This window comes from Shewanella halifaxensis HAW-EB4 (assembly GCF_000019185.1).
Classification (GTDB): Bacteria; Pseudomonadota; Gammaproteobacteria; order Enterobacterales; family Shewanellaceae; genus Shewanella; species Shewanella halifaxensis.
Genome location: NC_010334.1, coordinates 1,729,053 through 1,844,395, shown reverse-complemented (window position 1 = coordinate 1,844,395; position 115,343 = coordinate 1,729,053). Strand labels below are relative to the sequence as shown.

98 protein-coding genes (2 of these 98 cut by a window edge) are annotated in these 115,343 nt (G+C 43.9%); 21 read left to right on the top strand and 77 right to left on the bottom strand.

Translation table 11 applies throughout. From position 1 onward, the window contains the following. The 3 genes from galE to SHAL_RS07845 form a co-directional block, all read left to right on the top strand. Window positions 1–65 carry the end of a UDP-glucose 4-epimerase GalE gene (gene galE, locus SHAL_RS07855; RefSeq protein ID WP_012276635.1) on the top strand. The gene continues 955 nt to the left of window position 1, outside the view, so the window shows 65 of its 1,020 coding nt (coding positions 956–1,020); its start codon lies off the left edge, out of view; the stop codon is at window positions 63–65. Between the two features lie 180 nt (window positions 66–245). Beyond that, on the top strand, window positions 246–725 hold the full coding sequence (napF, locus tag SHAL_RS07850; protein ID WP_012276634.1) for a ferredoxin-type protein NapF: 480 nt from the start codon (window positions 246–248) through the stop codon (window positions 723–725). A gap of 102 nt (window positions 726–827) precedes the next feature. Further along, complete coding sequence (locus tag SHAL_RS07845; protein ID WP_012276633.1) at window positions 828–1,250, top strand: bactofilin family protein; 423 nt, start codon at window positions 828–830, stop codon at window positions 1,248–1,250. Window positions 1,251–1,340: 90 nt separating this feature from the next. On the opposite strand, the gene SHAL_RS07840 is transcribed toward SHAL_RS07845, so the two are convergent. From SHAL_RS07840 to SHAL_RS07820, 5 genes are all read right to left on the bottom strand, one after another. Next, entirely contained in the window at window positions 1,341–2,006 is a 666-nt protein-coding gene (locus SHAL_RS07840; protein WP_012276632.1) for a DUF2982 domain-containing protein, read from the bottom strand. Between the two features lie 455 nt (window positions 2,007–2,461). Continuing rightward, window positions 2,462–3,223, bottom strand: a complete 762-nt coding sequence (locus SHAL_RS07835; protein WP_012276631.1) for a YdcF family protein — start codon at window positions 3,221–3,223, stop codon at window positions 2,462–2,464. Window positions 3,224–3,389: 166 nt separating this feature from the next. Further along, a complete protein-coding gene (gene mak / locus SHAL_RS07830; protein ID WP_012276630.1) occupies window positions 3,390–4,283 on the bottom strand; it encodes a fructokinase in 894 nt (297 codons plus the stop codon). Window positions 4,284–4,382: 99 nt separating this feature from the next. Then, window positions 4,383–5,168 (bottom strand): 3'(2'),5'-bisphosphate nucleotidase CysQ, encoded by a 786-nt coding sequence (gene cysQ, locus SHAL_RS07825; protein WP_012276629.1) that lies wholly within the window; start codon window positions 5,166–5,168, stop codon window positions 4,383–4,385. A 302-nt stretch (window positions 5,169–5,470) separates the two neighbouring features. Continuing rightward, window positions 5,471–8,020, bottom strand: a complete 2,550-nt coding sequence (locus SHAL_RS07820; protein WP_012276628.1) for a glycoside hydrolase family 3 protein — start codon at window positions 8,018–8,020, stop codon at window positions 5,471–5,473. Between the two features lie 289 nt (window positions 8,021–8,309). On the opposite strand from SHAL_RS07820, the gene SHAL_RS07815 reads away from it, so the two are divergent. After that, window positions 8,310–9,776, top strand: a complete 1,467-nt coding sequence (locus SHAL_RS07815; protein ID WP_012276627.1) for a capsule assembly Wzi family protein — start codon at window positions 8,310–8,312, stop codon at window positions 9,774–9,776. Window positions 9,777–10,205: 429 nt separating this feature from the next. Here SHAL_RS07815 and rfbD (SHAL_RS07810) read toward each other — a convergent pair whose 3' ends face one another. The 5 genes from rfbD (SHAL_RS07810) to SHAL_RS07790 form a co-directional block, all read right to left on the bottom strand. Continuing rightward, the gene (rfbD, locus tag SHAL_RS07810) at window positions 10,206–11,333 is read right to left on the bottom strand and encodes a dTDP-4-dehydrorhamnose reductase (RefSeq protein WP_012276626.1); all 1,128 of its coding nucleotides are present in this window, start codon (window positions 11,331–11,333) and stop codon (window positions 10,206–10,208) included. Window positions 11,334–11,370: 37 nt separating this feature from the next. After that, entirely contained in the window at window positions 11,371–12,120 is a 750-nt protein-coding gene (locus SHAL_RS07805; RefSeq protein ID WP_012276625.1) for a phosphatase, read from the bottom strand. A gap of 133 nt (window positions 12,121–12,253) precedes the next feature. Continuing rightward, window positions 12,254–13,765 (bottom strand): sigma-54-dependent transcriptional regulator, encoded by a 1,512-nt coding sequence (locus SHAL_RS07800; RefSeq protein ID WP_012276624.1) that lies wholly within the window; start codon window positions 13,763–13,765, stop codon window positions 12,254–12,256. 115 nt (window positions 13,766–13,880) lie between these two features. Continuing rightward, complete coding sequence (locus SHAL_RS07795) at window positions 13,881–17,423, bottom strand: PAS domain S-box protein (protein ID WP_012276623.1); 3,543 nt, start codon at window positions 17,421–17,423, stop codon at window positions 13,881–13,883. Beyond that, a complete protein-coding gene (locus tag SHAL_RS07790) occupies window positions 17,423–18,289 on the bottom strand; it encodes a phosphate/phosphite/phosphonate ABC transporter substrate-binding protein (protein WP_012276622.1) in 867 nt (288 codons plus the stop codon). The genes SHAL_RS07795 and SHAL_RS07790 overlap by 1 nt, the downstream gene beginning before the upstream one ends. 317 nt (window positions 18,290–18,606) lie before the next feature. Between SHAL_RS07790 and SHAL_RS07785 the strand changes: the two genes are divergently transcribed. The 12 genes from SHAL_RS07785 (at window position 18,607) to SHAL_RS07730 (ending at window position 34,366) form a co-directional block, all read left to right on the top strand. Further along, window positions 18,607–19,836: a SpoIIE family protein phosphatase gene (locus SHAL_RS07785; RefSeq protein WP_041415913.1), complete on the top strand. Its 1,230-nt coding sequence runs from the start codon at window positions 18,607–18,609 to the stop codon at window positions 19,834–19,836. A 9-nt stretch (window positions 19,837–19,845) separates the two neighbouring features. Continuing rightward, a complete protein-coding gene (locus tag SHAL_RS07780; RefSeq protein WP_012276620.1) occupies window positions 19,846–20,235 on the top strand; it encodes an ATP-binding protein in 390 nt (129 codons plus the stop codon). 1,073 nt (window positions 20,236–21,308) lie between these two features. Beyond that, complete coding sequence (locus SHAL_RS07775; protein WP_012276619.1) at window positions 21,309–21,674, top strand: STAS domain-containing protein; 366 nt, start codon at window positions 21,309–21,311, stop codon at window positions 21,672–21,674. Between the two features lie 12 nt (window positions 21,675–21,686). Then, a complete protein-coding gene (locus tag SHAL_RS07770; RefSeq protein ID WP_012276618.1) occupies window positions 21,687–22,988 on the top strand; it encodes a polysaccharide biosynthesis/export family protein in 1,302 nt (433 codons plus the stop codon). A 21-nt stretch (window positions 22,989–23,009) separates the two neighbouring features. Beyond that, entirely contained in the window at window positions 23,010–24,422 is a 1,413-nt protein-coding gene (locus SHAL_RS07765; protein ID WP_041415911.1) for a GumC family protein, read from the top strand. After that, the gene (locus tag SHAL_RS07760) at window positions 24,380–25,648 is read left to right on the top strand and encodes an O-antigen ligase family protein (protein WP_012276616.1); all 1,269 of its coding nucleotides are present in this window, start codon (window positions 24,380–24,382) and stop codon (window positions 25,646–25,648) included. The genes SHAL_RS07765 and SHAL_RS07760 overlap by 43 nt, the downstream gene beginning before the upstream one ends. A gap of 530 nt (window positions 25,649–26,178) precedes the next feature. Then, complete coding sequence (locus SHAL_RS07755; protein ID WP_012276615.1) at window positions 26,179–27,522, top strand: oligosaccharide flippase family protein; 1,344 nt, start codon at window positions 26,179–26,181, stop codon at window positions 27,520–27,522. Continuing rightward, on the top strand, window positions 27,512–28,621 hold the full coding sequence (locus SHAL_RS07750; protein ID WP_012276614.1) for a glycosyltransferase family 2 protein: 1,110 nt from the start codon (window positions 27,512–27,514) through the stop codon (window positions 28,619–28,621). The genes SHAL_RS07755 and SHAL_RS07750 overlap by 11 nt, the downstream gene beginning before the upstream one ends. Before the next feature lie 218 nt (window positions 28,622–28,839). Next, on the top strand, window positions 28,840–31,008 hold the full coding sequence (locus SHAL_RS07745; RefSeq protein ID WP_012276613.1) for a WecB/TagA/CpsF family glycosyltransferase: 2,169 nt from the start codon (window positions 28,840–28,842) through the stop codon (window positions 31,006–31,008). Window positions 31,009–31,018: 10 nt separating this feature from the next. Further along, on the top strand, window positions 31,019–32,461 hold the full coding sequence (locus SHAL_RS07740; RefSeq protein WP_012276612.1) for a nucleotidyltransferase family protein: 1,443 nt from the start codon (window positions 31,019–31,021) through the stop codon (window positions 32,459–32,461). 52 nt (window positions 32,462–32,513) lie between these two features. Further along, window positions 32,514–32,969 carry an adenylyltransferase/cytidyltransferase family protein gene (locus SHAL_RS07735; protein ID WP_012276611.1) on the top strand — a complete coding sequence of 152 codons (456 nt, stop codon included), beginning with the start codon at window positions 32,514–32,516 and terminating at the stop codon, window positions 32,967–32,969. Further along, window positions 32,969–34,366 (top strand): CDP-glycerol--glycerophosphate glycerophosphotransferase, encoded by a 1,398-nt coding sequence (locus SHAL_RS07730; RefSeq protein WP_012276610.1) that lies wholly within the window; start codon window positions 32,969–32,971, stop codon window positions 34,364–34,366. The genes SHAL_RS07735 and SHAL_RS07730 overlap by 1 nt, the downstream gene beginning before the upstream one ends. 395 nt (window positions 34,367–34,761) lie before the next feature. Here the strand turns inward: SHAL_RS07730 and rfbC (SHAL_RS07725) are convergent, their stop codons facing one another. From rfbC (SHAL_RS07725) to SHAL_RS07715, 3 genes are all read right to left on the bottom strand, one after another. Further along, window positions 34,762–35,328, bottom strand: a complete 567-nt coding sequence (gene rfbC, locus SHAL_RS07725; RefSeq protein WP_041415910.1) for a dTDP-4-dehydrorhamnose 3,5-epimerase — start codon at window positions 35,326–35,328, stop codon at window positions 34,762–34,764. A 577-nt stretch (window positions 35,329–35,905) separates the two neighbouring features. After that, window positions 35,906–36,916, bottom strand: coding sequence for an NAD-dependent epimerase (locus SHAL_RS07720; protein ID WP_012276608.1), 1,011 nt, complete (start codon window positions 36,914–36,916; stop codon window positions 35,906–35,908). A 425-nt stretch (window positions 36,917–37,341) separates the two neighbouring features. Beyond that, the gene (locus tag SHAL_RS07715) at window positions 37,342–38,508 is read right to left on the bottom strand and encodes a nucleotide sugar dehydrogenase (RefSeq protein ID WP_041415908.1); all 1,167 of its coding nucleotides are present in this window, start codon (window positions 38,506–38,508) and stop codon (window positions 37,342–37,344) included. A gap of 587 nt (window positions 38,509–39,095) precedes the next feature. Between SHAL_RS07715 and SHAL_RS07710 the strand changes: the two genes are divergently transcribed. Then, window positions 39,096–40,589, top strand: a complete 1,494-nt coding sequence (locus SHAL_RS07710) for an MBL fold metallo-hydrolase RNA specificity domain-containing protein (protein ID WP_012276606.1) — start codon at window positions 39,096–39,098, stop codon at window positions 40,587–40,589. A 364-nt stretch (window positions 40,590–40,953) separates the two neighbouring features. Here SHAL_RS07710 and wecA (SHAL_RS07705) read toward each other — a convergent pair whose 3' ends face one another. The 18 genes from wecA (SHAL_RS07705) to rfaH all read right to left on the bottom strand — a co-directional run bounded on the left by wecA (SHAL_RS07705) (window position 40,954) and on the right by rfaH (window position 62,792). After that, complete coding sequence (gene wecA / locus SHAL_RS07705; RefSeq protein WP_012276605.1) at window positions 40,954–42,000, bottom strand: UDP-N-acetylglucosamine--undecaprenyl-phosphate N-acetylglucosaminephosphotransferase; 1,047 nt, start codon at window positions 41,998–42,000, stop codon at window positions 40,954–40,956. 167 nt (window positions 42,001–42,167) lie between these two features. Continuing rightward, window positions 42,168–43,244 carry a UDP-N-acetylglucosamine--undecaprenyl-phosphate N-acetylglucosaminephosphotransferase gene (wecA, locus tag SHAL_RS07700; protein ID WP_012276604.1) on the bottom strand — a complete coding sequence of 359 codons (1,077 nt, stop codon included), beginning with the start codon at window positions 43,242–43,244 and terminating at the stop codon, window positions 42,168–42,170. A gap of 42 nt (window positions 43,245–43,286) precedes the next feature. Next, entirely contained in the window at window positions 43,287–44,342 is a 1,056-nt protein-coding gene (locus tag SHAL_RS07695) for a DUF1972 domain-containing protein (RefSeq protein WP_012276603.1), read from the bottom strand. Between the two features lie 59 nt (window positions 44,343–44,401). Continuing rightward, window positions 44,402–45,598, bottom strand: a complete 1,197-nt coding sequence (locus SHAL_RS07690; RefSeq protein ID WP_012276602.1) for a glycosyltransferase family 4 protein — start codon at window positions 45,596–45,598, stop codon at window positions 44,402–44,404. Further along, a complete protein-coding gene (locus SHAL_RS07685; RefSeq protein WP_012276601.1) occupies window positions 45,573–46,769 on the bottom strand; it encodes a hypothetical protein in 1,197 nt (398 codons plus the stop codon). Before SHAL_RS07685 ends, SHAL_RS07690 begins: the two co-directional genes overlap by 26 nt. Window positions 46,770–46,786: 17 nt before the next feature. Next, the gene (locus tag SHAL_RS07680; protein WP_012276600.1) at window positions 46,787–47,686 is read right to left on the bottom strand and encodes a glycosyltransferase family 2 protein; all 900 of its coding nucleotides are present in this window, start codon (window positions 47,684–47,686) and stop codon (window positions 46,787–46,789) included. Further along, window positions 47,673–48,782: a polysaccharide pyruvyl transferase family protein gene (locus SHAL_RS07675; RefSeq protein WP_012276599.1), complete on the bottom strand. Its 1,110-nt coding sequence runs from the start codon at window positions 48,780–48,782 to the stop codon at window positions 47,673–47,675. The genes SHAL_RS07680 and SHAL_RS07675 overlap by 14 nt, the downstream gene beginning before the upstream one ends. 68 nt (window positions 48,783–48,850) lie before the next feature. After that, window positions 48,851–50,212, bottom strand: a complete 1,362-nt coding sequence (locus tag SHAL_RS07670; RefSeq protein WP_012276598.1) for a Coenzyme F420 hydrogenase/dehydrogenase, beta subunit C-terminal domain — start codon at window positions 50,210–50,212, stop codon at window positions 48,851–48,853. 56 nt (window positions 50,213–50,268) lie between these two features. Continuing rightward, complete coding sequence (locus SHAL_RS07665; protein ID WP_012276597.1) at window positions 50,269–51,288, bottom strand: glycosyltransferase family 2 protein; 1,020 nt, start codon at window positions 51,286–51,288, stop codon at window positions 50,269–50,271. A 13-nt stretch (window positions 51,289–51,301) separates the two neighbouring features. After that, complete coding sequence (locus SHAL_RS07660; RefSeq protein WP_012276596.1) at window positions 51,302–52,840, bottom strand: MATE family efflux transporter; 1,539 nt, start codon at window positions 52,838–52,840, stop codon at window positions 51,302–51,304. Between the two features lie 6 nt (window positions 52,841–52,846). Continuing rightward, entirely contained in the window at window positions 52,847–53,401 is a 555-nt protein-coding gene (rfbC, locus tag SHAL_RS07655; protein WP_012276595.1) for a dTDP-4-dehydrorhamnose 3,5-epimerase, read from the bottom strand. A 4-nt stretch (window positions 53,402–53,405) separates the two neighbouring features. Then, entirely contained in the window at window positions 53,406–54,287 is an 882-nt protein-coding gene (gene rfbD, locus SHAL_RS07650) for a dTDP-4-dehydrorhamnose reductase (protein ID WP_012276594.1), read from the bottom strand. Then, the gene (gene rfbA, locus SHAL_RS07645) at window positions 54,287–55,174 is read right to left on the bottom strand and encodes a glucose-1-phosphate thymidylyltransferase RfbA (RefSeq protein WP_012276593.1); all 888 of its coding nucleotides are present in this window, start codon (window positions 55,172–55,174) and stop codon (window positions 54,287–54,289) included. Before rfbA ends, rfbD (SHAL_RS07650) begins: the two co-directional genes overlap by 1 nt. Further along, window positions 55,171–56,325 carry a dTDP-glucose 4,6-dehydratase gene (locus SHAL_RS07640; RefSeq protein ID WP_012276592.1) on the bottom strand — a complete coding sequence of 385 codons (1,155 nt, stop codon included), beginning with the start codon at window positions 56,323–56,325 and terminating at the stop codon, window positions 55,171–55,173. The genes rfbA and SHAL_RS07640 overlap by 4 nt, the downstream gene beginning before the upstream one ends. A 254-nt stretch (window positions 56,326–56,579) precedes the next feature. After that, window positions 56,580–57,557 (bottom strand): Wzz/FepE/Etk N-terminal domain-containing protein, encoded by a 978-nt coding sequence (locus tag SHAL_RS07635; protein ID WP_012276591.1) that lies wholly within the window; start codon window positions 57,555–57,557, stop codon window positions 56,580–56,582. Window positions 57,558–57,620: 63 nt separating this feature from the next. After that, window positions 57,621–58,016, bottom strand: a complete 396-nt coding sequence (locus SHAL_RS07630; protein ID WP_012276590.1) for a four helix bundle protein — start codon at window positions 58,014–58,016, stop codon at window positions 57,621–57,623. A 104-nt stretch (window positions 58,017–58,120) separates the two neighbouring features. Continuing rightward, window positions 58,121–60,895 carry an SLBB domain-containing protein gene (locus SHAL_RS07625; RefSeq protein ID WP_012276589.1) on the bottom strand — a complete coding sequence of 925 codons (2,775 nt, stop codon included), beginning with the start codon at window positions 60,893–60,895 and terminating at the stop codon, window positions 58,121–58,123. Window positions 60,896–62,255: 1,360 nt separating this feature from the next. Continuing rightward, a complete protein-coding gene (gene rfaH, locus SHAL_RS07620) occupies window positions 62,256–62,792 on the bottom strand; it encodes a transcription/translation regulatory transformer protein RfaH (protein ID WP_012276588.1) in 537 nt (178 codons plus the stop codon). Window positions 62,793–63,233: 441 nt separating this feature from the next. Between rfaH and SHAL_RS07615 the strand changes: the two genes are divergently transcribed. Continuing rightward, on the top strand, window positions 63,234–64,739 hold the full coding sequence (locus SHAL_RS07615) for a peptide MFS transporter (protein ID WP_012276587.1): 1,506 nt from the start codon (window positions 63,234–63,236) through the stop codon (window positions 64,737–64,739). 487 nt (window positions 64,740–65,226) lie between these two features. Here the strand turns inward: SHAL_RS07615 and SHAL_RS07610 are convergent, their stop codons facing one another. Continuing rightward, complete coding sequence (locus SHAL_RS07610; protein ID WP_012276586.1) at window positions 65,227–65,580, bottom strand: four helix bundle protein; 354 nt, start codon at window positions 65,578–65,580, stop codon at window positions 65,227–65,229. 339 nt (window positions 65,581–65,919) lie between these two features. Between SHAL_RS07610 and SHAL_RS23045 the strand changes: the two genes are divergently transcribed. Next, window positions 65,920–66,912 carry a hypothetical protein gene (locus SHAL_RS23045; RefSeq protein WP_150102073.1) on the top strand — a complete coding sequence of 331 codons (993 nt, stop codon included), beginning with the start codon at window positions 65,920–65,922 and terminating at the stop codon, window positions 66,910–66,912. Here SHAL_RS23045 and SHAL_RS07605 read toward each other — a convergent pair. Together SHAL_RS07605 and SHAL_RS07600 are read right to left on the bottom strand one after the other, a co-directional pair. Further along, window positions 66,904–68,010 carry a response regulator gene (locus SHAL_RS07605; protein WP_012276584.1) on the bottom strand — a complete coding sequence of 369 codons (1,107 nt, stop codon included), beginning with the start codon at window positions 68,008–68,010 and terminating at the stop codon, window positions 66,904–66,906. The two genes, SHAL_RS23045 and SHAL_RS07605, sit on opposite strands and share 9 nt — an antisense overlap. Before the next feature lie 96 nt (window positions 68,011–68,106). Further along, window positions 68,107–68,877, bottom strand: a complete 771-nt coding sequence (locus tag SHAL_RS07600; RefSeq protein WP_012276583.1) for an MlaA family lipoprotein — start codon at window positions 68,875–68,877, stop codon at window positions 68,107–68,109. 283 nt (window positions 68,878–69,160) lie between these two features. On the opposite strand from SHAL_RS07600, the gene SHAL_RS07595 reads away from it, so the two are divergent. Together SHAL_RS07595 and SHAL_RS07590 are read left to right on the top strand one after the other, a co-directional pair. After that, the gene (locus SHAL_RS07595) at window positions 69,161–70,813 is read left to right on the top strand and encodes a hypothetical protein (RefSeq protein ID WP_223296254.1); all 1,653 of its coding nucleotides are present in this window, start codon (window positions 69,161–69,163) and stop codon (window positions 70,811–70,813) included. A 116-nt stretch (window positions 70,814–70,929) separates the two neighbouring features. Beyond that, window positions 70,930–71,238 carry an EscU/YscU/HrcU family type III secretion system export apparatus switch protein gene (locus SHAL_RS07590; protein WP_012276581.1) on the top strand — a complete coding sequence of 103 codons (309 nt, stop codon included), beginning with the start codon at window positions 70,930–70,932 and terminating at the stop codon, window positions 71,236–71,238. A 451-nt stretch (window positions 71,239–71,689) separates the two neighbouring features. Here SHAL_RS07590 and SHAL_RS07585 read toward each other — a convergent pair whose 3' ends face one another. The 43 genes from SHAL_RS07585 to flgG form a co-directional block, all read right to left on the bottom strand. Beyond that, window positions 71,690–72,094, bottom strand: coding sequence for a DUF2802 domain-containing protein (locus tag SHAL_RS07585; protein WP_012276580.1), 405 nt, complete (start codon window positions 72,092–72,094; stop codon window positions 71,690–71,692). A gap of 156 nt (window positions 72,095–72,250) precedes the next feature. Next, window positions 72,251–72,742 carry a chemotaxis protein CheW gene (locus tag SHAL_RS07580; protein WP_012276579.1) on the bottom strand — a complete coding sequence of 164 codons (492 nt, stop codon included), beginning with the start codon at window positions 72,740–72,742 and terminating at the stop codon, window positions 72,251–72,253. A 312-nt stretch (window positions 72,743–73,054) separates the two neighbouring features. After that, the gene (locus SHAL_RS07575; protein ID WP_012276578.1) at window positions 73,055–73,996 is read right to left on the bottom strand and encodes a chemotaxis protein CheW; all 942 of its coding nucleotides are present in this window, start codon (window positions 73,994–73,996) and stop codon (window positions 73,055–73,057) included. Beyond that, window positions 73,980–74,771, bottom strand: a complete 792-nt coding sequence (locus SHAL_RS07570) for a ParA family protein (protein ID WP_012276577.1) — start codon at window positions 74,769–74,771, stop codon at window positions 73,980–73,982. The genes SHAL_RS07575 and SHAL_RS07570 overlap by 17 nt, the downstream gene beginning before the upstream one ends. Window positions 74,772–74,870: 99 nt before the next feature. Then, window positions 74,871–75,593, bottom strand: a complete 723-nt coding sequence (locus SHAL_RS07565; protein ID WP_012276576.1) for a hypothetical protein — start codon at window positions 75,591–75,593, stop codon at window positions 74,871–74,873. Continuing rightward, window positions 75,586–76,776: a protein-glutamate methylesterase/protein-glutamine glutaminase gene (locus SHAL_RS07560; RefSeq protein ID WP_012276575.1), complete on the bottom strand. Its 1,191-nt coding sequence runs from the start codon at window positions 76,774–76,776 to the stop codon at window positions 75,586–75,588. Before SHAL_RS07560 ends, SHAL_RS07565 begins: the two co-directional genes overlap by 8 nt. An 87-nt stretch (window positions 76,777–76,863) precedes the next feature. Further along, complete coding sequence (locus SHAL_RS07555) at window positions 76,864–79,167, bottom strand: chemotaxis protein CheA (RefSeq protein ID WP_012276574.1); 2,304 nt, start codon at window positions 79,165–79,167, stop codon at window positions 76,864–76,866. 12 nt (window positions 79,168–79,179) lie between these two features. Beyond that, entirely contained in the window at window positions 79,180–79,917 is a 738-nt protein-coding gene (locus SHAL_RS07550) for a protein phosphatase CheZ (RefSeq protein WP_012276573.1), read from the bottom strand. A 13-nt stretch (window positions 79,918–79,930) separates the two neighbouring features. Next, on the bottom strand, window positions 79,931–80,314 hold the full coding sequence (gene cheY, locus SHAL_RS07545; RefSeq protein ID WP_012276572.1) for a chemotaxis response regulator CheY: 384 nt from the start codon (window positions 80,312–80,314) through the stop codon (window positions 79,931–79,933). 60 nt (window positions 80,315–80,374) lie between these two features. After that, entirely contained in the window at window positions 80,375–81,094 is a 720-nt protein-coding gene (locus tag SHAL_RS07540; protein ID WP_012276571.1) for an RNA polymerase sigma factor FliA, read from the bottom strand. Next, complete coding sequence (locus SHAL_RS07535) at window positions 81,087–81,968, bottom strand: MinD/ParA family protein (protein WP_041416306.1); 882 nt, start codon at window positions 81,966–81,968, stop codon at window positions 81,087–81,089. Before SHAL_RS07535 ends, SHAL_RS07540 begins: the two co-directional genes overlap by 8 nt. A 4-nt stretch (window positions 81,969–81,972) precedes the next feature. Further along, window positions 81,973–83,385: a flagellar biosynthesis GTPase FlhF gene (gene flhF / locus SHAL_RS07530; protein ID WP_012276569.1), complete on the bottom strand. Its 1,413-nt coding sequence runs from the start codon at window positions 83,383–83,385 to the stop codon at window positions 81,973–81,975. A gap of 11 nt (window positions 83,386–83,396) precedes the next feature. Beyond that, window positions 83,397–85,496, bottom strand: coding sequence for a flagellar biosynthesis protein FlhA (gene flhA, locus SHAL_RS07525; RefSeq protein WP_012276568.1), 2,100 nt, complete (start codon window positions 85,494–85,496; stop codon window positions 83,397–83,399). Between the two features lie 148 nt (window positions 85,497–85,644). Beyond that, a complete protein-coding gene (flhB, locus tag SHAL_RS07520) occupies window positions 85,645–86,778 on the bottom strand; it encodes a flagellar biosynthesis protein FlhB (protein ID WP_012276567.1) in 1,134 nt (377 codons plus the stop codon). A 66-nt stretch (window positions 86,779–86,844) separates the two neighbouring features. After that, window positions 86,845–87,642: a flagellar biosynthetic protein FliR gene (gene fliR, locus SHAL_RS07515; RefSeq protein WP_012276566.1), complete on the bottom strand. Its 798-nt coding sequence runs from the start codon at window positions 87,640–87,642 to the stop codon at window positions 86,845–86,847. 114 nt (window positions 87,643–87,756) lie between these two features. Next, complete coding sequence (locus SHAL_RS07510) at window positions 87,757–88,026, bottom strand: flagellar biosynthetic protein FliQ (protein WP_012276565.1); 270 nt, start codon at window positions 88,024–88,026, stop codon at window positions 87,757–87,759. A 7-nt stretch (window positions 88,027–88,033) separates the two neighbouring features. Continuing rightward, window positions 88,034–88,783, bottom strand: a complete 750-nt coding sequence (gene fliP, locus SHAL_RS07505; protein ID WP_012276564.1) for a flagellar type III secretion system pore protein FliP — start codon at window positions 88,781–88,783, stop codon at window positions 88,034–88,036. Beyond that, window positions 88,780–89,151, bottom strand: a complete 372-nt coding sequence (gene fliO / locus SHAL_RS07500) for a flagellar biosynthetic protein FliO (protein ID WP_012276563.1) — start codon at window positions 89,149–89,151, stop codon at window positions 88,780–88,782. The genes fliP and fliO overlap by 4 nt, the downstream gene beginning before the upstream one ends. Before the next feature lie 12 nt (window positions 89,152–89,163). Continuing rightward, complete coding sequence (gene fliN / locus SHAL_RS07495; protein ID WP_012276562.1) at window positions 89,164–89,541, bottom strand: flagellar motor switch protein FliN; 378 nt, start codon at window positions 89,539–89,541, stop codon at window positions 89,164–89,166. Between the two features lie 12 nt (window positions 89,542–89,553). After that, window positions 89,554–90,582 carry a flagellar motor switch protein FliM gene (fliM, locus tag SHAL_RS07490; protein WP_012276561.1) on the bottom strand — a complete coding sequence of 343 codons (1,029 nt, stop codon included), beginning with the start codon at window positions 90,580–90,582 and terminating at the stop codon, window positions 89,554–89,556. A gap of 45 nt (window positions 90,583–90,627) precedes the next feature. Continuing rightward, complete coding sequence (gene fliL / locus SHAL_RS07485) at window positions 90,628–91,146, bottom strand: flagellar basal body-associated protein FliL (RefSeq protein ID WP_012276560.1); 519 nt, start codon at window positions 91,144–91,146, stop codon at window positions 90,628–90,630. A gap of 64 nt (window positions 91,147–91,210) precedes the next feature. Further along, entirely contained in the window at window positions 91,211–92,722 is a 1,512-nt protein-coding gene (locus SHAL_RS07480) for a flagellar hook-length control protein FliK (RefSeq protein WP_012276559.1), read from the bottom strand. 275 nt (window positions 92,723–92,997) lie between these two features. Further along, a complete protein-coding gene (gene fliJ, locus SHAL_RS07475) occupies window positions 92,998–93,444 on the bottom strand; it encodes a flagellar export protein FliJ (protein ID WP_012276558.1) in 447 nt (148 codons plus the stop codon). Between the two features lie 75 nt (window positions 93,445–93,519). Next, window positions 93,520–94,860: a flagellar protein export ATPase FliI gene (gene fliI, locus SHAL_RS07470; RefSeq protein ID WP_012276557.1), complete on the bottom strand. Its 1,341-nt coding sequence runs from the start codon at window positions 94,858–94,860 to the stop codon at window positions 93,520–93,522. Beyond that, a complete protein-coding gene (gene fliH / locus SHAL_RS07465; protein ID WP_012276556.1) occupies window positions 94,829–95,812 on the bottom strand; it encodes a flagellar assembly protein FliH in 984 nt (327 codons plus the stop codon). The genes fliI and fliH overlap by 32 nt, the downstream gene beginning before the upstream one ends. Next, window positions 95,812–96,858: a flagellar motor switch protein FliG gene (gene fliG, locus SHAL_RS07460; RefSeq protein ID WP_012276555.1), complete on the bottom strand. Its 1,047-nt coding sequence runs from the start codon at window positions 96,856–96,858 to the stop codon at window positions 95,812–95,814. Before fliG ends, fliH begins: the two co-directional genes overlap by 1 nt. After that, window positions 96,848–98,548, bottom strand: a complete 1,701-nt coding sequence (gene fliF / locus SHAL_RS07455) for a flagellar basal-body MS-ring/collar protein FliF (RefSeq protein ID WP_012276554.1) — start codon at window positions 98,546–98,548, stop codon at window positions 96,848–96,850. Before fliF ends, fliG begins: the two co-directional genes overlap by 11 nt. Before the next feature lie 42 nt (window positions 98,549–98,590). Further along, window positions 98,591–98,923, bottom strand: coding sequence for a flagellar hook-basal body complex protein FliE (gene fliE, locus SHAL_RS07450; protein ID WP_012276553.1), 333 nt, complete (start codon window positions 98,921–98,923; stop codon window positions 98,591–98,593). 536 nt (window positions 98,924–99,459) lie between these two features. Beyond that, complete coding sequence (locus SHAL_RS07445; protein ID WP_012276552.1) at window positions 99,460–100,812, bottom strand: sigma-54-dependent transcriptional regulator; 1,353 nt, start codon at window positions 100,810–100,812, stop codon at window positions 99,460–99,462. Continuing rightward, the gene (locus SHAL_RS07440) at window positions 100,805–101,929 is read right to left on the bottom strand and encodes a sensor histidine kinase (RefSeq protein ID WP_012276551.1); all 1,125 of its coding nucleotides are present in this window, start codon (window positions 101,927–101,929) and stop codon (window positions 100,805–100,807) included. The genes SHAL_RS07445 and SHAL_RS07440 overlap by 8 nt, the downstream gene beginning before the upstream one ends. A gap of 514 nt (window positions 101,930–102,443) precedes the next feature. After that, window positions 102,444–103,877 carry a sigma-54 dependent transcriptional regulator gene (locus SHAL_RS07430; protein WP_012276550.1) on the bottom strand — a complete coding sequence of 478 codons (1,434 nt, stop codon included), beginning with the start codon at window positions 103,875–103,877 and terminating at the stop codon, window positions 102,444–102,446. Window positions 103,878–104,159: 282 nt separating this feature from the next. Beyond that, a complete protein-coding gene (fliS, locus tag SHAL_RS07425) occupies window positions 104,160–104,570 on the bottom strand; it encodes a flagellar export chaperone FliS (protein WP_012276549.1) in 411 nt (136 codons plus the stop codon). 6 nt (window positions 104,571–104,576) lie between these two features. Further along, window positions 104,577–104,897 (bottom strand): hypothetical protein, encoded by a 321-nt coding sequence (locus tag SHAL_RS07420; protein WP_012276548.1) that lies wholly within the window; start codon window positions 104,895–104,897, stop codon window positions 104,577–104,579. Between the two features lie 31 nt (window positions 104,898–104,928). After that, on the bottom strand, window positions 104,929–106,293 hold the full coding sequence (gene fliD, locus SHAL_RS07415; RefSeq protein WP_012276547.1) for a flagellar filament capping protein FliD: 1,365 nt from the start codon (window positions 106,291–106,293) through the stop codon (window positions 104,929–104,931). A gap of 42 nt (window positions 106,294–106,335) precedes the next feature. Beyond that, the gene (locus SHAL_RS07410) at window positions 106,336–106,716 is read right to left on the bottom strand and encodes a flagellar protein FlaG (protein ID WP_041415903.1); all 381 of its coding nucleotides are present in this window, start codon (window positions 106,714–106,716) and stop codon (window positions 106,336–106,338) included. Window positions 106,717–106,863: 147 nt separating this feature from the next. Further along, the gene (locus SHAL_RS07405; protein ID WP_012276545.1) at window positions 106,864–107,682 is read right to left on the bottom strand and encodes a flagellin N-terminal helical domain-containing protein; all 819 of its coding nucleotides are present in this window, start codon (window positions 107,680–107,682) and stop codon (window positions 106,864–106,866) included. A gap of 307 nt (window positions 107,683–107,989) precedes the next feature. Next, window positions 107,990–108,811: a flagellin N-terminal helical domain-containing protein gene (locus SHAL_RS07400; protein WP_012276544.1), complete on the bottom strand. Its 822-nt coding sequence runs from the start codon at window positions 108,809–108,811 to the stop codon at window positions 107,990–107,992. 94 nt (window positions 108,812–108,905) lie between these two features. Continuing rightward, on the bottom strand, window positions 108,906–110,096 hold the full coding sequence (gene flgL, locus SHAL_RS07395) for a flagellar hook-associated protein FlgL (protein WP_012276543.1): 1,191 nt from the start codon (window positions 110,094–110,096) through the stop codon (window positions 108,906–108,908). Window positions 110,097–110,159: 63 nt separating this feature from the next. Then, window positions 110,160–112,079 carry a flagellar hook-associated protein FlgK gene (gene flgK / locus SHAL_RS07390; protein ID WP_012276542.1) on the bottom strand — a complete coding sequence of 640 codons (1,920 nt, stop codon included), beginning with the start codon at window positions 112,077–112,079 and terminating at the stop codon, window positions 110,160–110,162. A gap of 43 nt (window positions 112,080–112,122) precedes the next feature. Then, window positions 112,123–113,229, bottom strand: coding sequence for a flagellar assembly peptidoglycan hydrolase FlgJ (gene flgJ / locus SHAL_RS07385; protein WP_012276541.1), 1,107 nt, complete (start codon window positions 113,227–113,229; stop codon window positions 112,123–112,125). A gap of 28 nt (window positions 113,230–113,257) precedes the next feature. Beyond that, window positions 113,258–114,349 carry a flagellar basal body P-ring protein FlgI gene (locus SHAL_RS07380; RefSeq protein WP_041416305.1) on the bottom strand — a complete coding sequence of 364 codons (1,092 nt, stop codon included), beginning with the start codon at window positions 114,347–114,349 and terminating at the stop codon, window positions 113,258–113,260. 37 nt (window positions 114,350–114,386) lie between these two features. After that, window positions 114,387–115,061, bottom strand: a complete 675-nt coding sequence (gene flgH, locus SHAL_RS07375; protein ID WP_012276539.1) for a flagellar basal body L-ring protein FlgH — start codon at window positions 115,059–115,061, stop codon at window positions 114,387–114,389. 22 nt (window positions 115,062–115,083) lie between these two features. After that, a protein-coding gene (flgG, locus tag SHAL_RS07370; protein WP_012276538.1) for a flagellar basal-body rod protein FlgG crosses the window boundary here: on the bottom strand, window positions 115,084–115,343 show its end. Its footprint extends 529 nt past the window's final position; 260 of the gene's 789 nt are visible here — the last part of the coding sequence; its start codon lies beyond the right edge, outside the window — the gene reads right to left on this strand; the stop codon is at window positions 115,084–115,086.

Genomic DNA, 115,343 nt, shown 5'->3' with positions numbered 1-115,343 from the left:
ATATGGCGCAAAGCAGCTGGCATTGGCAATCGACTAATCCTAATGGGTATGTGACTGAAGAGTAAAGAAAGGTAAGCCGAGAAGGACGCTACGCTGCTAGGACGAGACTTCGTATCTTCGAGAGTGTCACGTGGCGACTTCTAGATTCGACAAAACAGCTCAAAAGCTAAACCAATACTGGCTTTAGCTTTTCCTAGAACCTAGAAGCGCAGCGTCCTAGTTCCTTTTTTTAAAAGAGTAAACAGATGAGCACGATTAACCAAAGCAGAAGAAGACTTTTCAGCCGTAAAAAGAATGATGCCATTCGTCCTCCTTGGGTTAAACAATCAATCGAGTTTACCGATGAGTGTACTCGCTGTGACAAGTGTATTTCCGTCTGTGAGACTCAAATTATAGTTAAGGGTGAAGGCGGCTTCCCTGAAATCGACTTTAAAATAGATGAATGCACATTTTGCCAAAAGTGTGTCAATGCCTGCCCTGAAGCCATTTTTAACGACACAGATACACCAGCTTGGCAGGTTAAAGCCACGATTCAAGACACTTGCATGGCTTATCAAGGTATTTGGTGTCAAAGCTGCAAAGATGCCTGTGATCCCCGCGCAATCAGTTTCTCCTTAGCCGTTGGCAAGGCGCCGCTTCCTCAAATCGATATAGAGGCCTGCACAGCTTGTGGCGCTTGCGTAGCCCCCTGCCCATCAACAGCAATTCTAGTTCGAGCCGTGTAAAAATAGCCAAAAATATGACATATAAGCGCCAAATTTAAGTGGTTTTGTTTCCGATAGTTTCAAGGTAACATCTAAATAACTTAGACTGACAGCGACATAATTATGTTTAGAAAAAAAAGAAGCGGCGGGTTAACTTTTATTGCTCAAGGTACCCAGTTTACGGGTGAAACGGAGTTTGCAGCCGAAGCCCTTATTGCTGGCGAGCTGTTCGGAAAAGTGCGTTCCAGTGGCGATATTACCATTGAACAAGGTGGGCTAGTCGATGGCAAACTTCACTGCACTGAACTGCGAGTATCCGGCACCTTTCGAGGCAAGTTAACCTGTGAAAAACTAAATATCACCAGCACTGGTCTGGTTGATGGTGAAGTTAACTGTCAGTCGATGGAAATTTTTGAAGGGGGTCAATTTATCGGTATGCGCGTAAGAGACGATATTGCCTTCCTACCTTCCAATACTGACCCTAAAAAAGTCATCAACAAACCTGCAAAAGAACAACTAATTGAAGATGCTGAACTAAGCATTTAATTAGTGCCAGCGATACCTTAGCAACTCCCCTGTATGTGATGACTAAAATTGACCATAGATAGCTTAACTTAGCTAAGCTTGGAGCTATAGTTACTCTAAGCTGTTTTGTTGGTACTCTTTGAGTAATATTAAAAATTCATTTACAGGGCGGTCTAAAGCATCTGTAGAGATAAACAAGTGATAACCTAGGTGGGAGTTCAATAATCTGCTTCGATGCCCAAACATCGCCAGCACTCCCTTATAACGATCATTATTCTCAATAAAAGGCGTAAACTCTTCGCTCATTTGGTTTTCTAATATCGATAAATCTTCACCTTGAGTGGAAGCCGTCATCAGCAGAGGGCGCTGCTCGGTTAACAATCCTGTCGCCAATCGCAACGAGATACACTCTAAGACTGGACTCACCAGTTTTAACTTTATTCCAATATAAGGCAAAGTCAGCGTTTCAAGGCCCTGTGATACTCGAAGCTGATCTAAACGTTGAATATTATCCCAAGCAATAACAACCTGGCCACGCCGATGAAAATAGGTCACCCCCTGCTCAGTCAGCTTAGCGGTCACCTCAGGCTCCAGCAGCTTAGCGACTCCCAAAACCAGCGCAATGGAGCCTAATGCGAAACAGATGATTCCTGGGGCAAACAGATGGCTACCCGATAAGAAGAGAGTTAAAGCGATGACTAAACCTAAACCACCGGCTAGGGTCAGTGTTAGCCCATTACGTTTATTGATGGATCGTATCTGTACGGCTTCATTCATCGACGTCTACATACTCTTATAATTAGAATTATTGACTGGAGCCTAGCAGGTTATCAGCTTGGCTCATGGTTTCAATCTTTTAAAAACAAGGTTCAAGGCTCAAGAGCCTAGGACCTTCTCAAAGAATTGACGGCATAAATGCCGACCTACTTTTAAAGAAGGTTTGAGGTTCTAGCAAAAGCTTAAACCAACAGCAACGAAGCTAAAAGTAGTAGGGACTCTAAACATCGCTTTGGCTTGAATAGCATCTAGTAGGAGCAACGCAACGCTCTCGCAGTGACGCAGTCACATCCTAGAAGCGCAGCGCCCTTCTTAGCCCTTCACCGTCAGCGCAGCGTTCCGTCAATGAGCCTGCGAACGTTCCGTAAACCGTAAGGCCATAGGCTGCTCCATTTTTTCCGTCCCAGCTTTAACCATCTTTTTTCGTCTCAGCTTGTCCCTAGAACCTGCTTTTCCTAGGACCTAGGACCTTCTTTTTCGTTTTTTTCATGTTTCAACTTAAACCAGAGTAATCCCATATATTCATGAATAGCACGCTGGGAATTTAATAGACTCTGTGCGTCAAAACGCCACCAATAAGAAGCTCTTTGAGCAAAATCAGTCGGTGCGGCAATCGCATTTAGCTTTGCATTGCTAAAAATGGCCATCGCTCTAGGCATATGGCTCGCCGAAGTCACTAAACGAAATGGCGCATCGGCCACCTCCCACTCCATAAATTGTGCTTCTTCAATGGTATCCTTCGGCAAAGGGAATTTAATAATGGACTGAGCAGAGACCCCCAACTCAACGGCTGCGTCAAACATCATATCGGCATGAGAGCGCGACGAGAGCCCGCCGCTCCAGCCGCTAACCACCAACTTACAGCTTTTCCCTAGAGACAGTTGGCGTACCCCCTCCGTTAATCGAGCCAAGGCGGTATGGGAAAGTTGCTGCACGGCGGGTAAATTGGCATTTTCATCATGACCACTGCCTAGCACCATCACCAAACAGCCTTTACCCATCGGCTGATTGTTAACTGAATATTGGTCTTCCAATGGTGCCAGTAGCCAATTACTGCCCCAGCTGCTACTCAAGATGATCAGCAGCGCTGCCGCTATCACTAATAGCGCTTTTGAAGACCGACGGTTACGCATCACTAAATAGGCAAGAGCGATAAGTAACAACACCATAGGAATAGGCATAAAGAGCTGAGAGATAATCTTTTTTAACCAAAACATAGAAACTATCGCCTAGAGAGGAAGTGATATCAAAGAAGTGTAGCATGTTATTCTATTCATTAATTTTATTCAGTGGCCATTCGAATTTAAGCGCCTCTCAAATTTGAGTTCCCAATAAAAAACAGTAAGAAATGTAAGGTTTATTACTGCTGCTGAAATCCTTGTGTCAGCCCCACAACCAAGCTGCGCCGCGCACACCAGAGGAGCTGCCATACATATTTTGCACCACGGGTGTACGACACTCTCCACCTAACACATATTTGGGTAATACCTCTGGCAACAAAGGATAAATAGCTTCAATATTGGATACGCCACCGCCCAAAACGATAATATCGGGATCCAGTACATTGATAATATGGGCTAAAGAACGGGCAAGCCTATCGATATAGCGTTCAAATGCCGCGGTTGCGAGAGCGTCGCCCTCTTCCATACGTGAAGCGATTTCAATACCGCTATTAGCATCACCACCAGCAAGCTTATAATCACGCACAAAGCCTGTGCCGGAGATAAAGGTTTCAATACAATCTTTATTGCCGCAAAAACAGTTAGTTGAATTAAATTCTTCAGCCGTCATCCACGGTAAAGGATTATGACCCCATTCACCGCCGATACCATTACTGCCACCGTGCACTTTACCGTTAATGGCAATACCAGCCCCACAACCCGTGCCAATAATCACCCCAAATACCACGGCCTTTCCGGCTGCTGCGCCATCGACAGCCTCTGAGACCGCGAAACAGTTGGCATCATTTGCCACTTTCACTTTTCTGTCTAAACGCATAGCTAGGTCGATATCGAGGGGGTGTCCGTTAATCCAGGTCGAATTGGCATTTTTAACTAAGCCAGAAAATGGTGAAACAACGCCGGGGATCCCAACGCCCACAGTGCCCTTTTGCCCTAATTGCAGCTCGGCTTCAGTGACTAAAAGCTCTATCGCATCAAGAGTGGCATTATATTCTCTTGGCGTCTGAAGACGTTTGCGAAATAACTCTTTGCCCTGCTCGTTAAGTGCTACAACTTCTATTTTTGACCCACCAAGATCAACGCCTATCCGCAACATGTTTGCCCTCCAAAGTTATTATTAATTTTTTGAATATTTAGATCCGACCAAAGCACAACTTTTTTAAGCCCGCGAATGTTCGCAGCACTCTCCCCTAGCCTAATCCCAATGGGGAGCGTAAGCGATAAAATAGGGGTTCAGAATGTCACTCTTTTGATTGTAATTCAGAGGAAGGTTTGTGTCATATTGCAGTACGCGGCCGCCAGCACTCTCTAACACCGCCTGCGCCGCGGCGGTATCCCACTCACTGGTTAGGCCCAAGCGAGGGTAAATATCTGCCTCTCCTTCTGCCAGCAAACAAAACTTTAGCGAACTGCCAACGCTTTTCATCTCGTGCTCGCCAATCTCTTGCAGATACGCTTCTAACCCCGGGCTTGCATGAGAGCGACTACCGACAATCCTCGGGATTGCCTTAGGCTTATGCGCTTTAGTTAGTTTTCTCTTATTGCCTCCCTGAATTAACCACGCTCCAAGGTCGTGTACACCAAAGAAACACTTATCGAGCACTGGCGCGTAAACCACCCCCGCGACCGCTCTATTATGATGGATAAAGGCGATATTGACGGTAAACTCGCCATTACGCTTAATAAACTCTTTGGTGCCATCAAGTGGGTCAATCAACCAATATGATTGCCAATGACGTCTCTGCTGCCAATCGATATCTGTCGATTCTTCTGACAATACAGGGATATTGGGGGTCAATTGTGCCAGCTTTTCAATAATCACTCTATGACTGGTAAGATCTGCGGCAGTAACGGGACTGTCATCGGCCTTAACCTCCAGTCCTAGATCTTCTTTCTCATAGATAGCCATAATGGCATCGCCCGCTTCAGTCGCAATATCGAGCAGCGGCTCTAACCACTCCTGTTTAAATATATGGCTCAATGTAAGTTATCTCTATAATTTACGAAGGTTATAGATTCATTATGCCAGCATTTAACGATAAAAATTAATAACCAAATAATCATTTAATGTCGAAAACAGACTAAGTCTGTTGGATTATTAAATTTCAACCTAAAGCTTATATCACTCTGGTTTCAGCCTAAGTTAAGCGAGGTTCGACTATAGCAATTACAATATCCGTTATTACTATGTCAGCTAATCCTATGTTCGTTAACCCTATGTCCGCTGAACCCGCGTATTTGTCCGTTGCGTTCCTCCCGCCCTAAATGTTTCTACCCAAAAAACTATAGGCAAGATATTGAAGGCTTTCTATCCGTAATAGGAACAAACTCAATATCAGCTAAACTGAGACTCATTTTACTTGTGCTGCTCAGTGAAAATGGCGAGTTAACTTTAGCAAAATTAACTCCTGAGTTCGCAAAACAGCTTAACGGTACGGTCACCGTTTGCCACTGTCCAATAGGCTGTTTGGCAAGCAGTTTTGATATATCGATAGGTTCACCGCAGTCCGCTTCACAGCCCATACTTAAATTGACAGCCTGCTCACCTAACTGTTCAATGTTCACCGCAAACGATAACAGCGATGGACGCTCTATAAACGCCCTTAAATCACGAGGAAAATTACTTTGAAAGCGAATAACACCTTCCCCTTGACCGTTAAACCTAAATAAGCGCGCATCTTCTTGCACATTTTTATCGATGCTACGCAAATATACGATCTCAGCCTGAGTTTCGCTGCTATCTACTGATGACGGTTTACTCTTACTGCCTATCATCATCACCCATGGCGCCTGTACCGCCCGCTCAAAAATCGCCATGGACTGATCCTGAACCGTCACAAAATCTGCCTTCTCATTTAGCACCTTCGACCTCGCACTGTCGGCGTACGTCAATCCGTATCCGTAGGGAAATAGAGCGGTATCATTATCGAATCGGTTTATGGCTGTTTGTTCAGGAGTTGCTGGCCAGGAAAAGGAGAGTTTACCGCTGAAATCAAATTGAACCTCTCCACTCGCATCTCTAAACAGGACCTCTGCGACGCCCTCGCCCTCACTACCGGGTAACCAAGCGGCGACAAAAGCGTCCGCCGCATTCAGCTCGGCATTGACCCACATAGGTCGGCCACTGATAAATACCGCGACCACGGGGATCCCTTGTGCCTTTAATTTTTTCAGCAAGGCAAGATCTTGCTTATTGCCACGCTGATACTCAAGATTATCCAGATCGCCATGACCCTCAGCGTATGGTTCCTCTCCAAATACCACAATTGCCACATCAGGTTTTATCGCGTAATCACCATTAGGGCTCAGTACAGCTTTACCGCCCACTTTAGTCACATGTGATTGAATACCGTCATAAATAGAGCTGCCACCGGGGAAGTCTGAATTAGTATTGTAAGTACCTTGCCAAGTTATCGACCAACCACCAGATTGTTTACCGATATTATCTGCGCCATCACCTGCCACCATCACAGTTTGCTTGGGTGACAATGGTAATAGCCCTGCTTCATTTTTAAGTAACACCAGCGACTCTCTTACCGCTTGCCTTGCCACATCTCGATGCGCCTTAGCACCGATTAATGCCGTGTTACCCGATAACGCGCGGTTAGCAGGACTCGGTTTATCGAATAACCCAGCCCGCATTTTGACTCGTAACACTCGCGTAACCGCATCATCGATGCGCTCTATGGGAATTTCACCACTCTTTACTTGTGCAAGGGTATTATTAAAAAGCGGCTTCCAACTCTTTGTAGGCGCCATATACACATCAAGACCCGCATTGACAGCCTGCGGGCAACTATCATTACTACAATCAGCAATCTGTCCGTGACCGTTCCAATCCCCCACAACAAATCCATCGAATCCCATTTGCTCTTTTAAAACAGATGTCAACAGATAGCGATTACCGTGATTTTTAACGCCATACCAACTATTAAATGACGCCATTACTGTTTGCGCCCCTACCGATATCCCCCCAACATAGCCTTGGGCGTGAATATCGAACAATTGCTGCTCTGCAGAGGTATTATCTCCCTGATCGATGCCATCTGAAGTGCCTCCGTCCCCCAAGAAATGCTTAACGGTTGCGATAACCCGCTCATCACCAAGAAAATCGGCATTCGCACGACCTTGCAACCCCCTAACGATAGAGGCTGCGTAAGCCTTAACTATCTGCGGATCTTCTGAATATCCCTCATACGTTCTGCCCCAACGATCGTCTCGCACCACTGCAACCGTTGGCGCAAATACCCAATCAATGCCGGTAACCATCACTTCTTTGGCCGTTATGGTTGCAATTTGCTCGATAAGCGCAGGGTTATTTGCCGCCCCTAAGCCTATGTTGTGTGGAAACAGTGTCGCACCAATCACATTGTTATGACCGTGCACAGCATCGGTGCCCCACATTGTTGGAATGGTCGAGCTGTCTAAAGAGTCATCCACAGACGCTTGATACATGGCTTCAGCTAGCGCTATCCAATCGCTCGGCGTTGCATGCTTGTTGCCGTTTGGAAAAGATCCCCCGCCATTAAGATAGGAACCGAAACCATACAGCCTCATATCTTCAACGGTCATATCCCCGATCTCGGGTTGGATCATCTGAGCGATTTTTTGCTCCAATGTCATGCCACTCAATATCCTAGCAATATTGCGCTCAACCTCTTGTTCTTGCTTGACCTCCAGCGTTAAAACAGGCCAAATCTTCGTCGCATCTTTACGATCCTTAGATACCACTCCAGCTATCCAGTACGCTGCTACAAACAAAATAACAATCGCAATTAACTTAGTTGAGAGTGTAAGCGGCCATTTAGAAAAGCTCTTACCACTGCTAGACATAGATAAACTCCCTGTAAAGGCGATATAAAAACTAAAGTCGTAACTCAATTTTTATCACGCTAATTCCATGTTAGAAACCGACTCGATTTTGGCTCCCCTTAAACCATAGAATAAAATTCCGTTTTACACTGCCCAAAACTGAAATAAAGCTTAACTTTCAGAACCGTGCATCAGCTATGTATATCGAGATATGTCACACTTTGTGTCTATTTTATCTTTGAGATAGCCCGCGACTATCCCCATGCAGTGAATTCCTCTAAAATGCGCTCCATTAACAAAAGGGATCCCAATGAAACTCAAATTATTATCTGGATTGTTACTGCTTGGCTGCAGTTCTGTGCAAGCGGCATGGTGGATTGAACCGACTGACTTACCACTAAGAGCCGATATTCAACTGCTGTCAGATACTGGCGTGATTGTTCAGCCAATCACCACTTATCCGCTAATGTGGGATGGTATTAAGCAAGATATGGACAAGGCGGATCAGGCAGCTCTGTCTAGCCAACAACGTGATGCTTTCGAGAGAGTGACCCGAGCATATGACCACGATCATCGCGGCATGAGCAGCAAGATAGAACTCGCTGGCGGCTCAGATACCACCCGCTTTATCGGTTTTGGCCAAGACTATCGCGATAAAGCCGAAGCGGCAGTATCTGCAGAAATCACCAAAGACTGGTTTAGTGGCCGCTTAGCGACAAGTTACCACGTAGATCCAATCGACGGTAACAGCGCACGTTTAGATAATAGCTTTGCCGCGGTGATGCTAGGCAACTGGATTGTTAGCGCTGGCGCTCAGCAAAAGTATTGGGGACCCGGTTGGGACAGTGGTTTAATTCAAACCACCAACGCCAGACCTATGCCAGGCATGACCTTTAGCCGTAATAACAGCCAAGCATTCGAAACGCCATGGCTTAACTGGATTGGTCCTTGGACCTTTACCACCTCATTTAGCCAAATGGAAAGTGACCGTTATGTTCCGGATACTAAGCATTGGGGCGCTCGTGGCACATTAAGACCGATTTCTAAGCTTGAGGTGGGTTTATCTTGGACCATGCAATGGGGTGGTGAGGGGTACGGCAACAGCTTAGGCGACTGGTGGGATGGCTTGTTCAACGGTGGTATGGTCGAAGGCGAAGTTACAAATGGCCAAGAAAACATGCTTGCTGGCTATGATTTCCGCTGGTCAGATACTGCTTTCGGCATCCCCTACGGTATCTACTATGAGCGTATTCACGAGGACTATCACAACGGTAAGAATAAGCTGATCAACTCAGCTAACATGGGCGGCGTCGACTTCTTTTTAGCTGACATCAATACCCGTATCTTTGTTGAATATTCCGATACCCAAGTGGCTTGTGGTATCGACTCTAATGCTTACAACTGCCTCTATGAGCATGGATTCTATAAAAATGGTTACCGTTATTATGGCCGCAGCCTAGGTAGCACCTATGACAACGATGCCACAACCTTAGTTGTAGGGGGGATTACTCAGCTTGGTGGCGGACAAAACATTAGTAACAAGCTCCGCTTCTTAAGACTTAATACAGACGGTACAGATACAGGTAACCCTTCTGGTGGCAACCCAGTATCACCTGGCGAATATGAGCGTGTATACCAGTTAGATACCAGTTACCACAGACCTTTCTACCAAGGTACCTTAAAGGTCGGCGGCACAGTGGGTTACAGTCAATATGTCACTTCAGGTGGAAATGACTGGGATACGACGATTTACGCAGGCTGGGAAAGAAGTTTTTAGTTTTTCAAATCCGACAAAAGCCAAGACGATAAATGCCGGTTAAAGCAAAGACGGTACAAGCTATACAAACTTCGTTTAGCTTCAAAGGCATAAGCAGTTCTACCTGCTTTTGCCTTTTTTTCTAAGAAGATCCTAGGACGTTCGCAAGCTCACTGCTAGGGTGGGCTTCGCCCAGCTAGGAAAAGCAAAAAACAAAGCACCGTATCGTCCACTTCTTTGTTTTCCGGTTTTTCCTGTTTTTCCGGCTTTCTCGTCTTAGCTTCCCCTAGAAGCGTAGCGCCCTTCTTAGCCCCTGCAGTGAATGAGCTTGCGAACGTTCCGTTTACCGTAAGGCCACAGGCCGTTCCGCTTTTCCATCTCAGCTTGTACCGTCTTAGCCTTTAGCTAGGACCTGCTTTGTCTATGCTTTTCCTAGGACCTAGAACCTTCTCAGTCTTTAACCTTTTGATAGCTAATCATGGCTTGTAACTGCTCTTGCCAGCTCGCACGAATTAGACTTCCCGGCTTGATGCCAAGTTGATGGCACACCTTCTGCGCATTCAAGGCGCTTTGCACGGGTCTTGGTGCTAAACGGTTTTCATGTAATGCCTGCCAAGATAAACTGCTAATCGGTTCAATTTGGCACGCCTCAGCCTTTGCTATTTGTGCATTAGCAGACATCGTCAACCGCTGAATTTCACAAGCAAACTCATACCAAGAGCAGCTAGAGCCTTCAGCAACGAGAGAGCCATCAGCGCTAAAGCCCTCTGCAACGAGATAGTCCTCAGCAACGCAAGAGCCAGCTGCATAATGATATAAGTGAGCCAGTCCTTTTTCCGTACCGTCTGCATTATGGTTTTGTGCAGCAACTTTCCTGTCCGAATTAGCCAGCTGCGTTTGCTTTATCAGCTTAAAAATCACCAAGGCTAAGGTTTCGCACCAGGTTGGACTACCAGATTGATCATTTATAACCGATAGTCTCTCTCTTGTCTTAAATAGCCCCTGCATGGTTTTGACAAAGTTCTGCCCGCAGCAACTGTAAAGCCAAGAGGTACGTATAATCGTTGCCTTAGCCCCTAAGATATCGTTCACCCAGCGCTCGCCCTCGAGCTTACTTCGACCATAAGCTGAGAGTGGCGATGGCATATCTTGCTCAGTGTATGGGCGCTTTAGCGCACCATCGAACACAAAGTCAGTCGAGATATGCACTAACCTAATATTTAGGCGCTTACACTCACCAGCGAGTAACTTAGGCCCTGTTGCATTCACCGCAATCGCCTTGTCGGTATCTGTCTCAGCCTTGTCGACACCATTAAAGGCGGCGCAATTTATCACTACATCTGGCTTAAAAGCATCAAAGGCTGCTTGAATTGAGTGAAGCGCACAAATATCCAACTGCTGATGAGACACGCCAATCACTTCATCAGTGGTTGCTATGCACGCTAAGACTTCTGGCAACAAAGCCACCAGCATTTGCTGAGGAGCGGTTAGCTCTGCAGCAGTAACTTGGGTAAGCTCTGCTATCGACAGTAATGCCTGCCCCAGCTGACCCGCTGCGCCGGTGATAAGAACTCGCATCTTGCTTTAATTATCTCTTCTAGTTTTAGCTTTCGTTTTAGCTTTCGAGCAGCACAGAGTATTCATCAAGGGAAGCATGACCTCTTGCAGACAAAAATGCGAGTAAAGCCTCTGGACTACGATTAAGTAGGCGCTCGATAGGGAAATCGGCTTGCTCAACAATCTGTTCTGCCAGCGTAAAGTCTCCTAGGCTATAGGCCACATGTGAGTCAGACCCCATCACCAATAGCCCGCCCGCCTCTTTTACCGCCTTAGCAATGGCTAAGCAATTATGCTCACTGCCTTTTCGAGAGACTAAAAATGAAGAGTTATTGATTTCAAGGGCGACATTATTCTCGGCGGCGGCTTTGGCTACGGCCTCAATATCTATCGGGTACGCAGGGTTACCGGGATGAGTGATAATGTCGACATGACCACTGTTGATACAGTTAATCATCGCTGCTGTATGGGTTTCTTTATTGCTTGGGGCAAATACAGGCTCATGAAATCCGGCTAAAACAATGTCTAGATCTTGTAAATAATCGCCAAAAAAATCTATCTCTCCGACCACATTTTTAATATTAGCTTCGATACCTCTCAATATACCGACGCCATCGACCACTCGCGGCAATACACGCAAATTAACAAAGTGCCAAAAATGCGGCGCATCCGCCATATCGGGACCATGATCTGTGGTGGCAAATAGCTTTATTCCTTTGTGTTTAGCCATCGCAATATATTCTTGTAACGTACTATAAGCATGAGTTGAAGCTATCGTATGGGTATGGGTATCAACAAGATATTTCATGGCAGTCTCTTCATTACAAAAGTTTCAAACAAAAAAAGAGTAGACCGTTAGTCTACTCTTTTCATCAACATAGCTCTATTAATTCCAATCAGTATAAGAAAGTGAATAACCTATGGTATTGGCGGCCAATAACTTAGTGGCTTAAGCTATTTTCTAACTCTTCCCAAGTTTGACGCTTTCGATAAATTGTCGAAGCACTAATATCTAATAGTGCCGCGGCTTTAGGTACGTTCCCCTTGCATAATGCTATTGCATTTTCTATTGTCTGTTTCTCTGTTAGCCATAAAGGCACAATATCGTCACTCTTTGCCTCTGGCGTTACAGCTGGAAAATGTTCATCTGCCGAAAAACCAGCAGATTCGATCCCCTCCAGAAAAGAAACCGGTGCCGAATTTGAGGCTGCGATAGAAACGCTTTGGTCTTGTTGAACAGGCTCGGAAACCTTCGCTAAAGTCGTCTCAGATGTCGCCGTCATTTGTATCGGTAGCATATCAAGCTCAACTAACTCGCCATCGTTTAATACCACTATCTGCCTAATAACATTTTGTAGCTGCCTAACATTACCAGGCCATTGATAAGATTTTAAACATTGCTTAGCATCGCAGCTAATCCCCTTAAACCGCTTGCCCTCTTCCTTGTTATATTCTTTGAGTAAATTCGAAGCGAGCAGTAAGATATCTTTGCCTCGCATTCTTAGGGGGGGTAATTCTATTGGGATCACATGCAGGCGATAAAACAGATCTTCTCTAAAGCGTCCCGCTTTGACTTCATCCCATGGCATACGATTGGTTGCACTCACAAACCTCACGTCCACTTTTTCCTCTTTGGTTCCCCCCACGCGCTGAAACACACCCGTTTGGATAAAGCGCAACAACTTACTCTGTAGCTCAAGATCCATTTCGCAGATCTCATCAAGAAACAGCGTACCGTTATGTGCGCGTGTCGCCGCGCCATCTCTATTGGCTATCGCCCCAGTAAAAGCTCCCTTAGTGTGACCAAAAATTTCACTTTCAATCAAGTCCTTAGGGATTGAAGCACAATTTAACGCAACGAATGGTCCATCATGGCGATTACCCGCATTGTGTATGGCATGAGCACACACCTCTTTTCCTGTCCCACTTTCACCAATAATAAATGCCGAAGCTTTACTATTTGCCACACAATCTATGGTTTTATAAACGGTTTGCATCGCAAGCGACTCCCCCACAAACCCCATATAGTGAGGCTTGGGCAGACTACTCTCATATTTTGCGACTAGATTAACAAGCTGACGCTGCTTCAAGGCATTACGAACAGTAATGGAAAGGCGTTTTGCATCGAAAGGTTTGACTAGAAAATCGAACGCCCCCGAACGCATGGCATCGACAGCGATATCAATTGTGCCGTGAGCGGTGATCATAATGACAGTGATATCAGGATATTGCTGCTGTACCGTTTCCAAAATATCCATCCCAGACATATCGGGCAGTTGAATGTCGAGCACTAATAGATCGGGTTGCCAACGTTTGAGTTCATTTAACGCATCTTCTCCATGATTAACATGGGTCACTCGTGCTCCATCTGCTCGCAGGTATTCGGTATAAAGCGCCCCAAGCGACATACTATCTTCGACTAATAATGCGGTAAATGAGCTTGTTATATCCATATAAGTCCAGCCTATTAGTAGTGAAACTACTCTTAATAGCAGTTTGGTCAATGTCAAAAGGCTAAACTCAGGTTTGCCGTTTGCGCATAGCGTTTAGTCTAGCAGTTATTGCTATTCACTGTGTCGATTCAAAGCGTTGCTCATATGAACTTAGCGTTAACTCACCGACTGAAATCACTTTATCTAACAATAGAGGAACCTGACTAACCTCTTTAGATTTTGCACTTAACTCAAGTTTTTTAGCCGCGCTAGACAATGCAATAGCACCAAAACTTCCTGAACTACTCTTAAGCGTATGCGCCTGCAAGTCGATTTCAGCGAGATCTAATCCATCGCCATTCAGGTACAGCTGGCGCAAACGGTGCAGTATGCTCACCCGCTCTTGCGTTTCGGTTACGAAAACAGCAATCATCCGACTCATTGCGTCTTCACCAAGCATACCAGATAACTCGTTAACAACCGTCTCATCAATGATAGTCATTTGTTCCTCATCATCTTGAGGGCTTGTGGGCAACGTCACCGTAACCGCACTTTTACCGCTCATATTACTTATTCGATTAACCCGGTCAAACGAAACGACTTTAGCGCTTTCAGTAATAGCGCCATCGCTCGCATTTCCCTCTCGCTCATTAACACATTCTGCATTTACGTCAGACTTAACTATAGCCTCTTCCTTAGCCGATACAATCCATTGATTTACAACATTAACAAGATTCTCTCGGTTAACCGGTTTTGGCACAAAATCCTTCATTCCAGCGCTCATGCACAGCTCAACATCCTCTTTCTGTACATTCGCCGTCATGGCGATGACAATCTGCGAAGGGTCAAGCTGCAATATCTTTTGTGTGGCTTCGATACCATCCATCTCAGGCATTCTCATATCCATGAGGATCAGACCATATTCTTTTGTGCTTGCCATTTTCAACGCTTCGATGCCGTTGTTGGCGATCTCAACCTTAAAGCCTGATTTATTCAGTAGCGCACTGGCAACAATTTGATTCGCGGGGCTATCCTCGGCCAATAAGATAGGCAAATGTGCCTCTTGGCTTATCGATATTGTAGGCTCATAATGAGCCTGAAGAGTGGATGATTCATGCTCTCCTCGAAGCACGCCTAACATCATATCTCTACTCAGCGGTTTATGAATCACTTGCTCTAACCCTATCTCTCTTAGTAATTTTGATGCCTCTGGTACAACTACCGTCATTAAAGCCGCCATCATGCCTTCACCTAATAGATAGTCACGCTTGATGCTATTGGCCTGCTTAACGTTAAGATCAAATAGGCAATGCTCATCAATCAGCACCAGATTAAAACGACCTTGTACCTGCAAAGAGTTAAAGATGGACTCAATGCTATCGACACAAACGGTTGCCACCCCATATTGACTATATTGCCTGCCAATTAACTCGCGATAGATCTCATTGGGATGCACTAGGAGCACTCGAGAGTGCGCAGGAACAGGAGTATCAATTGAATTTGCACTTTCATCTCGTTTCAGTAACAGATCAAAACTAAAGCAGCTCCCCTTACCTTGTTGGCTCTTTACAGCAATTTGCCCCCCCATCTGAGCGATGAGCTCGGCACAAATAGCTAAACCTAGACCGGTACCGCTGTAGTTTGTATTGTGGCTATCGTGTACCTGACTAAACTCTTCAAATAATGTCGGCAGGGCCTGCTCACTTATCCCTATACCTTGGTCTGAAATCTTGCAGCACAGACGAGCCTCATCGGTATCAGCGAGCCACATCTCAATAGCAACGCAGCCACCAAACGAGAACTTAATCGCATTATCGATCAAGTTATGTAGCACTTGCCTTAATCTTTGGCCGTCACCGACTAAACTCTCTGGTACATTGCGATTGACCATAATCGCCAGCACAATCCCTTTATCCTGAGCCTTAGGCGATAAAACTTGTAGCACCTGCGTAGCAAGCTTAGCAGGAGAGAAAGCACTCTCTTCCAATACCATTTGCCCCGCTTCAATTTTAGAAAAGTCCAAAATATCATTAATGGTACTCAGCAGTGAGGTCCCCGCCTCCTTAGCAGTATTGGCATATATACGCTGCTCCTTGTTCAACCTTGAGTCCAAAATTAAGTCGACGCTTCCCAATACCGCATTGAGTGGGCTCCGGATCTCGTGACTCATCGTGGCTAAGAACCTCGATTTCGCTTCACTGCCTTGCTCTGCTTGCTCTTTGGCGAGTTTAAGCTGGGTTTCATACTCCATTCGACGTGAAATATCTCGAATAAATGCAGTTAACAGCATCTCACTGCCAAGTTGTACAGGAATAAGCGTCACCTCAACCGCCACGGCTTTACCATCGGAGCGACTAGCCTGCATCTGCGTCGAGTGTTTAATTGCCACGCCTTTGCCGGTGACTCGGTACTCTTCTAATATATTATGAAAGTGAAGCTTCTCCTCTCCAGCAAAGAGTACACTCTCCAATCTCTGGCCTATCATCTGCTCTGAGTGATACTTAAACAGTAGACATGCCGCATCATTAACTTCTTGAACCTCTCCGGTGATATCAATCGTTATCAACGCGTCTCTACTGCCCTCTAATGTCGCTAACAGAATTGACTCTGTTCTTTGTGCGGCGACCTGAGCACGTTTGACATCACTTAAATCTTTAACTAAGCCTAAAAATAGCACCTCATCATCAATACACATTTTTGAAATAGACAGTTCAATCGAGAAAAGAGTGCCATCTTTTTTCTGTGCTAACAGCTCCCGCCCTTTGCCCACCATCTTATCTTCAGCACTTTCTAGGTAGTGTTGAATGTATTCATCATGCACATTGCGCTCATTCGTCGGCATCAATAATGAAACATTTTGCCCTATCAGCTCAGACGCTTTATAGCCAAACAATCGACTAACCGCAGGGTTAACTTCTTCAATCAGCCCTTTAGTATCGACAACAACAAAACCATCGACGGCGGTCTGTAATATGGCATTGAGTCTGATATTAGCGCTCTCTAGAGCCTGATTTTTATCTGCAACCTTTTTAACCATCTGATTAAAGGCAAGCATGGTCTGGCCTATCTCGTCACCACTGCTGACCGGGATCTGAACTTTCGACTCTCCCTGTAAAATACGCTGAGATGCACTTTTAAGCAGTGCCAAATTGCGGGTCAAGTAATGGCCTAGTAACCAAGAAAACAGTGCAACTAATAACATTTCGATACCAGCAATGGTCAAAAAGCGTGTTCTGGCGTCGATAATAAAACTGTCTAACTGTGCCGTATCAAAACCTAATTCCACTTTGCCATAGGAAAACCCAGACTCCTGCACGCCTCTTTCGATATCTAAGATACCGTCATCAACATTAACAATCCCGTTGTCTAATGAGGCAACCGAGCCGCCATTAATACTGCCCGCACTAACCAGTAAGCGACTCTGATCGTAAATATTGACATAGAGCACCTGAGAGGTGGTCAGCAACTCGTTAGCCAGCACATTTAGGGTCGATAGATCGCTGCTTATCACCGCATCCTTTGCAGCAGCTGCAAACAGAGACGCGGTAGAGCTGGCGCGCTTTTCAATCTCAGCCTGATTTGAGGTTTTCAAATAATCGACACTGGTATAGACCAGCAACATCAATAGCAGGCCTTCGATTATCGCGATCCCAAGAATCGTTTTAATCCGAAATGACACTACTTACTCTCCTTTAACGGCTCATCAAGCTCACTGAGTGATAACGCTCGTACATCATCCCAGTCACTGCTTTGTGCCGCCTCCATAGCTTTAAACCCTAATCCGCTTAATAGAGCACGCCCCTTGGTCGTGGTAGAGAGAGCCTGTAACTGGGTTAACAATTCTTCGCGCTGTTCTACGGAGACTCGAGGGTGAGCAGCAATAGCATGAGGGGTGTAACCTGGCGTTCTCCATAAGACCTTTAGTTGCTCGGTGACATCACTGTCCATGTTTTTGAATGTGCGTCCCACACCGCCACCAGCATCAACAAGCCCTTGAGCGACTGCAAGATAGACTGAGTCATGGGAGCCAACATACTTAGTACTGTGAACAACGCCTTGCTGCTTTAAATTTGCGCGGGGGATCACGCTAGCCGCAAAGGCTGCGGGGGCAGGAAACGCGAGTGATTTGCCATTCAATTCGGCAAGTTCCGTAATTGGTGAGTCCTTTCTAACAACGATAAGACCTTTCAGAAATTTATCTTGCTCTTTAGCGACAGCGATATAGCCAGGTGATCCGTGAAATACCGTAAAATGATAAGGGTTCATATAGGCGATATCATACTCACCGTTTGCTAAACGCATTTCAAAGGTTGGAATGTCCGGCGCTGTTGCAAATTGCAAATTCAGATTCGCATTTTGCGATAACTCTGCCAACACAGGGGCCCAGCCTTTTGCCAAGATGCTGGCCGCTTGCTGTGGTACGACTCCAAACGTCAGTACCTTAGGCTCAACATCGGCAGCATTGCTTACTGTGCTATAAAAAAAACCAATAAAAAACCAATAAAAAACAGCAGCTTTAGTAAATGATTTAAGTATAGAAATCATATTACGCTCCCCATTTCTGTTTAAGTGCATTGTTATGGATCAGCAATCCCTATGCCACAATGCTAACACTTAACATATCGACTGGTTCCACGAACAGGCTTAGTAACGAAAAGTAAGGATAAATCATCACTTTAAAATGACTGAAAGACAAGCGTTCGGCTTTTTCAAAAACAATTAACACATCTCATGGCTTAATGATGGCCCTGTTCAACAACCCACTTAAAACACTGCTATAACAATCTGTCACTGTCTGGCATAGAGCTTGCTTTATTACAACATACCCATGATGAAACTAGGTTGAGAGGAAGACAATGACAATGCCTTTATCTTTACAGCATATCAGGCAATATAAAATTATCCTGGTAGAAGACAGCGATAGTGAACGATGTTTACTATTAAACCTACTCGACTCTATGGGATTTACGGCCCAAGGGTTTTCTAACGCCCAAGGGGCCATCAAACACCTTCAAAATGAACAGGTCGATATGGTGATCACTGATTGGATGATGCCTCAAATCAGCGGCATCGAGTTATGTAAAACGATAAAATCCATGCCTTGCTCACCCTATACTATATTGCTTACCGGCAATAACCAGAATGCGCATATGATTGAAGGAATCGAGTCTGGCGCCGATGATTTTATCGCAAAGCCTTTTCACAGTGGCGTCCTGAAAGTAAGAATTCTCGCAGGACTGCGCATCATAGAGATGCAACAAAAGCTGGCCAGTCACAATAAAACACTCAACCAGATGCTAGTAAAAGAGCAAGATTACCTCAATTGTCTTAGACAAGATCTCTCTCTTGCCGCTCAGCTTCAGCGTGCGCTGCTTCCAAAAAATTCAGATTTAACAGAAGGCTGGCGAGTGACTACCGAATTTAAACCCGCACAGGATCTCGCAGGCGATCTGTTTCAATGCTTCAACATCGACGAGCAGCATATCGGTTTTTATCTACTGGATGTCAGTGGTCATGGCACAGCCGCATCAATGCTAAGTTTTACTCTAGCGCATCATTTATCTAGTCACCAAAAAGTCTGGCAATCTCTTGATTTAGCGCTGATAACTAACAAGCTTAACCGAGAGTTTGACGACCCCGAGCAGTGCGGGCGCTTTGCAACACTACTTATCGGGATCGCCAATACCAAGACTGGAGCGGTTGAGCTCATCAATGCAGGCCACCCCTCGCCAATCATAGTCAGCCCCCAAGGAGCCAAGTTTGTCGATGATAGCTACGCCGAGTCCCAGCTGCCTATAGGCATAGACAAACAGCACCATTACCAGAGTCAGCACTTCACCATGGAGAAAGAGGAGCAGTTGTTGCTCTACTCTGATGGTATTTATGAATGCAGACACAGTAAATTTGGTAGTTTTGGTCTAACAAAGCTACTGAAGAACGTGAGCGATGCCAGAGCGTTACCGGCAGAACAATTGCTCCATTACCTCAGCTATAGCACGGAACTCTGGCAAGAAAAACAAGCCCAAGACGATATCTCTCTGATGCTAATCTCAACCACAAATACCTTGTCCCATTGTGGTTCTCAAATGTAAGGAAGCACTATGAATAGCCTACAGTTTAACCTCAACAGAAATATTATGGCCAAGCACTCCATCAGCAGAGAGATAGAACAGTTTATGCTGCTAAATCAAGTATCCGATGTGAAGCGATTCAAAGTAATCACCTGTGTACTAGAAGCCGTTTCCAACGTATTTACCCATGCGGCCCCTAAAATTAACTCTCTAATCATCATTTTGCACTGTGATCAGCAGCAGATAATCATCGACCTGCTAGATAACTCACAGATGCAAGCCCTAACGCCACCAACAGATTGTCCACCAGCTAAAGCCACTTCAGGAAGAGGACTTTGGATCATCAATAGTTGGATGGATGATGTTCGTATTCAAGAAACCGTTGCCGGTACGCACTTACAGTTTAGTATTGCGGTTTAAAAGAAGGTACTAGGGCGTTCGCCAGCTCACTGCTAGGACGCTCCGCTTCGAGGACGGCCTTCGGCCTGCTAGGAAATCAAAAGCAAAACAGTGCCACCTTTGACCTTGTTGCTCTTCCCTGCTTCGATTATTCGTCTTTGCTATTCCCGGCACTTCCGTCTTTGATCTTATCGTTTCAGCTTTTACCATCTTTGCTTGTACCTAGCCCCTAGAGGCGCAGCGTCCTTCTTTCGCTTTACGTAGGTTGGGCTTTAGCCCATCACAAAGATGTACAACCACAAAAGCTGACGGCATAAATGCCGACCTACTTTAAAAATAAGATCCCAGGCCGCTTCGCTCCGAGGACGGACTGAAGAAACAAGGCCCTAGATTCTAGGACGTTCGCAAGCTCACTACGAGGACGGCCTCCGGCCTGTTAGGGAAATCAAAAGCAAAGCCGCACCAGCTTTGACTTTTATTGCCCTCTCCAGCAGTTGCTTATCCGTTTTAGCTTGTCTGGCTTTGAGCCATCTTAGATTTTTCCATCTTTGCTAATCGGCTTTTAACCGTCAGCGCAGCGTTCCGTAAGTGAGCCTGCGAACGTTCCGAATACCGTAAGGCCGCAGGCCGTTCAGCTTTTCCGTCTTAGCTTCTACCTAGAAGTCGCAACGCGACGTTCTCGAAGTGACGTAGTCACGCTCTAAAAGCTCAGCGCCCTTCTCTGCCCTCAACCGTCAGCGCAGCGTTCCACAAGTGAGCTTGCAAACGTTCCGTAATCCGTAAGGCCACAGGCCGTTCCGTCTCAGCTTTTACCTGCTTGCCCGTCTCGGTTTTTTTCCGTCTCAGCTTGTACCTAGCACCTGCTTTTCCTAGGACCTAGAACCTTCTTTTTTACTTTTTCCCATTTTGCATCGCAAATAAAGATCCTAGATTAAAACTCACTCCCGAAAATATGATGCAGCAAATAAAACCAACAAATACAAGCAGATAACATTTGGCACTAGGTTTGCAATATTAGATAGTAAAGAGTCAACAGACTCTATACCTGTTCGATAACCTAGCAAAATGCCTGTTGCATTTTTAAGGATGGCGATATGACTTTCTCTCAATTACCACAAAATAATGCATGTAAGATCACTCTACCTGTTGAGGTGATAATGACACAAACACCAACACTCAGAGCCGCAATATTACAACAAATAGACGCTGGAATGACCCAACTCGTGATTGACCTACACAGGGTGGAATATATCGACTCTAGCGGCCTATCGGTACTTATCTCTGCCTTAAAACGAGTAGAGCGTGACAATGGTGAAATCGTACTACTCTCTCCAACGCCAGGCGTACGCTCGCTGATTGAACTAACTCGTTTACATCAGATCTTCTCTATCTATGAAGACGAAGCCGCAGCCATTGATTATATCTGTAATGAACTTGCCAACAAGCAAGCCGCGCATTAAGAGGACACTGAGATGAGTCACTACCAGAGCAGCCTTACTGTACACAAAAAGACGCACACAAAGACGTGCCAAGCAAACAACGCTCTTGGGTTTATCAGTGGTTTGTCTTTGATCATGCTAACGGCTTGCGTTACGCCTCATCACCCTAAAGAGGCTGCTATCTGCAACGGTAATAGCAATGACAACATGACGCAGTGTCACTTTTATGATCGTGAAACCCCCTACATGCGCAGCAACAAGGGAACTAAAGCAATAACAACAACCCCAAAAATAACAGGTAACTCAATGGGCAACACCTGGTTGATGTATACAGGGCAATCTCAACAAGCACTACATTTACCGCAAAATATTCGCCTGTCTGTTGGTGACAGACTCAAGATTAGCGTGCTCAATGGAGAGGAGTTCAGCGGCGATGTTGAAGTCAATAACGATGGCTATATCTATCTACCTTATTTGGAGCCTATCCATGCAAAAGGGCTCGATATTGCACAGCTAACACACTCAATCCAGCAATATCTAGTCGATGAACAGTTCATGCTAAAAAACAGCGTCCGCTTAAGCATTACCCCTCTAAAATGGGCGCCAATTGAAATCACGGTATCGGGGGGAGTATTTGAACCTGGTCAGCATCAGATCAATAAGAAGTCTGATCTTGAAATTATCGACGATGATGGCGACCACAGTGGCGATCAAGCCGATAAACGGACAATTGCGTCGGCACTAAGAGCATCGGGCGGAGTTCGTCCCGACGCCAATATCTCGGCAATTACGGTGTTCAGAGGCCAGCATAGCTTTACCTTAGATCTATCCGGTGTGATCCATGGATACCCCGTACCCAAGTTCACCTTGATGTCAGGAGATCATATTCATGTACCGCAACATGACTATTTTGATGATGTGCTCGCCCGCCCATCACAAATTACCGCGCCAGGTATTCGAGTCTTTATATCAAACCTAACGCAGCCAGCATCCAGTAACGCACAATCAGCCGTCGACACCGACGCAACTCGGTTCCCTTACGGTACACGCCTGTTAAGTGGCGCCATCGCTGCCAACTGTGTCGGTGGCGCACAGTCAACCAATGCTAGTCGCTATTTACTACTGATAACCAAGAACCCATTAACCGCTCAAGTCGATGTTATAGAACGCTCAATGGATAACTTAATCAGGCATTCTTGGGAAACGGGTATGAACCCAATTTTAATGCCTGGTGATGGCATTGCTTGTTATGATTCTCGCGTTACCAACATTCGAGAAATTGCGCGTACCATCACCGAAGTACTCGTCCCAGCGACTCTACTAGAGTTGCTGTAATAGAAGCACAACAAGGAGGTTATGATGAAAACACAACACTCCTACAGGCCTCTTTTATGGTTAAAGCACTACATTGTAAACGGTAGTCAGCTGTCGGTGAAAAAAAGAAAGCGCGCCTATCTTATCGTCACCTCGCTACTGCTGCTTAGTATCTGGTTTTTAGTGCTGCTATTTACGGTTTTCAGTCCAAGCCGTTACATCAGTCAATGGACGCTTATTTTGCCCGGGGATGGCGCTGGAGCCTTAGTTAGCCTAGATAGTGTGGGGCAAGCCAATAGCTCCACCAGCTCACCTTATGCCAGTAGCGCAATCGACCCGAGAGTCAACTACAAGTCTATTGCAAATAGTAAAACCCTGATTAATGCTGCCGCAAAAACAGTTCACCAGAAAGGCAGTGAGTTTGGCATGCCAAAATTGAAGATGCCGAGTCAAACAGGGATCATGCAATTCAGCATTAAAGGAGCGACACCTAAAGAGGCACAACAAAAGGCTTGGGCGCATTATCATAGCTTGCAAGCATTATTAGCAGAGCTTCGCCGGGATGAAATAGAGCAGCGTGAAGACGCCATCAGAGTGGGTATGGCAACTTTTGCTAACAAAGTTAATTTAACTCAAGAAAAATTACTCGAGTTTCAATCAATACACGGCCTAGTGTCACTCGATCAATTCAAAGAGCTCGCCTTGACCATGGAAAGACTTAGACATAGCAAGGTTAATTTAGTCTCCGAGCTACAGGGTATAAAAGCCAGCCAAAAAATGTTGGAGATCCACTTAAGCTTAACGCCTAAACAGGCTGCAGGATTACTGACCCTAAAAAATGACCAGCTATTCCAACAGCTACTTATCAGCTACACCAATATCACTGCAACACTTGCCGAATACCGCAGCCGTTTTGGCAAGCGTCACCCAAAAGTGGTCACTTTTCAAGATGAGCAAAAATCAGTACTTAATGCATTAACGAGACGATGCAAAGTTCTACTTGGCTATAACGATAAACGTCTAATGCTGATGCTATCGGCTGATGATTTAGACGGCCGTGCTCAGCTTATGCAGGAGTTACTCTCGCTCAATACCAAAGCTGAAGGGCTTAGGCATCAGATCGATGCCCTATCTGAGCAGATCCACGACTGGGACCATAGATTTAACGACAGCAATGACGATGCAGCCAAACTCGAGGGCTTGCAGCGAGAGCATCAGGTCGCGACCGCGGTATTTACCTCCGCACTAGCGAAAATGGACATAGGCAAAGCCGATATCTATGCAGCCTATCCACTATTACAGCTAATGGCAGCGCCAAGCCTAGCCGAAGAACCCGATAATTTACGAATGCTATTTGCGATAGTCGGTGGCGTTGCGGCTTCAATTTCATTGATAATAGGGATGGGAATGCTATGGATCCGCAAGCCTATACTCCAGAAAATTCTGACGAAGTAATCATCTGGCGCGCGATTACTGGCACCTATCTGTTCTGGGTTTTAGGTGCTATGTATCTAGTTGCCCCCGTTATTGCCTGGATATTACTGCTACGCATGGTAAAGCGAGTATTGCTGGATAAGAAGTGCTATACCGTCAGCAAAACACAAGCCTGTTGGCTAGTCGCTATGGCCGTCATGCTATTCGCACTGGTGATAGGCCATCTAACCCATGATTTAGGTCTAGCCAAACTGATTAAATCCAGTATCGGCTGGGCAAAAGGCTGGGCACTTTTGGCCATTTTTCCACTATTGGGCAGCCTACAGATCAGACCTGAACTGATCTACCGGGCATGCTGTATCGTCTGCAAACATACACTGATACTGCTGCCATTCTTCATACTCGCATGGATAATAAAGCTCCCCAGTACCCTATACACCTCGCCCCTAAGCATTATTGGTGGTCCGGGGCCTGAGTTTTTCAATGTCAGCCTATATGAAATAGACCCTGCTAGTGGCCTACCTAGGTGGCGACTCTTTACCCCTTGGGCGCCGGCCTTAGGCATGCTTGGCAATCTATTTTTTACGTTTGCCATCCAAGAAAAATCTAAACGATTTAAGTTTTATGGTTTTGGTGGCAGTTTTTGTATGATTTTACTATCGCAATCTCGTTTAGCCCTGGTGTGTTATCTATTACTCATTGGCTTTTTTATGTTTATCCGCTGGTATCGCTCTCCTTGGGTTTACTTTATTGCCAGCCCATTATTGATACTATTTGGTTTTTTAGGAGGGTATGTCGCTGAAAAGATGCAACAAAGCGTAGAAGCATTCAAGGCCGCTCGCGCAGGCTCTACTCGAGTGCGCCAAGAGCTGGCTAATATTGCCATTGAGCGTTGGGCAAATGAGGCGGTGGTCTGGGGGCACGGCATTGTTGAGCGCGGCCCACACTTAGTAGAGTATATGCCGATAGGCTCGCACCATACTTGGTATGGTTTACTGTTTGTCAAAGGTATAGTGGGCGCTATCGCCTTAGCGGTTCCGCTACTTGTAAGCCTACTGGCACTGCTCAAAACCCTGTTTCACTCGGCCCTAAGCGCTGTTGCGGTCTCAGTCATCTTTCAGCTGTTTTTATACACCTTCGGTGAAAACTTGGAGATCCTCGCCTATCTATTCTGGCCAGGGCTCGTGATTGTCGGGGCGGCGTTAAAAGAAGGGGCTAGGGTTAAGGAAGGCCCTAGGACGGACTGAAGAAACAAGGTCCTAGGACCTAGGAAATCAAAAGCAAAACAATGTAGCCTTTGACCTTGGAGCTCTTTTCAGCTGTTGCTTATTCGTCTTTGCTGTTTCCGGCTCTGAGCCATCTCAGATTTTACCATCTTTGCTAATCGGCTTTTAACCGTCAGCGCAGCGTTCCGCAAGTGAGCCTGCGAATGTTCCGTTATCCGTAAGCTCCGCTTTCCCGTCTCAGCTTGTACCGTCTTTGCTTTAACCTAGGACCTGCTTTTCCTAGAGCCTAGGACCTTCTTAGCCTTTAACCTGCCTTTCATTCTGATTTGCAATATGCGAATGAAATAGCGCTAGCCGAACCTACAGAAAAACCCTTCATTTCAACCGAATCAATATGACTTTAAATCTTATTTAAAATCAATAGGTTTCAGGATGAGTATCTAATCAAGAAAGATTGGCATGATCCCTGTATTAAAGCTAGTAACTACTGGCGAATGCGCTCATCACTCGAACCGATATGATTCGAAGCCATCGATCAAACAGGTGCTCTTATGCAAAGCTATGCGTCATACCGAAACTCTCTATCGACAGCCTTAAACGGTGCACTAGGTAAAGGTCTATTCTGGTTGGGTTCGGCCCAAGTACTGGGTCGCGTTGTCCGTCTAGGCTCGAGTATCATCATTGCTCGATTACTGACACCTGAAGTTTTCGGCCAAGTCGCCATCATACTCACCTGTTTTGAGATCATCTGCACGCCTACGCGCCGGATCTCCAGCGCAGCACTCATTAAGATGGATGATCGTCAACTTAAACACTCTTTATCTGCGGCCAATCGAGTCAATTGGTTAGCCGCTATAACCGCCTTCGTTGCCATGAGCTTACTCAGCTGGCCGCTTGCAATCTACTATGATGACTTGCAGCTAATTCTTCCCATGATACTCATGGCAACAAGCTATTTACTGCTGCCTTTTGGCATGCTCTACGCCGCTGTCAATCTTCGCTTAAACCGAATGCGAGTTGTAGGTAGAGCAGTGCTGTGGCAGACGGTATTCGACGCCGTGTTAACTGCCAGTTTTGCTTTACTCGGGCTTGGGATTTGGGCGATTATTTTGCCCAAAGTCATTGTGGTATTTATATGGATTGGGGTTCATAGATACCACAACCCCTTGCCGGAGACTTTATCGAGCACCGCTCCAAAATCAAAATGGCAGCTACTGCCAGCAAGCTCCAAAGCGATACTCAATTTTGGTCTGCAGGTTGGACTTGGCGATTTAGCTATCGCGCTAAGGCAAAATATTGATTACATCTTGGTGGGCTATTTTCTTGGCATAGAGGCTTTAGGAGTCTACTTTTTTGCCTTCAACGCTAGTTTGGGCATTAGTCTAGGACTGGTTCAGAGTTACGGCACAGCGCTTTACTCCTACCTTTGTCAAAAAGATAAGACCACAGCTTCCATACCGCTTACGCTAGAGCAGAAGTACTTTCAGTCATTGAAGTTCATTATGTTACTGACACTACCGATTATTAGCTTACAAGCCCTACTTGCACCGCTTTATGTCCCTTGGGTTTACGGCCAGAAATGGTTGGATGCAGGCGCCCTTCCAGTGTTTATCCTGCTTTGCCTAAGCGGTTTAGTTAGGCCTCTGGGTGAAGCCGCCAGCCAGTATTTAATTAGCTCAGGTAGAAGCCAATTTAACCTTCTATATAACAGTGCTTTCACCCTCATTTTAGCGATCACAATTGCGATTTCTAGCCATTGGGGACTACAAGCCGTCGCACTTGGGATCTTACTATCACACCTATTGGTGATGCCAAGTTTCACACTCTACTTAAAGTTGACCCAATCTATTACAGACAAGCCCCATTGTCGCTCGGAGGTACATTATGACTGCTAATTTATCCCACAAAAAAGTCGTAACGGTAAAGGTTTCGGTAGTGATGCCTATCTATAATGTTGAAGCTTTTGTTGCTGATGCCATTAACTCTGTACTGGCTCAAAGTTTTGATGATTTTGAACTAATCCTCATTAATGATTGCTCCCAAGATAACAGCTTATCTATCTGCAAACAATTTACTGATCCAAGAGTTAGGATTATTGAGCATCAGCAGAACCAAGGCCTCGCAGCGGCGCGAAATACTGGCATTCGCCATGCCCTTGGTCAATATGTGGCCTTTATCGATTCTGATGACATGTGGCACAGCGAAAAATTACAGCAACATGTAAGCCATCTCGACAACGCTCCAGAAGTGGGAATTAGCTTCTCACGGTCGCTATTTATGAATTACCAAGGGCAAAAGATTAATGTCTATCAAATGCCGCAGCTCACTAACATCAAGGCAAAAGATCTGCTTTGCCGCAACCCTGTCGGTAATGGTTCCGCTCCGGTTATTCGCCACGAAACGCTATCAGACATTCAATATCAATCACCGAGCAAAGGGCTGGCATCAAGCAAGAGCCAAGCATTAAATAAAAGCAATGCACACAACTGCTACTTCGACGAAAATTTTCGCCAATCAGAAGATATTGAATGCTGGCTAAGGATAGTAACCACCACTCATTGGAAAATTGAGGGGATCCCCGCACCTCTGACCTTCTATCGATTAAATGACCAAGGCCTATCATCGGATCTTAATAAGCAATATGCCTCGTGGGAAAAGATGATTTGTAAGGCCAAAGGCTATGCGCCAGAACTATTGGCACAACATGAAAACAAAGCAAGAGCCTACCAACTCAGGTACATTGCTAGACAAGCCATTCGAAACAAAGATGGAAAAGAGGCGGTTAAATATCTGCATCTTGCACTGAAAACCGCCCCAAGCATCATTCAAGCTGAAACCGGACGAACCCTAGCGACGATGTCGGCCGCTTACCTGTTAAAGCTACTGCCACTTAACCTCTATAGGGTTTGCGAAGATCTAGCTCAACGAATTCTCGGACGGATCCAAGCTAGCAAGATAAACCGGGATGGTGTTGATCCTACACTACTAAAGTAACAATTTGAGCCTTACCCCTGAGTCATTTGCAGCCTGCCTTGCAAGATGCAAATGGCTAGTCACTACATAACAAACCATCCCCAGACCACGCGTAACACACTGAAATGTATGAATATAAAAACTGGCCTGGTATATGCTAGTTAAAGATTAAGCATTAAGACAATAGGTCTTAAACAATAAGCCTTAAACAATAAGCCTTAACTTTTAGCAGGGACTCAATGATGAAAAATACCAACTTGAATGCCGACTCGAATACAGACTCAAGTATAGAGTCGAATATAGAGTCGAGTACCCAAGCCGCTCATTGTGGCCAGTCATGTTTCAGCATTCGCTGCTTCGACTTTACCTGCGCCCTATTGATGCTGCTACTGAGCTCTCCGTTTATCTTATATGGGTACCTTAAGAGTGCGTTCACACAATCTAGCGCATTTGAAACTGTGTATATTCATGGCGTTAACCATAAGATCATAGGGTTGAAGCAGCTCTCCTATTCGGGATGGTTCAAACAGTTGCCAGTATTGCTAAACCTATTAAACGGAGAGCTTTCGATTCTAGGTACTGAGCAGAAATTTGCACTAACAAAAGATAGCGAACATGACAGCAGCTCCGCGAATAAAGCGGTAATCGATAGTGACACAGCCACCCGCAATGATGCTAAAGCTTCAGCCAAAACGGTCTACTCCATTAAGCCTGGCTTGACCTCTATTGAAAAGATGAACGCCGCGACGGGTCTACAATTTGAGCTGGCATCTAACTCACTCGACAAAGCGCACCGCAGCCTAGTCCGCTACCTACTCGCCCTACTTAGACTAACAATTGTATTTACCGTCACAGGGATCGCTTTTTCCAAACCTCGCAGGCATGACCCAAAGATCTCGGTATTTGGCATCAGCATCGATAACTGGAGCATGACGCAACTGTTAGATGAGATATTACTGCAGTGTCAGCATGAACCACAGCCTATGCAGCAGTACGCCTTTATCAACACTGATTGCCTCAATATCAGTATTCAAGACGAGTCTTACCGTCAGTGCTTACAACAGAGTAAGCATATTTTCGCCGATGGCATAGGCGTACGCTTAGCCTGCCTAAGCAAGGGCAAAGGCCTGCAAGATAACCTAAATGGCACCGATATGTTTCCGCGCCTGTGTGAGCTTGCATCAAAGAATAATCTATCCATCTTTATGTTAGGTGGCAGTGATAACGTTGCTCAATCAGCCGCAAGCAACATGCAAAATCGTTATCAAGACCTCAAGATTGCCGGCTGTCACTCAGGCTATTTCAATAGCGAGACAAACAGCGACGAAAATCAAGGTGTCATAGATATAATCAATCAGTCAAATGCCGATATATTATTGGTGGCAATGGGAGCACCAAAGCAAGAGTTATGGCTTGCGGCCAATAAGCAAAAACTAACCTGCTCGGTAGGGGTTGGAGTTGGCGGCCTTTTCGATTTTTACGCCAATCGCATTAAGCGTGCGCCACTATGGTTAAGACAGATAGGCTTTGAATGGAGTTACCGTTTACTGCAAGAGCCAAAAAGAATGTGGAAACGCTATATACTCGGCAACCCAAGTTTTCTATATCGTGTGTGGCGCGAAAACTGTCAGCTAAAGACTGTGCATGTCAATCAACAAGCATCTGGCGCGAGAAACGATGCCAAGCTAACAAAGTTACAGCTTCAAACTGAGCTTAATAAGGCAACCATTAAAAACCGAAAACTGCCACAGTTTGATGCTAATCAAGCCAACCTTCGCCGAGCAATGTTCAACATAAACAAGCGTATAAGCCAAAGCTGTAAACGTTTGCTCGATATTCTAATTTCAGGTTCTCTTTTAATCGCATTAGCCCCTTTTCTAATCGTTATAGCGCTACTGATCCGCTGTGAGTCTAAAGGTGCGGTACTGTTTTGCCAGCCCCGCGCGGGCCTTAATAATCGCCCATTTACCATGTGGAAATTTCACTCTATGTATCACGATGCCGAACAGCGACTCGCCACATTGAACGTGAAAAACGAAATGGAGGGCGGGGTTATTTTTAAGATAAAGAATGATCCAAGGATCACCTTAGTCGGGCGTTTGATCCGTAAGACCTCAATCGATGAGTTACCCCAGTTATGGAATGTACTAAAAGGCGACATGTCGTTAGTCGGCCCCCGCCCAGCATTGGTGAGCGAAGTCAAACAGTACAATGTTCATCATCGAGGCCGCTTAATGATAAAACCTGGGATCACCTGTATTTGGCAAGTATCCGGACGTTCAACTATCCCATTTGAGCAACAAGTTGAACTCGACATTGACTATATCTATCAGCAATCGTTCACAGCCGATCTTCTATTGTTACTGAAGACCATTCCCGCGGTTATTTTTGCCCGTGGCGCGTATTAAGGAGTTGCATATGCAAGCGATTATTTTTGCAAATCGTGATGGTAATGAATTAGCGCCACTGAATCGCTATTACTGCCCAGCATTATTGCCTGTCAGCAATAAAAGGGTTATCGAATACACCTTAGAAGATCTCGCAGAGGCAGGAGTGACACGAGTAAAGTTGATTGTTTCTACTCAAGTTAGCGAAATAAAAGCCTTGGTGGGCAATGGGGAGCTCTGGGGATTAGAAGTAGACTACTTTCTGAGTCGAGAGCAAGAAGATGTTTCCAAAATTATCCCAAGGCTCACATTGGATAAAACAGAGTCCATTTTACTAGCCCGTGGCGATATGCTTAGAAGTCCTTGCATCAAACCTTTTATGCAGTTTAGTCAGCAGATGAGCCACAGCTTTGTTATTGCAAAGCTAGATAACCAAAATGCTGGTTTGATGATGCTACCTGCCGCCGTAGCTTATACCGAAGAGCTAAACTGGCCTTTATCTAATGACGATTCACAGTGTAGTGACAGCGCCCATAAAACCGTCACCCAAGTATTACATGGCGACTGTTTTATGCTCAACTCACTTGATGAGTATATGCAGGCAAATCAAGCGATGGCACTGACAAAAGTCATAGGTGCAACCCCCAAAGGCCGCTACTTCAGTAGTGCCGATGAAGCTAATGGCTTCTACGTCGGAGCCAAAACCAAGACGGGACAACTGCGAATGCAAAATGCCTGGGGAGTCATCGGGGACAACACTTGGATAGATGAAAGCGTTAATATGCAACAAAGCGTAATTGTAGGAAAAAACTGCCTAGTCGACGCTAAATGCAGCCTCAAGAACTGCATTATTTTAGATGACTCTTACGTTGGCCAAGGCCTAAATGTCAGCAGCGCAATTATCTGTAACAACATGCTGCTCACACCTGAAAATGGCGGTGCGATTAGGCTAAACGATGACAGTATCATAGCAAAAAATCACAACTTGCGAACCAGTAGCAAGGTGACACGACTCGATAGGCTTGGTGCTTTTTTCCTACTTATCTTTGGTCTTCTACTCTCACCAGCCCTATTAGTTGCAAGCCTTATAAGCGCGAATAAAAATACCTTAATAAAAGAAACGATAAAGCTAAGTAACAAAAACTACTCCAGCCGTCGCTGGGCTCTCGATTCACTTTTTCTTAGCAGACTACTGCAGCTTCATCTCGTGGTTATGGGACAGTTAAGCTTATTTGGCCGCACACCTTTTTTAAAGTCACAACAACAAAATCAACAACTTGCTGATAGCGAATATGGAGTGTATGGCCCGCTACAGCTGCTGCCCTGTCATATTCCTGAAGAGGAGAGAAACTTAATAGAAACAGAATTTATGCAATCTAAGCGAAAGAGCAATTATTGCAAGCTCTTCAAGCAGTCATTTAGCTATTCAAAATACCTTGAAGCGCAAACGGCTGCAGAATTAACAAAAAACTAGGAAGCACCATGCCTTAAGTACATTCAACAAGATTCGATAGCGGAGAGTCATTATGAAAACAATCATCACCTACGGTACATTCGATCTTTTCCACTATGGCCATGTGCGTTTGTTTAAGCGTTTAAAGGCTCTGGGCGACAAACTCATTGTTGCCGTTTCTACCGATGAATTTAATGCCTTAAAGGGCAAAGCTGCATTTTTTAGTTACTTTCAACGCGCCGAAATTGTTGAAGCCTGCCAATATGTAGACATGGTGGTACCAGAAACTCACTGGAATCAAAAAGCTAAGGATATCTGCAAGTATGATGTCAGCATCTTTGGTATGGGAGATGATTGGAAGGGCGAGTTTGACGAACTCTCTATGCTGTGTGAAGTTATCTATTTAGATAGGACTGGCGAGATCTCGACCACTGAGATAAAAAGTAACCTAGCACAACCTAAACCCCTTGGTAATCACATTGGTGCCCCAGCAAATGATCCGACATCGACCAAGAAGATAGATAAGTAATGCAGCACTCTATATTTGACTGGATAAAAGCCATAAGCAGAAAGTTGATTTTTATGCTGTCAGCCCTCATGCCTCGCAGTGAAAATAAGGCGTTGTTTGGCAGCTATAAGGAAGGTTTTTGCGATAATAGCAAGTATCTATACTTGCACTGGCAACAAACAGAATTTATTCGCTGCATCTGGATTAGCGGCAACCGCGACGTGATTAAGCAACTACAGAGTCAAAATCGAGAAGTGTATTATCGCTGGTCGATGAAGGGGATTTTTCATGCCCTGACAGCCAAATACTACTTCTATAATAGCTATATCGGCGATATTAATCAGTGGCTTGCAAATGGTGCGCAGAAGATAAACCTATGGCATGGATTGCCGATGAAGAAAATTGAATTCGACATTAACACCGGGCCAATGGCGCAAGTGTTTAACCCTAAAGGAAAGTTGGCGACATGCAAGCAGTGGCTATTCGCCCACCAGCAACACATTACACCCGACTTGATGCTAAGCCCAAGTGAGCTTATCGACACCCTTTTTAGCAGCGCATTTAAGCTTGATAGCTCGCAGCTTTTACGCGCAACCAATCCAAGAACCGATTACTACACCCTGTACTCAAATAAGCACTCAAGCATGCACTCAAGTAAGAACTCAAAACAGGACTCAAACCAGGACTCAAGTAAGCACTTAAGCCAGCGCTCTAGCCAGTGCCCAAGCGAGGCTCAATCACTCGATATACTTTTCGGGGAAAATACAAGCTCAACGCTACGGACTAATCGCGAGCAAGCTATTCGTTCAGGTATTAGCCCGACTATTAGCCCGAGCATTATTTTGTACGTCCCCTCATGGCGTGATAGCCATCAGGAAGGCAATCCATACGCCAAGGCTTTTGACTGGCAGCGGTTGTCAGATCATTTAGTGGCTAATAATCAATTGTTTTTACTGCGTCTACACCCTAATGAAGCAAGCTTGGCAGATGAGCTTACGAGTTACGTCAATATCATCAATATTTCACAATTTGAAGATGTCTATGGCTTCTTGAAAGATGTCGATCAGCTTATCACCGACTACTCATCGCTATTTATCGATGCACTACCACTGGGCACGCCTATCTGCTTCTATCGCTTCGATGAGCAGCATTATCAACAAGATTGCCGCGATATGTACGAATACGCCGAAAAACTCCCAGATATCGCGCCTAAATGCACAGACTTTGACGAGTTATTAGAGCAGTTAGCACCGGAGGCAATCGCGAAGCAGAAATCTAACGCTATAAACGGTGAGCAAAGGGCTGAACAAAAAAGTTATAAAAAGAACTATCAAGCAGTAACAGAGCTATTCTGGGGAAAGGATACGCCAAATGCGTTTGAAGCATTAGAAGAAATAATTATTAAAAGAAGGACCTAGGTTAAAATAAGATCCTAGGTTCTAGGACGCTCCGCTCTGAGGACGGCCTTCAGCCTGCTAGGAAATCAAAAGCAAAACTGCGTTGCCTTGACTTTGTCGCTCTATCCAGCTTTTTACTTATCCGCCTTAGCTTGTCCGGCTCTTAAGCATCACAGCTTGTACCGTCTTTGCTAATCCGGCTTTTATCGTCTTAGTTCTCCCGATTTCGCTCTTACCTAGCACCTGCTTTCCTAGGGCCTAGGACCTTCTCAGCTTTAACCCGCTTGTCCTAGGACCTTCTTAGCCTTTCACCGTCAGCGAAGCGTTCCGTAAGTGAGCCTGCGAACGTTCCGTAATCCGTAAGGTCATAGACCGCTCCGCTTTGCCGTCTCAGCTTGTACCGTCTTGGCTTTTACCTAGAACCTGCTTTTCCTCGGACCTAGGAACTTATCAGCTTTCCCATCCTTCTCCGACAAAATAGGTTCAACGCCCTCTTCTAACGGCCATTGAATATTTAATTGAGGATCATTCCACGTAATGCACTTTTCAAACTCTGCCGCATAGTAAGCGGTGCATTTATAGATAATGTCAGCATGGTCACTTAAAGTTAAAAAACCGTGGGCAAAACCTGGAGGGATATACATTTGCAGTCTGTTTTCGGCAGATAACACTTGACCAAACCACTGGCCGTAGGTTTTTGAGGCTTTACGAATATCGACGGCAACATCAAAAATGCTACCTGCAGTGACGCGAACAAGCTTACCTTGTGGATGAGTCTCTTGATAATGCAGCCCACGCAGCACATGTTTTTGCGATCGACTCATATTCTCTTGTACAAAGCTCGGACAAGCCATGCCGACTTTGGCAAATAACGCCTCAAACTCCGATTGGCGAAAGGTTTCCATAAAGAAACCACGTTCATCACCAAAGACTTTAGGTTCAAACAGCAGCACATCAGGAATTAGGGTAGGAATTAGTTTCATCATATTCTTTTAAATAAGGTCAAATAAAGCTTAGACGAACTCTGCGCGTCCAAGGTTCTAGGACGTTCGCAAGCTCACTGAATAAACAAGGTTCTAGGACCTAGGACGCTCCGCTCTGAGGACGGCCTTCAGCCTGCTAGGAAAAACAAAAGCAAAAGCGATAAACAATTCATCACTTTAGCTCTTTTCTTTTGCTTGTCCGGCTTTTAACCGCCTTAGATCTTCCCTAGAACCTAGGACCTTCTTAGCTTTAAACCTAGAAGCGTAGCGCCCTTCTTAGCCTTTCACCGTCAGCGCAGCGTTCCGTGAGTGAGCCTGCGAACGTTCCGTTATCCGTAAGGCCGCAGGCCGTTCCGCTTTCCCAGTCTCAGCTTGTACCGTCTTTGCTTGTACCTAGAACCTGCTTTTCCTAGAACCTAGGACCTTCTATGCTTTAAACCGTCAGCAAAGCGTTCCGTGAGTGAGCCTGCGAACGTTCCGTTATCCGTAAGGCCGCAGGCCGTTCCGCTTTCCAGTCTCAGCTTGTACCGTCTTTGCTTGTACCTAGAACCTGCTTTTCCTAGAACCTAGGGCCTTCTTAGCTTTTAAGATAATACTCTTTATACCACTCAACAAACTTCTGTACGCCCTCTTCGACGCTCGTTTGTGGCTTGTAACCTACAGTTTTGAATAAATCTTCGGTATCGGCCCATGTTGAATGTACGTCACCAGGCTGCATATCCATCATGTTTTTAATGGCTTCGATACCTAATGACTTTTCAAGCGCTGAGATGTAATCCATCAACTTAACCGGACTGCCATTACCGATATTAAATACTCGATAAGGTGCAGAGCTCGTTGCAGGAGTTGCCTCTGCAGCGTTCCACTCAGGGTTAGCAACTGGAACACTATCTTGGATACGAATAATGCCTTCAACGATATCATCGATATAGGTGAAATCGCGGCTCAAATTACCGTGGTTGTACACATCAATCGCTTCCCCCTTCACTATCTTATTAGTGAACTTGAGTAGTGCCATATCAGGACGACTCCAAGGACCATAAACGGTAAAGAAGCGCAGGCCAGTCGTTGGCACACCATAAAGGTGAGAGTATGTGTGCGACATCAACTCATTGGCTTTCTTGGTTGCAGCATATAAAGAGATCGGATGATCGACGCTGTCGTCAGTTGAGAAAGGCATTTTAGAGTTCAGCCCATAAACAGAGCTTGAAGATGCATATACCAGATGCTGGATCTTATGATGACGACAGCCTTCCAAAATAGTCAAATGACCCACTAAGTTACTGTCGGCATAAGCCATTGGGTTATCGATTGAGTAACGTACCCCAGCTTGTGCCGCCAAGTGGATCACTCTGTCAAAGCCCTCTTCAGCGAACAAAGTAGCAATGCCTTCTCTATCAGCTAAATCTAACTTCTTAAATGAAAAAAGAGTCTGAGACTGCAAATTTTTAAGGCGGTCCAGTTTCAAATTAACATCGTAATAATCATTAATATTATCGATACCAACCACTTCATGACCTGCAGCACATAAACGCTCACTAACCTTCGAGCCAATAAAACCTGCCGCACCTGTTACTAAATACTTCATAAAATTCTCTTTTGTTAAAGAAGGTTCTAGGGCGCTTCGCTACGAGGGTGTTCGCAAGCTCACTGAATAGCAAGGTTCTAGGACCTAGGACGCTTCGCTCCGAGGACGGACTACGTCCTACTGGGGAAATCAAAAACAAAACCGCGCCACCAGTACCTTTCTTACTCTCTTCTAATTTTGCTTATTCGTCATAGCTTGTCCGGCTCTTAACCGTCTTGCTAATCCGGCTTTTATCGGCCTTTAACCGTCAGCGCAGCGTTCCGTACTACGTAAGCAAAGCGTTCTGTAGGCCGCAGGCCGTTCCGCTTTTCCGTCTCAGCTTGTACCTAGTACCTGCTTTTCCTAGAACCTAGAAGGAGCATAGCGACGCTCTCGTAGTGACGAAGTCACGTCCTAGAAGCGTAGCGCTCTTCTTCGCTTTAAAATCAATCCGATCCAAACAGATCGCGTGTATAAACTTTAGCAGCGACATCTGCCAGCTCGTCAACCATTCGGTTTGACACTATGACATCTGAAATCTGCTTAAATTCGTTGAGGTCTTGCATTACGCGAGAATTAAAAAACTCTGGCTCATTTAGCACTGGCTCAAAAACCACAACCTCAATACCCTTGGCTTTAATGCGCTTCATAATGCCTTGAATAGACGATGCGCGGAAGTTATCGGAACCCGACTTCATGATTAAGCGGTAGATACCAACGACTTTTGGCTGCTTGTTAATTATAGAGTCGGCAATAAAGTCTTTACGGGTAGAGTTGGCATCGACAATCGCGCTAATCAAGCTGTTAGGCACATTCTGATAGTTTGCACGCAGTTGCTTAGTGTCTTTTGGCAAACAATAACCACCGTAACCAAAAGATGGATTGTTGTAGTGATTGCCAATACGCGGGTCAAGGCCTACACCTTCAATAATTTGGCGTGAGTCTAAGCCATGGGACTCTGCATAGCTGTCTAATTCATTGAAATAAGCGACTCGCATTGCAAGGTAAGTATTAGAAAAAAGCTTAACCGCCTCAGCTTCGGTCGAGTCGGTATAAAGAATATCGATATTCTGTTTAATCGCAGCATCGCTAAGTAAGTTAGCAAATACGCTAGCGCGCTCAGAGCGCTCACCGATAATGATCCGTGAAGGATGTAGATTGTCGTATAAGGCACGACCTTCGCGCAGAAATTCCGGCGAGAAGATAATATTCTGAGTGTTAAATTTTTGCTTAACGGACTCTGTATAGCCAACCGGCACGGTAGATTTAATCACCATCACCGCGCTAGGATTAATAGCTAACACATCTTGAATTACCGCCTCAACCGAAGAAGTATTAAAGTAGTTAGAATGGGTATCGTAATCGGTAGGTGTGGCAATAACCACATAGTCTGCATCTTGATACGCTAACTGTTTATCTAACGTAGCGGTTAAATCAAGTTTATGGTTACTCAGATAATCTTCTATCTCTGCATCGGCTATAGGTGAGCAACCTTGGTTAATCATCTCAACTTTTTCGGCGATAATATCAACAGCCACGACTGTGTTTTTTTGCGCCAATAATACTGCGTTTGACAGACCAACATAGCCTGTACCTGCTATAGCAATTTTCATCATAAAACCAGCAAAACATTGTCGGTGTAAAATAACACTCAACAACAACAAAGTCTTGTTATGGACTCACATTTGTTAAAGCTAAGAAGGAACAAGCGAAGAGGATGTACAGCAAAGACGAACGCTACGCTTACGGTACAAGCAGAGAAGGTACTAGATCCTAGGGCGTTCGCAGGCTCACTGCGAGGACGGCCTCCGGCCTGCTAGGAAATCAAAAGCAAAACTGCGTTGCCTTGACTTTGTCGCTCTATCCAGCTTTTTACTTATCCGCCTTAGCTTGTCCGGCTCTTAAGCATCACAGCTTGTACCGTCTTTGCTAATCCGGCTTTTATCGTCTTAGTTCTCCCGCTTTCGCTCTTACCTAGCACCTGCTTTCCTAGGGCCTAGGACCTTCTCAGCTTTAACCTGCTTGTCCTAGGACCTTCTTAGCCTTTAACCGTCAGCGAAGCGCTCCGTATTCCGTGAGCGAAGCGTTCTGTAGGCCACAGGCCGTTCCATCTTTGCTTACCCCGTCTTTGCTTATCCGGCTTTTATCGTCTTAGCTTTTCCCTTATCCTTAAGCGTAAAGCAACGATAAGGAAATCGACATGCAAATCATCCATCATGGTGCGGTCAATGGTGTAACAGGCTCATGCCACCAACTAGATATCAATCCGCAATCCAGCATTCTAATAGATTGTGGGCTGTTTCAAGGAGCCGAAACAGCGGATAAAACCGCCGCAGATCAGCTCCAAATAGAATTTGACTTAACCCATATCACTGCACTCATTGTTACTCACTGCCACATCGACCATGTGGGCCGGATCCCATATTTACTTGCCGCAGGGTTTAATGGCCCCATATACGCAACAACGGCATCAGCCGCATTACTGCCGTTAGTCATAGAGGATGCGCTAAAGGTCGGCGTCACCAGAAACCAGCGATTAATTAATTTATATTTAAAGCGCTTACAACAATTAATTCAGCCTATTGATTATGAGCAATGGTTTACCCTGGAGGTTAAAAACAGTGACAGTGGATACCAACAAGCCAAAGCGCAGTTTAACGTAGCAGGACACATACTAGGCTCTGCCTATGTTGAAATAGAACTGAGTGGCTCATCGCTAAATCATAACTGTACTCACAAAAATTCTCACAAGAACACAGATATTCACAACAGTAACAGCGGCAACAGGCATGACGATGACATTAAGAATGAAAAGGACAGCCATCTTGTTGTCTTTTCAGGCGACCTAGGCGCGAGTAACACCCCGTTACTGCCAAGTCCGAAAAGCCCATTTCGAGCCGACACGTTAGTGATTGAGTCCACCTATGGTGATAAAAATCACCATAACCGCGAACATAGAGCAGAAAGCTTACGCCATGTAATAGAGAGAGCAGTCAGCGACAACGGCGTAGTACTCATTCCGGCCTTTAGCATTGGACGAACGCAGGAACTACTGTATGAGTTAGAGCAAATTATCTTTAGCCAACAACACAACCCTATATGGCAAAGCATAGAGATAATTATAGACTCCCCCATGGCCGCCAACTTTACCGAACAATATATAGAATATAAAAACCTGTGGGATTCAGAGGCCAAAGCCGTATTAGCGCAGCAACGCCACCCTCTCGATTTTAGCCAGCTTTACACCATAGATAGCCACCAAGACCACCTAGCGGTAGTCAACTACCTTTCAAGCAGGCAAAAACCCGCTATCGTTATTGCAGCAAGCGGAATGTGTACAGGTGGGAGAATCATTAACTATCTACAGCGATTTTTAGCCGAACCGACTGCAGATATTCTATTTGTGGGTTACCAAGCCAAAGGAACTATCGGACGAGATATTCAAGAATACGGACCAACTGGAGGCTACGTGTATATTGAGGGAGAAAAAATCGATATCAAGGCAGGAATACACACCATAAGCGGCTATTCCGCCCATGCAGACCAACAAAACCTGATTGATTTTGTCAAAGGCATTGAGCACAAACCCAAACACATCCGCATCGTCCACGGTGATACCGAGGCCAAACAAGCACTAGCAGATAAATACCGACAGCTTTTACCTAACGCTGAGATTAAAATAGGAACAGGCTAGAGCTATTAAGGCCAACTAAAAATAGAACTAATATTTTGCTCTGTGCACTTCTCCGTGCCCTCTGTGAAAGCGAAGCGCTTCGTATTCCGTAAGCTAAGCGTTCTATAGACCTAAGGCCGTTCCGCTTTACCTTCTCAGCTTGTTCCTAGGACCTGCTTTCCCTATGCCTTTAACCTATAAGCGTAGCGCCCTTCTTTGCCTCAACCGTGAGCGAAGCGTTCCGTAAGTGAGCCTGCGAACGTTCCGTAAACCGTAAGGACTTAGAACCTGCTATTCCAAAATCTAGAACTTTCTTGCCTTTTTAAAGCCTACAAACAAGAAAATCCCCAATTAGGAGATTTTCTAAATAAATATAAGGTCAGCTTTAGCCGTTACGTCTAATCCAAGTTAAAATCTGCCATACATGCGCTAACGCCCAATTATATGCAACAAAAATAACTAAAAACCCAATAAACATCATGACTTCAGGAACGGCAAGTAATTCACCTAAAACACCTATCGTTGCAAGTATTGCTGACAACAATGTAATTCGAGCTAAAGTCTGTTTACGGCTATAACCTGCACGTTCAAATATATGGTGAAGATGGTCTCTATCTGGTTTGAACGGAGAATGCCCCTTCTTTACTCTTCGATACATAATTGCAGCCATATCCATCAATGGGATAGCAATCAGGTAAAGAGCGATAACAGGTGAAAATGCTTGATTAACCGACTCCGTACCTGTCACGAGTAACCAAACCACAGTTAGGCCGATCAACATACTACCTGCATCGCCCATAAACACTTTTTGAATTGAAGAAAATGGCCAGCGTAAATTGAAACAAAGGTAAGCTGTAATTGCTGCGATAAACAATATTGGTAATACGAACCAAGGATTACCAACTTGATAGAACAGAAATGCTAGTGCTGCAAATGTTACGATACTCAACATACCAGCTAATCCATCGATACCATCAACCATGTTAAACGCATTGATAGAACCAATGACAGCGATTACCGTGACCAATATTCCTAAGTAGCCTAGTTTAAACTCGAAGAAATAAAAGATACTCCCTAGTGAGGTTAAATAAGATTCTGCACCAAAGATCAAGATTGATGCAGTTATCACTTGAGCTATCATTCGTAAGCGAACCGAAAGGTCGTAGCGGTCATCGAGTACCCCGATAAACAAAATCAACGCGGCTGAGATAAGGTAAAGATTTAAGACTCTGCTGTACTCAATGAAAACTGACGAAGCGAGCAATACACTAAAGAAAATACCAATACCACCGATTAGAGGTACAGCGCCATCATGAACTTTACGAGCATTGGGTAGGTCAACCAACCCTACCTTCGAGGCATAGGGAGCTGAAAATTTAATTACAACAAAACTCAATAAAAATGCCAAGGAGAATGGCTCGATTAAACTCATTTTCTTATCCTTAAGTACAAGTAAAAGCGGTAATCACCCATTTTGATAGGCAAGTTTACAACTAATCCGTCAATTATAAAAGCTATCTAAAATATCCAAATGAGCTTATATCTACAGGCTACAAATAGTACTTGTGATTAATGCTTAAGCCCAATTTGGTTAGCAGGCTATGATTTTAGAGAAGTAACTGGAACCTTCATTTTTTTCTTAATGAAAGCTGTAATTTTCCAAATGTGGGCTATAACGTAAAAATAGACTGCAAACACAATTAAAAAGGTAATAAACATAACGGTTTCGTTAATACCATTTAGCTCGGACCAAATTCCTACACCCGCCATGATGCTCGCTAAAAAGCAAATAACCAATAACGAACCTCGAGACGTAAAACCAATACGCTGGCAAATATGATGCAGATGCTCTCTATCTGGTTTAAAAGGCGATTGCCCTTTCCTGATCCGCCTTACCATAATGCAAACCATATCCATTAGAGGTAAAGCAATTAGCCAAAGTGCGGTAACTGGCCGAATAGCATTATGACTTTCTCCCTGACTGGCTTCTATCAATAACCAAATAACAGTAAAACCAATAAAAATGCTACCAGCGTCGCCCATAAATACCTTGAAACGTTGCCCTAGAGGTATCCCTAAATTGAGCATTATATAAGGTAAAATAGCAGCGACGATCAACAAACAGTATTTGGCTAACTCATAGTTACCACTATGATAAAAAAGAACACCTAACGCACCAAAGGTAACTGAAGCTAAGCCGCCTAACAAACCGTCGATACCATCAACCATATTGAAGGCATTAATTGCGCCAATCACCCCGAATATGGTTACTAAGTAACTAACAACCAGAGGAAGCTGAATAACTTCACTCCCCATTAAGTAGCCAAGATTATGTAAGCTTTTTTCACCAACAAGAATCATCGCTAGTGATATAACAGCTTGAATGACTAACCGAACTTTAAAGCTGATATCAAATCTGTCATCAATTGCCCCCAAAACAATCAAAATAGTAGAGCAACAAATATACAACACGATATTTTTATCAAGTGGTATAAAAACCAATAGCGTAAACATAAGACTAAGAAATATGGAGATCCCGCCAACAAGCGGGATCTGACCTTCATGGTGTTTTCGCTGATTAGGCTTATCGACTAACCCAATACGTTTTGCTATTTTTCTGAATAGAAAAAGACAGAGGAAAGAGATAAAAAAGGCAAAAATTAAACTGTAACTCATACTACCTACTACTTATTACGTACTAATTAAAAAGATTAAAAACTAGGTATAAGTATCTTCATACATCTTAGTAATGATTTCCCATGTATATCGCTTCTCTGCGATAGACTTCATATTTTTCGATATAGATAATAACTCTTCATTGGTGACATTAACTAATTTACAAGTCAAATCAATATAATCAGAAAAATATACAGCACTATCATCTGTACTATATCGATTAAAATTACAATCAAAAGCAAAAATAGGCTTTTGAAAGTGCATGGCCTCAACTAAAGACGGGTTAGTACCACCTGCAGAATGGCCGTGAACGTAACCTTTACACTCGCTTCTAAGCTTGAACAGCTGATTTATATCATAAATGGGGTCAATGATATCTAAATTGGGATTTTCAGAGAATCGACTCTTCAATTCTCGGCCGAATTCGCTTGAGTTCCAATTCCCTACAAACTTTAGTTTATGCTCACTCTTAGCAAAAGCCTGTAAAATCATCTCAACGTTATTTTCTGGCTCGATACGGCAAAGTGATAGGTAATAATCTTGTTCAGGACCAACATCAGTGCCTTCAATAATCGCATGATCCCCTCCATAAGCAATAACAACATTATTTTTAGAGTACTCAGCATCGACGTAATCACCAATGGCTTTATTATCTGTTATGATTACATCTGAATACTTCACTGCCATTGACTCAGAAAACTTTAAGAACTTCTTAGCCCATTTACTCCATTTGTCACGCTTCCACTCTAAACCATCGATATTAGTGACCACTTTAGATTTAGAAAACAAACGGTAAACAGGAAGGAACAAACAACCTGAAACACCAAGAATAAGCGTGACATCCGGCCTTTTAAAGATACATAGAATAAGAGAAATAATATCGTATGGAATGCTTTGAATCCCATTAGCACTCAATGGTAGATAACTTAGTTTTGCCCCATTATATTTGTGTGGTTTATCAGAATAGACCTTGCCAGAACAAAACACTTCGTATTGAATTTTATTATTTGAGTGACAAGTCAAATTTTCAACGAGCGACTCAAACCCTCCATAGCAAGCAGGCAAACCAACAGTCCCCACTACAGCAATATATTTCACAAAACCCCCAAAAAAAACAATAAACAACAGCCAAAACAATTTAATTAAAACATAAATTCTTATTTTCTATAATTTTCAATCAATCTTATATAATGACTATTCAAGTTGTCATAATAGACTTTTTCGGAAAATCTTTCTTCGACATCAAGCCTCGCACGCCTTCCGAACACCACTAAATTCTCTTCTATCTTTTTAACTACATCTTTTAATTCTTCAGTACTACCAGGAGAAAATAAATATCCATCGATACCATCTCTGATTAATTCAGGGATTCCTCCTATGTTCGCACCGATAACAGGCTTACCTAATGACTTGGCTTCCAAAACATTCATAGGGCAATTTTCGTACCATTCAGAGGGTACAAGAACACACTTAGAATTTGATATTATACGTTTTAATTCTTCACCTTCTTTAAAGCCAATATAATCAATATTTGATTTACCAGCAATAAGATCAACTAATTCATTAGCAAAAGAACCATCACCTACAATAAGTAATTTTTGACTCAACACAGAGAAGCTATCAATCAAAGTGCGAATACCTTTTAGCTCTTCAATTCGACCAAAATATAAAAAATACCCATCACTTTCATAATTAGGTACGTAAGAGTTGATATTTATAAAATTATATAACACCTCAATCTTTTCAGGTGGAATTCCCCCCTGTATCATCATGTCTCGGTGAAAATTACTTACCGACAAAAAAAGATCTATCTTAGATATATCTCCTAGTTTTCTTGAGACATATGACTCTAGAGCCATAGCTGTTGACTTGATAAGTGACTTATCTTTACATCTATTAGTTATACATTTAAAACGGCTATAAGATACACAATCATTACAAACGGTCCCTTCCCTTTCCATTGTATAAACGGGGCAGACTAATTTATATTCATGCAGCGTTTGAACAATAGGTATATGATGTTTCTTCAAAACGCTTAAAATTGACGTTGTTAATTTCCCGTAGTATATATGCAGATGTGCTATATCAAGTTCATTTGCATTCAACAGTTTGTTTAGTTTTTTGGCTGCGTCAAAATTATAAAGGAATGAGATAGGATTTGAAGAAACAATGCTTTTAGTATTGATTGAATCTGGGAAGAATTGACTGAATTCACTTTCAGAGTTTTTATCGTTACTTGAACAGAACGGAATTACTGTGTGCCCTTTATCTTTTAACATTCTCTCAGTTTCAATCAAAACGCGGTCGGAACCTCCAGCAACAAAGTAATTATGTCCTACATTTAATATTTTCACGTCCAACCACCATTCCAGCAGAAAAATAAAGAAGAGAAGTAACTAAAAAGTTATTTATCAAATTCTCAGTAAAGAAATAAGTATTAATACACAAAAAAAGCGTACACAAAATTTTTGAGATCGATTTAAGTTTAAAGAATACCCTCAAAAAAAGCAGGGAAAATGCAAAGAAATTTATAATCCCAAGCTCAAAAAGAATTCTAAGCCAATCATTATGTGGAACTAACTTAAGGTTGGTCAACTCTACAGAGGCATTCATTCCCCAACCAGGTATTAATAGTAACCAATTCTGTTTAGCTATGAAAAAAATTTCGATCCAATGTTTTAATCTAAAAAACATCGATACGTCATTACCACCTTGCAGTGCAGCAAATTCACCAAAACTAAGTGTAGCGACATCCTCTAAACTATATAAATTAAGAAACTCAGAAAACCCATGAATCATAACCTTTATTCTTTCAAATATAGGAAGTTCGCTATAAAAGTATAGAGTGAAACTGAGAGCTAATAATACACAAAATATTAAAATATTTTTAGCTGTAAGCTTAGTATTAACCACCACTATAGAAAACAATAGCGCAACTAGTGCACCCAGCGTACTATACAGTAAAGTGAACATAGTAATAAGCATATAAACGATCTTATCTTTCGCACCTAAAGCAGAGTAAATAAATAGGCATACAAAAGTAAAGGCTATAGCATTATTTCTATTACTAAAAAATAAAACTTTACCAGTTGAATCTCCAGATGAATAACTTTGAAAGATATAAACAATCAAGCAGCACAATGGTAATAAGAAAATTAAAGGCAGGAAAAATAATGAGTAACTAGCACTCATTTTCCTCCACTCTCTGCCCGTATGAAACTTAACGTTTAAACCGATAAAGTAAAAGACAAATATCAACAAAAACTTTACAAACTCTGTAATATTCAAGTAAGGAGCTAAAAATACGTGTGCAGAAATCCCAAAAAAAAGTAAAAGTAAGATAGACAATTCAACAATCTTGAACTTATAAGTTTTTAAACGTCTAAAATTAACTAATAATAAAGCAAAAAGTACAAACAAAGGGAATAGTGAAGTCATACCTCCGAAATCAATAAAAATAGAAACTAAAAGCAGCATAGCATAACTTGCATTTAGACCGATTAGCAACTTAAATTCATTTGACATAGAACCCAACAAGCAAATTATTTTAAATTATTTTTACTTACTTTATATATTATTATTTTTTTCGGTATTAATAATAATGGAAGGAACTTTAGATAATAACCACCTTTCCTTAGGATATATTTAAAAACAAAACATCTATTGCCATACAGAATGTGGCTCTTAATATAATCAGATGTATGATATCTAATAAAGCGCTTGTAATATGTACCATTAAATTGTTGCATGATGTTGCTTTTCAAGAAGCAAGGCTCATTCTTTGCAACAGGATTCAAAACAGCACTAGATAAATCATCGTGATGATATATTGCTACAGGAGTAGAATCGAGAATTAAACTATGTCCCTTTGCTAGTATTTTTAACCACGCTAGAATATCTTCCCCCATACCATAGCCCACAGGAAACAAGTTATTTCCTACGCTCTCTTTGTCAATTACAACCGAAGATGCAGAGAGTGGACACTGATTACGTTCACAATAAAGCTTAAAAAAATCTACTTCCCCCCTAATGTGGTTTTTAGAGGAATCCTCTCCAAATCTTTGATAACCAAAGCCATAAATGACATTTGATGGATAATCTTCAATAAGAGCTTTAGCTTTTTCAATAAAATTTGAATGGAATTCATCATCAGCATCAAGAAAGGCGACGAACTTAGAATCCGCTAGCTCCAAACCTTTATTTCTTGCAACAGAAACGCCTGCATTGGTTTGTTTATGGATATAAATTAAATCACCAAATCTCTTCTTGATCCTTAAAGCTATCTCATTTGAGCCATCAGTTGAACCATCATCTACGATGATGATTTTATTAGGTAAAATAGTTTGTTGCAATATAGAATTAAGTGCTCTTTCTACAAATTTTTCTTTATTAAAAAGAGGAACCACAACAGATATATCGAACCCACTATTACTTGAGTGCATTTTTCATAAACTCCAACGAACCAATACGCAACAGTGAAACTTTATTTTTTACAGCTTCATAATCAATTTCGAGAAGGTATTTCTCATTAGATAGTTGAGAATCATCGATACAAATCCGATCTTGTAGCCCTAAAGCTCCCAATAGACTCTCTAGTCGAGTCAAGCCTCTGGAAGAGTTAGCTGAACATATGAAGTTTTTTTCGAAAATTATTGAAAAACATACACAATGAAAAGAGTCCGTTATAACGAGTTTTGAATTCTTAATCTTTGAAAGCCATACTCCAACTTCATTATACTTCAATTGTACTCCACCATCGTAGAACAGGTTTTCAACTTTGTTAAATTTCTCTTTCGAAATTAGTTTCAACTGTTCTTCGAATACCGGTGACTTATCTAATTTATAATACACTAGAGAATTCAGGTCTTCAGCTACGTCATTGCTATTACCATCAATAATTTCATTAAAAAAATCTTTACTTACTAATAATGTTGGATCTAATACATGTTCGGCATCAACATTGAATATATCTTTACAAACCTTTACGCCAGTCGACTCTCTAACAGATACATGGTCAAATTTAGACAACAACCCGCTTATATTACTGGTAGCAGAACTATCATTCTTAAGCATCCAATCATCTAATCCAAAACTTGCTGCATATGATACTTTTTTACAAGATTTAGGAACAAAATCCAAAAAATAAACATATTTGGCTCTACCTGTATAATCTGCTCTCCAAACCTGATCGCTTCCAACGATTATAGCATCATATTCATGGCCAATACCTTCTAACTCTTCCTTAGAAAATATCTTTACACTTCTTTTTAAGAATTCATGCCTAAATTGCTCAAAACACTTATCATCAATTGATAATTTATTTTTGAAAAGACTTTCAATTAGATATTTTATCTTTCTTTTCGAACTAGATAAAAACGTTTCATTATATGTATGAGGAATAAAGTCAATTTGCTCTACATCATAACCCAGATTTTTCACTACTCTGAAAAGTGCGGCAGCTTGTAACACTGCGCCATAATTATTATCAGAATAATGAAAATTTAGCAGACCTACTTTATTTACATTGTTTTTTTTCATTTATAAATACTCACCAACTTACAACCCATAGAAAATTAAAGAAGAAACCAAATTATTAAGCTGCTTACCTAAAGTATATTTTTAATCCTTCTCAATATTGCTCTTTGGTAATGATTTATTTTTGTGAAGAATTTCAAAGTAAATAAACAACTTGAAATATCATTATCAAATTCAACAGCACTTTTATTATTAGCCCATAACTCTAAACTTTTTGCTCTTGATTTCATACGAAACAATTGAATCAACTTCAATAAAGGTGATATTTTAACATTGTCAAATCTTTTTGGAGGAATTAAATTCGCTCTATCTGTTTTCGACTTTATTCTGAAACCAAGACCATCATGTCTATGATTAAAACTGCCTTGTTGAGAATTTAAAAATACGGACTCTGGTAATATTTCAATTGACAAATCACCATTTTCATTGCCATTTGTAATTATTTCATCAGCAAGTGTGCTTCGCGTTACTATAACATTTGTACCAAGACCATCGTTAGAATATGGTTCCAACCAAGCATCACCTAATGAAATATCAGCTAGCTCAGTAGTTACATCATCACAAAAGTCGCATGCATTTGCCTTGAATAGTCCAGTGCCCCACATATCTCCAACGGCTTTCATTTTTATATTTTTATGACTATTTTCTTTATCAAGACAACCGAAAGAGTAATCACTTGCAGTACTAGTAGAGTCTTTAATTCTGAATTGTGGCTTACTAAACTCATTAGCAGACACACCAGCTTTACTGGCGAGGTATTCTGCAAAAAAAGTGCTTTTTACACCTCCACAGATTATGCCAACCAAAAACCCGATTTTATTTTGGAAGTAATGATCTTCTCTTTGCGCAAGTCTAATCGCTTTTATGAAACATGCAACACCAACTATCGCTACCTTTCCATCTAACTCTTTTATTTTTTTTAATGCCACAGCTAAAGTAACGGGATAGTACTTTGTCTTTGCTGCATTATTTAACTCTTCGATATTACTACTAATCGAATACTCATAGTGTGCATTAGGGTTATCATCAGACTTAACTGATATTACGTGCTGAATCTCACCACGTTGCATTAGTTTTGTTAATGTATAAGTTGCAATGCCACCTGATGAAGATTTTGCTCTGTGCTTTAATGAAAAGCCCACATATGTATTAATATAACGACCGATCTTTCTGTGTTGCTTTGTTGTTTCAGTCAAAAACACCTTAGCTATTTCGTCCTCAGTTTTTATCAATTCATCAGGCTCTGGATTAAAAGGACAGACCTTAATACACTTGCCTTCACAATTACACTGCCCAACTGGATTTGCAGTGTAGAAGCCATATTGATTAACTTTCATCTCAATTGAATTCGATTTACAATATGCAGCACAAACGCCACAGCCAATACACATATCATTTTTAACTACAGCATTTATCAACTCACCACAATTCATCCGCCACCCCTAACTTTAATAACCAATACACACCACTTTCACAATGAAAAGTTGAATTAATACTTTTTTGACTTAAAATAATTACGTATAGTTTTTGCTAAATCAATAAATTGTTTCATCATAGGAATAAACAAAAGAAATAATCTAACCTTAAAGCTAAAATCAACATTCACTCCCTTGTGAGCTAATTCGTTATACAAATAAATTGCGTCTTTCCTTTTCCCGAAAGAAATATAATTCTTGAATTTAATAAGCTTATAATTATTTTCAACTTTATCAATATAACCTTCTCTCTCAAGTTCAGGAATTAACATGGTTTTCAAGGTGTTAACTATAGTTTTTTCATATGATTCGTATTTTACAAGTACTTCTTCAAATGTTGAAAAGTGACCTCTTGAATGAGATGATTCACGCTCCAATATAGAGTAAAGAACACTCGGGACGGTTATACACGAATATTTATATAGAAGCGGAAGCATCAGTTGCCAGTTTTGCCCTGCATTTTTCTCAGTGTAAATATTCATCTTTGTTAACACGTTTCTTACAACACTTGTTTTTGCCATATAGTTACCAGCACCAAACCAGAAACCATTTTGAACCAGCAAGCAATCCTCAAAATAATCGACCTTAGTATTAAGATCACTTCTAGTTTCACGTGTACCGATTTTTTCCAATGTTAATTCATCTAATAAATTACTATGACATCTAACCACGCTAACAGACTCATCAGTTGCCTCGAGCGCAAAAACCATTTCAGATATTGCTACATTAGTTGCATAAAAATCATCACTATCAGGCCATACTAGGTATTCACCACTAAATAACTTAAGAGCATTGTTTATCGCAACCGATTGGCCTGCATTTTTTTGGAAAACATAGGTTAGAGAATAACCTTTTTCCTGAAAAGGAATAATATAAGATTTAATTATTTCTGCAGAGTTATCCGTTGAACCGTCATCGATAACTATCATTTCAATGTTAGGGTATGACTGATTCAAAATGGAATCTAACAGTCGATATACATACCCGCCGCCATTATAGCATGGAGTTATTACACTAACCTTTCTAGCTTTCATTAAATACTCACCGCTAAGCTTTTATATTAAACTTACTAAAAAACATATCAAGCAACCATTCTTTCTGTTTCTTATCCAATGCAAGTAAATAACTTGCTACTAAAATCACAACTGAAGATAACGTAGTTGTAATTACAAGCCTAACAAATCCTTGTTCGAACATTGTTACAAATGCAAACAAAACAATTGTACTCAAAAATGTTATAACCAAACACGGGAGCATCATTTGCCTTACAAACGACATTATTGAAAATTGTGGCAAATACATGTTTAACGTCCAAGCATTAGACAGCATACCAAGCATAACCATAAATATATTTATTTGGAATGATACAATAGGACCTGTCCCCATGCTAAATGCTATATATGAAAGTGGAACGACTAAAAGATAAAGTGTACCATTAATTAAACTAGGCCTTTTCACATTACCCGTGGCATGTATCGCACTAATAATCACGAACGATGTATTTGCAAAAAAGTTAAATACCAAAATATACTGACAGAAAGAAACAGCATATTCCGGAACTTTAACCAACCAAAGACCAAGAACGTATTCCATCTCAAATATAAGCGGTAATGTAACCAGTAACAGAATAATAAAAGTAAATTTAGCCGCATTTAAGACTAACTCATTAGTTCTGACATAATCACCACTAGCATAACTCTTAACTATCTGTGGCTTAACAGCTGTTACCGCACTATTTGCAAATGCCATAACCGCTGACTGAACTTGAGTAGCAACACCGTTTGCCGCATTAATCAATGCACCAAAGAAAACATTAAACAAGATATTAACCCCCTGCATCCTTGCAAGCACACTCAAATTCCCATATAGATCCCAACCTGAAAATGAAAACATTCTTTTAATTAGTAAAAAGTCTAAATTAAAATCTAACGCACAATCCTTAAAACTGTTTTTTGCGTATATAAAGTAAGTCAAAAATATAATTATTGAAACAATAAATACTAGACAACCATATATTACCAACTTATCTTCATCTAGATTAAATAGTAGATATACAACTATTAGCTTTAAAATTGAGTTCCATATTTCAACGTACGCAAAAACATTAAATTTTTCATACGCAATAACCATAGCACTATAAGGTACTTGCAAAACAGCAACACTTGCTGACAACAATGAAAAATAATAAACCCATTGAGCAGCTGTTAAGCGCGATAAAGGTATATCTAATTGTTCAAAAATTACAAACTTACCTAGTACCCAACCGGTAACAAGTATTAAAAATGCAATTATTATATGTATCAGGACAGATGCGGTAAAAACCTGTTGAACTTTCCCTTTTTTCCCAATTTCAAAAGTAATAAATCTTGCAGTAGCACTACTCATTGACGTATTTAAAAAAGACAGCATTAAAACGATGCTACCAACGACATTGTAAATACCAAAATCTTCTACACCTAGAGCATCCAACACAACTCGAGAAGTATATAAAGATACACCTAAGGTAAAAAACATTCTTAAATACAAGAAAATAGCATTTTTCGCTATTATTTTATTTCCTTCTTGCTTAGTCGTCCCTTCGGTCATTTGCAATCAAACCCAATCATTACTAATTATCGTTTCAAATGTTATTCCATTTATATCTTTTTCAGAAAGCATAGGAATTCCGGAAAGAGGCCAATTTATAGCTAAGCTCTCGTCAGCCCAAAAAAGTGATATTTCAGCTTTCGGATTATAAAAATCAGTACATTTATAAACGAATTCGGCTTCATTACTTGTAACATAAAAACCATGGGCAAAGCCCTCTGGAACCCAAAGCTGACGCTTATTATCTGCAGAAAGGTACTCACCAACCCACTGACCAAACGTTGGAGAGCCCTTTCGAATATCAACCGCCACATCAAATACCTCTCCTGAAACTACACGAACTAGTTTCCCTTGAGTATTTTCAATCTGGTAATGTAAACCACGCAAAATCCCTTTCTTGGATTTTGAATGGTTGTCTTGCACAAATTGTGTAGGTTTACCTGTTACTAATTCTTCAAATTTCTTTTGATTCCAGGTTTCCATAAAGAATCCGCGTTCGTCACCAAACACGCTAGGCTCTATAATTTTCACATCAGGAATACTAGTATTTATCACTTTCATATTCTTATCCTGTATATGCTTGAATATTATTTAATGCTACTTTCCAGTCACTCGCTTCAATTGCAAATACACTAGTGATTTTGTCGGTATTTAAGCAGGAGTTACTTGGTCGCTTTGCTGGTGTAGGGTATTGCTCAGTTTTTATATTGCTTAAGCTAGGACGCTTCTTGAGAACGCCTTTCTCGATTGCTATATCAAAAATAGTTTCTGCAAACTCGTACCAACTAACGTGGGGTAAGCCCGAGAAGTGATAAACACCATATTCAATAGCATCACCTTGGGTAATTCGATTAGCAATTTGAATTAACGCATTTGCAATATCACCTGCGTAGGTTGGTCCACCGAACTGGTCTCCAACAACATTCAATGCATCTCGAGTTGTGCCTAAGCGCAGCATGGTTTTTACAAAGTTATTGCCATTTTCACCAAACACCCAAGCGGTGCGAAGGATGATGTGTTTATCGCATGCTTGTGCTACGGCAACTTCACCCGCCAACTTACTTTCACCATAAACCCCTTGTGGGTTTGTGGTGTCACTTTCTACATACTCACCAACTTTATTGCCTTCAAAGACATAATCAGTTGATATATGCAGTATTGCAGCTCCCACATCTTGCGCAGCTTGTGCTAGGTATTTCGGTCCATCACGATTAATAGCATAAGAAAGTTCAACTTCCTCTTCTGCTTTATCTACTGCAGTATGCGCTGCAGCATTAATAATGATACTTGGTTTAAATTCAACAACTGCAGCATGAACGGCATCTAGATTGGTAATATCGAGGTAATCTCTATCAAGCGCTAATACTGTTGTATTTGTGTCCTTAGCTAATTGCTCAGTTAAACTACAGCCAACTTGCCCATTGCACCCTGTAATTAGTACCCGCATTAGGTCAGTACCTTTTTCTGATTTTCACTCACTAAACGTTTTAAATACTGACCGTATTCGTTCTTCATCATAGGCTTGGCTAGAGACAAAATCTGCTCGTTACTCAACCAACCGTTACGCCAAGCAATTTCTTCTAAGCAGGCAACCTTTAAGCCTTGAACATTTTCAATGGTTTGAACAAAAGAAGAGGCTTCATGAAGGCTTTCATGGGTGCCTGTATCAAGCCACGCAAAACCCCGGCCTAATAACTCAACATTTAACAATCCATCATTTAAATACATTTCATTTAGTGTCGTAATTTCAAGCTCACCACGATGAGATGGTTTAACTTGTTTTGCCATTTCAACAACGCGATTGTCGTAGAAGTAAAGACCAGTAACTGCATAATTTGATTTTGGTGTTTCAGGTTTTTCTTCAATCGATACCGCTTTCATATCTTCATCGAACTCAACCACACCAAAACGCTCAGGATCTTTCACTTGGTAGCCAAAAACGGTTGCTCCAGACTCACGCGATGCTGCATTTTTAAGTGTATTTGAAAAAGACTGACCATAGAAAATGTTATCGCCAAGGACTAAACAAACGCTATCATCACCAATAAACTCTTCACCAATGATAAACGCTTGTGCTAAGCCATCAGGACTTGGTTGAATAGCATACTCAAGGTTGATGCCAAAATCTGAGCCGTCACCTAATAGCCGCTTAAAGCCCGCATTATCTTCAGGGGTAGTAATGATTAAAATATCTTTGATGCCCGCCAGCATCAGAGTTGAAATAGGATAAAACACCATTGGCTTGTCGTAGATTGGAAGCAGTTGCTTTGATACACCACGAGTTAATGGAAATAAACGAGTACCACTGCCACCAGCTAATACAATACCTTTCATTGTGCATCTTCCTTCGTCGCAGATGGCACTACACCTAAACGTTCACGCTGATAACTCCCATCTTGCACGTGTTGACACCACTCTTGGTTAGTCAAATACCATTCAATTGTCTTTTTAAGCCCTGTTTCAAATGTTTCGATCGGCGTCCAACCAAGTTCACGTTGCATTTTACTTGAATCAATTGCATAGCGTCTGTCGTGACCTGGCCTGTCTGTAACATAAGTAATTTGTTCTTTATATTTTGTTTCTTTTGGCACTAAAGAATCTAAAATTGCACAAATCGTCTGAACAACTTCTAAATTTTGCTTTTCGTTATGGCCACCGATATTGTACGTTTCGCCTACGACACCTTCGGTAACGACTTTATAAAGTGCTCTAGCGTGATCTTCAACATATAACCAATCGCGGATTTGGTCACCTTTACCGTAGATAGGTAATGGTTTTCCCTCTAATGCATTTAAAATCACTAATGGGATCAGCTTTTCAGGGAAGTGATATGGACCATAATTATTAGAACAGTTGGTTACTATGGTTGGTAGGCCATAGGTTCTTAACCAAGCACGAACAAGATGGTCGGAACTTGCCTTAGATGCAGAGTAAGGGCTTGAGGGTTCGTATGATGTAGTTTCGGTAAATAAAGGTAGCGATTTATTGGCTGAAGGCTCATTATCCGCTGAAGGCTCTTTGCCTGTTGAGGGCTCTGTTTCATCCTCAATATCATCAGGGTGCGGTAGGTCGCCGTAAACTTCATCAGTAGAAATATGATGAAAACGAAATGCTTTCTTAGCATCTTCAGCCAATGTGTTCCAATACGCTCGTGTCGCTTCAAGAAGCGTATATGTGCCCACGATATTTGTCTGGATGAAATCTGCTGGGCCCGTGATTGAGCGATCAACATGTGACTCTGCAGCTAAATGCATTACAGCGTCAGGCTTACACTTTACAAAAACTCTGTCTAATTCCGCACGGTCACAAATATCAACTTGTTCGAAAACATAACGTTCATTTGACTCAATGCTTGCTAACGACTCTAGATTACCTGCGTAAGTTAATTTATCGACGTTGATAACACTATCTTGTGTATTATTGATGATATGACGCACTACCGCAGAGCCAATAAAGCCGGCTCCACCTGTGACTAAAATTTTCATTTTTATGCTTCCAAGATGTATTACTTGCCTAAGAACAAGTTCATTTTAAACGTTGTGAATTGAATTATCAGACTTTCCAATCTCAGCCTCTAGGTTGAGGCTGAGACACTTTTAATCAATGTTGAGACTGTCACTCTTATTTCTTACATCAGCGCTATCCGTTGTAACCTTCTATTTCGCTGTTTTTCTTATTTTAAAGAAGAATCTAGAATACTAGAGCGCTTCGCTGCTAGAAACTATAAAAGAAAAGATCCCTACTCTTCTTTCCTAACGAAATGTCTTATCAAAACAATCATCAAAGCTAATCCAGCCCCCAACACCGTACCTAGTAAACAAATCAAAGCGCGTTTAGGGCCATCTTTTTCTTCAGAAACTAGAGCAGGATCGATTGTTTTAAACACATATTCATCACGAACCTCAGCAAACATAATTGTTTTTGCTTGCTCCTCTATAAGCCTATAAAGAATTGAACGTATGTCAGCAACATTAGTTAATGCTATTTGTTTATTTAGAAACTCACTACTGCGAATGGCTTCGGCCACATCCCGCTCTTTCATCGCCTTGTTAATATCTTCTACTATCCAAGTCACCCATTGCTGTGCAATGTTAGGTGACAGATGCTCTACAGAGATTGTGACCATGCCTGTATCTTTGGCCGAGTTAATCTCAATAACTTTTTTGAAAACCTTAAATGCTTCTTGCATTGAAGGTTCTGGCTTAAATGGAGCCTTTACTTCCCGCAACCAAGTTTTAGTTACGGGGTTATACATTTTTTCATTATAAACCAGCGTATTAGTTGACATATCCCACTTATCTGTGGCCATTAAATCTGGCAAGATGTTGTGCTTTTGAATAAACTGGCTGGCGAATTGACGAGATTTTAACACCTCGATGGCCATTTGAGTTTTATCTACTCCTCCGGCGGCACCTAGGTTTATGCCCGCCATGCTAGCAAGTCCACCAAATTGGCCAGCTAATGCACTTAGTCCACCGCCTTGTTCTTCGCTTGCTGGTGCTAGTAATGCCTCAGATTTGTAGGTGTTTGGCTGCATGAGGGCGAAGATGACTGAGCCAATAGCGAATACAGTGGTTATGGCGATGATGAGCCATTTGCCCTGCCAGATGACGGAGAAGAGTTCGCGGAGGTCGATTTCATCGTCTCCCGGATTATGAACGGAGTTCATATGCGGAAACTGTGCGTCTGTGTGATTTTGTTGTACTTGTTTATTCATTGTATAAAGGTCCTAGGTCCTAGGTTCTAGTTCCTAGGTACAGGTTCCGCATGTAATTTAAAATTAGATGCTAGGTTTGACATTGTAATCAGCTGAAGTTTCTCTAACGCAGCCTTTTCTAATCTTTATCAAAGCACCTAGCATTGCTGAAATTTCTCTAGCTTCTTTTATTAGGTTTAACCCGGCTTTCTTTTCAATTACGCCGATTTCTATCGCTATGTAAATTTGGGTTGCAAGCTCACCAGATGAGCCTTTTGCGAAGTAAAGGAATCTGGCTGACTCAGCCCTAGACTCTCTTTCTTCACCTTCAGCGATATTTGAAGCAATCGAAACCGCTGCTCGGGTCATTTGGTCTTTTAAACCAAAATCGCGGCAAGTATTCAGCTCTTTGTATATCTCGCAAGCTAAACGACTTGCCCGTTTCCATACTTCCAAATCTTGAAATGCAAATAACTTCACCGAACACCATCCTTGGCTATTAGGTTTTGGCCCTAGCTTTTAGAACCTAGCTTTTAGAACTTAGGTTTTAGGGCCTAGGACCTGCTTTTCCTCAAACCTTCTTTTTAAAGATTTGCGACTGTGGCGAATGCGACTGCTGTGTTGTAGATGATGCTTGTTACTTGCGTCCAAAGCGTTAAGTTGTCTTTGTACTCGGTGTCGAGCGGTACAATGATGGTGTCGCCTGGTTGTAAGCTTGACTCATTACTAAACCACATGGATTTACTTGGTATCAGGACTGAGCCGTCAGCCTTAATAACATAGGTTCGGTCATCGTCTGCGCGCTCTCGTGCGCCACCTGACATTGCCAAGTATTGATCAATCGTTTGACCTTCCTTGAATCTATGTGTCGCTGCGTGCTGTACTTCACCCATAACCGCAATCGTTTGCTTAGTTGATGGCACGTAAAGCACATCTTCATCTTCTAACTGAATATCGGCTTGCTTAATACCCACTGAGATTGCTGATACATCGACAACTAAACGACCAACCGCTTGGATTGTTTCCAAGTCAGCTAGCATCATTTGTGCATCACTGTAGTTAATTACATTACCGTCTTTTGATACACCACGAGTAGCAACATCGCGCAGGAGCTGTTCTGCTAACTTTTTAACTTCTAACTGTTCTTGCTGACGTACAGATTCACGCACAAATACTGATGACGGCAAGTAAGCATACTCGGTAAAGCCGCCAGCACGTTTTAATACATCAGCTAAGGTTTCACCACGGCGAATATTGTAGGTACCAGGGAATTTAACTTCACCACGAATTTCTACTGACTTATTTTCTTGCCAATCAGGCGTTGTCATTACCGTTAAAATATCACGGCCCTTTAAGGCGATATTTTGGGTTGCATCACCTTGAAGCGCCGCTTCAAGTGCAATATTGGTATGCTTGATAGCTGATCCATCAACGGTCACGTAAGTACTGGTTAATTCTGCGCGCGGCGTATATGCGCCCTCTTCAAGACCACCAGCAGCCATGACTAAATCTTTAATACGAGCATTGACAGACAATGGATAAATACCAGGGTTGTTCACTCGCCCGTTAATCGCTACAGCCTGAACACCGTTACCCGCACGCCCTTGACTATTTAGCTTCATAACGACTGGATAAAGTAGCTCACCGCGGTTCATCGCGCCACTGAGCTTAATTAAGTCACTGTCGTCGAAAAGGTTAACCAACATCTTGTTGACTTCACCTTTTATCGCTTTGGCCGTTGGATCTTGGTCTTGGACTTTGCTATTAATGGCAACCCCACCGAGTTCAGAGCGGTCAGCAAACTTCTTCTGATTTAGCTGTGAGAAGCCAGCTTCAAATAAATCATTACCAATTAATGAGTTGCCAGCGAGTGATTGAACCTTTTGCACGCGCTCTTTTACCAGTTTGTTTAGCTCGTAGCGGTTTTGAGTTAAGTCACTAAAGTTAAAGAAGATGACTTTATCACGCGCCTGTAGCGTTAAGTCTTGTGAAGGCTCTTTGCCGTTAATCGCTTTTACTGGTGAAAATTGATAAACCTGAATATCACCTTGCTTATTGATTTCACGTACGATGATGGCGTATTCAAGGTCAACCGAGACATTCAAGTCGCCCCAGATAGATGGCACTAAATCACTGATTTTTTGGCCTTGATACCATTGATACTTGCCAGGGCGAACTACTGCGCCGACAACCGTAATGGCATCTTCATATTGTGTTGTTGCACTTTTAACACGGATTACGTCACCAGCAACCACTTTTGTCGCTTTACCAGCTTGAGTGGTTAAATCCACATTTAAGATAGTTTTAAGGCTGTTTGCATTAAATCGCTCAACGCTGCTGCGTCTCGGATAGGCACCAGGCTTAATTCCTGCAGCCATCTCGATAACTTGCGCCATGGTTTCGTGCTTTTTCAGCTCGTAAATAGCAGGACGACGAACTTCACCAGTCACGCTGGCTAGGCCACCCACAGAAGGGATGAATACCACATCACCAGAACGTAAGTTAATATCGCCCGATGCATCACCGCGAAGTAGCAGATCATAGAGATCCATACTGCCTACAAGCTTGCCGTTGCGCTTTACTTGAATATTACGTAGCGAGCCGATTTCGTTGACGCCACCAGCCACAAACAATGCCTGTGTAATGGTTGAAAGACTTGATACCGTGTAAGAGCCGGGTTTATAGGCGTCACCAGCAACGAAAATACGAATCGAGCGTAACTCGCCCATGGTGATGTTTGACTGAATACCGATCATCTGCTGATTGATACGCTCAGACAGAGTTTCACGCAATTCGCTAAAGGTTAAGCCAGAAACAGAGATTGGTCCCAGGTCTGGGAATTGGATAACGCCTTCACGGTTAATGACAAGATCATACTCATTATTATCTTTACCGAAAAGCTGTACCTTGATGTTGTCACCAGGGCCAACTAAGTATTCACTTGGCACGGGGACATCAGATACTGGCGCGAATGTTGTTGGCTCACCAGCAAACAGGTCGTAACCAAAGCGCTTTAGCTCTTTTTTAGCTGCATCTTCTTCAAACTTCAGTTGATCGTCTGACTTATCTTTTAGTGGCTTGCCAAATTGATCGACTTGAATTAATACACCATTCTCATCGTACTGAGCACGTGGATTAACTAAGTTTGGATTTTCAAGTTGCGGCTGTGAGCTACTGCTACCGCCAAGCATTGAAGGGTCTATGCCATACTGCTTTGCTAAGCGTTGCTGCTCAGATGCTGGAAGATTTTTAAATTGCTCCATCATTTGTGGCGAAGGCGTGATAGCACTCGCCTGCCCTGATAGCAATATCAGCGCTGACATACCAGCAATGATGAGTTTTTTAGTCTTGTTAAGCACCAGTAATCTCCGAGAGAGGGTTAAAATCAGAAAAGGTCCTAGGACGCTACGCTTCGAGGCGCTAGGTTCTAGGAAAAGCAAAATCTTAAAGCTGAGACGAACGGCCTACGGCCTTACGGCACGTGACTGTTTGTATTAATTGATTGTCACTACGGAACGCTTCGCTTACGGAAAAGCAAATACGGTAAAATTAGAAAGAAGGTTCTAGGTTCTAGCAAAGCATGAAATCAACATCAAAAGCCAAGTGGTGTTTTCTGTTGATTTCCTAGCAGGACAAAGTCCGTCCTAGAAGTGAGCTTGCGAACGTCCTAGCACCTAGAAGCGCAGCGCCCTTCTTAGCTTTTAGACACGCTACCGCCCATGGATTGCGGCTTCCAACGTGCCCATCCGCATTGCGGACCTGTTAAATTTTGTGTTTTTTATTTCAAATTAACTTAAGCTAAAATCAACTACTTACTATTGCGTCTAGCTTAAATTAACTCGTTTTCTTGCGTTATCTTCTACTCTCTCCTACTCTCTTCTATAATGTCTAAATAGATAGTGTGGATAGATATTTAAGCGTTCTATCAATTAGATAGCCCATAATTATAATTTTGAACATTAATCCAGCTTGGTCGCGCCAATCAATATCTGTATGCAATAATCAGGCAGCGCATTATACACGAACTCGCTCTTCTGAGCAGTAACTCTAAGTCAACATATCGTTTAGATGGCGATACTTTGTACGACAATGGAGATAGACTTTATTCCTGATGCACTATTGCTATACCGCTAACCAAATGCCTGCAACTATTTTCGCAATAGACGCCAGACTGTATGACGCTAATTCAGGTGCCCACTGTTAACTCTGTTACTCGCTCGGTAGGTTATCATCCTAACGGCCTACAGAATTGGATGTTCCATCCCATCTACCTATATAGCGCTATTTGTCATACCGTACTCTAATGGGCACTTTCAATAAGCACTTTCAATAAACACTTTCTAATAAGCACTTTCAATGCTTCATTTTCAATACAGGTTTTCAGGTTCCATGTTCTCAAATGGCATATTTTTAACACTATATTCAAAGCTATGGCGAATGTCTCACAAAGATTATGGCAAAATTAGTACTTTCAACGATTACCCGCATTCATGTGGGTACTATCAAGCAACACTATACAAGGCAGCACTGTTTCTAACTGCCTTTTCTAACTGCCTTTTCTAACTGCCTTTTCTAACTGCCTTTTCTAACTGCCTTTTCTAACTGCCATTTCTAACTGCGTTTATCAAGATCCACTGTAACGATTAAAACGCTGTAGCCTGTGTTTTACCGTACCTTAGATTTTAAAGCGACCTAAGCGAGTACTGTTTTATAAAAAAGTTAGCTTGCAACTAATTGTTTTTCATTAACATGCTTAATCACATCTCTATCAACGACGACCCGTTGCTGCTTACCCATTAGCTCAAACAGTACGAAGCATCGCTTCTCACCATTCGCTTCATCGAAGATCCCTTCAAGTTCCACAAATGGACCTTTTGTGAAGCACACCTTATCTCCCTGCTCCATCTTAGGTGCAGGTTCGGCGCTTTGGCTTGATATTTCAGAGAGCAGCTTATGTTCACGCATTTTGATTGCATGGATAACGCTGTCATCGATAGATGTCATCAGTTCTTTACAACCGACTATTCTGATAACGCCGCGGGTGTTATGGATTTTAGACACACTGGTGACTTCGGGGTCAAAATTAATAAATAGGTAACTGGGGAACAGCGATACACGCCGCACGCTTACTTGTCCTTTTACTAACTTTTCTTCTGGATAGGTAGGCAGGTAAGTATCAATCTGCTGAAGTGCCAGGTTTTGCTGCGCCCGGGCTTCGCCTCGAGATTTGCAATATATTAGATACCAAGCCTTCATTTAATTCTCTCATCTGTAATTCAACAACAGCTCTTAACAAGCGGTGACTTCCATTCACGGCACGAATACTAACAAATTTGTGGCCTTAATTGGAAGTCGCGACTTGCCAAAGCCGAGCTTTGAAGCTCATTTTTAACCTCTAGCTAAACATGTTATTCACGAGTGGTTATTAAGTCGGCAGTTACGTTTTCAAAATTGACTTTAGCTGCCCATAAAGGGTATATAAGGTAGGCTTTATCGCATTTGATGCTATTTTTAGCGCCAAATAATAAAAATTAGAATACAAGCCCACAATAAAACAGCTTATTTCATTACAAAAACACTTAAGACGTAACACTCTTAACTGACTGTTTGCACTGAAAGCTGTAATAATTTAAGCAAATCAAATTTCTGTAGTGATCATTGAGCTGCAGGCAATCACAAGCGAAGGTGGAAGAATACATGAGCGCAGCAAAACCCCAGGGGACGATGCTCGGGCATCCTAAGGGACTGTTCCTGTTATTTACGACAGAACTATGGGAACGTTTCAGTTACTACGCAATGCGTGCCATTTTGGTGTTGTATTTGGTTGACCAAGTGCACAATCAAGGTGGTGGCGGATTAGGTTGGACACAAGCTGACGCTCTATCGCTTTACGGTACATTTACCGCGTTAGTTTATTTAACCCCGCTAATTGGTGGCTGGTTAGCCGATAACGTATTAGGACAGCGTAAATCAATTTATATTGGTGGCGCACTGATGGCCATGGGCCAATTCCTATTAGCAGCGCCGCACGAATGGGTACCAGGTTCAGCGACCCAAATGTTCTACCTCGGCTTAGGCATACTTATTCTTGGTAACGGTCTATTTAAGCCAAACATCTCTACTATGGTTGGTGACCTATATGAAGAAGGCGATCATCGCCGTGATGGTGCATTCACCATTTTCTACATGGGCATTAACTTAGGTGCTGCCTTATCGGGCTTCGTTGTAGCTTGGGCTTATACTAGTTTCGGTTATACCGACGTTATTGATGGTAAAGAAGTCTTTATCAATAACTGGCAGGCAGGTTTCTTCTGTGCCGGTGTTGGTATGGTTATATCATTAATTATCCAATTCTTATTCGCGCAAAAACTACTAGGCGATATTGGTACCGTTCCTGCGGCTAAATTGGAAAGACAAAAAGCGGCTGAATCTGGCCAAGTACGCAAAGAGCCTCTGACGAAAATTGAACGTGATCGCATTAAAGTTATCATGGTCATGGGTCTATTCACGATTATCTTCTGGGCTGGTTTCGAGCAAGCCGGTGGCTTGATGAACCTGTTCACCAACGACTTTACTGACCGTATGATTGGTGGATGGGAAGTTCCGACGACTTACTTCCAGTCATTAAATGCGATCTTTATCGTATTGTTCGCACCTGTGATTGCTTCTATTTGGATCCGCTTAGGTAAGAATGAGCCAAACTCACCAGTTAAGTTTGCATTAGGTCTAGTACTACTAGGTATTGGTTTCCTATTCATGATTGGTGCGGTTTTACAGATGGATGGTGACGCTGGTGCTAAGTCAAGCATGTGGTGGTTAGTGGGTGCATACTTCTTCCATACAATGGGTGAGTTATGTCTATCTCCTATTGGCCTATCTATGGTGACTAAGCTGGCTCCACTACGTATCGCTTCATTAATGATGGGTGCATGGTTCCTGTTTATTGCCGCTGCTAACTTTGTTGCTGGTATCGTCGGTTCAATGATTGGTCACGGTGGAGCGAAAGAGGAGCAACTGGCTAACGCTATGTCGATCTTCGCTGGTATCGCAATCACAGCCGCTATCTCTGGTGTTGTTCTTTACTTTATGGCTGATAAGCTAGTTAGCTGGATGCATGGCGCAGAAGATGGACCTCATACTGAAGAAGAAGCTTTGACAGAAGAGATTGCTGTTACAGCAGAGCATGAGGCTATTAGAAGATAAAGCGGCAAAGACGGTTGAAATCCGATTTAAGCTGAGACGGTTTAAAGCCGAATAAGCAAAGACGGTTTAAAGCCGATTAAGGCTAAGATGATAAGTGCCGGAGACTGCGAAGACGGTAAGATCTGAAATAGCAAAGACGATTTAAGCTGAGACAAAAAACTGGAAAAGCTTGAAGCATAAAAAAGCCAGAAGATAACTCTTCTGGCTTTTTTGTTTTTAATAGTCGAATAGAAATAAGACGGTTAAAAGCCGAAAAAACTAAGATGATTTAAGACCGGAAACTGCAAAGACGGGAAGAGCCGGAAAAACATCAAACACCAAAGACGTTACCCCCTCCCTCGCCCTTATAGTTCTCAGCCTGAGCATCTCAGCTTATACCGTCTCAGCTTGTACCGTCTCAGCCTGTACCGTCTCAGCCTATACCGTCTTAGCCTGTACCGTCTTAGCTTGTACCGTCTCAGCTTATACCGTCTCAGCTTATACCGTCTTAGCTCAGTAAACTCTTCTTTTTTCTAATCAGCGCGGTAATCATCATTGCGATGCTTTCTGTTTCTTTGAGTAATTGATTGCCTACACTTGGTTCTATATAACCTATTCTAATACCGATAGTTATTTGAGTTATCACTTCAGCAGCAGAGCTCTTTGATATAAACAAAAAACGAATTTGCTCTTTTATCGATTCTCGCTCTATCCCCTCTGCAATGTTTGATGGGATAGATAGCCCAGCCCTAGTAATCTGATCACGAAATCCATAGTCTCTAACATCTTTCGTTAACTCATAAATACGACAACTCAAGTCACACGCACGTCGCCATATTTCTAATTTTTTAAAAGCCACCATATTCATCCTTGAATATTCAATATTAGTTATTTTTCTCGGCCTACAATGTCTAAAGCTCGGTTGAAGCTGTGACGATTAAAAGCCGAATAAAACTAAGACGATTAAAGACCGGAAAAACATCAAACCCCAAAAATTTTACACCTCGCCCTTCTAGATCTCAGCCTGAGCATCTCAGCTTGTACCGTCTCAGCTTGTACCGTCTTAGCCTGTACCGTCTTAGCTTGTACCGTCTCAGCTTATACAGTCTCAACTTGTACCGTCTCAGCTTGTACCGTCTCAGCTTGTACCGTCTTAGCTTGACCGTCTCAGCTTGTACCGTCTTAGCTTGACCGTCTCAGCTTGTACCGTCTTAGCCTGTACCGTCTCAGCTTGTACCGTCTCAGCCTGTACCGTCTTAGCCTGTACCGTCTCAGCCTATATCGTCTCAGCTTGTACCGTCTCAGCCTGTACCGTCTCAGCTTGTACCGTCTCAGCCTATATCGTCTCAGCTTGTACCGTCTCAGCCTATATCGTCTCAGCTTATATCGTCTCAGCTTATATCGTCTCAGCTTATACCGTCTCAGCTTGTACCGTCTTAGCTTGTACCGTCTTAACTTGTACCGTCTTAGCTTGTACCGTCTTAACTTGTACCGTCTTAGCTTGACCGTCTCAGCCTATACCGTTTCAGCCTATATCGTCTCAGCCTGTACCGTCTCAGCTTGTACCGTCTTAGCTTGTACCGTCTCAGCTTGTACCGTCTCAGCCTGTACCGTCTTAGCTTGTACCGTCTCAGCTTGTACCGTCTCAGCTTGTACCGTCTCAGCCTGTACCGTCTCAGCCTATACCGTTTCAGCCTATATCGTCTCAGCTTGTACCGTCTCAGCTTATACCGTCTCAGCTTGTACCGTCTTAGCTTATACCGTCTTAGCTTATACCGTCTTAGCTTGTACCGTCTTAGCTTGTACCGTCTTAGCTTGTACGGTCTCAGCTTGTACCGTCTCAGCCTATACCGTCTTAGCTTGTACCGTCTTAGCTTGTACCGTCTCAGCTTGTACCGTCTCAGCCTGTACCGTCTCAGCCTATACCGTCTTAGCCTGTACCGTCTTAGCTTATACCGTCCCAGCTTATACCATCTCAGCCTGTACCGTCTCAGCTTGTACCGTCTCAGCTTGTACCGTCTCAGCTTGTACCGTCTCAGCTTGTACCGTCTCAGCTTGTACCGTCTCAGCTTGTACCGTCTCAGCTTGTACCGTCTCAGCTTATACCGTCTCAGCTTGTACCGTCTCAGCCTATACCGTCTCAGCCTATACCGTCTCAGCCTATACCGTCTCAGCTTGTACCGTCTTAGCTTAAACTAAGCTGAATATATCCGCCGGGCTTTGTGGTGGGCTCATGGATCAATCCATGGAACTGATTATCTAACAGCAGCTGTTTATGCTCACTCACTTGAGTGGAGATGCACAGCTTTTCGCCAAGGAGTAAGGTTCTAAACTGAACGCTCGGCTTAGTCCAATTGGTCATTCCTAACTGTAAAGAATCTGCTAACGCGATAGGAGATAGGCCCTCACTGTTTTTCAGGTAGCACCTAAATTCACTGCCAGCTTTTGCGATTGCCGCCCGATAGTGCGTTAATTCGACCACGATATAAGCCATATCGACAACAATACCCAGCCCAGACTTGGCCATGCGGTCATTCAGATAAACCAACATATTAAAAGGTTCTATGATCGCTTGGGACTGGCCGTTTCGGTATAGTTTAAGTTTATGATTAACGAAGCTCTTCAATAGAACCGAAGCAAACGCGGCTCGATTATCATGGGGGTGAAAATGTGCCATATACATCATGACATGATCATCGTCTATCATGGCAGTATCGATAAAGTGGGCACTCACTTCATTGGTATTAAACAGGCTATAGTCAATCACAACATCACTATACTCAACACGGCTTGGTGGGAATAACTGTTGCTGCACACTTTTAGCGGCTTCGCTACACTGCTCCAACAAGGCCAAATTTTCGTTAAGCTCTAAGTATGACAGAGACTCTTGCTCATCGAAGTTTAGTGACTCTTCAAAAGAACTATTCAAGCATTCTCGGATGGAGTTTTCGATAAGGTATAAATCGGATACGGGTTTGACAAGGTAATCACTTGCGCCACTTCTTAATGCATCAATCACATCAGACATGGCTTGGTTACCAGAAATGATAATTGAGGGCGTGCCGGGTCGATGTTGATTCATCGCCTTTAGCATATCTAAACCGCCAAGTTTAGGCATGCTTAAGTCAGCAATAATGATATCAAACTTCTGTGCCTTAAAACGATTTAAGCCTTGCTCACCGTTATCGGCCTCAACGACGTTTGCACCGCGACTATCAAGGTAGGACGTGACAAGCTTGCGAAAGACTGGATCGTCTTCTACAAAAAGTATCGATAATTCTGTTAGCGCCATAAGCTGCCCTTTACTGACAACAGCGAAAACACACGTCCATGTTTATGTTTGCGCTTTAAGCGGAGCTTTTATTTTTATCTGTCCACTTATCGAATGCTATTCTAATTCCTGCATATACTCATCAAGCAACTCATCATTATCGTCACTTTGAGGAATATCACCGTCATATACCTGGTAATCTATATGTTGAAAATAAGCATCTTTAACGAAGGTATATGGGTCAAGAGCGTTATCAACCAATCGTTCCTGATCGATTGCAGCCGCTCGAGTATGCAAACTTTTAAGACCCCATTTTAGTGCTGATTGCCAAAACGTCAACTCAGATAGAGGAAAGTATAGTTCATCAACCCAGTCTGATGCGATTTCACGAGTGACATAGGGACCAATAAACGGTGCCATAAAATAGGGACCATTTGGTACACCGTAATAACCTAGCACTTCACTAAAATCGTCTTGTTTACGTGTCATGCCCATCATTTCGGCGACATCAATGACACCTAATAGGCCTAGCGTTGAATTAACGGTGAAGCGTCCGCCCGCATTGGCGGCCCAACCCCATTTGCCTTGCAGGGTGTTGTTAACTAGGCTAGATGGCTCTTCAAGGTTTAACACAAAATTATTAATCCCGCTTTTCACCGGATGCGGGATGTAATCATGATAGCCATGGGCAACTGGGCGATAAAAATACCTATCCATAAACAGATAGTTAAAATCCCACATGACGCGGTTAAAACCCTCTATAGGATCCCTTGGGTCGTTATAGGTTACTGTGATCTGTTTAGCATCATCCGTAGTGCTGTCTTCTGCAGCTTCAATTGAAGGCATTCCAAATATCGCCAGAGAAAACACAATCCATTTAAACTTCATAATTGTCTCTTTGAAAAGGAGTCAGTAGCACTCGTCTTTACCTTAGTACATTTTGGCTCACTGACTAAATTCTACATTCCAGCTAAAGTCGTATAGGGTTGGTGTCGATACAATCAATAAGACCTCTTAGCTGACTAAAAGCAATAAATTTAGCTGGAAATTTTAATTATTGCCCTAAAGATGGCTAAGGATACTGAGTCAAGTAACAAGGTCAAATATAAATTTGTGAATAAACATATCAAATTAGTTGTTTATATCATTTTTGAACTAAAAAGAGCCCATTTTGGATACTGTAACTAACACCACTACTGCGCCAAATAATTTACCAACAGGCTCTTTCGCTATCGAGAAGCCAGTAAGCTCACTGGTGCCAATTTCGTTACAAATGAGTAAATCAGGGTTAAGCGTTAACCTTTTAGGGCAACAATACAGCTTGAAAACCGTTCCGCCAATTCCGCTTCAGCAACTCAAACAAGCTCAAAACTTCCTTTTAAATATAGTGCAAATCAACGGCACCATAGCCCAAAGCACCCTATTTGCTCTAGGAGGGCCGATTAGCCTCCCCTTACCTCAAGCCTTATTAGCTGCAATTAGTCGTAGCAAAGCTCAAGAAAAGAAACTGCAACAACTTGCAAAACGAAAAGATGGCTATCCGCTACCCACTGCAAAAGTTAAAGGTAGCCAGTTACGTTTTGATAAAGGCCCTAGTTTTGTGCTGGAAAGATTGTGTACTAGCAAGCAAGGTGAATATACAGCAACAATAAGAAGTGTGGAGAATCAACTGCTTCTTGAGCTATCTCCGATCCATGTAAAAGCCAAAGTAAATTTAATCTCTACACAAGACGTGAGTAAGGAGTTAGCAGATCTAGCGACAGATCAGCCTGCAGAGCGAATTCAGCACCTCGCAAATCAAAAGACTGATGTTAACTTTCAGTACCGTAATCTATTCAAGTCATTGGAAGCTATAGACGAGAATGTTGATGTTAGCCTTGATGTGGCAGCTGATGCTAAATACCCATCGCCGGACAAAGAGCGGTTAGGTCAATCTCACAGCGAAGCAGGCATAGCTCCTACCCCTGCAACATCGGCTCACCTATTAGCGGACGCACTCGAAAAAGCGGGCGGCTTGCCTGGAAACAGCCCCGCGATGTCTAACGTCAAAGAGAATGCCAAAGAGAGTCTTGCATCAGCACTATTAAGAGTTCTTCCTAGGTTATCTCCCGAGACGTTAATTGAACTAAGCCAGCCACAGCGCCTTAAGCAGGTCATTATGGCAACAATCAACCAATCCCTCTCACCTAACGATTGGTTGAGCACACCATTGAATACGCATGTAAACACGTTAAACTTACTATTTCAGCTATTATTAGGACGAGCATCAGCTTCGCAAATAACCCCCGAACTGGCCAAAAAGCTGTCTATATTACAAGCTCACCTCGCACTTCCTGAGCCATTATTAAAACTGTTAGAGTCTTGCGCCTGCCAGGAATCCCTATCTAAGCTGTTAAGCAACTTGAACCTTTATCAACATGCCTCAAGTAGAAACGAGCAAATGATTAATTATTATTTCGCTATTCCCTATTCAATCAGCCATTACCAAGAGCAATTAGAGGGGCATATTCAAAAGGAAAAGCAATCCAATAATCCAAAAAACGATGTTTGGCGCTTACAGTTAAAGTTTAATCTAGCAAGTGGACCATTACTCATTGGTGCTCAAACACTTAAACATGATAATCCGCATTCTAGTGCACCGCTTAAGCTTAAATTTTCATGCAGTAATGAAGCTATCATCAATAAAATTGAGCTTCTTACGCCGTCACTCTCCCAGAAACTCGAGGGGATAGGATTTAGCCAAATATCGATTAGTACAAAGCAAGAGAATATTCCCGCAACAATTTTGCCCGGTGAACACTACTTAGTGAAGGTCGATGTGTAATATCCATCGTACTCGATATGTGCCAGTTCAGAGCCTCTCAGGCCTTCAATTAAAGACGCATTGATGCTTAGTACTAAAAGGCTTTATTCCGCACCTGCAGCCAAAAGAGAAACGTTATGACAGATTCAAGAAAACCTAGGCAAGCTGTTGCACTCAGTTATCAGTCAGGTGCCGCCCCAAAAGTCTCGGCCAAGGGGGAAGATAAACTCGCAGAGGAGATCATCGCCTTGGCGCAGCAGGCCGGGATCCATATACATCAAGATGAGTATTTATGTGATTTTTTACAGCGCTTAGAGATAGGAGACGAGATCCCGAGTGAGCTGTATTTACTTATCGCCGAGCTCATCGCTTTTGTGTATGTGCTAGATGGTAAATTTCCAGAGAAGTGGAACAATATGCACCAGAAGATAATGGAAGAGGTTTAAAGCTCAGACGATAAAAGCTGAGATGAACGGCCTACAGCCTACGGCACGTGACTGTTTGTATCAATGACTGTCACTACGGAACGCTTCGCTTACGGAAAACGAAGCCGAAAAAGCGAAAGAGATAAAGAGATAAAGAGATAAAAAGATAAAAAGATAAAAAGATAAAAAGATAAAAAGCCAAAAGTCTCTGCTTGAAATATCTTAGTTTGAACCGTCTTAGCTTGAATCGTCTTAGTTTGAACCGCCTTAGCTTGAACCGTCTTAGCTTGAATCGTCTTAGCTTGAACCGTCTTAGCTTGAATCGTCTTAGTTTGAACCGCCTTAGCTTGAATCGTCTTAGCTTGAACCGTCAGCGCAGCGTTCTGTGAGTGAGCCTGCGAACGTCCGTCTTTCGTGAGCGAAGCGTTCGTCTCAGCCTTTGATTTTATAGAAGGACGAAGTCCGCCCTTCTCTATTTCCCATGCAGACGGATCAGTAATTCGGCTTCGGCTTTGGGCAGTTCACATTCATCGATAAGTTCTTCGACACCGGCACCTAAAGCAACCATCTTCATTGCGCGAGAATACAGTCTAGACTGTGGATCTTGTTGGCTGCTCTCTTCAAGTTTAGCGTCTTGTTGAGCTAATTTTTTTTCTAGCTCTACCATACGACGCCCTACGCCAATCGTGCCGCTTCTAAGCTCTTGCAACTCACGTTTTACTGCTTCTCTTTGCTTATCGCCTTCTTTCACTAACAAAGTCAGTGCATCGACTTTTGCACGAAGCTTGCCTGTTTGCTTTTGTAAATAAAGCACCAATGCAAGACAAGCAATGATAAACACCAACACAGTAGCAATTAAAATTTCTTCGACAATCATTAATGACTCTTTAATATGAATTCTAAAGCCAAGACGAATAAAGCTAAGACGAACGCTTCGCTTACGGATAAGCCAAACCTTACGCTTTTATGTTTACCGTCTAAGCCTTTCTCGTATTGGCTATTTTAAGCTTTTCCGTCTTAGCTGCCTTCGGCTTTAGATCTGCGTCAGTTCCATCCACTCTTCATCAGATAATAACTTATCTAAATCAACCAAGATCAGTAGCTCGCTATCGCGGTTACTCACACCTTGAATGAACTTGGCACTCTCTTCAGTCCCGACATTCGGTGCATTGTCAATTTCTGAGCCACGCAGGTAAACAACCTCTGCAACGCTATCGACTAAAATACCGATAACTTGCTTCTCAGCCTCAATAATCACAATGCGTGTTGAGTCATTCACATCAGCTGATGCTAGACCAAAACGTGAGCGGGTATCGATAACTGTAACCACGTTACCACGTAAGTTTATAATACCTAACACGTAATGCGGCGCACCTGGTACTGGGGCGATCTCGGTATAACGTAATACTTCTTGCACCTGCATTACGTTAATCCCATAGGTTTCATTATCTAGCTTAAATGTTACCCACTGTAATACTGCGTCTTCGGTTCCCGCTGCTACGGCTGCACTGTTTGAACTTGTCATAATCGCCTCAATCAATAGCTCTGCTGCTATGTTCTAAACTATTTTAAATACTTTACTATGGTGCAAAGCATAGCTTCCAATGCTTTTCAATCCAATAGCCTTTACCATTTGTATCGGCAGCTTAACTGCATTCTTTATCAAGCGCATCATCTCTTAACGCTAAGTTATTAAGAGTAGACGAATAAAACTATTATGCTTGCTCAAAATCCAATCAATACACCGTTATTGATATTATTTCAGCTTGAGCTATTTAAGCTCTGCCTCTACTTGAGTTATTTAAGCCCTGCCTCTATTAGTGCACTATGTCGTGCACTATGTGAGAGGATCTTGGCAACCTAAACCTGAGCCCAACATTTGCACCAAGGCTTCGACATTTAAAATGCCACACATCTGCTCTTTTACCACACCTGCAAGCCATGGGCGTTTTCCAGCTTGGCTGCGCCAATTGACTTCAGATTTTTTAATCGTTATCGCATCAATTAATGACTCACACCCTAGCCCCCAATGACTATCTTCAAGTACGACTACATATTGATAGTTAACCTTTTTAACTAGCTTCTCGTCATATTTTTCAGGCATCACCCAGGCACAGGTATCGACAACATTAAGCTGTGTCTCCCGATACTGCTGTACGCCCATATACCACTGGGGGCGTCCCATTAATCGAGTTATCTTTTCTAAGCCGACTATCCCGCCGAGGCTCACTAAAGGGACTGCGAGCGTTAAACCCGCGACCTTAAAGAACAGCACCTGAAACTCGTCATCAAGCTGTTCTAATAAGGTTTGGGTTGACACTAAAGGCTCAATGGCCGATTTCACGTTAACTTGAGGCGCTATATCAAGCGCATTTTGGCTATCACTGAGCCCAGCAGGCTCAATTTGTCGATCCGCTTCTAGCACACCTAGAGGCTCGATCTTGGTCTCTTGTATATTGTTAGTGTTGTTGCCAGTACTTTTTATACGAGTAATACAATCAATACTGGCAATACAATCGATATCAGAGATAGCTTCGACACTAACCGCCTCTTTAGCGCACACCTCTTCGACTAGCTTGCCGTTTTCTTTAGGTGAGCGTGCGAACAATTGCTCTAATGCTTGCCGACTTAAGCGCTCATCTGTCTCTATAGTTTGTGGCAATCTGCTTTGGCCATAATGGCTTTGTGTTATTTTGTTGTCTATTACGGGTTTTGGTTGTGGCTCATTAAGCAACAGCGAAAAATAATCACATACCGCATCATCAACTGATTTTGACATGAGATAAATCCTTCGCGAGTAAATAATCGAGTAGTCTATTGTAGGCCTTCACGCCACGGCTACTAGGGGCGTAATGGGAAGCGGGTAAATGACTCAAACTGGCATCTCTAAATTTGGTATCAACAGGGATCACGTCCTGCCATAGCTCTTCGTTATAATCTTCATTCAGTTGCAACAAAGCGGCTGAGGCCGCGCGAGTGCGTTTATCAAACATGGTTGGCACTATGGTGTAGCTGTATTTGATTTTTTTTGAACGTCCCATTAGCAACATCGTTTTAACCATACGGTCGAGCCCTTTTATGGCCAAAAATTCAGTTTGAACTGGGACGATAATATGCTCACTTGCCGCTAATGCATTCACCATCAACACCCCCAACACCGGCGGGCAATCTATCAATACAACATCGTATCGATTTTCAACTAATTTTAGGGCCTTCTTTAAGATCAGCCCCATGCCTTCTTGGTGCCCTAAACTGCGATCAAGTGTCGCGAGTGCCATAGTTGACGGCATTAAATCTAACCCCACGACATTTGTAGGCACAATATGCATTTGAACACTGTCAGTTGTTAGGGTCTTATTAGCCAAAAACAGATCATATAAGGAGCAAGGTAATTGCTCACTATCAATACCAAGGTAATAACCTAGGGAAGCATGGGGGTCGGTATCAACCATCAATACCTTCAGACCACGCTTTACAAACGCACCAGCTAGACTGGCAACGGTTGTTGTTTTCCCCACCCCGCCTTTTTGGTTTGCTATGGTCCAGATTTTCAAAAAATAACCCTCGGTGTTATTACACGGCTCAAATATCGTTTAATCAGATTAATGACAGGGTTTTGCCCCAATTCATATGAGTTATATGAGTCATATCACTTAACCTTCAGGCTCTCTGGTTGTGACTCTAATACCACCATGGGGTAAACTAATTAGCTTCACACCGTCATCCCCCTCTATCACTGTCACGGTTTTTATCACCTTGCTCTTGGCGTTATGGTTACCGTTTTGCTTAATATCACTGGCCTCTTTTTGTGCGGAAGGCTCTATTTGTGCTGAAGGCTCTGCAAGGCTAGATTTATCATTTGATGCCTCATTTTCAACAGGCTCACTCTTTTTAATCGTCACTTTTTCAGCAGGTGCTGTATTTAGCGTCGCTCTGAGTGCTTGCTTACCCTCAGGCGGTTTAACAAGCGCCCCCTGTATTACTTTCTCTGACGTATTGACCGATGCTGACTCATCGCCATTATGGCTTGTGAGTGGGAGCTGAGATTGCTCCCCTTGATGAGCCCCCGGCCCTATAGGCAAAACCGTGGCTTCACCTTGCTTAGCCTTATCGACAAAAGACTGCACGAAATGCGGGTTATTAGCCATCCAATTTGCCATCACTTCGGCTTGCTCATCCGGTACCATCAGCAATACTTGGCTATTTTTAAGCTTTTGAACTTCGCTGGATAACAATTTGTTTTTATGCTGTGATTCAAAATACAGCGAACCGAACGTAAAAGATGCAATACTCAGCAAAAACAGTAATAGCAACGACAGCGTATTCATTTCACCGCGTTGCAAAATGACATTTTGGCCAAAAGCCATCTTAGCCATTGCAGGTCTCTTTTATAATAGATTCAGCCATATGCTCTAAGGCTATCGATTTAGTCGCAATACCAGCTGCCGTTACCGCTTGTGGCATACCATAAACCACACAGCTTGCCTCATCCTGCGCCCACACAGTAGCGCCGATGCCTTTAAGCATTCTCGCTCCTTCTCGACCATCGGCTCCCATGCCCGTCAATACCACAGCCAATACGTCTCCACCAATCACTTTAGAAGCTGAGGCGAAGGTGATATCGACACAAGGTTTGTAATTCATATCGGCCTTACCCGCAATCACCTTGATTCTGCCGTAAGCTCCGCCTCGCTCTAACATCATTTGCATGCCGCCTGGCGCTAGGTATGCGCAGCCTGGCTTTAACTGATCGCCGGTTTCCGCCTCTTTAACTTCAATCTTACACAAGCTATTAAGCCTTGTTGCAAAGGTTGGTGTAAAAGCGGCTGGCATATGCTGGATAAGCAAAATAGGATGCGGATAATTCGCAGGCAGTTGGGTTAATACCTTTTGTAGCGCAACCGGGCCTCCTGTAGATGTGCCGATAAGTAATGCTTTATACTTTTTTCCACTGCCACGAGTAATAACACTGGCTCGACTAGCAGACCTTTCAGTTGTACTCGCAGCCGCAGCGTTCGCCGCAGATGCGGTAACTGACGGCCGAGAAAAGCTAGATGAGGTGCGCGCTCTATCGGCGGCCCTCTCACTAGTAGCACTACTAGTATTTGCAGGTTGCGCTCTTTCATTGCCAGTCAGAGGCCTAGCAATCGGTCTAAATAAGCGTCTACGGCCTAATGCTCTAATTCGTTGCTGCAATAGCGCTATCGCATCATCTTTATTGCTAGCGATATCTTCAAAACGCTTTGGCAAGAAGTCTAAGGCACCAGCATCTAACGCTTCTAACGTTGCTTTGGCACCATCATGTGTAAGTGATGAGAACATTAGAATAGGAATTGGCTTGCTCGCCATGATCTGCTTTACCGCAGTGATCCCATCCATGACCGGCATTTCAATGTCCATGGTGATCACATTTGGATTAAGCTCTGCGGCCATTTTTACAGCCTCAGCACCATTACATGCGGTACCCACAACCTCTAGCTCGGAGTCTTTATTAACTATTTCACTAACGCGTCGTCTGAAAAAACTCGAATCATCAACGACTAAAACTTTAATGCCCATTCAAATTCCTTTACTGCACCACAGGCCTGCTCAATGCTGTATGTAAAAAAGGGAATAACAAAGCGTTATTCCCTAAGCTAACCAGAGCTAGCTCCTATTACGTGCGTAATGCTTAAGTAAACCCGGCACATCTAAAATCAGTGCGATGCCACCATCAGAAGTAATGGTTGCCCCCGCCATGCCAGGAGTGCCATGAAGCAATGTCCCTAACGGTTTAATCACCACCTCTTCTTGACCGATGAGTGAGTCCACCACAAAACCTATTTGCATCGTACCTAGCTGGACGATGACGACATGTCCATGCTGTTTGTCACCATGCCTAAAATTCAATTTATTGCGAGACAACCACTGCTCTAAATAAAAGAGTGGCACCGCTTTATCTCGGACAATGACGGTCAATTGACCATCAACCACATTAGTCTTAGTCAAGTCTAAGTGAAATATCTCATTCACGCTCGACAGCGGTAGAGCAAACACTTGCTCGGTAACTTCCACCATTAAGGTCGGCATAATTGCCAGTGTTAACGGCACCTTAATCTCAAGGCGTGTGCCCTTTCCTAGTTGTGAGTCGATATAAACAGAACCGTTCAGCTGGGTAATACGGGTCTTAACCACGTCCATACCCACACCACGACCCGAAATATCTGAAACTTCAACCTTGGTTGAGAACCCAGGAGCAAAGATAAGGTTATAGGCTTCTTCATCGCTCATGCGGGCGGCGGCATCTTCATCGAGCACGCCGCGACTGATTGCAATCCCTTTAAGTTTTTCTGGATCCATACCAGCACCATCATCCTCAATTTTAAGCAGGATGTGATCGCCTTCTTGGCTTGCAGATAATGTAATGGTACCTGTACGGGCTTTACCGTGAGCCTCACGAACATCTGGCATTTCGATACCATGATCGACCGAGTTTCTCACTAAGTGAACTAATGGATCGGCTAACGCTTCAACCAGATTTTTATCAAGATCGGTATCTTCACCGATCATAACAAGATCAATATCTTTATTTAAACTACGAGCTAAATCACGAACCACTCGAGGAAAACGGCCAAAGACTTTCTTAATGGGCTGCATGCGAGTCTTCATCACTGCGCCTTGTAAGTCGGCAGTCACTAAGTCAAGGTTAGCTAACGCCTTTGACATCTCTTCATCTTCACGCTCTACGCCAAGACTGAGTAAACGATTACGTACTAATACCAGCTCTCCGACCATATTCATGATCTGATCAAGCCTTGAGGTATCGACCCGCACCGTGGTTTCACCTTGGGGCATATTGCCGGTCGCTTTTGGGGCAGCTTTTGCGGCTGCTGGCTTTAGTTCTGGTTCTGGTTTTAGTTCTGGCTTTGGCTGTGGTTTATGCTCAGGTTTAGGCTCAGGTTTAGCTTCGGCCTTAACTGCAGACACCTGCTGCGATGTGGTTATCGCTTGTACCACAGGCTCTGATTTATTGGTTTCATGCGGTTCAGGAGCGGAGTTACTACTCTCCGTCACGCTAGATGAGTTACCAGGGCCTGTGCCTGAACCATGCAATTGATCGAGTAATCGTTCAAATTCATCATCGGTAATTTCATCAGAATCAACATCCGAGCCACTTTGCTCTATTACCGCAGGAGCAGCCGACTGAGTTTTAAACTGACCGGAGCCATGTAGCTCATCGAGTAATGATTCAAATTCGTCATCGGTAATGTCATCAGATGCAGATAGCGACTGTGCTGACAATGACTGTGCAGATAATGACGGTGTAGATGGTGAAAGTGTAGGAGCCTCATCCGCTGCATTGCCAGGGCCGTTACCCGTACCATGCAAAGCATCGAGCAAGGCTTCAAATTCGATATCATCGATATCATCAATGCTACCCGTGCCCACTGTGGGTGATGTTTGTTCAACCACTTGAGGTACTTGCGGCGCCGCCTGTTCAATAATAGGCTCTTGAACGATGACTGTAGACTCTACAGCAGGCGCCTTAACAACAGCTTCCTCCATTTCAGAAGGAAGCAGTTCACCTGCGCTTAATGTTTTAAGCTGCGCCAATAGCGTAGACTCGGCAGGGGATTGAGGTTGCCCAGCTTGCGTTTCAGCAAACATTGAGTTGATTGAGTCTACTGCTTGTAAAATGACATCCATCAAATTAGCAGAAACTTCACGTTTGCCTGTACGCAGTAGGTCGAAGGTATTCTCTGCTTCATGGCAGACATCTACCATGGGTGACAAACCTAAGAATCCTGCACCGCCTTTAACCGTATGAAATCCCCTGAAAATTGCATTGAGCAGTTCAGTATCATCTGGGTTATTTTCTAACGTGACCAGTTGTTCTTGTAGAAGTTCTAAAATTTCACCCGCTTCTATCAAAAAGTCCTGCAGTATCTCTTCATCAACATCAAAGGACATTCTTTGACTCCCTTAAAAACCTAAACTCGAAAGCAGATCGTCAACTTCATCTTGACCAGTCACCACGTCTTGACGGCGTTCTGCATTCACAATAGGACCTTCAGCTTCAACATTTAGATTTGGTTTATCATCAACCGCAGTTGTAGGTTGCTCACCAAATACTGTCAACATCGACACTAAACTATTCTCAACTTCCCTGACGAGTTCAATCACTCGACGGATCATCTGTCCAGTCAAGTCCTGAAAGTCTTGTGCCAATAGAATTTGATTAAGCAGCTCTTTTACTCGGCTTGCATCCGACTCGCTTCTTTCTACAAACTGTTGGATGTCATGGCATAGTGTTTTAAATTCAGTCAGCGGCAGCTCTCTACGCATAAGCTTATCCCAAGCTGGCTTAACAGCCTGAATATTGTCGCTCAATGCACTAGCAAGAGGTAAACACTCCTCCACCGCGTCCATGGTTTTATTTGCCGCTTGCTCAGTCATGTCTATGACATAAGTTAAACGTTCTTTTGCATCAGGGATTTCTGTATTGGCTAATTCGATTAAACGATTATCGAATTGAAAATCAGAAATAGCACTGTGAAGTTGACGAGTTAACCGCCCAACTTCATCAAAAAGATCTTTTTGAATTGGCGCTGAGATCTCCCTAATCAACTCATCTGCTTTTTCTTGCTCACCTTCGGTGAGAAGTGCAACTAGCCTCTGTGCTTGCTCAAGAGTTATCAGCTCTGACAATTGTTGCTGCATAGCTCATCCCTGCTTAGCCGAGTCTTTCGAAAATTTTATCTAACTTTTCTTTAAGTGTGGCCGCAGTAAATGGCTTAACCACATATCCGTTAACGCCAGCTTGCGCTGCTGCAATAATCTGCTCACGCTTAGCTTCTGCAGTCACCATCAATACAGGAAGGTGTTTCAGGTTATCATCGGCGCGAATGGCCTTTAATAGATCGATACCTTGCATGCCCGGCATATTCCAGTCGGTTACAACGAAATCAAAATCGCCTTTCTGTAGCATAGGTAAGGCTGTAGAGCCGTCATCGGCTTCTTGGGTATTATTAAACCCCAAGTCGCGTAACAAGTTCTTAATGATACGTCTCATTGTTGAAAAATCGTCAACAACAAGAATCTTCATATTCTTGTCCAAGGTTTCCTCCGCGGAGCGCGCGTTAAATGCGCATGTAATGTGGTATCAATTATTATGATTTTATTCTTGCGTCCAATGCTTGAGTTTTCCCTTGAGTCTGAGCATCGCCTGACTATGGATCTGGCTAACTCTAGACTCACTGACCTCAAGAATGGCCCCAATTTCTTTTAAATTCAATGCTTCATCATAGTATAGAGACAAGACTAGCGCATCTCTTTCGGGTAATAGTTTGATCGCTGCGACAAGAGCCGAATGAAATTCGACCTCTGCGAGTGATTCATAAGCATCATCTTCGTGGCCGTCATCTTGATTTAATCCTTCAACGGCAACGCCTAAATCTTCTATTCCAACGACTTTACCTACCGACACGTCGTTCAAAATGCTGTAATACTCATCGAGCGGCATCTCTAACCGCTCGGCAATCTCGCCATCACGAGCATCACGCCCAAGCTCTTGCTCAAGCTCATCAATCACTTGAGCCACGCGGCGCTGATTACGATGTACCGAACGCGGTACCCAGTCGCCACGCCTGATTTCATCTAACATGGAGCCACGAATTCGAATTCCTGCAAAGGTTTCAAATTTGGCGCCCTTACTACCATCAAAGTTTGATGACGCTTCGAGTAGCCCCATCATGCCGGCCTGCAACAAGTCATCTAACTGAACTGATGCGGGTAAACGAGCCAAAAGATGATGGGCTATTCTTTTTACAAGCGGTGCATACTGTTCAACGATAGACGTCTTATTATCAAAACGAGTATACGCTGCCGCTTTATTCACCCGACTTATCCTCTTGATAGCTTGGACGCTGCACCAAACGCTCAACGAAGAACTCTAAATGGCCACCGGGTTGTGACGGGACTGGCCAGCTCATAACCTTATTCGCTAACCCTTGGTATGCAATGGCTGCTGGCGACTTAGGAAACGCCTCAACAATCAATTTCTGCTTACGTACAGACTTACGTAAATTCTCATCAAATGGCACCGTGGCCACAAGCTCTAACGCCACATCAAGGAACCTGTCGGTCACCTTGCTTAACTTGGCAAAAAGCTCCATGCCTTCCCGTAAGCTGCGTACCATGTTCGCGACAATCTTAAAGCGGAACACCCCGTGTTCACGACTTAAAATCTTAATCAAGGCGTAGGCATCGGTGATCGACGTTGGCTCATCACACACCACAATTAATACATCTTGTGACGCCCGTGAAAAGCTCAGTACCATATCAGAAATGCCAGCAGCGGTATCGACAATCAAGATATCAAACTGGGTTCTCATTTCGCTAAACGCACGAATAAGACCAGCATGCTGAGCTTGAGTCAGTTCGACCATTGCCTGAGTCCCCGAAGTGGCAGGAATAATACCAATCCCTTTAGGTCCTCTTAAGATCACATCATCTAATTCGGCCTCTCCCGACAAAACATGAGATAAATTTCGCTCTGCGCGCAAACCTAACATCACATCGACGTTCGCTAGACCTAAATCGGCGTCTAATACCAACACACGTTTACCCTTTTCGGCTAACGCGACGGCGGTATTAATTGACACGCTGGTTTTACCAACGCCACCTTTACCACCTGATACGGCGATTACTTTTACTTTTTCATTATTTGGCTGATTCATCATACGTAAACCGCTTGCTTGATCCGGAGTCATGGCTTTACTCAAATGCATAGGTCATCTCTTGCGACCCTTCACTATTATGTATTGGTTCGGTAGGTTTGTTATCTAATGCTGCTAATGCACGATTGGCTAACGATAATGTATCAGCCACCTGCATATCTTCAGGAACTCTTTGTCCATCCGTTACATAACTTAAAGGCAACCCACTTTGAATCAAGACACTTAGCGCTGGCGCTAAAGAAATTGATTCATCTAATTTTGTTAGTACCGCACCCGAAAGTGGAATACGCGTAAACTGTTTTACCGCATCTTCTAACACTCTACGCTGCCCCGTTGCTGACATTACCAGATAACTGCGTATTGGTAATCTGCTATTTGCGGCTAAGCTATCGAGTTGTTGGAATAAACGCTGGTCTCTTTGCCCCATACCCGCTGTATCAATGAGAACCAGCTTGCGGTTCCTAAATTGATACAGTATTTGCTCTAACTCACTAAAATCATGAGCCTGTTTTACGGGGCATCCCATTATTTTGCCATAAGTTGCTAATTGCTCAAAGGCTCCAATGCGATAATGGTCGGTTGTAATGAGCGCAACTTGATCTGAGCCATGATATGCAGCAAAACGCGCCGCTAATTTGGCCACAGTCGTTGTCTTGCCAACACCTGTTGGCCCAACGAATGCGACCACACCACCTTGACGCACAATATCATCACCTTGATTATCGAGCATATTAGCTAAACTGCGTGGCAAAGAGGCGACTAATTCCGCGGGCGAATAATGCTCGCTAAGACTCGATAGCTTCTTTGCAATTGCTGGAGAAAACTCAGCCTCTAACAACTTGCTCTCTAGCATAGCACCAACAGGGTCAACCCGTTTTTTCTGTTCAACCATCAAACTACTGACTTGATGCGTTAATAAGCTACGAATTGACGCTAACTCTTGTTTCATCGCGTCCATTTCAGCACTGCTGTTTTGCTTGTTCGCGTTAAAGCTATCAGGTGCACGATGCGGAGTAAACTCAGCTTTAGCGGGTTCCGGTTTCTTCACCTGTGCCTGAAGCCCTTTCGCCCATTCAGGCATATCTAAATCTTCACTGCTTCTAGGCTGTGTTTGCTGACTAATTCGGCTTTGCTGACGCTCAAGTAACGCTTGCAGTGAATCAGGCGCAGGCGTGGGTTGAGCACGGCTTTGAGCTTTTACATTAGGCGACCTGACATTTGCCTGTGCGCCTAAGGTCACTCTCTCTTCTGCAAGGTCGGTGAACATGCCAGCCGACGGCTTGGCTTCAGCAACCTTGGGCTTAGGCTCGTCATAATCCACTGCGGCAACAATCTCAATGCCGCCCGTCACTTTCTTGTTCGACATAATGACGGCATCTGACCCCAACGTTTCTTTAACTTGGGCTAAGGCCGAACGCATATCTTTTGCTAAAAATCTTTTAATCTTCAATTATTCGACCTCTACTGGCCCACTGCCGAAACGATACGGATCTGCTTCTCATCGGGTACCTCTTGATATGAAATCACCCGCAAATTAGGGATCGTATGCTTAACAAATCGCGATAAGGTTGAACGTAACATGCCTGATGTCAATAAAATTGCTGGTTGTCCTACCATTTCTTGACGCTGGGTCGCATCTACTAACGACTTCTGCATACGTTCCGCAAGGCTTGGCTCGATATTCGGACCATCCCCCCCCGTTGCCTGCATAGACTGATGCAACATTTGTTCCAACTCTGGCGCCAAAGTAATGACGGGGATTTCAAGCTCAGGTCCGCTGATCTCTTGTACTATCATGCGCTTTAGGGCTATACGCACCGCTGCGGTTAATACTTCGGTGTCACCGCTCTTTGGCCCGTACTCTAACAAGGTCTGTACTATGGTCTTCATATCGCGAATAGACACCCCTTCGTTAAGCAAGTTCTGCATCACTTTAACGACCGTACCAAGTGGCATCACATCTGGGATAAAGCCATCAACTAACTTAGGTGAGTGCTTACCGAGCATTTCAAGCAGTTGCTGCACCTCTTCATAACCTAATAGTTTCGCAGCGTTATTAGTTAATAGCTGGCTAATGTGAGTGGCCACGACCGTTGAAGCATCTACGACTGTGTAACCTAAGGTTTGCGCATGCTCTCGCATTTCCGGGGCGATCCAAACTGCATCGAGACCAAAGGCTGGGTCTTTAGTTTCGATACCATCTAACTTGCCATACACTTGACCTGGATTGATGGCCAGCTCACAGTCATGGCGAATTTCCGCCTCGCCAGATGCCACACCCATTAACGAAATTCGATAAGCGTTAGGTGACAGATCTAAGTTGTCACGAATGTGCACGGCAGGGACCAAGAAGCCCAGCTCTTGCGATAATTTCTTACGTACGCCTTTAATACGCCCCAGTAGCTCTCCGCCCTGCCCTTTATCCACCAAAGGAATAAGGCGATAACCCACTTCAAGCCCAATAGTGTCAACATGCTGTACATCATCCCAGCTAAGTTCCTTAGGCTGAGTATCACGCGGCTCCACAGGTCCCGTTTTTGCGAGCTCCAGTGCACGCTCGCGATCGGTTTCTAGCTTCTTCTTAATAAAGTAAGCGCCCGCTCCCGCTACCGCAGCACATGACAAGAACACAAGATGTGGCATACCTGGCACAAGCCCCATCACTAACATCACCCCCGCGGCAATGGCTAAAGACTTGGGACTGTCAAACATCTGCCCCATGACCATCTCGCCCATATCGCCGGATTCATTTTGACGAGTCACCATCAAGGCTGCGGCAATAGATAACAGCAGACCGGGGATCTGCGCCACTAGGCCATCACCAATCGTTAATAGGGTATAAATCTCAACCGCGGAAGAGAAAGACAGGTCATGCTGAGCGATACCAATAATAAAACCGCCGACGATATTAATAACAAGAATTAATATACCGGCGATGGCATCACCCTTTACAAATTTTGACGCACCGTCCATCGCACCATAGAAGTCGGCCTCGCGAGTCACTTCGGCGCGGCGAGCACGTGCTTCTTCTTGAGTTAATAAGCCTGCATTTAAGTCGGCATCGATTGCCATCTGCTTGCCTGGCATCGCATCCAGCGTAAAGCGAGCACTCACCTCAGATATACGTCCGGCACCTTTGGTCACAACGGCAAAGTTAATGATGATGAGAATTAAAAATACAACTAGACCAACGGCATAGTTACCGCCAATCACCACTGAACCAAAGGCTTCAATCACCTTACCTGCAGCATCGCCACCATTGTGGCCTTCTAGTAGTACGACACGCGTCGATGCAACGTTTAGCGCCAACCTGAGTAGGGTTGCGACCAGTAACACTGTCGGGAAAGCGGCAAAATCAAGCGGCCTATCGCTATAAATGGCAACCAGAAGCACCACAAGCGCGAGGGCGATATTGAAAGTGAAAAGGATATCGAGCAGGAACGCAGGCATGGGTAAGATGATCATAGCCAGAGCGGCTAAAACCAATAACGGTGTACCAATACCTTTAAAATGTGCAGGCTTTATCTGTTTTAATTGGCCTAGACTTGCTTTAAGTTCCATTCACTCGGAGTCCGATCTTTGACGTCTAACGTCTGTACAGCAAATACTGTACCAACCTTATTTATAATAAGGATTAACTATAACCTGAAAGGCGCTAGCAAAGAACATCTCGCGTACTGAGTGGTTGATTTTCAAGCATAAATTTTAATTAATGCTTTAAATCATCTGGGATCGGCTGCTTTACTGGGACCGGATTTGGACGTCTCCCCTTACCCTTCTGATATTGTCTTAATTGGAATACATAAGCGAGCACCTGCGCGACCGCGGTAAATAATCCCTCTGGGATCTCTTGGTCAATCTTAGTGGTATGAAAAATAGCGCGAGCCAGTGGCGGCGCCGATACTATCGCCACATCGTGTTCTCTTGCAATTTCTCGAATTTTAAAGGCAACTTCATCCACCCCTTTGGCCACAACAAATGGTGCAGTAGAGCGAGTCGCATCATACTTAACAGCCACGGCGTAATGTTCGGGGTTGACGACAATAACGTCAGCATTTGGCACTTCGCCCATCATACGTCGTTGAGACATCTCATGTTGTAACTGACGAATACGGCCTTTAACCTCTGGTTTACCTTCGGTATCCTTATATTCGTCTTTCACTTCCTGCTTCGTCATCTTGAGCTGCTTAGCGTGATTCCATATCTGAAACGGTACGTCGATAACGACAATCAAGAAGGTTGATGCGCAGAGTAAAATAAAGATCCACACCACAATATCGAGTGCATGGTAAATATTGCCAGGTAAATGGTCTTGCGACAGCATCAAAATATCATTTAAGTAGGTGCTGAGTAGCAAAAAGGCGGTAATGGCGACTACGGAAAACTTGGCAATACCTTTGGTTAACTCCACTAATGCCTGCACACCAAACATCCGCTTAAAGCCCGCCATTGGGCTCATCTTACTGGCTTTTGGCATAAACGCTTTAACGGAGAAAGAGATCCCACCGAGAGCAACGTTACCCGCAAATGCGATGAGTGCTAAAAAGACAATAAAACCCATCAAAGGGAGCGCAAGTTCAGTGCCTATTACGCCCCAAACATTCATCATCTGCTTGGTGTCGAAAATCTCATCACGGCTCATCGTAAACAACTTCGTCATGATGTTATGCATCGCCTGTGCGATATCAGGACCCGTCATTAACAAGCCTACTGACGCAGCGATCAGCACAGCAGAAGTCCCCAACTCTTTTGAGCGTGCAACCTGCCCTTTATCTTTGGCCTGTTGCAACTTTCTGGAGGTGGCTTCCTCTGTTTTTTCTTGGCTACTATCGTTTTCAGCCATTTATAGCCGCCCTCCATAGTGCGAAGAAAGCCATACGACTGATAGTAAAGTCGCTATAACGCATTATTAAAGCCCGCCGTCGGCGCGGCACTGCAGCTCAAGCACATTACAAAGTAGCAGCTGAACTTCACGCCACACCTCGTCAAAATGCGTCATAATTGGCGACAACGTTAACCAAAGAATGAACAAGCCTGCAATCATGGTGACAGGAAAACCGATAGAGAAGATATTTAACTGTGGTGAGGCGCGGGTCATTACACCAAATGACAAGTTAATAGTGAGCAGCGCCACAATCGCCGATAGCGACATGGTCAAAGCAGCACCAAACATATAGCCCACAAATTCGGTAAATAAGCGATAACTAACCAGACTTAAGCCTTGCATTGACACCGGAATAGAATCAAAGCTGGCGATCACCATCTTTATTAATAACAGGTGACCATCGACGGCCAAAAATATCACAGTGGTCAGTAGCAGGAAGAAGTTACCAATGACAGGTGTTTGTTGGCCTGAGCTCGGATCGACCATAGACGCGAAACCTAAGCTGGTCTGCATACCGATGATCTGACCGGTAAGCACAAAGGTCTGCATGAGCAATAATGTGGCAAACCCCATGGCGACGCCGATAATGATTTGCTGCGCGGTAACGAAAGCGGCGCTTAATGAAAACAGATCAATGGTTGGCATAGCAGGCAACACTGGGGCCACGGCTACGGTGACAGCAACCGACAATAATAGTCTCACTCTTGTGGGAGTCGTGGTTGCACCAAACACTGCCATCACCATAAACATGCTAGAAATTCGGGTTAATGGCCACAAATAACCCGCAATGCCATTCATGATGGTATCGAGTAAGATCTCCATCTAACTCAATCTATTAATAAGGAGATTAATAGCCATAGTTAGCCTATCACCTGCAAGCAGATCATATTTAACATCGGGGAAAGTAAATCCATGTTCAAAAGCTCCAGCGAATAGTTAACCTATGACTTGGGGGATCATATCCACCATCTGGAAAAAGAAATCCATCATCATCTGAACCAGCATATGCCCCATCAGCATTAACGCTAATAACGTCGTTAACAGACGTGGCAAAAAACTCAAGGTTTGCTCGTTAATCGACGTTGCGGCCTGAAAGACTGCCACGACAAGACCAATGATAAGACCAGGCACAATAATCATCGACACGATAATCACAATAACGGCCAGTGCTTCACGAAAGATATCAATTAGTGCTTCTGGGCTCATGGCTTACCTACAATCCAAAACTGTTGGCTAAGGTACCCATCACTAGGCTCCAACCGTCGACGAGTACAAATAACATGATCTTAAATGGCAACGACACAATCATAGGCGACAACATCATCATACCCATGGCCATCAAGATACTCGCCACCACCAAATCCAAAACTAAAAATGGCACAAAGAGCATGAAACCAATTTGGAAAGCCGTTTTGAGTTCGCTGGTAATGAAAGCAGGAATGATGACCGTCATCGGTGCATCTTCAGGCTCATTGATATTTTGATAACCTGAAATTTCAATAAAGGTGTTGAGGTCTGAGTTCCGAGTCTGTGCCAACATAAAATCTTTAAGTGGCCCTTGCCCCGTTGTAAAAGCGTCTTGCAGTGGCATTCCTTGCTCGATATAAGGTTGCACCGCCTGCACATAAATCTTGTCGAATACCGGCGACATAATAAAAAATGTCATGAACATACTGATGCCAATCAACACCTGATTAGACGGAGTTTGCTGCAAGCCAATCGCTTGGCGCAAAATAGACAGCACCACAATAATACGGGTAAACGAGGTCAACATAATGACCATCGCGGGAATGAAACTTAACGCCGTCATCAACAGCAAAATCTGCATGGTGACAGAGTATTGCGTTGAACCATCGGCGCCAGTCGAAACCGTCACAGCTGGCAGAATACCGTTTTCTGCGAGCGCGGTTGGCGCCATAAAAGTCAGAGCCAATCCGGCTAGCAGTAAAATCCACTTCATCATGATGCCTTTGCTTGACGAAGGCGGCTGGCAAATGACTCAGACGATATTTCCACTGGTTGGGTTAATTTATCAACTAGGCTCACTTGCTGCGGCGTAACCCCAAGCAAGTATTGCTGACCTGCAACCTCAACCAGTACTAACTTCTCTTTTTGTCCTAAAGGCGTCACTGCGAGGGTTTTTAATTCCCCTTGGCTACTGGGGACTAAGTTTAAGCGTTTGACTAGATAGGCTAGAAAGAAAATCAGTAGTAATACTAAAATCAAGCCACCAACCATGCTCGATAACGTTGCGATACTCGTTGGTGAAGCAGGCGTTTCAGCTTGCGCTGCCGCACTACTCACACCGGCTAAAACCAGTTGAAAGCTCATTAAACGTCCCTTTTACTTCAGCTTTTTAATTCGCTCAGTTTGGCTAATGACATCCGTTAGACGAATACCAAATTTATCGTTTACCACAACCACCTCACCATGGGCAATCAAGGTACCATTGACCATAACATCTAATGGCTCACCAGCAATACGATCGAGCTCTACCACCGAACCTTGGTTTAACTGCAGCAAATTGCGAATATTAATAAAACTACGGCCCACTTCCATCGAAATCGTAACCGGAATATCCATAATCGCATCTAACTTAGACACTTCATCCTCGCTTAACGGCGCACTTTCATTGCTAAACTCATCAAATTCAACAGCTTTTGCTTCGTCAATCGCTTGCTCTGCCATGGCCGAAGCCCAATCATCTGTATCTGTACTCATTTACCTTTCACCTTATATATCAGAACGATCGCGCGCTCGCCCTTTATGGGTCACCAGCTGTAATTCTGTCTTAACCGTTTCTGGTCGTGGAATTTGTTCACAAATCTTTAATGCTAAGTTTTCTTTCGTTCTGCCCATCTTACAACGATAAGTCGGTAGGTCTTCGACCTTTAAGATGATGTACTCAGGCAGCTCAACTGGAATAACATCACCCGCTTTAAACTCTAGCACTTGTTTTAGTGTTACTTTGTGCTCAACGATGGTGGCATCGATACCCACGTCAACATCCATAATCTCATCACGCAATGCTTGAGACCAACGCATATCGGTATCTTGAGTATCACTTTGCACACCAGCATCGAGCAATTCTCGGATAGGCTCAATCATCGAATACGGCATAGTGATATGGAAGTCTCCTCCACCGCCGTCAACCTCAATATGGAATGAACTCACCACAACGACTTCTGTAGGGCTAACAATGTTTGCCATAGCCGGGTTAACTTCTGAGTCGAGGTAATCAAACTGAACATCCATCACTGGCGCCCAAGCATCTTTGTAATCTTCGAAGATGATCTTTAACAACAGTTGTACGATGCGACGCTCTGTAGGGGTAAATTCTCGGCCTTCAATCTTGGCATGAAAGCGCCCGTCACCACCAAAGAAATTGTCCACTAAAATAAATACAAGCCGCGCTTCCATTGTAATTAACGCTGTGCCTTTTAATGGGCTAAAACGTACCATGTTTAAGCTGGTCGGTACGAACAAGGTATGTACATACTCACCAAACTTAAGCATTTGCACGCCGTTAATCGACACTTCGGCCGCCCGACGCATCATATTAAACATGCTGATCCGCAAGTGGCGAGCAAAACGCTCGTTGACGATCTCAAGCGTTGGCATACGACCACGTACAATTCTGTCTTGGGACGAGAAATCATATGAACGTGCGTCAAGCTCATTGTCATCAATAATGTCCTCTTCGACATCATCGACTCCGTGGAGCAGTGCATCAATTTCGTCTTGGCTTAATAAATCACTCACGATATCGCCTTTACTTATAAAAAATAATCACTTTATTCACACAATTTATTGCATGACAAAACCGGTAAATAAGATTTTCTCAACCACTGTACGCCCCGTGACGGGTTGCAGAGTGTTTTGCACATTTCGCAGCGCTAACAGGCGTAATTCATCCTTGCCTGCAGGAGAGCTTAATTTCTGGATATCTGCGCCACTAAATGTGGTTAGTAGCGCATCTTCAATTAATGGAATATGCTTTTTAATCAGAGTGTCATCATCGCTACCACGAACCATTAGTTGCACTTTAATTTCAACTAAACGAGTGCGGCCATTATCGGGTAGATTAAATAGAAACGGTCTTGGCATTGCCGCATAAAAGGCTTCACCCGTTCGAGGCGCAGACTCTGCAGCGACAACGTCATCAGCACCAGTAACTTGTGCAGCATCGTCTGAGCTCAATAACAAATATGCAGTGATAGCGATAACAGTAATAAGCACCGCGCCGATTGCGCCGAATAAAATGAGTTTCTTTTTGCTTTTAGGTTCGGCACTATCTTCTAGCTCTAACGCTGCTTCTTCCGCCATTTTTCATTCCCTTGCTCGAGTACTGATTAATTTCAATATTCTTAAACTGCTATAGATTACCTGCTTATGCGTAATAATCTATACCTGAAGCCGAACTTGTTGATAGATTTGACCTTGCGAGCAACTCTTCTGCCGAAATTTCATCCGTTTCGGCCATGCCGTTGTCATTTCCGCGACCACTCCCCTGCTCACCGTCGCTATTTCCACCGCTACCTTGGGACACTTGGCCATCGGTTAGCTGCATGCCTTGCTCTGCCAGCATTTCACGTAACCTTGGCATTGCTTGCTCGACGAGATCACGAGTTTGATGTTGACTCACTTGAAATTGAACTTGAGTGGTATCGCCTTGGACTTGAATTCGCACCATCATATGGCCGAGTTCTGGTGGGTCTAAGCGAATTTCAGCATGCTGCACCCCATTACTAACCATGGTGATAAGCTGCTGATTCATCATGGGAGAGAAACGCTGGATCATCTGCTGCATTGGCGGCGTTTGCTCACCCGCTTGTTTCAACGCGAACTGGAACTGTGGTAGCTCTTGACGATTAGCTCCCGACTGCAGCTGTAATGCTTGACTTTGTAGCCCTATAACCGCTTTAAGATCTTGCGCAGCGTCAGTGTTTACGCCGGCTAAGTTTGCCTCTTGCCCCGTTTGCGACGACATCATTCGCACCGACAGTTCAGCCGTTTTAAGCTGCTCGGTCGCAGTAAGCTGATTTGCTATAGTTTGACTTGTCCCTTCAGCATTTTTAGCCGCTTTTAGCTGTTCAGCACTGGTGCTCTGAGATTGCGACTGAGTGAGCCCAGCGAGCTCTTTACCGAAAATATCTCGAGTCTCGTTTGTATTTTTAGCGTCAGCGCCCTTTAGTTCAGATTGTAGTACTTTAGGATCCATTGCAATATTGGCCTGAGCCGCTTTATCTGTCACTCCAGCCTGCCCAGCTAGCGCAGCGCCTTGCTCTTTTGACTGCTGATTATCGCCTAAGCCGAGGTTACCATTAGCCATAGCAGCAAACTCAGCTTTTAATTCGCCATTAGCATCGAGGATTTGGCTTTGCTGTAATAGGTTTTTTAACTCCGCCGCTGAAAGCTTACTCAGTTCTTGCTCTGACATGCCAGACTGTTGACTCAGCGCCATTAAGATTTCATCGGGTAATTCGCTAGCAGTTAAATCATCACCGAGTTTGCCAGGCTCCAGCGGTTCTGTTGCTAACGGCAAGCTTTCGCCGTTAGCGGCAAGCTGAGCCTCACTACCAAAGTTATTAGCAAGATTGATCTGTGCAAACACTTGGCTTACATCGTCAGTCGCACTCTCATCCTTTGTTTCCGCCTTAATTGTGCTTTCTGCTAGATTTTCATCTCCAGCAAGGGCTTTTTTTGCAGCTGATTGTGTATTTGCTCTGTCCTGTGTCTGCTTACCCACTTTTTCCAGCGCAGCCGAAAAGCTATCACCTTCGGAGTTTGTCTTGGGTTTCTGAGATGGCTCCAAAGAGGATTCTACAGACTTGCTGTGGTTTTCAGTCGCCTTCTTGCTTGGCTCAGGGCTACTGAGTAAAATATTGTTCATCTGCTGCATTGCGTCTCCATCAGCGTTAACTCACAAACCAACCTACACGAAATATGTCAAAATATCGGCTTAACCTAAGCTGTGAATACAATATAAAGCAATAATAATGCCAAAACTAAATGTCAGCATAGCAAGCCTTAAAATGCCAAATAGCGGGATAGCCGAACAGGTCGTAAACGAGTTATATCGTCAACAAGAGGGGGGAAGTTAACTGCTAGTAGAAATTGAATAGCTAACGCTGTGCAACGCTAAAATGGGTGATTGATACCCGTTAACAGTTAACCTTAACGCTGCCGCTTACGATAGAACTGCTGTGAGGCGAATTCATCCACCATTTTTTGCTCTGCTCGTAATTCAGCAAGTTTTGCTTTCTCGGCTTTATTCGCTAATAACAGCTCCACCGCTTTACGTTTTTGTTGCTTCTCTTGCCAGTACACTTGCCGGTGTTGCCTTTGATTATCGGCATCTTTTACGGCATTGACCTGCTGCACGATAGCGGCATCGACTTGGCGAACGAATTGATGAAATTGGTGATAATGGCTAGCGCTAATGCTTTGTCCCTGTTGTTGCTCCATCTGTTTCATATAGTCGAGGCGATAGTTTTGTAGCGCTTCAAGCTGGTTTTGACGCCTTTGCAGCTCAAGCTGCGCCGAGCGAAGCTGCAATGAAGCCTGCTCTTCGGCATCTTGCGTTAACTTTAGCACCATGTGCAGTGGATCTGGTTTAGCCATAATAAGATGCGCCTAAACTGTTATTGCTCGCACATTGATATGCTAACGTCTGAGTGGCTAAGGTCTGCTTAAAAGTTAAGCCTGGCATTGTGCCCCCAACTGACTCAGCATCAGGGTACTGCTATCAAACGTCACCGAGTCTTTCATGGTTTGCCTTAAAAAAGCATTCATCGCTGGCTGCAACCTAATTGCATTGTCTATTCGCGGATCGCTACCTTGACTGTAAGCGCCGATAGAGATCAAATCTTTATTTTGCTGATACAGAGAGTAAACCTGTTTGACTTTGCGCATCGCCTCTAAATGCTCAGGACTTATCACCATAGGTGCGACACGACTAATTGAGGCTTCGATGTCGATAGCGGGATAGTGACCAGAGTCGGCAAGCGAGCGCGACAACACAATATGCCCATCGAGAATGGCTCGTGAGGCATCGGCAATGGGATCTTGCAGGTCGTCGCCTTCGGTTAACACAGTATAAAACGCGGTAATCGAGCCTTGTTGACCGCCGCCGTTACCGGCTCGCTCAACCAGTTTTGGCAGTTTGGCAAACACAGATGGTGGATAGCCTTTGGTGGCTGGCGGCTCGCCTACAGCCAGCGCGATCTCTCGTTGTGCCTGCGCATAGCGGGTTAAGCTATCCATAAGTAACAGTACGTTATAGCCCAAGTCTCGAAAATACTCAGCAATGCGGGTCGAGGTTTCGCAGGCGCGAAGGCGCATTAGCGGCGAAGTATCTGCAGGAGCTGCCACCACCACAGAGCGTGCACGCCCCTCGGGGCCTAAAATCTCTTCAATAAATTCTTTCACTTCGCGGCCACGCTCACCCACTAAGCCCACCACGATAATATCGGCTGTGGTGCCACGGGTCATCATCCCAAGGAGCACACTCTTACCGACACCTGAGCCCGCAAACAGGCCCATACGCTGGCCTTTACCCACGGTCAACATCGCGTTAATCGCTCTTACGCCAACATCGAGTGGCTCACTAATGGCGCGCCTTGCTAAAGGGTTAATGGCTGCAACATGACGGGAGGCTTTTTGATCGGTTCTGAGATTACCCAAACCATCAATCGGCTGACCACTACCGTCGAGTACACGACCAAGAAGTGATAGGCCAACGTTTAAACCCGATTGCTCACCAAGTGGGGTAACCTTGGCGCCGGGAAGAACACCACGCAACTCTTCGATGGGCATGAGATACAGTAATTGGTCATCGAAGCCGATGACCTCGGCAATAAGGCTACCCGCCATGGTTTCGATAGCGCAAAGGCTGCCAACAGAGGCGCGGCACCCTGTTGCTTCTAAAGTTAAACCCACCACTCGCACCAGTTGGCCACTAGCTTCAACCACAAACGGATGGATTTTTTGCTGATACTGAGCCAGCTTATGGCGCAGTCGGTGTTGACGAGTCGGCATATTCACCTTCGTTTATATCAGAAGAAGCCGTGACAGAATCGACAGTCTCTAGGCTAGACTCAACAGATGTCTCTGCCCCCTGAACAGTATCTTCTGCCTTATGCTGAGCGTTTTTCTCGGCGTTAAGTTGTCTACTGGACAATAGCGCTTCTTCTTGCTGTTCTTTTATCTGCAAAAGATCGTGTTGATGCTTATCGAGTTCAGAGAAAACATGTCCAATACGGGTCTCTACCGTCATATCGATATGGCTTCGAACACTGTCAATAATACAGTCGCCAGGGCTTAAACTAGGATCGGCCTCTATTTGCCAGCGGTTTCGTTCTAACTGGGTTTGAGAGTAAAGCTCGCCAATTAAGGCTTCATCACTTGGGGTGACCCGGATATTGACTCTTTGCTCTTTTATCGGCAAAGAATCCACACCTTGTCGCAGTGCTGATAAAATATGTTCAGGATAGGTCTTAAGCTCATGGCCTATTACCGCCTTGGCTAGCGTCATCGAGGTGGTGAGAAGCTCTTTTTCTATTTCGGTATCGAGCAGCGCTAACGGCGCCTCGAACTGACCCAGCAGGTTTTCAAAACGCTGCAGCATTTCTGCCGCTGTTTTAAGGCCCTCTTCATAGCCTTGTTGTTGGCCTTGAGAGTACCCTTCGCCATGCCCCTGCTCTAGCCCCTCTAAACGGCCTTTCTCAAGCCCTTCAGTAAAACCTTTCTCTTGCCCCTCGGCAAAGCCTTCTTGCTCAGCGTGAGCACGAATATCTTCAATTTCACTCAAAGTGGGAGGCAGAATAGTTTCCGTTTCAAGGGGATCTTCAACCTGAATTTGCAAGCTGTTTCGGCCAAACATATTTAGCAGAGATGGATTTTTCTCTTGGCTAATATCAGGCAAATCCCAATGGGAAAACTCATCATGGGTATTCACGCTGGCGCCTTTTGGCTCTTTAGGTTCAGTCATTATAGGAACTCTTCACCGCCTCCGCCGCCCAGCATGATCTCTCCGCTGTCGCTCAAGCGACGAGCAATCGATAAGATCTCTTTCTGAGCAACTTCAACTTCACTAATTCTGATGGGTCCCATGGCTTCTAAATCATCTCGAAGTAGCTCTGCTGCGCGCTTAGACATGTTACCAAGAAGCTTCTCTTTGAGCTGCTCATCGGCACCCTTAAGTGCCTTCATTAACACATCCTGCTGTACTTCTCGCAGCAAGACCTGAATACCCATATCATCGACATCACTTAGGTTTTCAAATACGAACATCAAGTCTTGGATCTGTTGCGCCATCTCTTCGTCAGATTCACGCATCGTCTCCATTAAGTGGCTCTCGACTCCAGTATCGAGGTAGTTCATGATATTGGCAGCCGCTTTCAAACCACCCATCTTGGCTGCCTGCGCGCCGCCTTGACCGGCGAACTGTTTCTCCATGATGTCGTTAAGCTCTTGCAAAGCGGCTGGCTGAACTTCTTCAAGGTTAGCGATACGCATCATCAGATCTAAACGTGTATTTTCTGGGAATTGAGCAAAAATTTCTGCCGCTTGGTCGGGCTCTAGATAAGATAATACAATTGTTTGAATTTGTGGATGTTCATTTTGGATGATGGTTGCGACTTGACGTGCATCCATCCACTTGAGTGAATCGAGACCTTTCGCGCCGCTTCCCATAATAATCTGTTCGATTAGGTTGCCCGCTTTGTCTTCACCGAGTGCGGCTGTTAGCGCCTTACGAACAAACTCTTCGCTATTAAAACCGATCGATGAATACTTTTGGATATCATCTAAAAACAGCTTATGAACGCCAATGACCTTTTCTTGGCCAAAGTCTCTCATCGCTGCCATGGCCATACCCACTTTTTGGACTTGCTTTGGCTCTAGATACTTTAAAATGGATGCCGCATCACTTTCACTCAAGCTTAACAGTAAAATGGCCGTTTTCTCGATGCCATTTAATTCACTGGGCTTAAATCCAGGCGCCGTTTTCGCTTCTACACTAATATCATTTGTCATCTTCAAGTAACCAGTTTTTCACAACTTGCGTCGATAGTTCAGGCTCATTAGCCACCAGTGCGCGGATCGCTTTGATCATATCATCATCTTTATGCAGGTTCGGGATCAAGATAGAGCCGTCATCTGCATAACTATATTCTGCTTCTGGGCGCTGTAGCATACCCAAGGTATCTGCGGCATATTGATCTTCAATTTCAGCCAGTTCGCCGCCCCGCTGTGGCTCATCCGGCATATTGACGCTATCGGGATATACCAACTTCTTCAGCATTGGACGCACAACGGCAAGGATCAAGACCAAAATCACTAATGCTCCAAGCACTAACCTAAGTACACGCCAAAACCATGGCTGCTCCCACAGCTCTGGTGCTGGCGCGGCTTCTATCAGCTGATCCATAAACGGCACGGTAACCACTTCGATAACATCGCCGCGTTGAGTATTAAAGCCTACGGCCCCTTCCAATAAACGGCGAATATTTGCAAGCTCTTGCTCAGTGCGAGGTACCCGGTTAACACTGCCATCTTCTGCCATTGGCGCGTTTTTAAAATCAACTGCCACAGAAACACTCACACGGCGTAACGTGCCAATTTGCTGACGAGTATGACTAATCGTGGTATCGAGTTCGAAATTACGTGTCGCTTCTTTATGGGTACTACCAGAGTTCCGCGTTACCGTTTCTTCAGCATTGACCTCTTGTGGGATATCTGAAGCCATAGGAGGCTGATTCGATAGCGCGCCAGGTATACCGCCAGAGGTGCCACCATTAGAGTTATTTTCAACGACCATCTCGCTTCTTAACGACGGTAAATCTGGATTATAGCGCTTAGCCGTTTGCTCAACCGCGGTGAAATCCATGCTGACATCGACCTGAGAGGTGAAATTCTCTGGGCCTAAGATTGGCATTAAAATCGACTCAACCTTATTACGATACTCAGACTCTTTTTGTTGAACGATTTCAAGCTCGCGGCGCGCGATAGCGGAGCTGCCATCTTGAGTACCTGAGTTAAGCAGGCGGCCATTGGCATCGGTTACCGTGACTTTATTCGGCTCAAGGTTATGCACAGCAGAGGCAACGATATCGACTATCGAGTCAACTTCTTCTTGACTTAGACCACTGCGTCGAGTGCTCACAACCACGGTCGCACTTGGCTTAGAGCGGTTGCGGGCAAAGACGTTCTCTTTGGGTAGGGCTAAAATCACTTTAGCTCGAGTGACACTTTTTAGTTCTTCAATAATGCGGGCAAGGTTTTGCTCTTGGCTATGCTTTAGACGCGCTTGCTCCATGCGCTGGCTCACGCCAAAGCCACTGTCTTTATTTAGAAAGTCATTGTTTGCATCGGTATTATCGAGCCCTTCGCGGCTTAATAACATTCTCACATCTTGAAACTTATCTTCAGGGACCTTGACCACATCACCCTGGATCTCATACTTAACTTGATTGTTGTCTAGTACATCCAATACCTGCACCATCTCTGCGGTGCTCATCTGCCCTAGCGGACGATATTCAGGCTCTTGCGCCCAGATCATCACAAAAACAGCTAAGGCTAGACAGATAGCAAGCGCCAAAATCATCGTCACTTGGCGTAACATATCTACGCCGCCTAACGATCCCATTAAGCCAGGCTTATGTTCTTCTTGAACACCTGATGTTTGCGGGTTGGTTGCTAAACCAGAACCTGTACCTACGACCATTTCTGTACTCACTATTGCACCCTGTTTCTACGTAATAACGGCCTAAACAGGCATACTCATAATTTCTTTATAAGCTTCAACAAGCTTATTGCGCACTTGCACGGTTGCTTCAAAAGCAACGCTGGATTTTTCTCTGGCGATCACGGTATCAGATAATGTGACTGTGGTATCTCCCATATCGAGTCGAGTGGCTAGATTAGAAGCATTTGATTGAAGTTCGCTTACATTTCCAACAGCTTGCGACAACAGCTGACCAAAATCACTACCCGAAGTATTCTGTACTTGGCGAGCAATTCCGGTTTGAATGCTAGAAGTACCAATTTGACCATTAAGTGACTGCATCTCTTGCAGTAATGAATTTGCACCAATTTGCATACTTAGCTCCGATGTCGTTTTCTTGACGAAAATGTTGATATAGCTAGATAAAGCAAATAGCTTGCCAGTTTTGATAAAAGAAGGGGGAAGAGCTAAGACGAACAAACAAAGACGAACGGCCTGCGGCCTAGGGAACGTGACTTCGTCACTACAGAACGCTACGCTTACGGTAAAACGGATTAAAGCATAAACGATTTAGAGCCGAGACGAAAAAACCGGAAAATCTTGTACCATCTTAGCTTGTACCGTCTCTTCCTAGCCCCTTTTTAACGTAGGTCGGGATTTATCCCGACAAACCTTGTGTTTGCTCCCTGATTGATGGGCTGAAGCCCAACCTACAAAAAATTATTTTTGTGCTCTCATCTTGGTTCACAGTCCCAGCTTTTATCATCTCAGCTTTAACCGTCAGCGCAGCGTTCTGTGAGTGAGCCTGCGAACGTTCCGTCTTCCGTGAGAAAAGCGTTCGTCTTAGTCTTTGATTGTATAGAAGGACGCAGTCCGTCCTAGGATCTAGAAACGAAGCGCCCTTCTTTGCATTACGCCGGAATTTGAATGCCTGAATCACGCATTTTGGCCATCTTATAACGCAGGGTTCTGGCACTAATTCCTAGCTTCTCAGCAACGAGTTTTCGACTACCGTTACATTGAGTTAAGGTTTCTAAAATAATCACATGCTCTTGCGCTTTAAGCTCGTCACCTAAACCATCAAGCTCTGTCGGCTTATTGTCGGCTAATGGTGTGCTCTCGAGATTAAAATCGAGCTCAAGTGAATCGATAATAATGTCTGCTGCTGTGATCTCATGTGATCCGCACATGATCAACGCTCTTTGAACCACATTATCGAGCTCTCGTACATTACCAGGCCAACGATGAGTCAATAGCCGACGTGATGCGCATTCGCTCAATAGTGGCAACTCACTGCGATTAGCAATCAATGCATGCCGCTGCAGCAGATGCCTTGCCAAGGGCAAGATATCTGCTGGGCGCTGATTCAATGAAGGCCAAGTCAGTGGGAATACGTTAATACGGTAATAAAGATCTTCTCTAAACTCACCCGATGCTGCCATCGCCTTTAAGTCGCGGTTAGACGTCGCTAGCACTCGCACATCGAGCTTAATGGTTTTACGACCACCTAGACGCTCGACTTCACGCTCTTGAAGTACACGTAGTAGTTTTGCCTGTAGCCCGACTTCCATCTCAGAAATCTCATCGAGCAACAAAGTCCCACCTTGTGCTTGTTCAAACTTACCTGGGCACGCTTGATAGGCCCCGGTAAATGCCCCCTTTTCATAGCCAAATAGGGTGGCTTCAAGCATATTTTCAGGAATAGCAGCGCAGTTAATGGCGATAAAGGGTTGCTCTGCTCGCTGGCTATTCTGATGAATAAAACGCGCTAATACCTCTTTACCACTGCCACTTGGGCCCATAATCATTACTGATGCATCAGAGGCGGCAACGCGCTGTGCGAGTGCCAATAGAGCCAAGCTCTTTTCATCAGCAACGATGGGGGTTCCTTCTGCCGCTTTTGCCGGCAAATAACGAGAAACTTGGTTTAATAACACTTCTGGAGAGAAAGGCTTAGCCAAATAATCGACTGCGCCGAGTTTCATTGCATTGACCGCATTGTCGATAGTGGCATAGGCCGTCATCAATAAAACAGGGAGCTTAGGCTGATGTTGCTGCAAGTAATTGAGTAAACCAATACCGCCAATGCCCTCCATCTGCACGTCACTAATGACCAAGTCGAAGCGATCTGCTTTTAACGCTAAAATGGCCTCTTCAGCAGAGCCTACATCGACGCAATCATAATGCGCTAGCATCAAGGTATCGAGCAGCGCCTCGCGCAGTGAGGCGTCATCTTCTACAAGCAATAACTTACCTTCAGACATGCTGATTATCTCCAAGCACTTCTTTATTATTAATGGCCGTGATCAATGGGAACTTCAATGACGCAGTGCAGCCATTACCTGGATGACAACTGAACTGCATCATTCCACCGTGGTTATTGACAACCGATTGCACGACCGCGAGGCCAAGACCTGTACCTTGTGACTTAGTGGTAAAAAATGGCTCAAGAACCTTTTTCTGCATAGCGGCATCGAGTCCCTTGCCATTGTCAATCACATCGAGATGCAGCGCTGTTTGAGTATCGAATGCACGCAGAGTGATTTGGTTTGCACCGGCTTCGATGCTGTTCATGACTAAATTATTTATCGCCGAACAAAGCGCGGCATCATTGGCGCGGATCTTCTGTTTGGACTCATTATTAAAGACCAGCCTGCAGTTTTTCTGCTCCGCTATCGGTTGGCAGTTACTCAGCACATTATCAACCACTTCATCGATCTGTAAGATAGTATCGAGCTCCTGCTGGCGACCTTTGGCCATTAACAGCATATCGTTAACCTGATGCTCTAATTCATTGAGTCTATCGACTAGCTTGCCTTGAAAACGTTTTCTAGCGTCATCGGATATTCTCGGGCTTGCAAGGTTAGAGGCATACAATAGCGCTGCACTCAACGGCGTTCTGACTTGGTGCGCAAGTGTTGCCACCATTTTACCCAGTGCCGACAACCTTTGCAGGTGCGACAAGTTCTTTTGCAGTAGTCGAGTTTCAGTTAGATCGGTTAATACAATTAGCTGACCGGGCTCTGGCGTCAACGGCGTAATAGCGAGCTTAACTCGACGACCGTTACGCAGTGACACTTCATGGCCATCATCATCTTGTGGCGAAAACGCCCGATTGATAATTTGCAACCAACGCTGCCCTTCTAAAGGAGTGCCTAAAAGTTCAATTGCGACTGGGTTCGCTTCGGTAACAATACCATCGCCATTGATGATCACGACTCCTGAGGGCATGGCTTGGAGGATATGCTCCATACGATTAGACATATTCGCGGCTTGCTGAACATCAACCAACTGTGGACGCTTCGCCACACTTGCATGAGTTGCATCAGTGACGTTAGTTACATCAGTTGTATCGAGTTGTGGCTTCAGAATAGCGGACATGGTGACCCCGTCAAAAAAACTGCATTTGAACGGGTTAAAGCAGGATTTGTGCCAGTTGTTTAGTTCTAAGAAGGACGCTGCGCTGCTAGGACGTGACTGCGTCACTTCGAGGGCGGGCTACGCCCTGCTGGGAAAAGCTGAGACGAACAAGCAAACACGAACGGCCTGCGGCCTTACGGCACGTGGCTTCGCCACTACGGAACGCTGCGCTTACGGAAAAGATTAAAGCGAAGGCATAAATACCAGCCTAGATTAAAAGAAGGTTCTAGGTTCTAGGTTCTAGGTTCTAGGAAAGCATAAAGACCAAAGCTATGGCATAAATAAAACCTATGCAAGACTTTGCTTGTGCTTTTCCTAGGACCTATAAGTGAGCTTACGAACATCCTAAGACCTATCAGGACGAATTCCGTCCTAATACTTAGAAGCGCAGCGCCCTAGAAGGACGAAGTCCGCTCTAGGATCTCGAAGTGAGCCTGCGAACGCCCTAGCAGCCTGCAGGGCGTCCTTCTTAGCTTCAATCTTTACCCATGCCGTACTTACGCATTTTCTCAACCAGAGTCGTACGGCGGATCCCAAGCATTTCTGCTGCTCGAGCAACGACGTTATCTTGCTGATCTAGAGCTTGCCTGATCATGTCAATCTCAAGTTCAGCCAGTAAGTCTTTCAAGTTTACCCCTTCAGGTGGCAATTCACTTGGGAATCGCGTTTCAGGGATCTCGATAGGCTCTTCATCATTAAAGATAGAGGCTAAGGCATCACGCTCTTGCTGCTCTTCACTGATTTCGACGCAATACTCAGGTACATCGATATGACGATACTTGATTGGTAGGTCATTAACATCGACTAACCCACCTGGATAGAGGATGGTTAAACGCTCGACTAGGTTTGATAGCTCTCGCACGTTACCGGACCAAGCATGTTCTTTCAGTGACTCGATAGCCCGCTGAGTGAAACGAACTCGACCACGACCTTCGTTATAAACGCGACTCACTAACTCTTGTAACAAGAGTGGAATATCTTCTTTTCGCTCACACAAAGCAGGCATTTCAATCGGGAAAACATTCAATCTGTAATAAAGATCTTCTCTAAAGCCACCCTCTTCAATCATCGTTTCTAAATTTCGATGAGTTGCAGCGACAACGCGTACATCGGCAGCAATAGATTTACTTCCACCTACGCGCTCAAACATACGCTCTTGCAAAACTCGCAGTAGTTTAACCTGCATCTGCAAAGGCATATCGCCAATCTCGTCTAGAAATAGCGTCCCTTTTTCGGCGAGTTCGAAACGACCTTTACGAGCGCTAATTGCGCCAGTAAATGAGCCTTTTTCGTGGCCAAAAAGTTCACTTTCTAATAACTCAGCCGGGATCGCACCGCAGTTGACCGGAATAAACGGGCCATCACGGCGATCTGAGATATAGTGAATATTACGGGCAACCACCTCTTTACCTGTACCCGATTGACCAAGTACTAGAACAGTGGCTTCAGAGCCAGAAACTTGATTAATCAGATGGCGGACACTGGCGATCCCCTCACTGCGGCCGACTAAACTTCTAAACAACTTAGTCTGATTAGCACTTGTTGGGATCTCTGGACGTTTAACTTGTCCATAGACCTGACAAAAATGCAGCAGTTCAGTTAATTGAGGGTAGTTCAGTGGCTCTTCGATGCAGCCGAGAATATTCGACGCTTTAATGTCGTCTCTTTCCCCTAGCGTCAAAAAAGGTTGCCATGGAAGCATACCAGTTAAAGACTGAATAAGTTCTTTAGGTTGGTTCTCAGACGGTAAAACAATCGCGCGAAAGCGAGTCTGTTTAGTGTGTAGTTCAAGTTTATCGAAATCGATTAACTCAACCTGCTCACCTAAAAACTCAAATACACACGACAAGCGATTAATTCGCTCAGACTGGTTACCGACAAGTAGAATTCGTTGATCTGTTTGCATCATTCCAAAGGCCGTTAGGCTCAAATATTTCAGCGCATTAATTATTAGTGTTCGTTGCTTTTCTCAAGCTAAGTATTCAAGCCAGTTGTTATCCAATAATATGTTTTGAACTCACCAGCTTATAGAATAGTGTATTATCAGCCCATCATTAGCAAGTCCCTGATGAGTTTTATGAGGAACTGACTAAGTTTTAGGTTAAAAACTCAACTTTACAATCAGTAGTTAGACGTATTTTTGACAGATGACAAAAAGGAGGCTTCAACGCCTCCCTATTTTTATCAATTTCTACACTGCATTGGCATGAGAATCGATATGATGTTGCTCAGATGGAATTGCATCCCAACCTTCTTTAATCGTTCTGATGATACCACTGACATTATCTAGCGCCTGCACATCATTATTTAAATTAGCCTCAGAGAGCTGGCGCAACATAAAATCATATAACTCAGAAAGATTCTTAGAGACATCACCAGGCGCTTCCATGTTCAAACTATTGTTTAAACCAGTAATGATGCCGATCGCTTTACCAATAAATATACCTTTATTAGCAAGGTCTTTATTCTCAATCGCATAGCGACTCTGAGCAATACGTTGAAGCGCGCCGTCAAACATCATCTGAATAATACGATGTGGTGACGCCACTGCTATTTCGCTCTCTAGCGAAACCTTGCGATATGATTGAAGAGAACTTCTCATTTAAACCTACCTATTAGCATCTATGGCTTTGTAAACATTTAGCAGTCGTTTACTTTTACGTCCCGCGTGCAGCAGTGATTGCCTATGGTCCAAAATCACTTTAGCTTGCGCTTCAAATGATTGAGTTAACAATAATTGCTTTCTCAATTCAGATTCATCTGCATCAGTTGCGTTAGCAAATATACTAGTGAGTAAAAGTTGACGCTTCCCAACCAACTCCTGCAAATATAATACCAATTCATCGGTTGATTCATCTTCAGCCGGAACTAGGTTAAGTGTGGTAAGCACTTTTTTCAGCTCTTCATTTAACTCAAACAATGACTGCAAACTAAACTCCTAAGTTAGTTAAAGTTAATAACTACTGGCTAACAACGCCAGGTAGAGAATTCAATCTATCGACTAACCCTGCACTCTGCTGGTTTAACTGTCCTACAATCAAATCCATGGCGTTAAACTGTTTAAATAATCGAGCTTGCAACATCTCCATTTTTAAACTGAACGCCTCACGCTGATCATCCAATCGTTGTTTGTCATTCGTTAATGCATTATCGCGGCTATCGATTAATCCACCAGCCTTAACGTAACCCTCAACTAGGTTATCTAAACTGGTTGCGATACCGGAGTCTGGAGTACTGAATAATCCCTCAACGGCCCCCATATCCTCGGCCAGTACTTTATCGAGCTTTTCATCATTAATCGACATTTTTCCGTATCTGTCAGTCTCGATACCTATGTCATAAAGGGCGATAGTTTCACCATCGACATCGACGCGGTTACTGATCATATTACGCATCTGTGATTCAATAGACCGGATCATTGAATCGCCTTGTAATGCAGCAGCCTCTTCTTTCTCAGTGTCGTATTTAGACAAATTACTAATTGACTCGACAAGAGTATTATAAGCGTCAACAAAACCCTTCACGTTCTCTTTTACTGCTGCGTTGTCTTGTTCAATTTTTAAGGTTGACGTTTTATTCACATCTGCATCGGTAAGCGATAAGGTCACTCCTGCAATTGCATTTTCAACATCATTACTTTGCGAGGTCACTTTTTGACCATCGATGTAAATCACTGCATTTTGGGCCGCTTGCAACTCGGTCAAATTGCCAGTACCAAACATATCATTGATGCCTGAACCGACAGTGTCCGTTGCGACGACGCTGACTTGGCTATCTGTACCAGACTCATCAGAGCTAAAGACTAGGCGACTACCGTCATCACTCTTAATAATGGTTGCAGTCACACCTGAGTTATCGGCGGAGTCATTTACTTTTTTAGCGATGGTCTCTAAGGAATCGCCTGCTTCGACGTCAACTGAAAATGCCTTGCCGTTAACAGAGAGCTCCAACTTACCTTGTCCCACTGCAGCAGTTGCATCGGCCACATTTACGCCTGCAACTTTATGAAATGCAGCTAACTGCTCGACCTGTATTTGATAACTGCCCGATTGCGCGTTTTTATCCGCAGCAGCGGTAAAATAGCTACTATCACCAGTAGAAACTTTACGAATATTTAGCGCTGCGGGATCACTGAGCTTTTCAAGGGCATCTTGGAAGGTCGACAACTGGCTCTTAAGTGTACCAATGGCAGATACTTTAGATTCAATGGTTTGCTCAGTTTTGTCGAAAATCGCTTCTTTGGGTATTTTTTCGGCATCAACCAACACCTTAACAATGGTATTGATATCTAAGCCGGAGCCTATACCGGTTGCTGTTAATGCCATTTTTATCCCCTAGACAAAATAGTTTGAATTTTGACGCGTCAGTTATGCTTCAGTCTTAAGCAAGAACCCCGCCACTTCTGCAAGCTTTTGTGCGAGTTCCAATGCTTCTTCATTTGGGATCTGCCGGATCACATCGCCAGAGACGACATCCATCACGCTAACGACACTTTGACCTGAACTCTCATCAACTTTAAATGCCAAACCTTTACGCATTAGAGACATCATATCAGTAAGCTCATTAGCGACATCATGCAGAATTTCTTGTTGCGCTTCAGACTCCTCACTTACCACAGTTTCATTTAGCACGTCATTGCTCGGATTGAGCTGCGCAAAGCTTGCCGATGGCTCGGTCTCCAAAGCCGGGTTATTTACATCTAACTTAACCACAGCAGGGTTTGCTGAACTTGCGTAACTTACATCCATTGTCATATCTACCTCCGCAACACACTAAAAAGACGCCAACCTCTGCTAATAACGTCATGTAATACAAACAACAAAGGGAGACTCATTACGAATCTCCCCTTTAAATTACCGCTTTAACTCTTCCCTCTCAAGCGAGAGAGAATCCGATTAAAGAAGAGACAAAGCAACTTGTGGTAACTGGTTCGCCTGTGCAAGCATCGCAGAACCGGTTTGCTGTAGCACTTGGTTCTTCGTCATTGCTGCCGTTTCTTTTGCAAAGTCCACATCTACGATACGGCTCTTTGCATCGGCAACGTTGGCCTGAGTGTTAGCACTGTTACTGATGTTGTGGGATAGACGGTTTTGCACCGCACCTAAATCAGCGCGCTGACTATCGATGGTTTTAATCGCAGCATCGATTTTAGTTAAAGCTGACTGACGGTTAGCTGAGTTAGTAAGTGTTAATGAACCTACCGCTAACGAACTCGCATTAACTTTTTGTACTTTTACCGTAATGTCTTCGCCTTTTTGATGTCCTACCTGGAAGCTCTTACCCGCAGAGAAGTCACCATTCATCAGCTTAGTGTTACCAAATGCAGTGGTATTACCAATTGAGGTAATTTCGCCCGCTAGGGCATCGATCTCTTTTTTAATAGAGGCAATATCGTCACTGCTGTTGGCACCGTTAGAAGCCTGAATAGTCAGGTCACGCATACGCTGAAGCATGTTTGTTTGCTCCTGCATCGCACCTTCTGAAATTTGCGCAATCGAAATGGCATCGTTGGCATTACGCATACCGACATCTAGACCACGAACCTGTGAGTCTAAACGGTTAGAGATGGCAAGACCCGCAGCATCGTCTTTCGCACTGTTAATGCGAAGACCACTTGATAAACGCTCCATTGAGGTAGCCAAGTTTTGGCTAGAAGCATTCAAGTTCTTTTGCGCTTTCATCGAAGTCACGTTTGTATTTACTGTAATAGCCATAATCTGTTTCCTCTAAAAATACCTGGCTTTAAAACTTGCCTGTCTATTTACGCCAGGCGGGTCTATTGGGTTACAGTAACTTTAACGGCAGCGTTTTTTTAATCTTTAGTGCTTTTTTAAAAAATATAAGTTTTTTTTACTAAACACTTATAAAACAGCATGATATATACCTGATAAATATAAACTTAGGCGCTAAAAACACAAAATCCATATTCACTGAATCAACAGTCAATATGGATCTTTCTCAGCTATTTATCTGCAAATGCAGATTAAGCATCACCCACTGCGGTATGCGCTTCTATAATCGTTAGCCAAGAAGAGATAGTGCAACTTGTGGTAACTGATTTGCCTGAGCAAGCATAGCGCTACCCGTTTGCTGTAGTACCTGGTTCTTTGTCATCGTTGCCGTTTCTTTGGCAAAATCCACATCTACAATACGGCTCTTAGCATCGGCCACGTTTGCCTGAGTGTTTGCACTATTACTGATGTTGTGTGCTAGACGATTTTGCACCGCACCTAAATCTGCACGCTGAGTATCGATGGTTTTAATTGCAGCATCAATTTTGGTTAATGCTGATTGGCGGTTAGCAGAGTTGGTAAGTGTTAAACCTCCAACAGCAAGTGAACTAGAATTAACTTTAGATACCTTAACACTAATATCTTCGCCCTTCTGGTGTCCAACTTGGAAGCTCTTACCCGCCGAGAAACCACCATCTAAAAGTTTAGTATTACCAAACGCTGTACTATTACCGATAGAAGTAATTTCTGTAGCTAACGCATCGATCTCTTTTTGAATTGATGCAATATCGTCTGTGCTGTTGGCACCGTTAGATGCTTGGATGGTCAAATCACGCATACGCTGCAGCATGTTGGTTTGCTCCTGCATCGCGCCTTCAGCTATCTGAGCAATCGAAATGGCATCGTTAGCATTTCGCATACCTACGTCAAGACCACGAACCTGTGAATCTAGACGGTTAGAGATTGCCAAACCTGCGGCATCGTCTTTTGCACTGTTAATGCGAAGACCACTGGATAAGCGCTCCATAGATGTCGCTAAGCCTTGGCTAGACGTATTGAGGTTCTTCTGCGCTTTCATCGATGTAACGTTTGTATTAACGGTAATAGCCATCTTTATTTTCCTTTATCTAAAGTTACCGCCAAGACTTCAGACTTGGCTAATTTCGGTTAATTTATGTTCGAGTTATTTAGGTCCACATTGACTGCTAGATATAATCAAACAGTGACACGGTGCCGACCTTAGTAAATACACTTGATGCGGCATTTAAAGCTTGTTGCTGCTGCTCCAATTGCGTTATCGCCTCGGCATAATCTAAATCTTCCAACATAGATAACGCCGAGTTGTTTACAATCTGCTCTTCTTCATGGGTTGCTGCATAACTGTCTAAGCTTTTTAAACTATTACCCGCTACGCCTCTTGCAAGATCCAATTGATTCATTCCGCTGTCGATGTTATTCAACATCTGTGCCAACTCAGACTTTCCTGCTGGAGTGTTTACCTTGTTGGGATCCTCAATGAGCGCAATGGCACTATTGATGGTGTCGAGCAAACTCACTTCTGGTGCGTGTTCCATGGTAAATGAGTCACCAGGCGCGGGTTTACCATCGAGTTTCACTTCTATACCGTTAAACGATACAGGAGTGTTGGGATCAAATGCGGTAACCGTTGTTACGACCGCATTTGTCGAATCTCTGACTTCTAAGTCATTGCCCACCATGTTAAATGTGTAGGTATCTGGCACATGTGTTGCCGGATCTGTGACTTTGGCGCTTTCAACATTGAATTCGCCAGTTTGTGTAGCCAAATAATTGACGCTGTAATCTCCTAAGCCATTAGCTGCATTCATAAAAGCGAGATCACCCGGGATATTGGCACCAATAGTCGTGCCGGATGCAACGACACTCTCTCTGACGCCACTATCGCCGTGATAAACCGCATTACCGCTGGCATCGAACTCAAAAGGCTGACTACCCGTATTGAATCCACCAAACAGGTAATTACCCGATTCATCTTTACTGTTGGCTATCGCCATCAACTCTTCGAGGCTGCCGCGCATCTCATCGGCAACAGTTTGCCGATCGGAATCGGTCAAGCTGCCGTTTACCGCCCTTAGCACCTGCTCTCTGACGCTACTTGCGAGCGTTGCAGCACTGCCAAGCTTACTTTCAGAGATAGACAATCGATTTTTGGCATAATCAATATTCTTTAGGAACTGATCGACAACAGAGTTTTTCTGATTCAAGTTATTAATTCCTGCAGCTGCCACAGGATCGTCACCAGCAGTATTGACGCGTTTACCTGTCGATAACTGCTCGATAATTTGACTTGTTTGCGACTGTTTTTGAGTCACGCTATTTATGTTTTGGTGAAACATTTGCGCAGTAGAAATTCGCATAATTCTAATTCCTGTTCCTAAATCCAGTGCCTAACCCAGTCTTAAATCTTCAAGCATTCATTGCTAGCGCAGTGAGCTAAATAGCGTGTTGAATATTTCATTGGCGGTGGTCATGATCCGCGCAGAGGCCTGATATGACTGCTGAAAACGCATCAGATTTGCCGCCTCTTCATCAAGATTGACCCCAGAAACACTTTGAACGCGGGTATAGGCCTGCTTATAAATGGCCTCAGCCGATCCCATCGATATTTCAGCCGACTTAGTCTTACTGCCCACATCGATTGTTGTATTTTCAAAAACATCTGTCAGCGTGGTTTTACCGCCATTCATCAGTTTGGCTTCGCTGAGCTTGGCCATACTCACCATGTTTGTGTTATCGCCCTCGGCAAATGACAAATCGAAGGTGAACTTCTCTGCGGCGGTCGCAGTTGAATCAATCTCGAAGGTAAAACCATGCGAGCTGATTGTTGGCGGTGTATAAGTGTCCGCACCAAGGGATGCGCCATCAACGTCAAACACTTCATAGCTTGGCGGCGTTGTAGAAGGATCAATTTCAAAGGTAAGTTCGGCGCCTGTTACAGGAAAGCCCGTTTCAGTTCTTTTATCAATGCTGACTAAACTAACTTGGCTATTGCCAGTATTTGCCGCATCGGCGGTGATCTTTGCCCCTGCTGCAGCAATACCTTTGGCATCGGTCATTTCAACCGATAATGAAACCGCTGCACTTGAGGTTGGACGGATTTCAAAGGTATCCCCAGAGGCCAGTGCACCGGCATCGATATTGATGCTAAAGCCGTTAGCGCCTTCGAGTTTTGTGCCGTTAAGTGTTAGCGGCGTAATATTGCCGCTGACGGCATCTTTCAGCTCATAGGTTGATGGCGCAGTAAACTTAAGTTCATAACTGCTGCCAGTTAAACTGCCTACATCATCAATATTAACGCTTAGATTGGCTGTACCGGTATTGCTTGATAATGCACCTACACGACCTAATTGCATCGATGGGTCGTTGATGTCGGTAAAGATATTAGCGCCCACTTGGCCATTTAAGTCGAAGCCTTGCGCTTGCGCTTGGTTAAACGCATCACTAACGCCTAAAGCAAATTGCCCAAGCTCCATCTGTGACGGGATCAAGGTTTCATCGCGATAATTAACTAACGCACCTAACTGGCCGCCCATTTTACTCGCATCGACAATCATGCTCTTGCTGCCCGATTGCGCAGTGATCTGTAACTCATTCGGGTAGGGGTCGCCCGGTGCTGTGCCCACTTGCATCGACATTTCGCCCGATACCAGCATCATCGAGCCTCCGAGCATAATGCTCTTGGCACCAGATTCTAGCGGTATTACGTTAACGGATGCGTACTCACTGAGCTCTAAAATCAAGGCATCTTGCTTATCTAGCAACTGCATATCTTGACCCTGAGACTTCATCAACTCACGGTTGATACTACCAAGCTCATTACTGATCTCATTGATTCGGTCGGTAACAGCGGAGATCTGATCATTGGTTTGGGTCATTTGGCTATCAAGATGACTCTGCATCTGATTAACGCTATTGGCTAACTGATTCGCACTGGTTAAAAACGAACCACGCAGCCCCATATCATTAGGAATGTCTGCTAAGGCATTCATGCTGGCGAAGAAATCATTTAGCCCCTGCGGCACAGCTTTTCCCATTTGCGAGAATAGCTGGTCAAGCTGACTCATCTTGCTAAAGGTGGTTTGTGATTCACTGACAGCGGTAGAGCCTATGCGCAGTTCCCGTGTAGCATAATCGTTATAGACGCGTTTAACATCAGACACATAAGTACCTGCGCCATAAAATTCATTGCCCATGCGCTGTGAATCTAGCGCCGACTGAGATACCACCTGACGGTTGTAACCTGCGGTATTAGCATTAGCGATGTTATTACTGGTAATCGCCAGTTGTGACTGTGAGGCCAACACGCCGGTGCGAGCAATATTCATTAAGTCTAAAGACATGAGTGCTGGCTCCCTACTTCAAGAGGTTGAACAAATCGATTCATCATTGCTTAACCCCTTGCAAGACATCTTTAAAGTCTCGAGTAATGGTTTTCATGACCTGAATAACCTTATCGGCATATTTAGGGTCAGTGGCATACCCTGCATCTTGCAAGGATCGAATAAAGGCTTGCGGGTTAGCCGCTTGTTTCATGGCATCTTGATAACGCTCACCATTAGAGACAAACGAGACAAAATCATTAAAGCTCTGGCCTATATCGTCATAAACTCTAAAATTCGCGCGCTGCTTAACTGCAATCCCCTGCTCATATTCCAAAGTACTGACCGACGCGTGTTCGCCTTGCCAACGGTTATCCGCTTTAATGTTAAACAGGTTATTGCTTTGCTGACCCTGATGGCCTTTCACCATCTTTTGGCCCCAACCCGTTTCTAGCGCTGACTGGGCAATCAATAGTTCAGGTGTGGTACCTAAGGTCTGCGCTGCTTTTTGTGCATGGGGATAAAGACGGGCGACAAATTCATCTTGACTGGTAAAGTTAGCTTGAGACTTATCGGCGGTGACTGCCGCTGACGGCAATACTTTGCCACTTAATACCGAATCTAATGTTTGAGACTGAGCGCTACTGGTTAATGCTGTCTGCGCTGCAGTTACTTGAGCCTGACTTTGAGCTTGAATCTGGCTCTGAGCGATAAACGGTGCAGCTTGAGCCGCCATAGCGTCAGAGCCTGAAACTCGAGAGGTCGGCATCTGCAACGTATCCGGCTTACCCATTGTCAATGCCGCAGCTTTGGAGCCGCCATTGATATCGCCACGTAATACCGATGCGGGTGTCATTGGGCTGTTAGCCGGGTCTAGCTGCTGCACCATCAGATCAGCTAAGCCCAACATGCCTTCTCCAGAAAGATTAAGCGACATCTGCTGATCATGCATCTGCTCATAAAACTTGGTGTACTGACTGTTCATTGGGCTGTCAGATTCAAACACGGCATTAGCGTCACGCATGCTTTTCATCAACATTTGCACGAAGATCCCCTCAAATTGTTGGGCAACTTCCTTTAATGCACTGGTTTCATCTTTTTGGGCTCTGGATCTTAATGAGTCCAAGCCTCCAAGATCCAGAAATTGCGATGCGTTCGACAGCTTTTCCATGACACCTTTCCAATAAAACTGACAATATTTAGATAATTATCAATTCACCATGCAAAGCGCCTGCCATCTTTAGCGCTTCCAGTATCGCAAGTACATCTGACGGGGCCGCGCCCACCAAATTAACTGCGCGAACGAGCTCATCTAGGGTGGTTCCGGGGTTAAACATAAACATGCGACTGTCTTCTTCGGCCACATCAATGGTACTGTCGGTGGTGACAACAGTTTGCCCATTACCAAATGGATTAGGCTGTGAAACCTGCGTGGCTTCAGCGATTGTCACCGTTAGGCCACCATGGGTCACCGCTGCTGGCAATAATTTGACGTTTTGTCCCACAACAATCGTACCGGTGCGAGAGTTCACAATTACCTTGGCAGACTCAGCAGCAGGCTCAACTTCGATATTCTCAAGCGTTGCCAAAAATGACACGCGCTGGGATACATCACGTGGGGCGCTAACCTGCACAGATGCGGCATCCAGCGGTCTTGCCATACCTGGGCCTAACAGGTCATTAATCGAATCGGCCAAACGCTTTGCAGTAGAAAAGTCGGCGCGGCGCAGGTTAAAGGTTAAGTGATCGCCGGTTGAAAATGGCGTTGCGACGGTACGCTCGATGATTGCACCATTGGGGATACGACCAACGGTGGGTGTGTTTTGAATAACTTTAGAGCCATCCATGCCTTCGGCGCTAAAACCACTGACCACCATACTGCCTTGAGCTATCGCATACACATTGCCATCGACACCTTTTAGGAAGGTTTGCAGTAGCATGCCGCCACGTAAGCTTTTTGCCTCACCTAAGCTTGAAACGGTCACATCTAGGGTTTGGCCCGGCTTGATAAACGGCGGCATATCGGCGCTCACGGCAACAACCGCAATGTTTTTAATCTTGGGTCTGAAGTTATCAGGCAAGTTAATGCCAAAGTTTTTCAACATGGTTTTAAAGGTCTGCTCGGTATAACGGGTCTTCTCACCCGTGCCTGGCAAACCCACCACTAAACCGTAGCCGATTAACTGGTTACTACGCACACCTTGTACGTTTGCAATGTCTTTAATGCGCTGTGCATGTACGGGAGTGGTCAATACCAACATGGCACATAGCAATACCAACTTTAATTTCATCATCCTAAATCCTTAGCTATAGGCACTAATATAGAGCCTAGAACGGCCACCAGCTGCCCATAAAGAATGAGGCTAACCAACCCACTTTTTGTACTTCGGCAAAGGTCCCCGTTCCGCTGTACTGAATGCGAGCATTTGCCACTCGTTGTGAGTCAATCGTATTGTCGGGTCGAATATCTTGCGCGCGCACAATACCGGTAATGCGAACAAACTCATCACCGTTGTTGATGCTTATCCATTTTTCACCACGAATAACCAAATTACCGTTGTTAAGTACTTGCATCACGTTTGCTGAAATACTGCCAGACAAGCTGTTGCTTTGATCTGCATCCGATTCACGTTTGGTATTCATGCTGTCTTTGTAGCGCAGATCGATGGGGTTACCGCCGATAGTGACATTGCCACCACCTGCATAAATGGGGTCCAAAGATAAGTCTGTTCCCTTTGAGATCTCGTTATTAGCGCTCTTTTTAGCCTGAGTCTGCTCCATCAAATATACGGTGATGATGTCACCCACTTTTAGCGCTTTAATATCAGAGTAAAGACTCGATGCCTGACTATCTTGATACATAGAGCCTGTTGCAGCGATTTTGGTTGGCGGCGCCTCTGGGTAAACGGGCGCGTAATAAGGATCGTCAGCAATAGGCTTGCCGTTAGTCGAATTACAACCGGACAGAGCCGCCATAAACAAAAGTGCCCACAAATGCTTCATAGTCAAAGCCTCTTAAAAATGCTTAAAGATTCTGGTTAACGTAAGACAACATCTGGTCAACCGCAGAGATCACCTTTGAGTTCATCTCGTAAATACGCTGACTTTCAATTAGGTTTACCAACTCTTCGGTCACGTTCACGTTTGAGGTTTCAAGAGCCCCCTGACGGATTGCGCCCATGCCATCGAGTGAAGCCGTACCTTGAATAGGTGTGCCACTTGCACCCGTCTCTAGGTACAGGTTCTGCCCCATTGGGTCTAGCCCCGACGGATTAATAAAATCAG

Coding starts and splice junctions, on each gene's coding strand:
- napF (WP_012276634.1), top strand. CDS start 246: ATGAGCACGATTAACCAAAGCAGAAGAAGACTTTTCAGCCGTAAAAAG.
- SHAL_RS07845 (WP_012276633.1), top strand. CDS start 828: ATGTTTAGAAAAAAAAGAAGCGGCGGGTTAACTTTTATTGCTCAAGGT.
- SHAL_RS07840 (WP_012276632.1), bottom strand. CDS start 2,006: ATGAATGAAGCCGTACAGATACGATCCATCAATAAACGTAATGGGCTA.
- SHAL_RS07835 (WP_012276631.1), bottom strand. CDS start 3,223: ATGTTTTGGTTAAAAAAGATTATCTCTCAGCTCTTTATGCCTATTCCT.
- mak (WP_012276630.1), bottom strand. CDS start 4,283: ATGTTGCGGATAGGCGTTGATCTTGGTGGGTCAAAAATAGAAGTTGTA.
- SHAL_RS07820 (WP_012276628.1), bottom strand. CDS start 8,020: ATGTCTAGCAGTGGTAAGAGCTTTTCTAAATGGCCGCTTACACTCTCA.
- SHAL_RS07815 (WP_012276627.1), top strand. CDS start 8,310: ATGAAACTCAAATTATTATCTGGATTGTTACTGCTTGGCTGCAGTTCT.
- rfbD (WP_012276626.1), bottom strand. CDS start 11,333: ATGCGAGTTCTTATCACCGGCGCAGCGGGTCAGCTGGGGCAGGCATTA.
- SHAL_RS07805 (WP_012276625.1), bottom strand. CDS start 12,120: ATGAAATATCTTGTTGATACCCATACCCATACGATAGCTTCAACTCAT.
- SHAL_RS07800 (WP_012276624.1), bottom strand. CDS start 13,765: ATGGATATAACAAGCTCATTTACCGCATTATTAGTCGAAGATAGTATG.
- SHAL_RS07790 (WP_012276622.1), bottom strand. CDS start 18,289: ATGATTTCTATACTTAAATCATTTACTAAAGCTGCTGTTTTTTATTGG.
- SHAL_RS07785 (WP_041415913.1), top strand. CDS start 18,607: ATGCCTTTATCTTTACAGCATATCAGGCAATATAAAATTATCCTGGTA.
- SHAL_RS07780 (WP_012276620.1), top strand. CDS start 19,846: ATGAATAGCCTACAGTTTAACCTCAACAGAAATATTATGGCCAAGCAC.
- SHAL_RS07775 (WP_012276619.1), top strand. CDS start 21,309: ATGACTTTCTCTCAATTACCACAAAATAATGCATGTAAGATCACTCTA.
- SHAL_RS07770 (WP_012276618.1), top strand. CDS start 21,687: ATGAGTCACTACCAGAGCAGCCTTACTGTACACAAAAAGACGCACACA.
- SHAL_RS07765 (WP_041415911.1), top strand. CDS start 23,010: ATGATGAAAACACAACACTCCTACAGGCCTCTTTTATGGTTAAAGCAC.
- SHAL_RS07760 (WP_012276616.1), top strand. CDS start 24,380: ATGGATCCGCAAGCCTATACTCCAGAAAATTCTGACGAAGTAATCATC.
- SHAL_RS07755 (WP_012276615.1), top strand. CDS start 26,179: ATGCAAAGCTATGCGTCATACCGAAACTCTCTATCGACAGCCTTAAAC.
- SHAL_RS07750 (WP_012276614.1), top strand. CDS start 27,512: ATGACTGCTAATTTATCCCACAAAAAAGTCGTAACGGTAAAGGTTTCG.
- SHAL_RS07745 (WP_012276613.1), top strand. CDS start 28,840: ATGATGAAAAATACCAACTTGAATGCCGACTCGAATACAGACTCAAGT.
- SHAL_RS07740 (WP_012276612.1), top strand. CDS start 31,019: ATGCAAGCGATTATTTTTGCAAATCGTGATGGTAATGAATTAGCGCCA.
- SHAL_RS07735 (WP_012276611.1), top strand. CDS start 32,514: ATGAAAACAATCATCACCTACGGTACATTCGATCTTTTCCACTATGGC.
- SHAL_RS07730 (WP_012276610.1), top strand. CDS start 32,969: ATGCAGCACTCTATATTTGACTGGATAAAAGCCATAAGCAGAAAGTTG.
- rfbC (WP_041415910.1), bottom strand. CDS start 35,328: ATGAAACTAATTCCTACCCTAATTCCTGATGTGCTGCTGTTTGAACCT.
- SHAL_RS07720 (WP_012276608.1), bottom strand. CDS start 36,916: ATGAAGTATTTAGTAACAGGTGCGGCAGGTTTTATTGGCTCGAAGGTT.
- SHAL_RS07715 (WP_041415908.1), bottom strand. CDS start 38,508: ATGAAAATTGCTATAGCAGGTACAGGCTATGTTGGTCTGTCAAACGCA.
- SHAL_RS07710 (WP_012276606.1), top strand. CDS start 39,096: ATGCAAATCATCCATCATGGTGCGGTCAATGGTGTAACAGGCTCATGC.
- wecA (WP_012276605.1), bottom strand. CDS start 42,000: ATGAGTTTAATCGAGCCATTCTCCTTGGCATTTTTATTGAGTTTTGTT.
- wecA (WP_012276604.1), bottom strand. CDS start 43,244: ATGAGTTACAGTTTAATTTTTGCCTTTTTTATCTCTTTCCTCTGTCTT.
- SHAL_RS07685 (WP_012276601.1), bottom strand. CDS start 46,769: ATGTCAAATGAATTTAAGTTGCTAATCGGTCTAAATGCAAGTTATGCT.
- SHAL_RS07680 (WP_012276600.1), bottom strand. CDS start 47,686: ATGCACTCAAGTAATAGTGGGTTCGATATATCTGTTGTGGTTCCTCTT.
- SHAL_RS07675 (WP_012276599.1), bottom strand. CDS start 48,782: ATGAAAAAAAACAATGTAAATAAAGTAGGTCTGCTAAATTTTCATTAT.
- SHAL_RS07670 (WP_012276598.1), bottom strand. CDS start 50,212: ATGAATTGTGGTGAGTTGATAAATGCTGTAGTTAAAAATGATATGTGT.
- SHAL_RS07665 (WP_012276597.1), bottom strand. CDS start 51,288: ATGAAAGCTAGAAAGGTTAGTGTAATAACTCCATGCTATAATGGCGGC.
- SHAL_RS07660 (WP_012276596.1), bottom strand. CDS start 52,840: ATGACCGAAGGGACGACTAAGCAAGAAGGAAATAAAATAATAGCGAAA.
- rfbC (WP_012276595.1), bottom strand. CDS start 53,401: ATGAAAGTGATAAATACTAGTATTCCTGATGTGAAAATTATAGAGCCT.
- rfbD (WP_012276594.1), bottom strand. CDS start 54,287: ATGCGGGTACTAATTACAGGGTGCAATGGGCAAGTTGGCTGTAGTTTA.
- rfbA (WP_012276593.1), bottom strand. CDS start 55,174: ATGAAAGGTATTGTATTAGCTGGTGGCAGTGGTACTCGTTTATTTCCA.
- SHAL_RS07640 (WP_012276592.1), bottom strand. CDS start 56,325: ATGAAAATTTTAGTCACAGGTGGAGCCGGCTTTATTGGCTCTGCGGTA.
- SHAL_RS07635 (WP_012276591.1), bottom strand. CDS start 57,557: ATGAATAAACAAGTACAACAAAATCACACAGACGCACAGTTTCCGCAT.
- rfaH (WP_012276588.1), bottom strand. CDS start 62,792: ATGAAGGCTTGGTATCTAATATATTGCAAATCTCGAGGCGAAGCCCGG.
- SHAL_RS07615 (WP_012276587.1), top strand. CDS start 63,234: ATGAGCGCAGCAAAACCCCAGGGGACGATGCTCGGGCATCCTAAGGGA.
- SHAL_RS07610 (WP_012276586.1), bottom strand. CDS start 65,580: ATGGTGGCTTTTAAAAAATTAGAAATATGGCGACGTGCGTGTGACTTG.
- SHAL_RS07605 (WP_012276584.1), bottom strand. CDS start 68,010: ATGGCGCTAACAGAATTATCGATACTTTTTGTAGAAGACGATCCAGTC.
- SHAL_RS07600 (WP_012276583.1), bottom strand. CDS start 68,877: ATGAAGTTTAAATGGATTGTGTTTTCTCTGGCGATATTTGGAATGCCT.
- SHAL_RS07590 (WP_012276581.1), top strand. CDS start 70,930: ATGACAGATTCAAGAAAACCTAGGCAAGCTGTTGCACTCAGTTATCAG.
- SHAL_RS07585 (WP_012276580.1), bottom strand. CDS start 72,094: ATGATTGTCGAAGAAATTTTAATTGCTACTGTGTTGGTGTTTATCATT.
- SHAL_RS07580 (WP_012276579.1), bottom strand. CDS start 72,742: ATGACAAGTTCAAACAGTGCAGCCGTAGCAGCGGGAACCGAAGACGCA.
- SHAL_RS07575 (WP_012276578.1), bottom strand. CDS start 73,996: ATGTCAAAATCAGTTGATGATGCGGTATGTGATTATTTTTCGCTGTTG.
- SHAL_RS07565 (WP_012276576.1), bottom strand. CDS start 75,593: ATGGCTAAGATGGCTTTTGGCCAAAATGTCATTTTGCAACGCGGTGAA.
- SHAL_RS07560 (WP_012276575.1), bottom strand. CDS start 76,776: ATGGGCATTAAAGTTTTAGTCGTTGATGATTCGAGTTTTTTCAGACGA.
- SHAL_RS07555 (WP_012276574.1), bottom strand. CDS start 79,167: ATGTCCTTTGATGTTGATGAAGAGATACTGCAGGACTTTTTGATAGAA.
- SHAL_RS07550 (WP_012276573.1), bottom strand. CDS start 79,917: ATGCAGCAACAATTGTCAGAGCTGATAACTCTTGAGCAAGCACAGAGG.
- SHAL_RS07535 (WP_041416306.1), bottom strand. CDS start 81,968: ATGACTCCGGATCAAGCAAGCGGTTTACGTATGATGAATCAGCCAAAT.
- flhA (WP_012276568.1), bottom strand. CDS start 85,496: ATGGAACTTAAAGCAAGTCTAGGCCAATTAAAACAGATAAAGCCTGCA.
- flhB (WP_012276567.1), bottom strand. CDS start 86,778: ATGGCTGAAAACGATAGTAGCCAAGAAAAAACAGAGGAAGCCACCTCC.
- fliR (WP_012276566.1), bottom strand. CDS start 87,642: ATGGAGATCTTACTCGATACCATCATGAATGGCATTGCGGGTTATTTG.
- SHAL_RS07510 (WP_012276565.1), bottom strand. CDS start 88,026: ATGAGCCCAGAAGCACTAATTGATATCTTTCGTGAAGCACTGGCCGTT.
- fliP (WP_012276564.1), bottom strand. CDS start 88,783: ATGATGAAGTGGATTTTACTGCTAGCCGGATTGGCTCTGACTTTTATG.
- fliO (WP_012276563.1), bottom strand. CDS start 89,151: ATGAGCTTTCAACTGGTTTTAGCCGGTGTGAGTAGTGCGGCAGCGCAA.
- fliN (WP_012276562.1), bottom strand. CDS start 89,541: ATGAGTACAGATACAGATGATTGGGCTTCGGCCATGGCAGAGCAAGCG.
- fliL (WP_012276560.1), bottom strand. CDS start 91,146: ATGGCGGAAGAAGCAGCGTTAGAGCTAGAAGATAGTGCCGAACCTAAA.
- SHAL_RS07480 (WP_012276559.1), bottom strand. CDS start 92,722: ATGCAGCAGATGAACAATATTTTACTCAGTAGCCCTGAGCCAAGCAAG.
- fliJ (WP_012276558.1), bottom strand. CDS start 93,444: ATGGCTAAACCAGATCCACTGCACATGGTGCTAAAGTTAACGCAAGAT.
- fliI (WP_012276557.1), bottom strand. CDS start 94,860: ATGCCGACTCGTCAACACCGACTGCGCCATAAGCTGGCTCAGTATCAG.
- fliH (WP_012276556.1), bottom strand. CDS start 95,812: ATGACTGAACCTAAAGAGCCAAAAGGCGCCAGCGTGAATACCCATGAT.
- fliG (WP_012276555.1), bottom strand. CDS start 96,858: ATGACAAATGATATTAGTGTAGAAGCGAAAACGGCGCCTGGATTTAAG.
- fliF (WP_012276554.1), bottom strand. CDS start 98,548: ATGGTCGTAGGTACAGGTTCTGGTTTAGCAACCAACCCGCAAACATCA.
- fliE (WP_012276553.1), bottom strand. CDS start 98,923: ATGCAAATTGGTGCAAATTCATTACTGCAAGAGATGCAGTCACTTAAT.
- SHAL_RS07445 (WP_012276552.1), bottom strand. CDS start 100,812: ATGTCTGAAGGTAAGTTATTGCTTGTAGAAGATGACGCCTCACTGCGC.
- SHAL_RS07440 (WP_012276551.1), bottom strand. CDS start 101,929: ATGTCCGCTATTCTGAAGCCACAACTCGATACAACTGATGTAACTAAC.
- SHAL_RS07430 (WP_012276550.1), bottom strand. CDS start 103,877: ATGATGCAAACAGATCAACGAATTCTACTTGTCGGTAACCAGTCTGAG.
- fliS (WP_012276549.1), bottom strand. CDS start 104,570: ATGAGAAGTTCTCTTCAATCATATCGCAAGGTTTCGCTAGAGAGCGAA.
- fliD (WP_012276547.1), bottom strand. CDS start 106,293: ATGGCATTAACAGCAACCGGTATAGGCTCCGGCTTAGATATCAATACC.
- SHAL_RS07410 (WP_041415903.1), bottom strand. CDS start 106,716: ATGGATGTAAGTTACGCAAGTTCAGCAAACCCTGCTGTGGTTAAGTTA.
- SHAL_RS07405 (WP_012276545.1), bottom strand. CDS start 107,682: ATGGCTATTACAGTAAATACAAACGTGACTTCGATGAAAGCGCAAAAG.
- SHAL_RS07400 (WP_012276544.1), bottom strand. CDS start 108,811: ATGGCTATTACCGTTAATACAAACGTTACATCGATGAAAGCGCAGAAG.
- flgL (WP_012276543.1), bottom strand. CDS start 110,096: ATGCGAATTTCTACTGCGCAAATGTTTCACCAAAACATAAATAGCGTG.
- flgK (WP_012276542.1), bottom strand. CDS start 112,079: ATGTCTTTAGACTTAATGAATATTGCTCGCACCGGCGTGTTGGCCTCA.
- flgJ (WP_012276541.1), bottom strand. CDS start 113,229: ATGGAAAAGCTGTCGAACGCATCGCAATTTCTGGATCTTGGAGGCTTG.
- SHAL_RS07380 (WP_041416305.1), bottom strand. CDS start 114,349: ATGAAATTAAAGTTGGTATTGCTATGTGCCATGTTGGTATTGACCACT.
- flgH (WP_012276539.1), bottom strand. CDS start 115,061: ATGAAGCATTTGTGGGCACTTTTGTTTATGGCGGCTCTGTCCGGTTGT.